Consider the following 94,706-nt stretch of genomic DNA (forward strand, 5'->3'; position numbering starts at 1 on the left):
CTATTATGCAACCTCTCCCATAAATGGAAGGCTTTTATCTATTATGCAACCTCTCCCATAAATGGAAGGCTTTTATCATTTATTCTCAGATTCATTCATCTCTTTAAGGAGCTTGTCTGCGTAAACAAGACGTACACACACCGTGAATATTTCCATTGCTGTACGAAGATCTGACAGTGAAGGATATGTGGGGGCTATTCTGATGTTACTGTCCTTAGGATCCTTCTTGTAGGGATAAGTAGCACCGGCACCTGTCATTGTAACGCCTGCCTTCTTAGCTCTGTCAACGATAGCCTTAGCGCAGCCCTCGGGAGCATCAAAGCTGATAAAATAACCTCCCTTAGGTCTTGTCCACTCACCAATATTATAGGGAGCAAGGTCTCTGTCAAGTATCTCCAAAACTGCCTCAAACTTAGGTCTGATGATTGCAGCATGCTTTTTCATGTGAGCCTTCATTCCTTCAATGTCGCCAAAGAATCTTACATGACGAAGCTGGTTAACCTTGTCGTGACCGATAGTCTGATGTGAAAGCTGAGCCTTAATCTCCTCAAGGTTATTGAGTGATGTGGCTATAGCAGCGATACCACTTCCGGGGAAGGTGATCTTTGAGGTTGAAGAAAACTTGTAAACCATATCAGGGCTTCCGGACTTCTTACACTCCTCGAGAATCTCAATCAGATAATCCTGATCATCGTCATAAAGGTGGTGAATTCCGTATGCATTATCCCAAAAGATACGGAAATCTCTTGCTGCAGGGCGAAGTCTTGCAAATCTTCTTACTGTCTCATCCGAATAAGAATATCCCTGCGGGTTAGAGTACTTGGGCACACACCAGATGCCCTTTATAGCCTCATCCTCAGAAACAAGCTTCTCAACTACGTCCATATCAGGACCCTCGGGAGTCATCTGAACCGGAATCATCTCTATTCCAAAATACTCGGTTATTGCAAAATGTCTGTCATATCCGGGAACAGGGCAAAGGAACTTAACCTTATCAAGCTTACACCAGGGAGTATTGCCCATAATACCATGAGTATATGCTCTTGATACAGTATCGTACATAACATTAAGTGATGAATTGCCGTAAATAATAATATTTTCAGGCTTGTTCTCCATCATTGCACCGATCAGCACCTTAGCCTCATGAATGCCATCAAGTACACCATAGTTACGGCAGTCAGTTCCATCCTCACAGGAAAGATCAGCCTCTGAATTAAGTGCATCCATCATTCCCATGGAAATATCAAGCTGTTCGTGGCACGGCTTACCTCTGGCCATGTTAAGAGTAAGATCCATGTCCTGGAATCTCTTGTACTCAGCTCTTAAATTTGCAAGCTCTTTCTCGAGCTCCTGCTTAGTCATCTCCTTGTAATCTTTGATCATAATAAGCTCCTCACTTCGTTTATAAACTGCTAAAGATTATACCACAAAAAAAAAGCTGACGCATTATTATGCGTCAGCAATGAATAATTATTTGCAATCACTTTATGGGATCAATCAGGTCTCTGTACCACTTAAGTGCATCTGTATATGCTTTATATACGTCATTCATCTCGATATTTTCAAGAATCATCAGGCGGGATACTTCCTGCCAGGAAGCATTTTCATATTCATATACAAGCTGCATAATAGGCCACAAATCGCCCTTCTTGTTAAGAAGCACATCCTCAATTTTCTTGGATACGTGAACCAGCTTAAGGGCTTGTTCCATGGTCTGGTCAAGCATGATATCAAGAAGTGAAAACAGTCCGGCAAGGAAAAGCTCCGGTGCAAAGCCTTTAAGCTCAAAGCATGCTGCAAGATTCTCAGCAAATTTTGCTCTGACCATAGAGATACGCATGATCTCACTCGGCTTATCGGAACACAGTTCCTTTGTAACCGCTGTGTTTATCCATTTTTTAAGTTCTTTCTGTCCGAGCATGGCTGCTGCATGTCTTACAGAGGTAATCTCTGAATTAATTGTCAGATGATTTACCATCTCCAAAAGAGAAATTACAAGAGCCGGGTCTTTTCCTATTACATCTGCAGCATCCTGTAAATCGAAATCAGAATTGTTAACGACATTCAGAAGTTCTATGTAGGTCACCTTCAATGGTGCTACAGTCTTCTCAGACTCCTCAACAGGTACGCGGAAGAAATTACCCTCATAGAGATCATAAGCGCCATCCGAAGTTAGTCTCTCATAATCCTCATTAGTATCCACGCCAACTGCGCAAAGTTTGATATCCGGATATGACTTTGTGAAATAAATTTTTGCGCTTCTGATATTAATTTTTCTATGGTCAAGGAGAATGTAATCGCACATCTCAAGAATAGGCTTGTATGTCTCAAACTGATTACCTGCAAGCTTACGGATTGCAATCTTATATCCCTGTCCATGAAGATCCCAAAGTCTCGACAGATATGGTTCCTCCGGAAGAACAGAAGTATCAAGAAGCAGAACTATAATCTTCTTGGGAGCTTTGCACTGCTCTTCTATGTTAGCAAAAAGCGAGATATTTGTTATCTCTACAAACACTTCCTTTCCGCCGGAAAGGACATTTGTACCTACGCTCTCCACGATATCAAGGCCTACAATATTTACAACATTATCGAGGAAGCCTGTACCCATGAGATGGGGATTCATTAGATGATTGTCTCTCTGCGCAAATACAGAATATGCGCATACTTTCATTTCATCATCAAAAAGCGGGATCAATGAAGCAAGCATTTCATTACTCCTTTCGAGCTCTTCCGAATTTCGTAAATATATGTCTGTTAATTTATTATATCATTACTAAATAGTATAGACAATATAATACTTCATTTGTAGATTGTGCATAAAATTAAAAAAGTATAAAAAAAACAGCCCACCAAGGCTGTTTAAATAATTCCCGAGAATGCCGGTTCCGGTTATTTGACTCCTAGCGAACGCCAGGTGGGTTACCGCAGCCCTCTTCGCTGTCTTCCTCTCCCATAGCTTGTCTGCACATGTGCAGGGCCGGAGGCGTGACATTTGAAAATGCGATCTAGGTGTCCCGTTTAAAGTAACTGTAGGTTCAAATTACACCGGAGTTGTCGAACATCCCAGGCGAGCTCTTGGCTCGATATAAACCACTCTCTGGTGGTTCTTTAATTACATTATAATTCAAGAATTATCGAAATCAATAGATTTTCACTAAAAAATTCTTAATATTATATGAAGAAAGAGCATGAAAACTGCGCTTTTCAGAGGAATAAATGAAATAATATTTCTCCCCTTTTGTCACATTTTTTACACTCTGTCAAAGTGGCTTGGTTTCTTCCTTAAGCCACTCCTGAATCTCGGGTTCTTCGATAAGGGGAAGAAGCGCTTTGCATACCATCTTATGATATTCATTGATAGCTTTTACTTCCCTTGGCTGTAAGTATTTCTTATCAATAGCCTCACGGTCAAGCGGCACATAAGTCAGATGTCTGAACTCAAGGAACTGGCCATCACTGTTCTTTACCCCGTTAACAACTTCAAGGATATTCTCAATTCGGATGCCATGCTTTCCCTCAATATAAACTCCGGGTTCATCTGACATAATCATACCAACCTTAAGTGCAGCCTCATCCTCGGAAGATCTGGATTTCCATCTAATGCTGTGAGGTCCCTCATGAACATTTAGCATATAGCCAATGCCATGACCGGTTCCGCATTTGTAATCGACATCGATATTCCAAAGGGGCTGTCTTGCAAGAATATCAAGATTTCTTCCGTTGCATCCCTCAAGGAAATGTGCATTGGCAAGCTGAAGCATTCCAACTGCAGTAAGTGTATAATGCATTTTCTCTTCATCCGTCACAGGTCCAAGGACAATTGTTCTGGTGACATCTGTAGTTCCGCCCATGTAGGTTCCGCCTGAATCAACAAGAAGGAAGCCCTCAGGCTTAAGCTCTGCATTTGAGTCCTCTGTAGCTTCGTAATGCATCATCGCTGCATTATCCTTGTAAGCACTGATTGTAGGGAAGGAAAGCTCTATAAAGCCGGGAAGCGCTGCTCTCATCTCATCAAGATGCATGGCTGCTGTGTATTCATTTAGCTTTGCACCGTTTTTAACTTCTTTCTTTACCCAGTAAATAAACTTTGTAAGAGCTGCAGAATCTCTAAGGTATACCTCACGAATATTCTTAATTTCCGTATCGTTCTTGCAAGCCTTCATCATCTCGGTGGGATCAAAAATATTCTTGATGCCTGCACCTGCTGAATCAGAGTTATCCTTGATGGTTCTGTAAACAGAATAGCTTACATTCCTCTCATCGTAGAGAGTTATTCCTTCATACTCATACTCATCAAGCCAGGAAATAATACGATTGTATGCTACAAGCTCAATGTTGTTATTTTCACAGTATGCACGCACCTCATCATTCAGCTCATCAAACTGAACAAACATGCTTACTGTCTTCTGTGTAATAAAAAGATAACTTAAAATAACAGGATTACACTCTACGTCGTTACCTCTAAGGTTTGTGAACCAGCAAATGTCGTCAAGCTTGCAAAGAAGATAAGCATTTGCCTTTTCCTTTTCCATTACTTCCCTGACATCTGCAAGTTTCTGTGCAAAAGATTTTCCGCAAAGCTCGTCCGAAAGAACATATATAGGATTGCAGGGAAGTGCCGGTCTGTCTGTCCAAACCTCTCCCGCGAGATCCTTATCAAATTTGATTTTTACCTGTTTTTTCCTGAGCTTGTTTTCATAAGAAAGGCCTTCTCTTGCCGGAACTACCTTTCCGTCAAAGCCAAGTACCTGACCACTTTTCATGTTGTCATAAAGATACTCTGCGATTGTCGGAACGCCTTCCTCACCCATCCTGTAGAGTGTGACACCTGTTCCCTTCATCTCGCGCTCAGCCTGTATGAAATATCTTCCATCGGTCCACATTCCTGCCCAGTCCGCTGAAACAACAAGTGTTCCGTTAGAACCTGTGAATCCGCAGAAATACTCTCTTGCCTTGAAAAAATCAGCCGCATACTCAGAGTTGTGATAATCAGAAGTAGGCATGAGATAATAATCGATGCCGTTTTCTGCCATTTTCGCTCTAAGTGCTGAGAGTCTGTCCTGTATTATTTTGTTCATTATAAATGTTTCCTCCTGAGACTATTCATCTTTTATCCATTGGTACATAGTCGTGAGTGTCGCTCACTGCCATGTACGCTGGACGAATAATCTTGCTGTTATTTGCAAGCTCTTCCATTCTATGAGCACTCCAACCGACAATACGCGCTATGGCGAACATCGGTGTAAAGAGTTCCTCGGGAAGCGCAAGCATTTTGTATACAAATCCGGAATAGAAATCGACGTTTATACTAACACCTTTATACATCTTGCGCTCATCACTGATAACTTCAGGAGCAAGGCGCTCAACCATTTCGTAAAGTGCAAGTTCTTTTTCCATTCCCTTTTCCTTAGCGAGCTTAATAGTATATTCCTTAAGCAGCACCGCTCTTGGATCTGACTTTGAATAAATAGCATGGCCTACACCATAAATAAGACCTGCCTTATCAAAGGCTTCCTTGTGAAGAAGCTTTCTAAGATATCCCTTTACTTCTTCCTCATCCGACCAATCCTTAAGTTCCTTCTCCATGCAATCAAACATGTGAATAACCTTGATATTGGCTCCACCGTGCCTGGGTCCTTTAAGTGAACCGATAGCTGCGGCGATTACCGAATAGGTATCGGTCATTGATGAGCTCACAACATGCGTTGTAAAGGATGAGTTGTTACCACCACCATGCTCCATGTGAAGTATAAGGCAGATATCAAGAAGTCTGGCCTCGAGTTCAGTATATTTACTGTCAGGACGAAGAAGATACAGAATGTGTTCTGCGGTTGAAAGCTCTGCCTTCGGAGGATGTATGAAAAGGCTGTTTCCCTCGTGGTAATGGTTATATGCCTGATATCCGTAAATCGCCAAAAGCGGGAACAGACTTATCATCTGCAAGCTCTGTCTAAGTACGTTAGGCATGGAAACATCGTCTGCGTGATTGTCATATGAATATAAGGTGAGCACGCTTCTTGAAAGGGTGTTCATCATATCACGACTCGGTGCCTTCATAATGATATCTCTTACGAAACCTGTAGGAAGAGATCTGTAAAAACCAAGCAGCTGGGTAAAGCCCTGAAGCTCCTCCTTATTAGGAAGCTTGCCAAAAAGAAGCAGGTATGCTGCCTCTTCAAATCCAAATTTTGAAGAACTTGCAGTTCCGTGAACAATATCTCTTACATTTATGCCACGATAGAACAGCTCTCCATCTGCAGGAACTCTTTCCCCATTTATTTCTTTTGTAGCATTTATAGTGGAGATATTTGTAAGTCCGGTAAGGACACCCTTACCATTCAGGTCACGGAGCCCTCTTTTTACATCATATTTTGTAAAAAGTGCAGGTTCAATTTTGTCTGCCCTCTCAACAACCTTCGCGAGATCTTCTAATTGTGGTGTGCTATCTGAGTAAATGTTTCTCTCGTTATCTTTGTTTCCCATACTACCTCCTGTGTCCCCTCATCCGGCACTTCGTGCCACCTTCCCCCAAGGGGAAGGCTTTTATTTTTTGCCTTCCCCCTTTGGGGGAAGGTGGCAGCGAAGCTGACAGATGAGGGGGTTATATTATTTCAAGAACTCTCTGACTGCGTCAGCAAGTCCATCCTTTCCGACAATCTTAGTATGTCTTACAGCTGCATCACGAATAGATGTAACTGCCTCCGGAATCTCTACCCCTGAAACCTCGGAGAGCTTGTCTGCAAGCTGGAAGTCATCGAGATCTGCCTCATCTTTTCCAAGAGCCTGCATAACGCTTCTTGTAAATTTATACGGGCTTGCGGTTGATGCAATAACCGTAACTGTCTTATCGCCTGTATCCTTTACATATTTGTTGTATACACTTGACGCAACCGCTGTATGTGTATCGATAAGATATCCTGTCTTTTCAAAAAGCTCTCTTATAGCTGTGGCAGTCTCTTCCTCTGTAGCATAACCGCCCTTAAAGCAATCCAACGCTTTTCTCATGGAATCGGAAATCTCGTATTTACCTTCCTCAGTAAGCTGTTTCATATATGATGCATCCTTAGCAGCATCATCACCTGCGATGTGATAAATAAGTCTCTCCAGGTTAGATGAAATAAGAATGTCCATTGAAGGTGATGTGGTAAGGATGAAATCACGGTTTCTGTCGTACTCACCTGTCTGAAAGAAATCATACAAAACCTTGTTTGAGTTTGAAGCACAGATAAAGGTCTTGATCGGAAGTCCCATTTTTCCTGCATAATATGCTGCAAGAATATTACCGAAGTTACCTGTGGGAACTACAACATTTATCTCGTCTCCCTCGGCAATTCTGCCCTCCTTAAGAAGACGTGTGTAAGCATAAACATAATATACAATCTGAGGAACAAGTCTTCCTATGTTGATTGAGTTAGCTGATGAGAATTGGAAGCCCTTGGCATCAAGTTCCTTTGCAAATTCAGGATCAGTGAATATCTTCTTAACACCGGTCTGAGCATCATCAAAATTACCCTCGATACCGATAACGCAGGTGTTATCTCCCTCCTGGGTTACCATCTGCTGTTTCTGAATCGGTGATACACCATCCTTAGGATAAAATACTATGATTCTTGTTCCGGGAACATCAGCAAATCCTGCAAGTGCTGCCTTTCCGGTGTCTCCACTTGTTGCTGTAAGAATGACGATCTCATTCTTAATCTGGTTCTTCTTGGCAGCTGTTGTCATCAAATATGGAAGAATAGAAAGAGCCATATCCTTAAACGCAATGGTTTTTCCATGATAGAGTTCTAAGTAAAAAGCTCCGTCAGCCTCAGTCATAGGAGCCATCTCCTCAGTATCGAACTTGGAGTCATAGGCATGATCAATACAATAACGAAGTTCTTCCTCCGTAAAGTCAGAAAGCAAAAGCTTCATAACCTGGTAAGCTGTCTCACGGTAATCCATCTCCTTAAGCTCAGAAAAGCTCTTATCAAGCTTCGGAAAGCTGTCCGGAACAAAAAGTCCTCCGTCCGACGCAAGTCCCTGCAATATTGCCTGTGATGCAGTTACTTTCTGCTTATCCCCTCTGGTACTTGAATACATAACGTTCATGGTGCTACGCTCCTCCATTTTCTTATTCTCGGTTTGTTGTAGATATGATAAAATAAAAGTAATAAAAAGATGACTCTTCACTTGTGAGTCTTCAGAAGATTTTCTTATGAAAAGATACTTTTTTACTTTGAGTAAAAAGTATACCACAAAAATGCATATAAATACATAGTGCATAATTAATGTTTTGATTGTTTTAATAGTGCTCAGTGACTACTGGCTTTAAGCTTATGGGGGTAAACTTAAAATGACTGGTAAGGTTACGGGGGTGTATGAAACTTGTTTAAAGGACGGAACAAAGTCCTACAGGGCGTCGATAACATTCAGGGGAAAGCACATAGCGCTTGGCTCTTTTTCCAATGCAAGATCAGCGGGAAGGGCTTATTCACAGGCGCAAAAAATTCTGACTGACAATTCCTATGTATTATCTTCCTACAGGAAAGGCCAGTCTCTTCCATTCGAAAAATGCGTGGTTCTTATTAATTTCAGGGATAAAGGGCTCTATATTCCTACGCCCATTTACCTTGAGAAGAAATATTTCTTTTACTATCTTTCACCGCAACACACGCTAATTTTCGATATTGATGATTTGTTTTACTATTCATCTCATAAAATCATGAAAAGAGGATCACATCTTTTCGTAGCTGACTATGGTTCGCAGATAAGCATCCTCAGCAGGTATGGTATAAGGAGCTACGCAGTAGAAGGCCGTGACTATCGCTTTGCCAACGGCAACTCCAACGATCTTCGCTATGAAAATATCGAGGTTTTAAACCGATATCATGGAGTCAGACAATATGCTGAGCGCGGTTTTCAGAAGTACAAGGCGGTCATTCATATAAACGGTGATTTTGTGGTTGGAAAATACAACACCGAAAACGAAGCTGCCATCGCTTATAACAAAGCCGCTGATATATTGAAAAAGAACGGCTATGACAAAAATTATATGCTCAACTACATAGAGGATTTATCCGCATCAGAATACGCAGAGCTATATACAAAAATCCGCATCTCGCCCAAAATAACAAAGCTCGCGTCAGCAGGCATAAATGAAGAACGTATGGCGCAGGATGCATAATACTTATTTTCTAAAGGACTTAACGATTCATGCAATTACTATACGCAGCAATAAAAAGAAAATCATTTTATAACAATACCCGCACATTACTGCGGGTATTACTTATGTTTGTGTTAATAACCGTATGCTCTGTTTCCTCCGGATGCGGCACCGTAAGCACCGAATCCTGTGAAAGTGTTGGCTTTTTCTTTGATACAGTCATAACTCTCACCGCTTATGAAAAGGATTTTATTTCTGAAGATTCATCCTTTTTCACAAGAAACTCAGATGCAAATAAAAAGTGCAGAGATTTTCTAGATAAGTGTTCAGATATCTGCACAAGATACGAATTTCTCTTATCCACCACCAAAGAAGGCGGTGATGTCTGGAATATAAACCATGCCAAAGGCCAGGAAGTAGAAGTAGATAAAGACACCTATGACCTCATAAAAATAGCACTGGATTATGCGAAACTCTCAGAAGGAGCCTTCGATCCCACAATAGGTACAGTTACGGATCTCTGGAATTTCCATGCAGATACGGATAAAGCGGTTCCCGATGAAGAAGCCATGCAGGAAGCCCTCTCTCATGTTGACTACAATAAGGTTGTTCTCTCAGAGGAATCAGGAAAATATACTGTGCAGCTCCTGGATAAGGATGCACGCCTTGATCTTGGCGGAATAGCAAAGGGCTATATCGCTGACAAGCTAAAGAATCTGTATACAGAAAGCGGTGCTACAAGCGGAATCATTAATTTGGGAGGAAATGTTCTTTTAATCGGAAATAAGCCCGTTAAAAGCGGCGTATCGCCTTATACCACAGGTGTACAAAAGCCCTTTGGAGAAGCTAATGAAACAATCGTTACTCTTTCACTGGAGGACAGCTCCCTTGTAACCTCCGGAATCTATGATCGCTTTTTTGAAAAGGATGGTGAAATCTATCATCATATTCTTGATTCCAATACAGGTATGCCGGTTCGGAATAATATTTACAGCACTACTATTGTCTCCTCATCCTCTGCGGACGGAGACGCCCTTTCCACCATTTGCTACTGTCTTGGCATGGAAAAGGGGATGAAACTCATAGAGTCCATCCCCGATACTTACGTTCTGTATGTAACAGACAAATATGAAATTGTAACCTCAGACGGTTTCCCGGGGATGTAATTATCCTTCCGGTCAAACCATGCATTAAAGCATCACATTCATGTTGTTCTTCTGAGCATCATCTTCCTGCTGCTTTTTCTGCATCTGCATACGATATGCATCAAGCGTCTGATTCTTCTTTAGCTCTGTGATTTCCTGTGCAATATCCGTATCGGCAATACTACTCTCAGCACTTAGAAGGTTCTCTCTTGCTATTGAATTATAGCTTACATTGTGCTCAAGGCCATTCGTAACTGCACCGACACTGCCTCTGGCATCATCAACACTCTTAAGTGCGCTGTCGATAGAATCGATATCATTAACATCAATCTTATCAAGTCCAAGAGACTTCATCTGTGATGAAGTAAGCTCCTGACCAACGCCCTTCATCAGCTGTGAATTGGCATTAGCAATATCTTCTCTCTCACTGTCAGACAATGTGCCGTTTTTAGCATAAACTGCGTTCTCACGCATGCTCTGCAGATAATCTTTAACGCCATCAAGGACACCATCCTTAATGTTCATCTGATTGATGTTGTCACGGCCGTTTCTAATCTGTACACTGTCTGTTCTCTGCTCTTTTTCAAGCTTCTGGCTAATAGCAAGCTCGGCTGCTCCGTCAGCTGCTCTTGGAAGCTTGTTTCCACTGGCGATTTTGCCATAGGAATAATCATTACTGTAACTGTTTCCTATGCCTCCTATCATATGTGCGCTCCTTTCTTCCTCCATGAAAAAGGATAAATCCATTTTTGCGCCGCAGCCACTCTCCGGTCCCCACCATTAAAGGCTGCTCGGCATGCCATCTGCAGAATGACGACACGCTTAGGATCCTTCCTAAACCTTCTACCACTCAGGGCAGAATAACCTATAGTTAAATACTATAATAATATATTTTATTATTTTTGTAAATGTTAGTTTGTATGTGATTTTTGATAAAAATACGTTGTGTAATTTGGTTGTTTTATCCCCTCATCCGTCAGCTTCGCTGACACCTGTCTTCGCTCCGCTTCGGTCCGCGCAGAACAATCGTCCCCTGGACGATTTGCGCCCCAAAAAAGGGGGAAGGCTTTATATATATGCTTCGTTTAATCTTCTTTTCTATTGATCTTTATCAACCTCGCCAAGCACCTTCTGGAAGATATTATCATCCGAAGTACCTTCGTCCGTTCTATGAGCACAGGAGGTTCTTACCCTCACAGTTACGCTGTTTCCGTCAACCTCAGTGATCTGTTCTACAGATTCCTTTATTATTTGTGCCAAATACTCAAGCGCTTCATGAGTTTTTACAAAGGTCATTACTACAAAATAGCTTTCTTTCAGCCTTCCCACTGCACATGTCTGACTTGTGACCGCTGTAATCTGTTTACTCATTGATACTAAGAATTTTTCAGCAATTACCTTGCCATAGTCTTCCAATATTCTCGAATATTTTTCATTTCGAATCATTATGAGGCCATAACCTCTGCCTTTATCCGCAAACTCCTCTGCATAATCCAAAAGGCATATCATAATCGCCCTTGCATTCATAAGCCCGGTGATATTGTCACAGTTATTGGGAATTGCAATATTTTCAAGCCTGTACAATTCCTCATCCTTGTCCTCGAAAAATCCTACAAGACCAATTATCTCGCCATTTCTGTATATTGGCATCTTCTGGCATCTGATATCATGTATAACTCCGTTAACTATGCATTGACCGGACGCATCTATAATACGTTCTCCGGTGGTAAGAACTCTTATCTCGTCATTCTTATAAGGATCCTCGCTCACATGCCAACCCATATCCTCATCATTTTTCCCCAGAATATCCTCCAGAGATTTAAATCCGTAAAAATCAAGGAATGACTGGCTCGCGCCAAGGAATCTTCTATCCTTATCCTTCCAGAAAAACTTGATTGAGGAATCCCAAATCATGTTTTCCCAAATCTCTGTATATGTAATCTGTCCACTGTCTGCCAAATATTTATCTACAAGTGACCTTGCCGAAGCAGTAAGCCCGTCAAGAACTCTCGAAATTTCATCCGGTATTGATTTGTAGCAAATTAAAAATTCATTGCCGGCAGTCCCCGGGATCATCATCATTATTATGTTCTTTCTCTTGTAGGTTCCATCAGGCTGCTTTACTCTGAATATTTTTTCAATGTAACCCTTTTTACTGTCTGTGATTCTCTCCACGGCAGTATCCACATTCATATATTCCAAAAAATCCAGCGCTTCCGGAGGATATATAGTCTCTCTTGCCGCAATCTTTATGGCATTTCTCATATCCGAATAGACATAGGATTCATTGGTAATATATTTAAATCTTCCAAGAAGCGGAGCTATAACATTATTCCCGACATTTACCAGATCAACCACGTCAAACAAAAGGTTCAGTTCCCTTAATTTGTTATCAAGCATAGTTCTCTCATTAGTATTCTGGTCCATGGTGATATTGATGATTGAACCTTTGATGATATAATGTCCTTCATGCGCAGCAATGCATTTAGCTCTGAATCTTAAGTAATTACCACTATCCGTATAGTAGAAGGTCTCAATATTAGAGCTTCCTTCAATTATATTTGCGAATTCTCTGTATTTTTCTATAAGTGGCGAACCCGTATGATAAATGCGCCTGTCAATCTCTGAATAATCGATGTCATAGATATGAAGAATCTGCTCCATATAGGCTCTGTTCATGAAAAGAGTATGGAAATCCTTTCCGTCATCCTCGATTATTTCAAGAGGTACATCCACATCTCTTACATGGAAACCTGCCACATCATAGAAATGTCTCCACTGTCTTTCTTCTATCTTTATGCCTTTTTCTTCCATCTGTGAAAGCATAATATCAATTGGTTCAGGCTTTCCAAAATAGAATCCCTGTATCCGTTCACATCCTATATTCTTAAGGAATTCCAGTTGTTCCTTTGTCTCAACACCTTCCGTCAGTGTCTTTATTCCGATATCTTTGGCCATGGATATGGTAGAACGCATGATAGATTTTGACTTTTCCGTAAATGTAGTAAGGAAATTCATGTCCATTTTGAGCATATCAAAGTCATAATCCTTAAGGAGGTTCAAGGATGAATAACCACTTCCGAAATCATCCATCCAAATCTCATAGCCCTTGGACCTGAATTTATCAATAACATCCTTAATAAAGCCTTCGTCAGTCACGAAGATGCTCTCAGTAATCTCTATATGTATGTAATCTCTGGGAATATCGTATTTAGCGACCTCTGTTTCAACAATTTCAAAAATGTCGCATTTTAAGAAATCAAGTCGTGAAAAATTAATAGAAGCAGGTATCATAGGACGCCCCTTCTCCACTAATTCATGAAGGGTCCTGCAAACTGCCTTAACCACATAGCAGTCCAATTTATAGATGAGGTCTTTTTCCTCAAGAGGTTTGACGAACTTATAGGGCGCAAGCATGCCCCAATGCGGATCATCCCACCTTGCAAGTGCTTCCATGCCGCACAGTTTCTCAGTCATAGCACGAACAACAGGCTGGAAATACACCTTTATCCAGCCCTGTTCGACAGCTTCGTCTATTTTGTTAATGACATACTCATACAGCTCATCCATAGTACTTTTATTGTAGTCCGATTTATCGGTAAAAAGTATGGACTTTACGGAATATTACTAAAATTTAGAGTTTTTTTATAAACGAAAAGAAAGTAAATTATTTTTAAACTTTCCCACAATACATCAACCGTTAGTTACACATTTCACCCACCCATATTTGCCATCAGAGGATACTGAGGCATCGGTGTCATCTTCCTCCGAAAAGCACATGGTCTTAAGCTTTTCGGGAAGATTGTCATTATTTATAAGATATACATAATCCTGCATTGTAGATAATTTGCTCGTAACAGTAAACTCAACATTTTTCCAACTGTTTACACCATCATCATATATGAGATTAATACCTGTTGCCTGATACAGTTCAGAGGGAATTACATTTTTAACAACCTCCTGAATTTCGTTTTTGTCTCTGCTCTGCCATTCAGTGTATTGTAATTCACCATTTCCATTCCATCTGTCAGCTTTAATGCTGACACTGTATATTTTATCGCTTCCATCCCACCAGGTTACAGGCATTTCATGCTTTTCAAGGAAAGCAATTGTTTTGGTAAAAGAAGGAAAAACATAAAAGTTATACCTGTCTGTGGACGAATAGTAGTCGTTGCCATCCCTGCCGTCAGCACCATAAATCACCAAAACAGGCTCATCATTTTTTAGATCGTCAAAACTCTGGTTCTTAAGCTCTTCTGAATAAATTTTCACAAATTCATCCATATCAGCTTCGCTGAGGTTTTTATAAAACTCTCCCTGTATTGTCTGTCCTTTAAGAGCATTTATTTCACCGGGTTCAATTCCAAGTACGGGGAATTTGCCATATTTGAACTCTTCACTGTTGTAGATATCCTTATAGGCAGCAAAGAGCTCCTGATCATTTATATCAACCTTATATCTTCTCTTTACCTTTTTACCATTTTTTAAATTCCACTGAATGCTGAAATATGCATAATTAGGACTTGTTCCTTCAGCATATTCATTGTAATCATAGTTGATGTAATCAGGTGAAAACAGCTTATACTTAATAGCATCCTTGTGGGCATTCTTGGCCTGTATTGCTCCGAGCCTTGTAATCTTCTCAGCCATTTCAAGATCAGTAATCTTCATATTTGCAAGAGCATAGCTGGCTCCGGTTGTAATCGAATTATAAAAGTTTGTATCATGGGTTGTCTTTTCATAGGGTGCGATGAGATCGCTGTAGATAAAGTCATCTGAGATGGCAATACTCTCCACCCTTGATGGCATAGGCTGCCAGGATTCATAGCCCACGATATCAAATACAAACCCGCAGAAAATAAATACGGATATTACAGCACTGGCTATAAGTGTGCCATAGTGCTTAAGAGATGCCTTGAAGTCAAATTCGTATATGGTCTCTATGACAATATGTACAATTATAAGACCGCACAGCATTCCGAAAATAAACATTCCAAAACTTCTGGTGCTTCCCACAAAATACATCAGAAGGCCTGCTCCAAGAGCAGCAATAACAGATATGAAAATCTTGAAAACAGGCTTTATAACTGAAAAGGCCATAGCCTTACCGGCTGCTTCTGCAGCTCTTCTTTTCACAAGGATTCTTGAAGTTAAAAATGCACCTGCTGCTAGAACCAGAATTTCCAACATACATCCTGCTGCGTCAAAGGTGTAAAATGCTATCTCATGATCTGCATCTCCCTGAAATCCGAAAATAGTTTCAAGCATAAGGTTGATAGGAGAACCTGTAAAGGTAAATGTTCCTATATATGAATAGTCATTACAGTAGCTTGAAAAAAAGGTTTCCATATATAGTAAATAAATCGCATTTATAACAGGTCCGAGGAAAAAGAAAACGCCACATCCAAGCACTGCAACAACTATATGTCCCGTTAATACCGCTGCAAGTACGCACAGTTCATAGCACATGATAAACATAAGAAGGACAACCAGAGCATTTGCAGGATACAGAAGAATTGCATTTATCGCCACATATCCGCGTGAAATCCCCATGATGAGAGTAATCAGATTACAGATTAAGTAAGGAATTGCAAAAACAAGTATTCCACATAAATTATTCGCGTCGAAGATTTTGTCTCTTTTTACAGGAAGTGAATAATACAGATCCGTCTGCCTTGAATCAAAAAGGTAATAATATCCCTGGAGTGCGAGAATAAATGCCAGGCCGAGTACTGTAAGAATTACAGGCATATTCCCCATACCAACAATATTATTATAAAAATGTATTCTGATATCCTCTATGTTTGTGCGCTTATCTTCAAGTCTTTCCGCATAGTGTCCGAACATAAGCATGGCATAGACAATCTGTGCAAAGAAATTGGCTGCGATAGACAGTGCTATTGTCCAGAGGCGTCTTTTAGAATTTTCCTTAAGCAAATTAGCAAATAATCTTTTTGATGTCATATCCCTGTACCCCCGTTTCACTTATGAATATCTCCTCAAGAGACAGCGGCAGGATTTCCATAAAAATCGGACTCTCTGCCCTAAGTGCATCACTTATTTCATCCTCCTGACCCCGAATGGTCATAGTAACCAGTTTTCCCCTGCTCTCGGTAGTCAGCACATTAAGCTGATCTTCTATTCTCTTCCTACTCATCTCGTCCCTGAATACGCACTGGAGCTTGTGTATATCTGTCTTGGCGTCATCGAGATTCTTGGATAAAAGGATTCCTCCCTGATGGAGAAGTCCAACTGTGTCACATATATCCTCCAGTTCCCTAAGATTATGCGAAGCAATTATCGGTGTAAATTTTCTCGATGCCATATCACCTATAAAAAGACTCTTCACCGCCTGTCTCATAACAGGATCAAGTCCATCAAATGTCTCGTCACAGTATAGATATCTTGTATTTGCGGCTATACCAAGGATTATGGACAGCTGTTTTTTCATTCCCTTTGAAAAGGTCTTAATCTTTCTGTTTTTATCGAGCCCGAAGTTTTTCATCATATAATCAAACCTGTCCATGTTAAAGCTCTCATAGACGTGGTTATAGAATGTAGCCATCTCCTTCGGTGTAGTATTTGAAAAGAATGCGGTATCATCAGAAATATAGAATATATCCCGTTTAACATTTGGATTTTCATAGACCGGTTTTCCATCGATGGTAACTGACCCGGAATCCGGCTGCAGAATCCCTGCTGCAAGACGTAAGAATGTGCTCTTACCGGCTCCGTTTGTCCCCACAAGCCCGAAGACCTGTCCGTCCCCGATAGTGAGATCAACACCGGCAATCGCTTGTATATCGTCAAATCTTTTAGAAAGATTGGTTGCCTGTATCATACTTTTCCTCCTTTTCCCCATTGATGTAACTGGTAAGTTCCTCTCTGGTAAGTCCAACCTTCAATGCCTTATCTACAACCTTCCCCAGTTCATCCAGTATTTCTCTTTTCTTTGCAGGAAGTACCTCGTCAGCTGCCGCAGCGAATCTCCCCCGTCCCGCCACGGAATAACACATGCCCTTCTGCTCCAGCGCATCATACGCCTTCTGAATGGTGTTAGGATTTATTGATAAGTCTATTGCCAGAGATCTCACCGAAGGAAGTGCCTCATCTGCGCTTATAACACCGCACAATATCAGCTCCTCCAGCTTCCCCGAAATCTGTTCATATAGGGGCCGCTTGTCTCTATAGTCAATTTCGATCAGCATGATGTCCCTCCTGTTTGTTGTGTACTATCATATCTAGTACACTTAGGATAATAATATAGGTGCTGACGTCTGTCAACACCTATTTCATTGTTTTTGCATCATTGGAATTAATTAGTCAGTCACGAATCACATTATTGTATTCTATTGTATATAGTTTGTGTATTTGTTATTGATATCACGTTTTTATTATGGTAGCATTTCGTCTGTTCAAGAGACCATATATGGTATCAGGGTGTATCATCCACTTTTTTCCACAGATTGTTTATATAATCGATGTAGGATATAATTATAGTAACCACACAGTTGGTTTGATTCTATTTTCCTGCTTTTATGGTCTGAAGAACAAATACCATACAAGGAGGATAAATTGAAAAAAGTAACAATTAACCAAAAGTACAAGGACTCAGTTTTCAGAATGCTATTCAATAATAAACTAGAACTGCTTTCTTTGTACAATGCCGTAAATGGCACAAACTATGAAAATGCGGATGATCTTGAGATTAACACTTTAGATGATGGCGTGTTTCTGAAGATGAAAAACGACATCTCTTTTGTCTTCGGCTTTGAACTCAACCTTTATGAGCACCAATCAACCAAGTGTGGAAATATAGCTTTAAGGTTTTTATTCTATGTATCAGATCTGTTCTCCGGAATGATAATCAGGGATGATCTGTACAAAACCAAGGTTATCGAGATACCCGCACCAAGATTTGTTGTTTTTTATAACGGGCAGGAAATTGCAGAAGATCGGGTAATATACAAGCTTTCCGATCAATATGCCACGAAGCTCTCTGCCCCGGAACTTGAGCTTACGGTAACTCTGATCAACATCAATGAAAATCATAATCCGGAACTTATGAATGCTTGCAGGACACTTAAGGATTATTCTATTTTCGTTGGTCGTATAAGAAAGTACGCTCTGACAATGGTTCTGGAAAAGGCCGTAAAAAAAGCAATTAGTGAATGTATAGCCGAGGATATTCTTGCTGATTTTCTATCCAAGAATCGAGCGGAGGTGATTCGAATGAGCGTATTAGAATACAATGAAGAACTTCATCTAAAAAATGTATATCAGGATGGTTACGATGACTGCGCTGCTCAGAAGGACGCTGTTATCCTTGAAAAAGATGCCGCTATAGCTGCCAAAGATGCTGTTATAGCTGAAAAAGATGCTGCTTTGACTGAAATGAATGCCAGAATATCCGAACTTGAAGCACTATTGGCAAATCTTATCAATAAAGATAATTAAGCACCTACCATAGGAAATAATTGGAGCGTCCCCTTTGATCATTGGAGACGCTCCTTTTCTATAATGAGAATCCGTTATCAGTTTACAGTTACTGCCACTTTCTTGGCACAACCATTTTTAGCATATACATAAATAGTACATGTTCCTGAATTAACACCTGTCACTTTGCCTTTCTTATCAACCGTTGCCACATTAGTATTAGTTGTTTTGTATCGAAACTTAGGTGCATGATTGTCAGAAAGTTCTTTCCCTTTGCCCTTCTCCATCTTTACAGATGCCTTAATCTTGGATGTTTGTTCCTTATCAATTGTTATACTCTTTGTCTTCAGCTTTATGTCTTTTGGATTTTTATACTCTTTACTGTCCTTTCCTGCAAAGTGGGCATTTACAGATTTTCCTATGATATTCCCGTTGCCGTCATAGGCTGCCTCATACAGCTTAAAGTTCTTGGTAAAGTCTATCTTCTTATCCTTTATCTTCTTGATCGTTACAGAATTGGAAGTCGTTGACTTAGTTGGCTTTTTAGGATATTTCTTTCCACAGTAGGTAACATAAGCCTCATACTTAGCTACACCTTCCGTCTTATCCCAGGATATCTTTATCTTGTCGTTTTTCTGAGTTATCTTAAGGCCTGAATAGAAGCCGACCTTCTCTGCCGGTTCGTCAACATATGCAAGAGCATATGTTGAAAAATCACTAATAACTAACGGGATATTTATTGCTGTTGTTCTTGCAATTATATTTGAAGCATTATTATGTACCTGGATAACCAAGAATGTTCTGATCATTCCGGCAGGTGCACGTTTATCCTCAGGAACCTCCAATTCTACTCCTATTTTATGCTCTCCCGTGCTTTCTATCTGTCTTGAATAATTCTGTCCTATGGAGAGCCAGAGCGAAAGGTCAAGAAACATTGCTACATTTGCATTATTACTTACCTTTTTGATTTCTTCCTCAGTAAGATTTTTATCCTGCTGAGGTACTGAAGCATCAATATTTTTCATAATTAGTTTCAGTATTGAGTTCTGTCCAGAATTTACCATAGCCTTTTCCTGAGGCGTCATAATATTATTAGTGAGATTATTATCAAGACCCGAGACACTGGCCTTAGGCGTATTATCCTCCTGGATTACCTCTTCATTGGTAGTGCCCTGAGTACCACTTTTATCCTGGGTATACGTGTAAGTAAATGTCTTGTCTGTAGTTATAACCATGGAAGTAGTAGGTACGACATCCCAGTTTCCGGCCTTGTAATTATCATTTGGTTTTGATCCAACTGCCGGTATCTGATTCTCAGTTAGTTTTAATGTATCTCCTTCATAACCTGAAAGCACTACGTTTTTGTCTTCTGTCGTTCCATCATTCCATGCACCGTTTACTACCTTGAAGGTAACTGTGTAGGATACCGAAACTTTCTCTCCAATCACAACAACTATACATGTAGCTGTACTATCATTGTGATTTGCATCTCCCTTTGCTTTATACCATACGTAATAGGTTCCGGCGTCGGTTTTTGTCGGGATGGATGTGGTATAAGGTTGTGTGGCTCCGTTTGCATCGCCGAGGGCGTACTGCATTTCGCCGCCAGTGGCCGTTCCTGCTGTCACAAGCGCCTGTGCGGAACCGGTGTAGGTCAGCGTCTTGGCCGTCGGGACTTTGGTAACGGTTGCTGGTTGTTTCTCGCTGATCGTCAGCGTGCCGTTTGCATAGGTGATGGTGTAGTTGTCACTCGCGGTTGCGCCGGAGGCAACGATGTCATAGGTACCTGCCACATTATTGTCCGGGGTGGCTGCACTGCCATTCTTCTGATAGGCCAGCGTCGGAGCAGTCGTCAATGTATCTGTGCCTACAAGTCCGGTAACGGTATAGAAATCTGCGCCGGAGAGCGTAGGAACCGTACCACCTACATAGATGCTCTGATCCTTCGCGGTGATCGTAAGCGTCTTTGTATTGACCGTAATTGTAGCAGTAGTTTCTGTATCAATTGTTGTGTCAGACTCATATTTTGCCGTAACCGTAGCGGAGCCTGCCTTCAAAATCTTAACAGTCGCAGTTGCCCCGTTAGGTGTGATCTGGAACACCGTCTCATCGCTGGTACTCCAAGTCCAGTTGCCTGTTCCAGTTCCTTCGTCTGTCACGCTACCTATAAGTGTGAAATCCGCATCGCCGTAGGTCTTAGAAGCGGGAACACCTGTGATGTCCACCCCTGCGTCAGACTTTGCCGTGAGCGTTATTTTGACATTAACCGTGGAATCGGCATAGTTGGTAGAACCGATGGTCACAGGCAGGGTGACGGTATCTCCCGCCGCGCCGCCAGAGAGCGTGGCTGTTACAGCGCCGCTTGTTGCATTCACAACGAAGTTTGAAACCGTAACGCTGCCGGTCTTGCTCGCGGACCCCGCCGAATAAGTCAGCGTTCCAGCGTCATCGGACATTTTGCCCGCCACGGACTCAGAAACGGAGGTCGCTGTATACAGCAGTGTGTCCGTCATGTCCGCGATGGTCTGTGCCTCCGCCTTGTAGATATTAACTGTGGCAGTCGTGGTATTCGACGCAAGGCTGTAATTTGCGTTTTTGAGCGTCACGGTGACATTGACGGTCTTGCCGTCGCCCGCATTCGCATCGGACATTGCGCCGGTAACGGTGTAATCTTTATCTTCGCCCACCGTAAGTGCCACGGCTTGTTGACTGCTGTCCTTGAACGTAACGGCGCTGATTGTGACCGCTGTGCTGTCCTTATCGTAAGTGCGGTTCGTCGCCGTCGCGCCAGTAATAGTCAGAGCTATGGGGGTGATCGTGAAATCCGCCGTTGCGGTCTTGTTCGTGTCCACTGTGATGCTGGCGGTATAAGTACCTGCATTAGTCGGCGCGGTTGTGCTCTCTGTGTAGTTCGTGCTGCCGCGTCCTTCATATTCAATCGTTGGCATGGTCAGTCCAGCATTCATCCATGCAATGGAATCGGAAAAGCTAGCTCCTTCATAAGCGCTGCCAGAATAGCTCGCATCAGCGGCACTCAGAGTCAGTGTTGCGGGAGAGTTATGCAGCTCACAACTAGTATCATCGCAAATCGCCGTAATGGTTGCTCCACTGGCAGAGTAAGCAAAGTTATGAGTGTGAACTGGAGTAAATCTGACTGCTTTAAACTTTGAATCAATGTTTTTATAATATGTGGAAGAAGTACCTACATCAACAGCAGATCCTGTCATATTAACATTTTCCCACCCCTCACTCATTGCACCAGTTCTGACCATTGCATTAATTGCGGCGGTTGTACCTGTAACCATTACTCTTGATGAATTATCTATTTCAATATTTCCAAGATTTTTGCAGAGTATTCCATATCCGATTCCATGTGCTGTTACATCCGCACTAACTATACTTATATCATTAGTCGCATATATTCCATAACAATATTGTGCAGCAGTGCTAGTTCCAACATTTGCATTAACCTCTATTGTACAGTTTTCTATACTAATGTTTTTTCCGGTAGCAGCATTCATTACTCCGCAACTTGTGTAAGCTCCACTAACCTCGGCATTATTTATTGTCAGCTTATCAGACTTGGAAGAACCTTCTATCGAAATATCACCCCCGGAATAGTTATAAATTCCCCTCTTAGTAGTATCACTTGATAAGTTGCTAATTGTGATTATATTGGTGCCATTTAAATGAATCAGCGTATCTTGATCTGCACCTATATAAATCCCATTATATCCATTTTGTTGATTACTTCCTTTTCCACTATACTGATAATTTGTCAGTGTTAAGACTTTCGTTTCAGGATTATAACTTGCTGTTCCTGTTTTCGTTCCGTCTGTTGCCGGAATATCATTCTTATTTGCACTCGTCACCTGTGTACCGCCGACGTAGAGGGGGTACTGTGTTGGCACAGAGAACGTGTTGCTCCCAGAATCAAACGTCACCTTTGACAGATTCAGTTTTAAAGCGGGACGCACTCCGAAAGCATATTCCTCCGCCCCGGCATCGTAACGGACACCGCCATCGCCGCCCACATACGCCGCAAGGAGGTCATTGCCGCCGGGCGAGCGGAGCCACCATTGCTTATCGCTGCAGTTTCCTCCTGTAAATTCTGCCTTACGAACATTCACAGGAAGAGATCCCGCTTCCTCCGTACTTAATAGATACAGTTTTACTCCATTTACAGTCTCAAATACCTCATTACTATTATATTTATTGATTGTCAAATTGACTGTCTCAATGGCATCCGCCACACCTGCGAAGGCACCACCTGTCCCTGTCATGCTATCAAGATAAGCCTTCACTTGAGAAGTGCTGTATATGTTGCTGAAACTCTCATGAAATGTTTTTGTGCCAAAGCTTGTATCTGCAGAAAGCAGCGTAACTGTTCTACTCGTGGCACTTGAGGAATTATCCTCAATTATATACCATTGTCTTCCATTGAAAGTAACCTGTAATGCCGTAAGGTCATCACCGTTCTTGGTCTTGTTCGTCTCTGTAGTCACATCATAGTCGGCGTACGCCTTCTCAACCGTCGCCAGCGCCGTCACCCCCATCCCCGGCATCAGACCGACGACCATCGCCAGCGTAAGCAAAAAGCTCAGCAGCTTTCTTCCTAATTTTCTTTTTTTCTTCATTCAAAATTCCTCCTTGAAATTATTTTTATATAAAAAGACCGCCGAACCTGACAGGGTATACTTACCCCGTCAAATCCGACGGTTATCCATCACAAATGTAGTATTCAGTTTCAAGTGCCTCGCTGCCACAAGACGCAAAAAGAGCGCAGTTAGCCTGTGTTGTGCTGTTAACAAGCTATGTTTATTACACATAGCTGTCAAGTGCTTTTTAATATTCAAAATCATCCCCCTCATACCAACAAATTAATTGTCTCATATACAATTTTATATAATTAATTCTAAAAATAGTATTAATTTTGCGTAAATATTTATCAAACAATCTTTTAGATTGCAATTAAAGTAAAAAATAATTAGAACCTCTTTCATTATAAAAATCCCTCATACCACGCAAGTGATATGAGGGATTTTAGCTACTTATTACATTGGTCCAAGGAAGCTCTCAGGCAATTCCTCGCCTGTCCTGTAGAGGACAAACTTATCAAAAACTACTCCGGCATCACCGGCATAAATTGTGATTGCATTAACTCCTTTATTTAGGGTTACCTGCGTACTTGCTACATGCTCATGTAAAAGCACATCTTCGCACCACTGTCTGCAGGGGAAGTCTGTAAAATATCCTTCTGCTACCCCGGTTTCGATATTGATTTTTCCATCATTTACAGCATAACCAAACTTCAGTATTCCACCCTTAACTATGGGATTGGTCATGGTCAGATGAAAATCAAGAACATATTCCCCGTCATTTTCAGCAAACACATTATACTTCACGCATGGAACATTTCCGCTCTGTATATCTTTCTCACTAAAATTTGAGATTGAAGGAAGTACCTTTATGGCAGGCTTCCCGGTTTTTCCGAGGTAGTCTATTTTCTCAAAGCCTGCTACCGACACATTCTTTTTCTCATTATATTTCTCGGCATTTACAAGTATTATTCCGTTATTTTCCATGCAGAGATTTTCACTGCTGTAGCCGTCCGGATATACTTTCTTGTCTGCTTTGAAGATAATATCAACTTCAGTGAATGTGCCGTTATCAAAGCTGATCTTTACCTTCCCTGTTGCCTCGGTCTTTCCCGTGATCAGTTCCCTATTTACTCCAAATGAAACTGTTGATCTTCCTGTCTTTTCTGTTATTACATTAGCCTCATATGGTACAGGAACCTCTACTCTTCCCTTAGGTTCTTTGCATATAATCCAATCAGTGTCGTTTACAATTTCATATGAGTAACTCACATCTCCTCTGCTGTCGAGGTCAAGAAGCACCTCTTTCGTCTCCGGTCTTGTGAAACCGTAGCTTACAGGAGATGGAGGGCATTGCCAGTGTGCACCGTAGTTAACTGTTTTCTCGCCTCTGAAGGATACTGCAACCTTCGGTCCGTGAATCGGAGTCACAACCGACACCGTAGGATAAGTCCAGTCATACGCATCCCAGGACCTGAAATTAGTGTGATCAGAGCTCATCATGTGATTCCATTTGCCATCGTTAAACTTATGGAATTCTTCTACATAACGAATGTCTTCAGCTATCCTTTTTCTTACAGACTCCGCATATTTATTGGCATAAACACAGCCTCGCAGCGCAAGCTCTCTGTTCATTCCTGCCTCTACGTTCATAAGTACATTGTTAAGGCTGGCTGCTGCCTGATAATAAATCATACTCCTGTAAGCTGTGAGTGCCTCAGCTTCAAGTTCCTCATTCAGTCTGTCCGCAGTATCAAGTATATCCCCGGCATCCTGCAATACTCTGTCGCCCTCCATGAAATTCACAGGATTATATACATCAGCACTCATAGTCTCGGGAGTTCTCTGAGCATTAAATCTGGTATATCCCTCGATTACCTTTGCTATGTCTTTTTTCTGCTCGTCTGTCACCCCTGGGAACTGTCTGTCTATCCAGCCATGAACATACTCTTCTATCCTGTTTACAGACTTCTCACCGTACTTTTCATAGTCATATGCAAGATCCATGAAAAATGAAAGCGGATATTCATTGAGTTTCAGATCCCCAACATTTACAATCCACATCTGCCTTACACCTGATTCGTAAGCAAGACTCATCTGCTCCCAGGTCTTGGTAAGTCTCGTGCAGTTAACCCATTCATAACTTATGGGTGCACCGTGATAATCGAAGTGATAATACATGCCAAAGCCGCCGGGATGATTTCTCGTATCATCTGTAGGAAGTGCTCTTACATGACCATGATTATCATCGCTTAATAAAAAGATCACATCCTTAAGATCATCCCAATCCTTAAGTCCTTCAGCTGTTTCATCACCAAAATAATAGTCCTCAACCTCTTTGTAGATTGCCAGCATTCTGGGAACCTTCTGAAGTTCCTCGTTAACATTCTTTTTTATAAGCTCGTTCTGAACTCTTATTGCCTTCTTTATGACCTCAATATTGTCCTTTAAGGTAGCATCCTCGGGCATAAGCTTGGAATCAGCCTCTCCGCGCATGCCTATGGTTATTACATTTTCAAAATCCTTATTTCTCTTTACGCCATCCTCCCAGAACTTTGTTATGCCTTCCGCATTGGATAAAAAGCTCCAGGTATTGTCAGTACTATACTTCCTATACTGCTGCTGCCACTCATTACCGGCTCTGCACATGGGTTCATGATGGGACAAGCCCATTACCACGCCAAGCTTATCCGCAAGCTCTGCACTTTGAAGCCCCGGACCATCCTCTGAAAAATTAGAATTCCACATGGCAGGCCACATGTAATTGCCTTTAAGTCTTAGTAAAAGCTCAAATATCTTTCTGTAGCACCTGGCATTAACATCTCCGAATTTCTCTGTAGCCCAGTTTCCAAAGGCCGGCCACTCATCATTTATGAAAAAGCCACGATATCTTACAGAGGGTTCCTTTGAAATGATTTCTTTATCATTTTTTATAATAATCTCATTCTTTTTAAGCGGAGCTACGTCTCCAAAGTATATAAGCGGGGATACTCCGCACATCTCAGATAATCTAAACATACCGTAGATAGTTCCGCGCTTGTCACTGCCTGCAATAACAAGTACTTCTTTTAGTGATTCATTCTCTGAGAATGGTGTTTCAACGCAGGTTATCTTATATACCTCTCGCTTTCCATTGATATCATCGAGATTTATTTTTCCTTCTTTGCATAATCTGTCCAGCATCGGGCTGCTGCCTATTGTAGCCATTAGGACGGCACCGCTGCCTAAGGACCTGCCTCCCCCATCATCTGCAGGCTCTGATTCCAATATTTTTTTCGCATCTTCAAAAATCTCCGGCTTTACTCCCGTGACAGCCTCTATGTCCTCAGCCACAGTTTCGCCAATCATTTTTATACCTTCAAAGCTTTCACTCTCTATAATGAATGGTGCACATATATTATCCTTAAACAAATTAAAATCATGCATAAAAATTACCTCCGTACTTTCAAAGTATTACACATAGAAAGTACGAAGGCTTGCAATTTGTTGCTATTATTCTATTTGCTTTTTGCTGTTTTAGATTGCTGCAGCTTCCATCTCCTCAAACTGCCTTGAGAAAAGCTGATGATAATAGCCGCCCACATTTTTCATAAGTTCCCTGTGAGTTCCGCGCTCAATTATCTTGCCGTCTCTTACAACCAGTATCACATCTGCATCCACTACGGTTGATAATCTGTGGGCAATCATAAATGAGGTTCTGCCCTTTATCACAACGGATATGGCATCCTGAATTGCTTTCTCCGTAACCGTATCAATGGATGAAGTTGCTTCGTCAAGAACAAGGATTCTCGGATCAGCAAGAATAGCTCTTGCAAATGACAGGAGCTGTTTTTCACCGGTTGAGAGCATATCTCCTCCCTCACCAACATCACTGTCAAGTCCATTATCCATTCTCTCAACAATTCTGTCTGCCGACACAAGTTTTAATGCGTCCCATATTTCCTTATCAGTCGCATCGGGATTACCGTATTTTAGATTCTCCCTTACACTTCCCGAAAACAGATGCGGTGTCTGTAATACATATCCGATGTTGCTGTGAAGCCAGAGCTGTGATCTCTCCCTGGCATTTTTCCCATCAATAAGGACCTCTCCGCTTGTAGGTTCAAAGAATCTGCAAACAAGGTTTACCAGAGTAGACTTACCTGCCCCTGTCTCTCCAACGATAGCAACATTGGTACCCTGTGGAACCTTAAGGTTAAAGTGTTCAAGCACGTATTCTGTACCGTCAGGATAGTGAAAAGATACATCCTTAAACTCAACATCTCCGATAAGCGGTTCCCAGTTTTCCTTCTTAGGATTGAAGGTATCACCATATTTCGCAATGACCTCAGGTGTATCTGCCACATCAGATTGTGTGCCAAGTAGTCTTGTAAGTCTCTCAACATTGACCTGCACTGCTATAAGTTCGGAGATTGTAACAATAATGTTCTGGATGGGTTCAAGAATTCCAAGTGCATATGACAGGAATACCGAAAGTGTTCCTATCTCCATAACTCCCTCCATCGTTATCATTCCGCCTCTCCAAAGGACCAACGCAAGAGCGCAGGAAGAAAGCATTGTCACTGACGCTGAAAACATTGCGGAATAATGTGTGGCATGTACTGCATTTTTCCTGTAGTTTTCAGTATCTTCCCTGAAGTCACTCTGAATTCTGTCCTCGACAACCAGTGTCTTTATAGCCTTTGCACCGGTTATGCCCTCGTTAAAATTGCCTGTGATGGTAGAGTTCAGTTCCCTGATATGCCTGTTCAGGAGTATCAGGTGTTTCTGAAAATAGATTACAAGGAATACAGCTATCGGAATCAATACCAGTATGTACATGGCAAGTCTCACATTTATTGCAAGCATGACAATCAGCACAAACAGAATGTAGCTCCCATTCCAGACGATGTCCATCATTCTCCAGGCACACATAACACCTATTTTTCCGGTGTCACTCATAACTCTGGCGTGGATATATCCCACATTGTTCTGGTTAAAATATGAAAAGGACAGCTCCTGTAGATGGTTAAAAGCAGCATTTCTTAAGTCTCTGTCAATTGACATCTCGATTTCTCCGCACATATTCGCGCTGATAAAATCCATTACAAGCTTCGCGAGAAGTGTCAGAGCATACGCAATTGCAAAAACACCTATTCCTTTAATCGTGCCCCTGGCAACAAAATTATTCAGTGCATATCTGTTAAAGAGCGGCACAAAGGAATCCACCATGCTGACCATACTGCCCAGGAATATCATAACCGCCATCTTAGGAAGATAGGGCTTTAAAAAGGGCATAATTCTGGGGATTCCAAACCAGGGGAGCGAAACAGTCTTATTTCTTTCAGTCTTCTTCTCAGGCAATGTCTTCCCCTCCTCCCTGAATTTGAATATCATAAATTTTGCGGTACAGACCATTTTTCGAAAGAAGCTCCGAGTGAGCTCCCTCTTCAGCAACTTTTCCATGACTAAGAACAATTATGTGGTCTGCATGCATAAGCGTAGTTATTCTGTGTGAAATTATAATAGTCGTCGCCTGCCCTACATGCTTATCAAGAGCAGCACGTATCTTAGCATCTGTCTCAGTATCAACCGCAGAAAGAGAATCATCGAATATCATGATAGGAGGCTCTGAAACAAGCATCTGAGCGATAGCCGTCCTCTGCTTTTGACCACCTGAGAGAGTAACTCCCCTCTCACCTACAAAGGTATTGTATCCATCGTCAAAGTTTTTGATTGTCTCATCAAGAGAAGCCATTTTTGCAGCTCTCCTGATATCCTCCATGCCTGCAGATTTATTGGTTATACCGATGTTTTCATATAATGTTCTTGAAAAGAGAAAGGGCTCCTGAAGTACAAGTCCGATGTTCTCTCTTAAGTAGTGCATCTTTATATCTCTGATATCCACACCGCCTATGGTTATGGTTCCGCCATCTTCCGGAAGGCTATAAAGTCTGTCCAGAAGATACATCAGAGTTGATTTTCCGGAGCCTGTACCTCCGAGTACGCCCACTGTCTCCCCGGCTTTTACAGTAAAACTGACGTTTTTCAGAATCTCTGCTGTCCCGTTATCATAGGAAAAGCTTACCTTCTTAAACTCGATGTCCTTATCAAGAGGTGGCTCTCCTGCACCCTCCCTGTCACTCTCAACCTCTGAGTTCATGATATATCTCAATCTGTCTATTGAAACTCCCGCCTTACTCATTTCGGAAATAACTCTTCCGAGGATACGTACCGGCCAGGAAATCATGGCATTGTAGGAAATGAATGCAATAAGTTCTCCGACGGTAATATTTCCCTGAACACAGAAAACAGAGCCTGCTACAAGCACCGCCATTCCCTGCATTCCCGAGATCATATCATTGGATGTCCAGAAGGCAGCCAGTAGTCTCATAAGGTTAATCCACATCCTGGTATAATCCCTGTTTTTAGCCTCAAAGCGCTCACGTTCAAATTTTTCTCTTCCAAAAGCACGGACGACTCTGACACCTGTAAGATTTTCCTGCGCTATGGCTGAAAGCTTACCCTCTTCCACGTCTGCATGCTCGAAGGCGCTTCCTATCTTATTATGAAAAAATAAAGAATACAGAACTATAATTGGAATAAATGCAGCAGATATAAGTGACAGCTTTACATCAATCTGAAGCATAAAATACATTCCGAGAGCAATCATTATCACTATTCTAAATAGGGCTGTAAGCTGCTCTGAGAGAAACATTTTTATAGTCTCAACGTCTGAGGTGCAACGCTGGATGATATCTCCCGTATGGTTCTCACCATGCCACGAAAAAGGCAGATGGCATATATGCTCAAACAGAATATCTCTCATCCTGCATATCAGCTTCTCAGCAGCCATGGAATTAAACAGCTTGTTAAAATAACGGCAAGCTGCGCCCAAAAGCGCTATAGCAACCACCACAAGCGCTATTATGAAAATATGTCCTCTCAGGTAGTCCTTACCACCTGTAATATTTACTATTATCTGCATATAAAAGGGCATAACCGACTCGGAATCTCCGATCAGGTAGTCTACTGTATACTGGATAATCTTGGGATTTACCATATCCAGAAAAGCAACTGCCATGGAAAAAATTATGCCTATAATGAATAACAGAGTACTCCCCTTAAGGAAGAACAGGACCAGTGATGCTTTAGTAGGAAATTGTTCTTTAGTAGTTTTCATAGTCCTCCAATCGTTGTTAAAGTATAGCGACAGTAACCAGTGGTACAGCATTTTCGCCTACGCCCGCTACGGCATCTCCCAGGGTTCTATATGCCCCCTTTCTTACATAGGCTCCACCTTCTGCCCTACAATAGTTATTATGAATATAGAAGCCGTCCGATTCCTTGGAAATGCAGACCGTGTGGAGCTGTTCCCTGATATTCTCACGGTTCCAGTAAAAGGTCACAATAAAAGTATGAAACTCCTGACCAAGCCTGTCTATTACCAGTTTTTTTCTGGTGGTAACTTTTTTTACCTTATATCCTCTTTTTTTTAAATAATTGGCGGGTGCTGAGGGCGTAATTCCAAAACCGCCTTTAAGCGCAGCGCCTTTTTGTTCGAAATATCTGATAAGCTCTGATATTGTTGTATTCCTGTCCCCAAGGCACAAAAGAGCATTGTAGGTAGCAATTATCTCACAACCGGAATACGACATATTTGCATTTTTATGACTTCCAAATAAAACACTCCCCCATTGCATTTGATTTTCAATGAGTCTCCCCGAATGAAAAAAAGCATCCCCCTTCTCCTTCAGAAACCGCTCATTTTCCTCGAAATGCCTCTCTCTCAGCTCTCTCTTAACGGGGCCGCTGAAGAATGCAATTATTGAAAAAAAGGCTAAAACTACCCTATTGGGAATATATTTTGGAATTATTTTTTCATATAGTTTTGGTTTATTTGACATTTTCTTTCACCACGTTTTAATTTTTAGCGAAACCAACTTTACAAAACCTGGTTTCCTATGTTTTAATTTATAAGGTTAAAAAAGTTCAGGTACAAATAAACAAATAAAAACATGAGAGGGAACAATGAATATCACAGCACTTGCTCAGGGGACAGAGCTTACTGTAAGTACACTAATCGATAATATGCCGGTCAACATTAAGACGCATGCCATATCCGTGATGGATGATGCTCTTTTGGTTACACCGCTAAAATATCATGGCAAGCCAATTCCTGCTGCTACTCAGGCAACAGCGATCGCAGTGCTGCCTCCAAGAAATATGAAGGTAAGCTACCATCTACATTCGATTGTTCCTTATAAAAACTGGAATGATACCTATTATCTTATAAAAGGGTCTGAGATCATAACCGAAATTGATAATCAGAGAAAAGCAGAGCGCTATGTTGTAAACGCTCTGGGTAAAGCTGTTATCAATCATGTAAACACCACAAGCGCAATTATTTACGATATGTCAATTCGTGGTATGTCACTTCTTCTTGGCAAAAATGCTTATGCCAATGAAGGAGATATGATAAGACTTACATTTAAGCCTGAAGGTTATACAAAAGCCTTTGAAATAACACTTAAAGTAGTCAGGAACTTCAAAATAGGAACCTATGAAGCTGTCGGATGTAAGATGCGCGGAATCGACAGTCAACTCATGACCTATATCATGTACATAAAAAAACAAAAAGATGAGATCAGGCGTGTTCAATCCCAGTCCAGGGTGCTGGTACGCGATGAATCTGAATCGGCATGAGAATTACATAATAATAATTTACTATAAAAAAAGGAGCTGTGTTAAACAACTCCTTTATTTTTTATCATCAGCCTGCTGCCGGTACCATCTCATCCATTACGTCTGAGTTATCCATATTTTCATTTGTAACCATCTCATCCGTCTTACGCGGAGCGCGAACACCGAAGCTTCCCTCGTATCGCTGTTCCTTAAGTATCTTACGGATAGCTGCCAAATCCTTACTCATGTCCTCGCGTCTCTTACAAACCACTGTAGGTACGCTTCCGTTCCCCATCTCTACAATGTATCCGGCCTCACCGAGAATCTTCTGAATCTTAAGCTTATCTGTGGTACGAATCTCTGCAGGTGTCTTATCTTCTCTCCCCACTACAAACCTCCTATTACATCTACAATTAGCAGAATTTGTGTTTCAAGTTTCTTATACCACAAAATATAGCACATCCAAAATCACTTTGCAATAATTGGTATTACTTTAACAATGTAACATCCGCATAGAATCTACACTTCTTAGGATATCTGCAACGGAAATTCGTTAATTTTTATTTTTGCTTCATATTTGGCCTATTTTATGTTTATAAACATAATATTTTTACTTTATAAAACAGTCATATTTTGGCAACAAATTTATCCTAACATATACCTATCAGAGATGAACAACATCTTCTGAACCCCAAAAAACTTTTTTCATACAACATGGCCATGCGACTCCCCATCGCATGGCCACCTCCCATTAATGGGGATTTTTTTGTTTATCTTTTGTGTAAGCTTTGATAAAGAAATCCTTGTCAGTCTGTCTGATCATGGCAGTGCCGCTGACATCCTGCAGGTAGCTGTGTCCACTGGCCGTATTCACGGTATGAATAGCTCCGAGATTGATTTTCCATTCGTCCATGTGTTCATCTGTTGTGTAATTCATGGCCTTTTCGTATACAAGCTTTGTCTTTTTACCGGGACGTATCACAATTAGGTATTCCCGCCCGGCTTTAATGTCAAACGGTTGCTTCAAAGAGAACGTATGGTATCCTCCGGTGATGGATTTACATCCCATTGTTATTTTGGGTTTTCCCAGCTCATCCAAATCGACATACTGAGGCTCATCAGGCATTTCAAAAAAGCCGTTTTCATCCAACATATTTATAGTATCAGCAAACTCCTTGGCATCGATATCAGGCGCATTTTTTTCAGGCAGCTCATAGATGTATAGCTTATCATCCATGGCCGTACTCATGGAAAAGTAACCTAACGCCATAAGAGTCTCATCCTTGGAAGGCGTAATTGTAATACCATAGCGAGCGTCATTATTGTCATACATATAAACAACATTTTTCTGATCAACCATGGGATCCATAACGTGCGTGATAAATCCGGCATACTGGTAATTATTATCATACCAGTTGCTATCTCCGGGCATGGCTGAGTCATATGCCACCACGTTGTTATTGATGAGAATTTTATCCTCATAAGATAAATAAAAATATCCCGATGCTCCCTTTTCGGTGCCCCAGCTGTTTCTGCATATAAAGGCTCCATCCGTGGAAGGCTTTGTAATAAAATTCTGAGCGGGATAATCATCATTCCATCCCACAATCAGAATCTCATGATCTGCATAGTTGCCCTCTCCGTACTTTTTATAATCGTAAAGAGCCACCTTTTTTCCTGTCCAAAATTCCTTCTCAGTATTCACGCTGGCAGTGACACTTCCATGTTCCATTATCATCCTCTTAATAATGTCTCTGTTCTTTTCGGAGGCAGGAATTTCATATACATTTTGTACATGACAAAATGTATTTTCGTAAGGCGCAGTCGGAATATCAGCGTTTCTTGTATAAAGGTCATTTACTCCCTTAAGTACATGAATGGAATTACTGCCTGTATCGACCATCGGTCCCTTCCAGGCAGTAAGGATTGAGAGGCAGTAATCTGTAACGCCTCCCACCGATAAATAGCTCGTGTCATATTCACTTAGATATTTGTCCTCGGGATTAAAAACAAACTCTCTGTAATCATTATCAATTCCACCGTTTTGTGAGCCGGATGCGCGGTGCATATTGTAATAGGCGCTATGCTTCTCTGAAAGATTCAGTTCATTCGGATCAAGCTCACTGTGATTTATAAGAAGATCACTCTCAACAGCCCCCAAGGCTGCATAATCCCAGCAAAGTGCCGTATACCCCTGATTCCTCACATCTGTTATGTAGTCCTTGCCGTCAGCCTGGTCAGAAGAATAGAAGGAAGGCAAATCATCTCCTGTCACAATGGAGTAGTCTACTTCAGAGCCTCTTGCGACGCTTTGAAGGTCCTCCTCTTCATCATCAATAACAATTGCTTCACTAATAACCAGCTCACTTAATTCAAGCGGAATGATTTCTTTTTCTTTTTTTAAGGAATATGCTGAATTTGTAATCATTAAAGATGTCGCCGCAAAAATACAAATTGCGGAGGCAGTCCGATTTTTTCTTATCATTCGTTCTCTCTGTTTTTATTAAGGTTACAAGTGTTTTTACTATATAGAAAAAGTTCTAAGGCTTCCCATTTTTCCTGAAACAAATTTAGCCACAGGTTTTGCCACTACTGAATATGCAAAATAACAAATGGTACATGCAAGGTAAAGTCCGATAACACACGCTATCAGGTGCAGAATCAGTATGGCAGGATTACGGGCTGCAAACTCGCTGATTTTGAAAAAGCCTATAAATCTCAGGTGCAAAACATAAACAGTAAAGGATGCGCCGGCAAAAATATTTATCAGTCTGCCATTTTTTACCTTTATCTCTCTAAAGAGCATAAACAAAAGGGCTGCCTCAGCAATAACAAACGGATTGCTATAGTTCCAGGCAACAGTATCATAGATATTCTTACCCTGGCGTATGCCATCAGCATAAGCCCAGGCCATATTCAGACACAGGCAGATAAAATATGCTGAAAGGGTCTTGTTTTTATCTGTTTTTTTATCATTGTCGCGAATATATGCGCCAATGAGATACAATACTACAAAATTCACTATTGTGTATCCTGCCTGAGATCCCTCAAGTCCAATTGTACTGCTACCATTGAGCTGTCTTCCGGACCAGTATTTTAAAATATCAATCAGTGTCGGATATATGGAAAACAGAATCATAACAAAAGCAAGCAGTATTCTCTTCCCGCTTGGATTAAGCTTATCCCACATCACATTGATAAAGGGCGATATTAAATACAGTGCAAAAAAGATATATACATACCAGTTGGAAGAAAAAAGGTACTCAAAAAGCGTATCGATATTTGCATTCTGAGGAACAAAAATGCGTCCAATAGCAAAGGTTATGACTGCAAAAACAATTACCTGAGCCACCAGTCCGAGAGGCTTCATGAAATCCCTGACATTTGTTTTGCAAAGGAAATATCCCGTTATAATAACAAAGATATTTACCGCAGGAATACTTATTGATTCAAGCGCAACCAAAATAAACTGATTGGGACTTCCGTCCTGCACAGTAAAAAATCCTCCGCCTGTAACGCTGTTGTAGTGAAGGATGATCACCATGCAGGTTGCCAGGATTCTTAAGAGTTCAATATTTGATTGGCGCTGGGTTCGTGTTGTCATATGGCCTCCAAGTAAAGAATTTATCCCCTCATCCGTCAGCTTCGCTGACACCTTCTCCGCTCCGCTTCGGTCCGCGCATAGCCATCGTCCCCCGGACGATGTGCGCCCCCAGAGGGGGAAGGCTATAAATGTTTTTCCTTCGCTGAAGTTTATTTTTTCTTACTAAAAAATATTTCCCAAGCTGAAGGCTTTAAATGTTTTTTCTTCGCTGAAGTTTATTTTTTCTTACTAAAAAATATTTCCCAAGCTGAAGGCTATAGATGTCTTACAACTTCAAATCGCTCAAGGCTTATCTCCTCGCCGGCGGGGATTCCTGCTTTCTGGCAGGCGATATTGATCTGCTGATTAACGCTGTCCACACCATCAAGGTTAGGCAGTAAGAGTCCCCGCTTGTGACCGCTTGTTACGATAACACCGTATCTCTTAACGTCAAGCATATCCGTAGATGATATGGGTTCCGGTTCTGCAAGGACATCCACACTCATCTCAAGCCAGGGAAGCTCATCGGTAGTTATCATAGGAAATCTCGGGTCATTTGTGCCTGCGCTTATGGCATTTTGCAGTATCTCCTCGGCTACACAGCCACAGGTTGGAGAAATCGTGCCGATACAGCCTCTGAGAGCGCCATTTTTATGAATGGATACGAAAGCTCCTGCTGCTTCACTAAGCATCTCATCCGGCAGATTCTCAAATTCGGTTCCCTTTAAATCCTTAAGATGAAGTGTTTTGCCGCCGCTCACATAGCTTTCAAGTGAAAATCTGGCGAGCTTTACATAAATATCCTCATCCCGCTGTTTTCCCTTAAGTTCAGAAAGTTTTTCTTTTCTCCACTCATCAAGGAAATGTCTGCTCTCGTCAGGGCATCCTACTTCGAAAGTACAGATGCCATAGCCGACACCAAAGGTCGCCTCATGAACAAGCTTCTTGGCCTTTACGGAAAGACCGTCCAGTGCTCCTGCCATCATAACAAAAGATCTGTGGCCACATTCCGCTGCCTTTTCACAGAAGCTGTCCTCAAATTCAAACAGTCTCTTGAAGTCGCCGCTTCCGCAGACTTCCATTATCTTCTCATCATATTCGGGTCCCTCGGGCGCAAAACCATAAGGTCCGTCCTCCTTCATCTTGTGTGAAAGGTCTCCGCTTGCAACGAACACAACCCGTCTTCCGGTCCTGTTCACAGCAGCCTGAATAATCTGTCCCATCTGATAGTGAAGAGCAAGAGGAAGTCCTGACAGACCTATCCTCACAAGCTTAAAATCGGTGTATTTTTGACAGATATAATAGAGCGGAATCAGGGTTCCATGATCCAAAGAGGGATCCCTCTCTCCCAGGGTACCTGCAGGAAATTCATGAAGAGCCAGTCCTCCCTGCCCCTTACCGCTGCCATTATCCGGATCGTCAAAGGCTTCCGGACCACCTTTTTCAGCAATACGGCATATTTCATCCACCAACTCTTCATCGTATTCTGCATCAAAGCTGACTTCTTCTGCATTAAATCTCCCCATATCTCCTGACGCACTGTTCCCCGGTGAAATGTGGAAATAATCCGCATACATTATGCTGTGAGGACTTGATATTATTACAGTTTCCGGTTTAAGTGCGGCAATTGTGTCAGCCACCTTTTCATAAGCTTCAGTAACATCACTTATCTTCTTTTCTTCTCCTCGTCCCACCTCAGGAAGCATTATCGGCGGATGCGGTACCATGAAAGCTCCTAGAATCGGCATAAGATTTCCCCCTTTTAAAAAAATATCTGCTTTTTAGATAATTATCTGAAATAAATAAGTTTATTATCAAATTTTTTTATTTTTTCCGCTTGCTCTGATTATACACCAAATTGTGATATAATCAGAGAGAACAATTATATAATAGAGAGGAGATTAAAAAATGTTTTGTCCAAATTGCGGAGCTGAAAATTCAGATTCCACTAAATTCTGCACCAATTGTGGCGCACCTTTGGGAGCACAGAATCAGGGAGGCGCAACACAGCAGCCTAATCCTACTCCGGCACCTAATGGCTTTGATCCTTCTAATACAGGCTTTGATCCTTCAGGCAATCCTTCAGGCTTCAATCCTCAAGGCGGCTCTAACGGCTATGATTTCCAGCAGCCTCAGCAGCCTAATCCCTACTACGGCGGCGCAGGAATAACAGGTAGAAATATTGCGGTTGCAATCATTTTGTCTCTTGTAACCTGTGGTATCTATGGTATTTACTGGTTCATTGTCGTTACAGATGAAACAAATCAGCTGAGTGGACGTCCTAATGACACTTCAGGAATAATATCATTCCTTCTTACCCTCGTAACATGTGGTATCTATGGATGGTACTGGGCTTACAAGCTTGGTGAGAAGACAGATGCTATTAAGAACGATCCTAACGGAAGTTCTGCTGTCATCTTCATCATTCTTCAGATTTTCGGTCTTCAAATTGTAAACTTTGCACTTGCACAGGACGCAATCAATAAGGCTGTTAACTATCAGTAATTATAAGCTTTAAGGGGGACGACATGATTCACGTAATTCAGGGTGACATTACAAAGGTTACAGGCTTTGACGCTATAGTTAATCCGGCAAACAATTCTCTTCTGGGCGGAGGCGGACTTGATGGTGTAATCCATCGAGCTGCCGGACCTCAGCTGAAAACCGAATGCCGAAGACTAAACGGTTGCGAGACCGGCGATTCCAAGCTGACTCTTGGTTATGAGCTGCCCTGCAAATACGTGATTCATTCTGTCGGACCTGTCTGGATGGGCGGCACTGCCGGTGAGGAGAAGCTTCTTGCCTCCTGCTACTCCAGTGCCATGAAAATTGCCCACTCGAACGGAATCAGAAAAATCGCATTTTCTTCCATTTCTACAGGTGAATACGGTTATCCTTTAGATAAGGCTGCTAAGCTTGCGCTTTCAACAGTCTCTGCTTTTATTGCAGCAAATCCGGATTCTTTTGATGATATCTGCTGGGTAGTCGCAGATGATCTTGCTTATTCTGCATATTCTGAAGCTATTGAAAATTTTGTTCCACCTACTGAGGAAGAAAAGAAAAAGCCTGCGAAAAAGACAAAGTCCAAAGGCAAAAAAACAGATAAAACAGAAAAGGCAGATAATGCCGAAGATGAGAAAATAACAGAAGAAATATCTGATGACATTCCCGAATTAAAGGCACCTAAGGTTCCACCTGTTTTCACAAATGCGCCTTACAACAAGTATCACATCGACTGGCTTATTGAAGAAGTCGGAAATGGAAATCCGCACACCTATACATGCTTTTATCTGGCTGAAAAGAACAGCGATTTCTGCCAGTTTTCACTATGGCATAAAGGGAAACCCGTTTTCATAAACGGCCGCTGCTATCAAACTGCCATTCAGTACATCATGTCTGAAAAGGCACTTCTTTTTAATGATTTCAATTCATACAAAAAAATAATGAATGAGTCAGATCCTGCCATCTGCCAGAAGCTCGGTGACAGTGTTGAAAATTATGATGATGCTGTATGGAAAAACAGCTATAGAGAAATTCTTTTCAATGCAAATATCGGAAAATTCTTATCAGACAAAACTTTCGCCAATGCTCTTCTATCCACAGGCGATTCAGTACTGTTAAATGCCAATCCGAATGATGATATCTATGGAACAGGTATAGAAAAAGAAGAATTGACCGATGACCATGGCGAATTAAAAATTCCGCCTCAGAACTGGCATAAAGAGGAATCCGATTTCCAGGCTAAGAACGAACTTGGCTTTGTTCTTATGGCTGTCAGAGATCATTTTTCTTAAGGCCATCCTTTATGGCATTTTGAACTTTTTCATCCATATCATTGTTCATCTGATCTGTAAGCATATCCATAATATGACTATGCCCTTTTGAGAAGGATAAGGCAGAATGAGAAGTTTTCATTCTATCGTTTTTATCATCATTTTTGTGGTTCATCTCATAGCTCTGGCGCATGGTTTTATCAAGGGTTCTCATTGCCTGAAGCGAATCATAGACTTCTGCAAACTCTGAGCCCATCTTTTCCTTTGCCTTATTATCCTGTTGCATAATCTCGCCGGTTTTAATCTTATCCAGGTAGAGATCCGTCATTTTGTTTATTGAAGATGATAAATCATAACTCATAGTCTTTCCTCATTCTATCCCCACATTTTCATTATATATATCGGAATTATATGGCTTATCTTTTAGACTATTTTTATTTATAATGAGTATATTACTTTCGCTTATATTATATATCACAGATTAAACGATTATTATTTAGCATAAAAAACATAAGGACTTTTTATAAAAAATGAGTATATCAAAGACAATAGAAACAATTGAAGAAAACACTACCCCCAAGGCTATCCTTGTGGGCTTAAATCATACAGACAGAGACGATAATAAATTCGAACACTCAATGGATGAACTGCGTGCTCTTACCAAGGCATGTGACTTAGAGCCTGCAATGACCATCACTCAGACACTTCCTCACCCTGATCATGCTACATTCATCGGAAGCGGTAAGGTGGAGGAATTAAAAAATCTCATTGGCATGGTTGACGCAGATATCGTCATTTTCGGTGACACACTCTCTCCCATTCAGATTAGAAATCTGGAGAGAATCCTTGATACAGAGGTCATAGACAGAACAGGTCTGATACTGCAGATTTTCGCAAAAAGGGCCCGTACCAGAGAATCGCGCATGCAGGTTGAGTACGCTCAGCTTCAGTTTATGCTGCCAAGGCTTGCAGGTATGAGAACAGAACTCAGCCGTCAGGGCGGAGGAAGTGGCCGCCTTTCCAACAAGGGTGCAGGTGAAAAGAAGTTAGAGCTTGACCGCAGGCGTATTGAGCAGCGCTGCGCTGAGCTTAGACGTGAGCTTGGAAATGTTGAACGCGAGCGCGATACCCAGCGTGCAAAGCGCATGAACTCGGATATTCCGCGTGTATCCCTCGTTGGTTACACCAATGCAGGCAAATCCACGCTCCTTAACTCCTTTATCGATGCAAGCCATATTGAGGAAAAAGATAACAAAAAGGTGATGCAAAAGGATATGCTTTTTGCAACCCTCGATACTACCGTAAGAAGAATAGAGCTCCCGGGGCACAGACCCTTCCTACTCTCTGACACAGTAGGATTTATTGACGAGCTTCCCACCACCCTCGTAAAGGCTTTTCGCTCCACTCTTTCGGAGGCTGTATACGCTGACCTTCTACTTGAGGTTATCGATTTTTCAGATCCGGATTATATGACTCATATCGAAGTTACCGAGAAAACCCTTCAGGATATCGGTGCATCAAAGATACCGATTATCTACGTTTTCAACAAAGCGGATCTTGTAATCGGAAACTCGGAGCACCGCTCCATGACCATTCCTCACGTGAGAGACGACAGGATATACATGTCTGCTGAGGATGGAATCGGACTTGATGACCTTGTTTCCATGATTGAAAAAACTCTTGAGGGCGAAAAGGTTGACTGTGAATTTGTAATCCCCTACTCAGACGGAGCAGCTCTCCATGATATTACATCACGAGCTGAGGTCTCAGATACGCAGTATGAGGAGGCCGGCACTCATCTCGTACTTAAGTGCAGTAAGAAAATGGCGCTGAAGTACATGAAATATGCAGTCTGATATATCCTATCCCATAAAATAGCCAGACAAATTCATTTGTTTTTTTATTATCAATTTTTTATCGGAATTTTATAAAGTCATGATTGGATAATAGTATAATGAGATTAGAACTATGTACTTTTATTCGTTATTATGTTTAGGTATTCCGGATGAAAAAACTTGTGAAGATTATCCTGGATCACTTCCAATACCAGGACACAAATGAATTTGTCTACTTTAACAAGTTTTCTCAGAGCATACAGGATGAAAATTCAAAACACCTGTATGTGTCTTTTTTCATGTTTCCTGTGGTTTATATCCTGCTCATTGCTATCTCTGCACATATTCAAGGGTCGATTAACAGCATAGCAACCGTTCTTCTCTTTATTCCGGAACAGCTTCTTTATCACCTGTATATTTTCCTGCACAAAAAGTTTAATCCTCAAAAGGATATGGGTAGTCTTGATGCAATTATTTACTACACCATTTTTGCTTTGCAGCTTATTCTTGTTGACACCATTGCCTTCAATCATACTGAAGCAATGTGGTTTACTTCACTAATAGTAATTCTGCCCGCAATTTACATAGACAGATTATCCGGATATGTCCTTACAGACTCAGCTCTCTGCATCTTTTATTGTATTGCTGTTTTCATGTTAAAGGATAAACGTTTTATTGAGCGTGATATGTTTGAAGGAATAATCACTCTTCCGATTGCTATTTTTATAGCCATGATGGTCAGCACCATAAGAAATGCCCAGGCGATGCAGAATCAGTTTCTCCGCGAGGAAAGCTCCTACGATAAGCTCACCGGTCTCTTAAATAAGGGCGCTGCCAAAAAGGAGGTTGAGGAGTATTTTTCCCACAGACCACTTGGAGAAAATACTGTTGTAATCTCAATAGATGCCGATAATTTCAAGCAGATAAACGATAAACTCGGACATTCAGCAGGTGATGTCGTCCTTTCAAATATGGGTCTGATATTAAAAAAGCATTTCCGCGTTGATGATATCGTTGCAAGAAATGGCGGTGATGAATTTCTTGTTGTAATGAAGGGCGTTGTTCCTCCTTTTCATATTGACCAGATATGTCGCAGAGTCCAAAAAAGCATATCCGAAATATCCATAGAAGGCGGTTGGACTTTCACCTGCAGCCTCGGAGTTGTCATCGATACTCACCAGAAAGATTTCGCATCCATTTTTTCAATGGCTGACGATGCCCTCTATGAATGTAAGATTCGAGGAAGAGACTGCTTCTCAGAGTGGTATACCTATGACAAGATTATTCCGCCTGACAGACCGCTCGTCATCCTCAGCGCCTCCAGAATGCATCCGAATGTTGAGGAGATAGATGATCTCTTACGAAAAGAGTTCAGTATACTGTATGCTGAAAACGGAAATGAAGTGCTTAACCTTGCAAGTCAGTATTGTGCTCAGCTCCGCGTAATCGTCCTCGATATGTCCATTGAAAAGATTCCGCCGGATCAGGTACTAAGCTATATCAAACAGCGGCCTAACTTTTCTCATATAAAAGTCGTTGCCGCCTGCCCAAACCCGACGCAGATAGCTATTGCAAAGGAAGGAAACGCAGATGTAATAATACCTGTTCCAAATTATCCGGACAAAGTTCTGGCAGCAGTAAAAAAATGCCTCGGCGAATGATGTATCATCGTAAAACATCCCCCGCCGGGCATTTTTATTTTGCTCTATTACTTTTTGATATTTTGTTCAGGTTCATCAGCAGGTGCTTTAATCTCCGGAACCCTGCTATAAGTCTCGGTCATAAGTCTTATGCTGCGCGCAAGGTCTTCTGAAAGGTAGTTTGGAGTAAGTCTCCACTGCCAGTTACCCTCTGCTGTTCCGGGAGTGTTAATTCTCGCCTCTCTTCCTTTGCACAGATAATCCTGAATCGGTATTATGCAAAGATCAGCTACAGACCTGTAAGCTTCACGTATAATATCCCATACGAAAGCACCATAATCAGTATTTATTGAATTTACATAACGCCTTGTAAAGTCGCGCTCGCCCTCACTTATCTCCTGTACCCAGGCAAAGGTCGGAGTATTGTCGTGAGTTCCTGTATAAACAACGCTGTTCCTGGTATGTCTGTGGTTCACATAAATGCTGTCCCAACTTGTAAATCCATACTGAAGCACCTTCATTCCCGGGAATCCGGAATCCTCAAGCAGTTTTATATTCTCCTCAGTTGTTGTTCCAAGATCCTCGGCAATCATGTTAAGCTTTCCAAGCTTCTTCTCCAAAGCCTTGAAAAGATCCATTCCTGGTCCCTTAAGCTGCTTACCCTTCTCGGCAGTCTCCTCACCATATGGTACTTCATAGTACTCAGCAAAGCCGTGGAAATGGTCTATTCTGATAACATCAAACCATTCGTAATTTCTCCTGATTCTCTCTACCCACCAGGAATAGCCGTCTTTTTTCAGAGCGTCCCAGTCATAAACAGGATTTCCCCACAGCTGTCCCGTAGGTGAAAATGCATCCGGCGGACATCCTGCAACAGCCTTAGGCATAAGATCCTTATCCATCTGGAATGCCTCAGGATGCGCCCAGGTATCACTACTGTCCATGGCAACATAAAATGGCAGATCTCCAATAATCTTTACATTATGCTCGCCTGCATATTCATGGAGCTTTGACCACTGCTCATCAAATTTAAACTGTTCAAAGTATATAAACTCTATCTCGTCCTTAAAATCCTTTCTTGCTTTTTCAATAGCTTTAGGATTTCTTTTTCTAAGGTCATCCGGCCAGTCCAACCATGACTTACCTTCCTGGTCAGACTTGATTGCAACATAAAGCGCATAATCAGGAAGCCAGTATTTATTTTCTTCAAGATACTTTTTGTATTCCTTGGTCTTTTCTTTTTTCGAAAATCTCTCATAAGCCTTCTTGAGAATGGTAGTACGATTCTCATACAGCTTTCCGTAATCAACCTTCTCAATATCTGCGCCAAAGTCTGCGCCATTAACTTCATCCCAGGTTAAAAGCTCCTCTTCAACGAGATCCTCAAGTGAAATAAAATAGGGATTCCCCGCAAAAGCTGAAACCGGCTGATATGGAGAATTTCCAAAGCCTGTCGGTCCTATAGGCAGCATCTGCCAGTATCCCTGGTATGACTTTTCCAAAAAGTCCACAAATTCATATGCTTCTTTTGAAAAACATCCGATTCCGAATCTGGAAGCCAGCGAAAACACCGGCATAAGAATTCCGCTTTCTCTGTGCATGATAATCACTCCCCTCATTGTTTTTTCGGATTTGCTCCTCTGTAGAGCCTTGCAGATCTACAAATATATTATAACGCTATAACGCAAAGAGCGCCACCGAAGTGACGCTCCTGAAATACTTTGTCTAATCCATCTCCCTTAGCTTATAAAGTATGTTTTTTATTTATCTTTCTTCTTTCTCTTTGTCCCTGCAGTTACTCCTGCACCAGCTGCTATAGCTGCAAATAATCCTAATAGCCAATATGGCTTAGAATCCTTTTTGGGTGCATCAGCAGTTGCAGTCTCTCCATCGGCTATTGTTACACCTGTAGTATCTGCATCAACAACTGTCTCAGCCTTATTCTCATCGTTTTGGCTGTCTGCATTTACAGTGTTTTCCTCAGCAGTATTATCAGTAGAATCCGATACATTATCGGTTACTTTTGCATTATTGGCTTCTTCTGCATTTTCTGCATCACTGTCAGCTGCTTTTGCAGTAACCATCTCATCAGGCTTTTCTCTCTTTGCTCCAAGAACTGCCGGTTTATCCTGCTCATTAGCCTGGGCCTTATCTCCTACTGTAGTTTTATTATCTGCTTCGGATTTTTTGTTGTTATCTGTAGCACTGGCAATAGCATTTGCCTCTTTATTTGATGTCTGAGAATTTAAGCTCTGATCATTCGATCCCTGACTATCTGATCCCTGATCATTTGACTCCTGCTTTGCTGCCTCTGAATTTTTATTGGAATTATTTGTCTTCTTTTTCTTTCTCTTTTTCTTATCCTTCTTGTCGTCTGAATTATTGTTTTCCGTGCTATTATCGTTGCTATTCTTTTCAGTACTTTCGTTAGTAACGTTTTCAGGATGATTATTATTTGAAGTGTTATCAGTATCAGCGCTATTGTTACTATTAGCATTATCAGTATTGGCGTTATTGTTGCTATCAGCGTTATCAGTATTAGCGTTATTGTTACTATTAGTATTATCCGTATTGGCATTATTGTTGTTATTAGCGTTGTTGTTTATACCGTTATCAGTTGTAGCCTGATCCTGATTTGTCTGATTATCGGCCTGATTCTTTTCCTGCTTCTTTGCCTCTTCTTTCTTCTTTATTTCTTCCGTTTTCTTTGCAAGATCGACTTCTGCAGACTTAAGTTCATCCTCTACAGCCTTCTTGTTGTCCTTCGCTTTCTCAAGGGCTTCTTCTGCCTTGGCAAGTTTTTCGTTCAACTCCTCAATCTTGTCCTTATCCGGATCTGAAACAAAATTTCCTACTGTAGTCTTTCTGTCAAGTTTTTCAATAGCAGACTTAAGATCGTCAACAGTTTTCTGTGAACTTTCTACCTTCTCAACAGCCTTTGCTGATGCCTCTCTAAGCTCAAGATATGCCTTTTGTTTATTAGCATTCTCAAGCATAGCGGATATTTCTTTTGCATTATTTGAAGCCTTAGCTGCTTCCTTTGCATCTTGTTCTGCCTTAACCTTAAGTTCATCCGCTGTAGTATTAGCTCTGTCTGCAGTTGCTCTGCTACTTTCAGATATTTCTTTAAGTTCATCTGCTGTTGACTGTGATTTATCAGCTAAGCTCTTTGCCTTATCAGCCTCGCCATGTTTTTTATCATAATCATTCTGCAAATCCTTCACTTGCTTCGAATAGTTTTCACCATATGTTTCTTTATTTGCTTGAGCTGTGGCTAATTCTTTCTTGCTATCTTCATAATTCTTCTCAGGATCTACAAGAGTAGATGCAATATCCTTCATTGCTTTCAAAGTGCTGTCGTTGTCTATATCTTTATGTTTATTGTTAGCAATTTCTGATTCAGAGGTTGCTTTCTCAGAAGCTTGCCTTACATTATCAATACTGCCCTTTGCAGCCTCTCCATCAGTGATAGCCTTTTCTTCATCTTTACTGACTGTTTTATAAGCATTCTGAGCATCAGTAATATCCTCCTGCAGTTTCTTAAAGTCGCTACGGAGGTCTTCTATGGTGCCGAATCTCTGTATTTCTTCACCATACTTTCCCATATAACCATCTTTTTCATAAACAAGGATAGAATCTTCATAAGTATAAAAATTGTAATAGTGAGTTTTACCATTTATTTCATATTTTATGAAGTGCATATAAAGCTCAAAATTATCATATTTATGTATAATGTTGGCATTTACATCCTGTTTTTTTAGGTAGTACTCAATAACATACCTAGCTAATACTGCATTATGATAAGGATCTTTAGTTACCTTTGCATTTTTAAGCTCTTTTACACAATCCTCCATATTATTATTTACTTTTTCCTTAGCTGCGGTAAGCTTATCTTCCGCTTCTTTTACTCTTGCATTTGCTTTTTCACCTTCCTCTATGGCATTCTCAAGCTCCGTCAGGTCATTTTTAAGCTTCTCTGCAGCCTCAGCCTTTTTATCTGCATCATCTTTTGCAGCTTTCTTTATGTTTTCTATTGTTGTATTAATCTCATCAACAGTTACATCTTCAGCTCTAGCGAAGGCAAAATCTCCAAGTTCAAGTTTGTCTAAATCTTCCTTTGCTTTATTCTGGGCTTTCCCTAATTCATTTTTAGCATTCTCCGTAGCTAAGTTTGAATCGGAAACTGCATCATCAAGACTTTTAACCTTTGCCTTAGCCTCATCTAATTCAGTTTTAGCTGCATCAGCAACTTCTTGTGCATTTTCTGCCTTCTTTTTAAGCTCTGTTGCGGTTTTCTGAGCATTCTTAGCTGTTGTCTCGTCATCTGTGGCAGTCTGATCTAAAGCTTTTGCGCTTTCAGCCGCTTTATCAGCATCTTCCTTGGCTTTATCTGCCGCCTTCTGAGCATCAGCAGCTTCCTTATCTGCTTCTTCTTTAGCCTTCTTTGCAGCTTCTACCTGTTTTTCAGCAAGCTCTTCTGTCAGATTTTCCATTGCTTCAAGATCTTTAAGAGCCTCCTCTGACTTTGCCTTCAAAGCATCTGCAGCCTGCTTTGCAGCCTCGAGATTGCTCTTTGCTGTCTCAAGGTCAGCTCCTGCTTTTGAGCTGGCTTCTTCATATGCTTTCTTTGCTTCCTCTACCTTCTGAACAGCCTCTTCATATTCAGCCTTTTTCTCAGCGTAGTTCTTCTCAGCCTCAGCACATGTAGCATTTGCTTCTTCTACTGCCTTTGAAGCCTTATCAAAAGCTTCTTCAGCTTCTTTTATAGTTGAAGCATTCTTGATATTTTCTTTTTGTTCTTTAACATCCTTCTCAGCCTTTTCAATTGCATCTGAAAAATCATTTACGGCATCTGAAACAGATTGCTGTGTATTTTCAGCATTATCAAGTGCTTTGTCCACATTTGATGACTCTGTTTCAATTGAATCAACATTTTCCTTTACAGCTTCTCCAGTGGGAAGTTCCTTAACTGCCTTATCAAAATTATCCATTAAAGAATGAATATCCTGATTTTCAGATTCTTTATTTGCAGATTCCTGGTTTTCAGACTCAGCAGAAGGCGCTGCTTCTCCATTTGCCACAGTTTCCTCATTTTGCTGATTATCGTTTGCTGAACCAGGCTGCTGTGAATTGTTATTCTCCTGCTGTGAAGTGTTTTCCTGGTCAACAAGCTCGTTATTAGAGTTATCTGTATCAGCATTATTATCTGTGGAAGAATTATTATCCACAGAAGCATTATTATCTGACTGGCCATTAGCTTCCTGAGTATTTGTTTCCTGCACATCAGGTCCCGGATTAGTTGTTTCCTGATTAGCTGTCTCCTGATTAACTGGTTCCTGTGAGCTTAATTCCTGAGAATTATCGCCACTATTATTGGCTTCCTGATTGTTTTCTCCCTGATTAATCTCTTGCTGATTATTCTCTTCCTGGTTATTCTCTTCCTGGTTATTTTCTTCCTGCTTGCTTTCGTTCTCTACCGCTTCAACATTCTGTACAGCAGCATCAACTTTTTCGGTAATCTCATTTACATCTGAAACAGAACTATTATAATCATCGGCTTTTTTCTCAGCTGACTCATCAACTACCTCACCATTCTGCTGCTCAGGTTCCATAGCCTGATCTATCTCAGCAGCAAGAGCTGCTACCGGCTGCATTACCATAGCAGCACTGAGTCCGAATGTTGCAGTTTTCAAAATGCACTTGTTAATAGTTTTGTTCTTCATAGTATACCTCTTCATAAAACATTATATTTAACGGCTTTTTGCCATTTGTTAACTTTTGCATGTAAAAGTATATAATATTTTCTTTCAAAAACAAGTACAAAAAATGAAAGAATGTTTTCATTTTTCGTACTTGCAAAGCAATCGTTTCTATGAACATTAGTAAAATCGTACATGAATTTTTAGTTATTTTCTTAACGTTTATTATTCTGAATTTAAATTAAATTATCCATGAATAATATGTTATATCCCAGATTATGACGACAAAAAAGGCATTGTCAATCAAATCGACAATGCCTTTGCTATTACGATATATTATTGTTATTACAGTTCCTTCAATACTGCACATAAGTATTCCCAAGTTCTTTTTGTGGAAGCAACGCTGAGCTTCTCTCCTGTGGAATGAATGTCCTGCATATCAGGTCCTATGGATACACAGTCAAGTCCGGGAATCTTTTCAGAGAAAAGACCACATTCAAGACCTGCATGTATAGCCTCAATCCTGATGTCCTTTTGGTAAAGCTTCTTAAATACCTCAGCCATCTTGTCACGAAGCGGTGACTGTTCTGCATAAGCCCATCCTGGATACTCTCCGGTCGTCTCATAAATTCCATCAAAACTCTCTATCAAGATTTCAAGCTTTTTAAGGAGCATTTCCTTAGCAGGAGCAACTGAGCTTCTTACGGAATAGTCGAGAAGGAAAGCCTCCTCCACGGTTCCTGAACTCTGACTTGCAGCGCCTTTCCCCTCAATAGCACCCATATTGCTGTTAACAATTTTCAAAATTCCAAGGTTCAAAGAAGTCTCAACCAGTCCCTCTATAGATGCACTCATGGTCTGAACTCCGTTTGGCATAGCACAGATACATCTTGCCAGCTCAATAACATCCGCACAGGGAATTACACCTGATACAACTTCTCTCTTCTCATGAGTTTCAGTAAATGCATCAACACTTGAGTCGAGATTCACGGATGCCATATTTGAAATATCGTTTTCCTCTGGCGGAAGACTTGTCTCAACAACTTCCTCCACAACAATTGAAAGGTCAGGATCCCTGCTTCCAAGCTCAGCCTTAAGCTCTGACTCAACTTTGTATGCAATTGATGAGAGCTTTCCAAACAGTGAGAAGAAGGATACATCGGGTCCCTTAATGTTTCCATGCATCTGAGACGCAAGTCCCATAAGAAGAAGCTCAGCTTCGCAGTCAGAAGCAATTGCATTATCTGCAACACCACCGTTAAGGGATATAATTCCTACTTCAAGAGCATCTGTGATTTCAAGAAGAAGTCTTCCCATAATCACATTGGCATTTCCTCTGCCCTTAACAATCATTTCTCCTGAGTGGCCACCCTGTAAGCCCTTAACATGAATCTTAACCTTGATACCGCTCTTGTTCTCTCTTGTGATAGGAAGATATCCATGGAAACGTGCTCCACCTGCGCAACTGACTATCATTGCGCCTTCTTCCTCATTATCGATGTTGATCATTCTCTTAGCCGTAATATCATCACACTTAAGAGCCATAGCACCGCACATACCGGTTTCTTCATCCGTGGTGATAATTACTTCAAGCGGAGGATGGGGAATATCTTTACTATCCAAAAGCGCCAACGCATAAGCTACTGCTATGCCATCATCACCGCCAAGACTTGTCTTATCAGCCCATATGAACTCTCCGTCTGTCTGTACCTTAAGCGGATCCTTCTCCATGTTGATCTTAGCGCCCTTTTCACTTACAGCGACCATATCCATGTGTCCCTGCAAAATGACAGGCTCATGATCCTCATAACCCTTAGTACCGGGCTTCTTGATTATTACATTAAGTTCCTTATCCTGTCTCACATAGAGATCTCTTTCCTTGGCGAATTTTACAAGGAAATTGCTGATCTTTTTTACATTTCCGGAGCCGTGAGGAATATTACAAATCTCCTCAAACCATCTAAAAACTTCCGTGGGTTGTAGTTTTTCAAGTGCCATATCTATATCCTCGCTTTACAAATATTACTTATTAAAATATATTAGTAAGGCTGTAAAAACCTACCAATAGTATATTACCACTAAACCAATGCGCATAGCAAAACCTCCCCGGAACATTTCTGATCCGAGGAGGCTTTTTATGTAAACTTTTTTATTATATTTATCTGATTTCAATCTCCCGAAACCGCATTCTCGATTTCCTTGGTTACGGACTCACCGGAACCGGGTGCTACCATCTGAACGAAATCACAGCGAACAGTTACACGACTTGCACCACCAATGGTACATGTAAATACTGTAAAGTCCCATTCGCCTTCATCCATGGCATCCACATCATATGTGCCTATCTCTTCTATATAGGTCACCTGATAATAATACTGACGACCATCGATATCAGTTATGATAATGGTATCTCCTGCAACAAGATTCTTAAGATTGCCAAAATGTCTCTGATAGTTATGTCCTGCGACTATCAGATTATTTTCGTACACAGATCCCTTATATCGGCAGGGAGAAGTCTTAGCATTTGTACTGGACCACTCCTGCTGAATCGGAAGTCTGATATCAATTGCAGGTATTGTTATTATTCCGATAAAGGACTGACCGTTAACATCAACGGATTTCATGTCTCCGGTCGGGGTAGCCTCAATCGGTGTATTGGTGATCTGAGCCTCAACCCCTTCAAGAACAGTCGCTGCGCTCACACCCGCTGCCAGATCCTCCTGCTGGTTATGTACCACAATATTTGCAGCAATACCAATACAGATGAATCCCAGCAGAATCATTATCCTACCTTTGGTAATTATTTTCATGTTAAGCCCACCTTATGCGTTGATATGCCGGAATGCATAATCCCAAGCAATATCATTCAGTTAATAAGTAAGCCCCATTTTTACTTTAATCTACCTGTCGTCCTCTTGTCAGCTGAGCTGACTTTATGAAAATTATTTCCTTTTTCTCTCGCTTCTAAATCCAAGGAATATAAGTATTATTCCCAAGATAGCAAGTATCGGAATAGGCCACCAGAGCTGACCTGTTTGAGGAAGTCTTCTTGCACCCAAAACTTCAGGAAGCTCATCTATGGCTTTTCTGATAGCACCAAGAACTCCACTGTCATCACTCGGAGGATTGCTAGGTGTATCTACCTTATCAGGTGTCTTTGGTGTGTCTGGTGTATCAGGTGTGTCCGGATTGCTCGGATTTTTAGGATTATTAGTTTTTCTCGGTTTATCAGGCTCATCCGGATTGTTAGGTGTTTCAGGTTGTTTTGGTTCCTCCGGATTCACAGGAGTCTTTGTGTTTGTAATAACAAATGTGTTATCTTTTCTTTCAACGCCGGAGGTATAACCACTAAAATCCATCACCTCTTCTACTGTATATGTATGTCCTTTTTCAGACTTCCACTTATACTGCCAGTTATTCTCACTTGAAAGAGTTATTGTCTCTACAAGAGAGCCGTCACAATAAATATTTACCTTGATGGAAGCTGGTCTGGTAGAAGAATCATCATTTTTCCACTGCTTGAAAAGCTGAAACTCTTCAGGATCTCCCGAAAGCTTGGTCGCTTCTCTCTTCGGAATAGCAATAACATCATAAATAGCATTTGCCCATGTTCCGTCCCAACCATTGCCCAGATTCTCATCAAGGTTATTGGGCCCCGGAACTACTGAAAGGAAATCCCAGTATTTATACTGAATTCCATCTAATACAATAGGCTCATTAATTCCCAGGTAAAGACCCTTATCTACTTTTCCAAGCTTTGCAAAACCTTCTGAATCTGATGTTCCGCTATAGCTTGGCTGAACATTGTTTTCATTGACAAGTATTGTAGCATCGGTAATAATGCTGTTCCATTTGTCCTGATCAGCAATTGAGTACATATCTGTAATCTCGCTGCCTATCTGATCAAAAGGAGCTACAACAGTGAACTTACCATCTTCAGATATAGATGCAAGCTTGTAGACCTTAACATTGACTCCGGCCATCTTACCGTACTCAGGAATATCACCATCACTGCTGCCATCGAAAGAATAATAAACTGACAATGTAGCATCACGGTTCATATCGATTTTGCCAAGGTCATTGTTATCAGCTGCGCTGGCGCTTACCGCAACAGGAAGCATCAACGCTGAGAGCATGCCGGCTATCGCCCCTCCCATAATCAATTTTTTCACTTTTTCAAACATCTTCATAAAAACTTACCTCGAGGGTCTATGCAAATCATCAACTGTTGCAGACCTTTTCTTCTTCCCATGGTTTGATGTACTAAACACAAACCAAATAAACAGAACTAATATGATCGGTCCTGCTATAAATGGCGCAACCATAAGATTATTAAACTTAGTTGCATCAGCAGGTACTATAAGTCTGGTTTCTTCATTATAATCAACACGCCTGCCCCTAACGAGCATTCTGTGGGTGTTAACACCATAAGGTGTACACGTCACAAGCGTGACATAGTCTTTGTCAGGATAAATCGTCAACCCCTGTGTCTCCTCAGGAAGAACAATCTGTATGTTATCAACCTGATATGCAAAGGTCTGATTCATTATATGTAATAAGAAGGTATCCCCTTCTATCATTTGATCAAGCTCTGAAAAAAGCTTAGCGGACGGAAGTCCTCTGTGTCCGGACAAAATCGCATGCGATCCGGCAGTTCCGGCAGGAAGCGATGATCCCGGTATATGACCTATTCCAACCTGTAAAACAGATTCTGTTACATCGTGATAAATCGGCAGGTCAACTCCGATCTTCTCGATTTCAATGTGTCCCATTACTCCGGTTCCGGTGGGATCAAGTGTTGCATGATACTCTGCAAGTTCTTCATCCGAGAGGTTAAAATTCATACCTCTGGAAGCAAGCTTCTCATTATACTCAGTAGCAGCTTTCCAAATTTTCTCATAATCTTCTTCAGCTAATTGTGCCAAAGCCTCATCATAAGTCGATATCGCTCTACTTTGATTTTTGGTATTTATATAGTTACTTACAGACGGATACAGAAAAATACCAAGGCCGACAATAAAAATCGCGGCAAATATGAGGTTTGGTAATTGCTTTGCAAATCCCTTACTCTTCATCCAAGTATCCATCCATTAAATGTAAATACATTTTGTTACCCAAATAATTATCCTGAAATCTGTATTCCGGAGCGAGCAAATGAGCTCGCCCGGAATCACAGCATGTTTCTATATATGTTGTCTACAGAAACAAGATTCAATATTCCAGTAATTATATTTTGTTAAAAATCTCTACCTGATAATTATATTATTTGATTGCCTAAATAATTATTCAGCATCGCTCTTTCTGCGTACTACGAAGAATACAACAGCAGCTACGATGAGAAGTCCACCGATGATGTAGAAAATAGTTGTACCTATTCCACCAGTTGAAGGAAGCATAGCACCTGCATTATTTATAACTGGTACTTCCTGTACAAGCTTTGTAAGCTCATTTTCAGAGAAATTACCACCGGAGATAGTAACTTTCTCGTCTGCTGCCTTGTTGTAACCAGCAGGTACTGTTGACTCTGTCAATGTATATTCACCATTCTTAAGTCCTTCGAATGCAGGAACTGTACCATCTGCAATTGACATATGCTCATCTGCATCAGTTGCTTCATCAACCCATGTTACATTTCCATTAACAAGCTTAAAGTACTTACCCTCAGAATTCATGAGTTTAAATCCTGCACCTGCAAGAGGATTCCCACTACCATCTTTCTTAAGAACCTTGATTGTAGCATTGTATACTGTAGCAACTGAGTGCTCTGTATGATAATTATCACCATATGTAAGGTAAGCATCGTTAGGAAGACCTGTAGCAGTAGCAGCACTAGCATTTACTGTTGCTGAATAAGTTACTGTGTATGTACCCTCAGGAATGTCATCATTAAATGTAATTGTAAGTGTATCGCCCTGAGCAGGAGTTTCTTCTACATTATACCAATCTGTACCTGTCACAGCTGCTCCTGCCTTAGTTGTACCTGTCACAGCTGCATCATTATTATATGTAAGGCCTACACTCATAGTATCATGAAATTTCAGATTCTTTGCACCATTACCTACATTAACTGTTGCAGTATAAGTAACACTCTGTCCAATCTGTTCAAGCGCCTTTTTACCATCAGGACTGATTTCGCTAGCGCCTGTAATAGTCTTATCTACAGTATGTGTTGAATTCTTATCTTGCACTGCTGCATTAGGATGAGCAGTATCAATAGAAACAGCTGTACCAAGTCCAGTAGTTATGTAGTAGTAACCATTTGGAAGAGTCTTGGATGTAGCTACATTTTGACCTGTAGATGTAGCTGTATCAACCAGATCAGCCTCTGTTACATACGCTGCGATAGCTGTGATATCCGCCTCTGTGAGCTGTCCATTCTCACCTTCACCTGTATAACTAACGTTGCCCTGAGCATCTACTGTAAAACCTGCAGGAGCTGTAGTCTTACCCGAAACGAGCTTGTAGCTGACTTTATCACCATCTGCTACAGCATCAAATACCTTATAAATCTTATAAGTATTTGTTTCATCTGCTGTTACTCCTTCAGCGGGTGTAATTGTAATATTTCCCGTCTCTGCCTTTGCGTCCATTGCGGTTCCTGCTGAAAGTGTAATGGTAAGAGCCATAGCACCAGCAAGGATTCCAGTTAAAATTTTCTTGAGTCCTTTCATTTAACCCTCTCTCCTTTTTGTTTGAATCTTGTCTGTTTTAGACGTTTTTTAGTTTCTTTTTGTTACTTATATGAGGTGCAAATGAGCACCTTTCTAAAATGCCAGAGGCATTTTAAAACATATTCTTAGTTTTCCTTTTTCTTTCTGAAAAGGATGACACCGGATATTCCGATAGCCAATAAACCTAAACCAAACACTATGAACGGCATATTACCTGCACCACCGGTTGACGGCAATACATATCCAAATAAATACTTGTTTGTAATAACAACTTCCCCATAGTTCTTGTCCTGAGCAGTCATCTTGTACGCTGCCATTTCATCTTTATTAGGAGCATTGTACGTATTACCATTATATGTGTATGTAACTGCATAATTATTCATGTAGTCATCAGATTCCTTCACGCAGTACTCATAGTTATTACCATTTTCATCCATGATAGGAAGATCGCCTATTTCTTTAGTCCAGCCATTATCCTTTGAAAGCTGCGCAGTACCATATTCCTCCCAATTACCACCTTCAATTCTTCGATTGATATAAATAGTTAATGGTGAATGATCTCTTGTATCTACAGTTCCATCGGAATCCAGCCAAACCTTTTTAGCGGTAAGCTTACCAGCAATACTATTGTTGAATACCACATCATCTATTGAGCCCTTTAATTCCTTAACCAGGAATTCACTTGGGAACTTCTCTCCAACTGTTTCAAGTTCGGGCAAATAGAGTTCATACTGTGCTTTTACTTCGCCTTTCACATCTGTATATGTAATGTTTGAATGAAGATAATAAAAATCATCCCTAAGAGGAACTATCTCATCCTCGCCCTTATGCACTGCCAAGTCAGTCATCTTATCTGACGAATAACGCTTCATGGCTGTCGTACGCAACTTATCAACAACAATCTTTACATAATAAACATTTGTGTCATATTTAATACCATCTATTCCCGTATTCTCTTCAGTTATTTTATAGAAATAAGTACCTTCATACCTAAAGACAATTCCGCCAAAATTTGCTACAGCTGATGAAACTGATTTGTTCTCAACATTCGTTGGTGCGTCAAGCGTAACTGTTGTCGTTGCCGGCATTGGTACACTTACTCCGGGAATCTCTTTACCTTCAGAATTTAAAGCAATACAACTTACAGGTTCAATTTTAAAGGTAAACTTCATGTCTTTTGTCCAAGTTCCACCTGTGAACTTTTTGGTTACCTTGATAGGACCTACGGGAATACTGTAGTAATTACATACCTGTACTGTCTGTGTATGAGAAATATTATCAACGGATTCATCCCCAACAACAGCCGTCGGACAAACATTCAAGTGATACTGATCTGGATCTCCTCCTGTCGGTGTAAGGTCAGCTGAGAACACTACTCTTTGGTTATTTCCACCTGTGCCATATAGCATAGTAAAATAATCCAAAGTTTTACTTCGTTGTTCTATTATCTCTTTATCAACTGTCACATAGTATTTTGTAACTCGAGACCACTTGGAATCCGTTCTTAGACTGCTTGTATTGCTCTCTTCATAATAATCAAATGAAATTCCATCACCAACCTCTTCAACAGTATAGGAACCGGCATCAAGTCCTACTATTGTCCACTGAGCACCCTGGTTGTAAATTACATCATATTTTTTTCCAGTTGCACTTCCATTACTAAGATACTCATATGCAGGCTCTTTACGTCCGGCCTTACCAGTGAACCCATGAACTATAATATATTTCTTTGTAGAAACATTAGTAACCCTGAATGTGACTTTACTTAGTATCGCATCATCACTATCTCTTACAAGATCCGATCCAAAGTCATTTATAACCATCTTATGGATTCTTAGCATTCCACCACCAGTAGTGTTATAGAAAGCAACGTTATGATATTTTATGTCGGTTTTAGAATTACTATCCTGAATTCTGTTAGGATCATTATAAAGTCCTGTTCCAGGATTTGACTCCATCGTCTTAACTTCGTCAGATGTAATTCTGTAGTAATTTACCTCTCCATTTAAATAATGTTTAATCTTTATCAGAATACCGGATGAATCCTTAGCATATCCATCTACATCCTTCTCAGTAAGCATGAAGTAATAGGTATGCTGTTTTTGATAGTCTTTATCACTGGCTTTTGTTGAGTCCCAACCATAGGTCATTCCCCATTCGGCAGGACTTATATCATAGGAAATTTCACTTCCTGTATTGGTTATTGTTGCAGTCTTTACATTTCCGTTTGCATCCTTCTTCCACGACTTTTCGTCTGAATCAAGCATGCGAAGTGTAAAACTAAACTTCCCTGTAGTGTCACTACCTGCAAGTGAACCATCAACATATTTCTCTGCTTTTATCTTTACAGGTTCTTCATTTATAGTATTGTTAAATACCACCTTATCAGCATCAATTTCGTTCCAGCCCTCTGTGCAATACTTTACAGAGTCAGCATAATAGATAGTCTTATTACCATCTTTCTTGCTTTTAATATCTATTATCGCAAGATACCTTGTTCCATCATATCCTATGGATGTATCTGTACCCTTTTCCTCCGTAAGAAGAATATAGTATTGACCTTCCTTGTCATCTATAAGTTCTGATACATCTATTGAAATATCACTTCCTTTATTTGTGCCGGTAACAGTTTGTCCTGAAGAATAAAGTCTTTCAGCTTTAAAGGTATATACCTGATCAGCACTCGGCTCATTACCATTTACTGTCTTCTTAGCTTTTATTGATACAACAGCACCCTTCTCTGTAGTACCTATAAAATCTCTTCTGTGTGTCTCGCCTTTAATAGTTACAGTATCAGCAATAAAGTTACCATTACCATTTGTAATAGTGACTTTTGCACCAAGTGCAATCACCTGACCAAAAATATCATTCAAGAAAAATTCTTTTCCGGAAGCATTGTAAAAGTTATAAACAACACGTCCTGCCTTAACATCTTTTTCTTCTTTTGTTGAAAGCTCTTGGTTATTTACTTTAATAACATTTGCCTGATTAGGATGAAGAATTCCATCGTTCCCGGAACAATCAATGTTTATAATAATTGCCTGTTGCTCATAATCATTTGGGAAAACATAGTCCAGCCTATTACCTGAAGCAAAACTGTTCCACTGCGCACTTGTAAAATTCAAGTAGCCTGCTCCGCCTATTCCTGTATATGTTATTGTCTTATGACTACCATCCTCAGTAATAGAAACATCTACATTTTCTTTTACTTCAGCCATCTTATTTGAAATAGCCTGTACTTCACTCTTAACACCCTCAAGATCAATATAGGGAGCACTAGCAGTATCAGCATCCTGAATGATATTGGAAGGATGAGCTACCTTTTTCCCTGAAATTGAAAAATAAGGCTCTACCTGTCCATTTTCATTCTTATAAAGATCCACATTAAGACTATTACCTACAGCAAGTGTATGAGACTCGCTCGATGCCATATTTTCATTCACTGTAGTAATATTTTGCGCATATGAGAGCTCATTCTCCATATTATTGGTTCCAAAATTAGAACCTGCATTAAGATTCTTTGCAAGCACATTACCATTAGTATGAGCATTAAGATTTGCAGTATCAAAAGCAACAATATGGAAATTACCTGCAACACCAAGTACTAATGAATCATCAAAATATTTACTGTTTCTAAAGGCATCCTTCTCTCTATTTACTTTATATATTAATGTCTTATCACCTGATTTATATGTATATGTATCTTTGTCTTCTGCCGCAGGAGAAAAGCCAAATACTGAGAAATTGGTTACTGATATCTCAGCATTCTCTCCTGAAGAAGTATTAACTGTTCCAACCTTCTCTTTCTGAATATCAGTTGCGTCAATATTAGTTGCTTCTGATGTAGAATCTGTACTTTCCTTAACACTTTCGGATAGAGGAAGATGATTGATTTCAATCTCGCTCTCACTTTCTGTGTTCTCACGAAGATTAGACATCTGGTTGTCAAGGAATTCAAACTTAACGTTTACGCTTCCTTCCTTAGGCTGATATTCAACCTTCTCGCCTTCAATAACGTTGCCTTCTTCGTCAGTCTTATTCACAAAGAATCCTACGTCATAAAGGATAGTATTCATAGCATTGTGATTCTTAATACTCTGCTCTTCACCATCGTTAAGAGCCTTCATATAAGCATCATAATTGTAGCCTTCTGTTTCTGTTGTGATTTCCTTTACAATAAACTCAGCGTCATCCGGCACTGCATCAGCATATTCAAGAGTAGCTGTTACTCGAACCTTTGCATCCTCATAAACATACTCTGTCTTTGTTGGCTTGTCAGACTTATATGTAAGAACTACTGTCTTGTTTTCTTTAATTACAACAACATCACCCTCAGCTGCCTCAGTTAAAGAAACTGTTGAAGAAGCCTCTTCTGAAGTTGTCTCGCTTGAAGTATCCTCTTCAGAAACTGCGTCATTTGAACTATTTTCTTCTGTAGCTGTATTGTCTGAAGAACTATCCTCAGATGAAGCATCGCTTGAAGAGCTTTCTGAAGAAGCTGTCTCACTAGAAGAACTATCTTCTGAAGTTAACTCCTCTGCTGTATTCTCTGAAGGCTCACTTTCTGAACTTGTGCTTTCTGCAGCTGTATCCTCAGAAGCTGTAGTCTCAGAAAGTGTCTCATCTGTTGCACTTCTGTCTGTGAACTCACCATCTACTGTGTTCTCAGTAGAAGTAGTTTCTTCTGATTCTGTAACACTCCTGCCTACAGTTACTTCATAATATTTATGTCCATTAGCATCCTGCTTAGCTGTGATCTTGTTGATCTCAACTCCATCGATCTCAGCCTTCTTAAACTCATAACCTTCCTGCTTGGGAGCCTCTGTTGTAAAATCAAGACTCTCGGAAAGATTGATCTCCTTTTCATCAGCGATCTTCTCGCCGTCCTCTGTTACATAGGAAACTGTAAGAACAACATCCTCTGTGAGCTCTACTTCGTTGCTATCCTTCTTGGAATCACCTTTAGTAGCAGCATCTGTATTTTCACCATCTTCTGTAGAGGTTTCTGTAGAAGCATCTGCAACATCTGTGGTCTCACCGGTAGTAGTCTGGTCTGTGGCACCTTCCTCTGAATTAGCGTTCTCAGCATTTGCCTCTGAACCCTCTGTAGATTCTGTGTTATTCTCAGCTGACTCTTCTGTTGATGCTTCTCCACTATTAGATTCTTCTGAAGTAGCTTCTGCATTAGCAGATTCCTCTGAATTCTCTGATCCGGAATTCTCAGTCTCAGAGTTTTCTGATTCAGCGTTTTCAGTTTCAGAATTCTCTGAGTTCTCTGATTCTGTGTTCTCTGACTCAGAGCTTTCCTCTTCAGAACCTTCAGTGCTTTCACTTTCTTCAGAATCCTGTATAGAGTCTGTATCTCCGGCTTCATCATTACCGGAAGCAAGTTCCTCAATATTCTCGCCCTCGAGCACCATTCCCACGTCTTCAGCTTCATCACCTGACAAAGCGTTTGCAGACTTATTCAATGAATACATGGTTGCTGTTGTAACCAGAAGTGCAACAACAAGCATAATTGATACCCATTTCTTCAAGGAAACGTGCTTCTTTAAATATTCCTCTATACGTTTGTTATCTAATTTCCTCATTCCTTTTCTTTCCCTTATACTTTTCTCCGCCCAATTTTACTGTAAATCCGGCTCTTCCATACTTTCAGTTCCGGTGCTGACTTTACTCTCGATCCCCCCAAAATCTTTAAACGGGTAAAGTCTGAAGAATACTGCACCGATCAGCTGCTCTGCAGATACACAACCTACAGTAGTTGATCTCGAATCGATTGAAACCGATCTATGGTCACCCAGAACAAAATATCTCTTGTCCGGAACCTGATACGGAAATTCAATCTTATCGCCTTCTCCCATGCCTGCTGCATATTGACTCGGGTCAGATATGTAAGGTTCATCCAGCTCTACGCCGTTAACAAAAACCTTTCCTGACTCGTCAATGTTAATCCAGTCTCCTGGAGAACCTACAACTCGCTTTACCAAAACCTTGTTGTTGTAGTAAAAAGCGATCAGTTCTCCTGCTTCGAACTCCGAATAGTTATTAGCTATTACTATCTGTCCTGTCTCAAGAGTGGGTGTCATACTGTCACCCGTAACCTTAAGCACTGTGATAAAAAAGCTCGATATCAGCACTGAGACAGCGGCCACGACTATGATTACCACTATGGTATTTCTAAGTGTTCTCTTGTAGTCGTGCTTTCTGTATTCTCGTTTTAGCTCTTTTTTCAGTTCATCAAGCGACGGTCTATTAAGTTGTTCCTTTGGAGCTTCCTTTGATGGAATTTGCTTTTCTTCCATGATTCAAACCCCTTTATTTGAGCGCATTTGACAGTTTGTTAAATTACAACTATCAAATTTAAAGCGCGCAGCTCTCATATTATAAGTGATAACTTGTATTGTTTGGACACGAAATATGAACATTTTCATTCATAATCCGTACTTGACAATATCAGTTTTTTATGCATCTGATATTAAGCTTTAGACTGCAGTTCCCTCTATTTCCACATTATCACTGTTTTCTACAGCTTTCTTTGTGGTACGTTTTCTTGTTGTTGTAGTTTTCTTTTCAGCTTCGGTTTCCTTAGCTTTTGCTGTCTTTTTTGCAGTTGTTGCTTTTTTAGTTGTTGTCTTTTTTTCAGTTGTTGTTTTCTTGGTTGTAGCTGCCTTCTTTGTGGTTGTTGTCTTTCTGGTTCTCTTCGCAGGCTTTTCCTCTGCAACTTCTTCTGTCTTCTCTTCCACAGCTACTTCTGCCGGTACTTCTTCTGTCACTTCTTCAGGCTTTTCTTCTTCAACTGCCTGTACTACTTCTGTCTTTTCTTCTAAAGCCGGCTCTTCTGTGACCTCTGTCTGTGACTCTTCTGTTACTTCTGTCTGCGGCTCTTCTATTGCCTCATCTTCCGATACATCCCAGGCAGTTACTGTCTTTTTCCTGGTTCCAGTCTTCTTAAGTCCGCCTGAGAGCTTCTTGATCTTCAGCATTGCTTCGGATTCACCCTTATCCTCAGGCTTAAAGCCTCTCTCGGCTTCTGCAATTTTCATAGCCTCTATCTTTTTAAGTGTTTCTTCGTATTGAACTGCTGCCTTCTGTGCAGCTTCGAAGAACCCATTTATAGAAAGTATCGCTTCTGCAAGCGTACCTGCATTCTCAATCTGTTCGAGCTTTTTCTCTTCTTCAGCGTGCAGGGCATCCCTTTCCCTCTCAAGTCTTGCATGAAAGCCCTTGAATTCTCTCTCATGTCTTGCCCTAAGACCTGTAATATCCTTTTGGAAAAGTGCCTCAGCTTTTGCCTTTTGCTCGTTAAACTTCTCACGCATCTCGGCTTTTTCCTCATTAAAGCCATTAAGAAGCGCCGCTCTCTCCATGGCAGCCTGCTGCATATAAGCAGCCTTCTCCCTTGCGTGCTGTGCCTGAATTTCTGCCTTTTGCTGTGTGAACTTCTCACGCATCTCTGCTTTTTCAGCATCAAATTTCGCAAGAAGATCCGCTCTCTCATCAGCCATCTGCTGAAGGAGCTGTTCCCGTTCCCTCTCGAACTGTGCCTGCATCTCCTTTTCATGAGCCCTGATAGCTTCAGCCTCTTCAGAAAACTCAACAAGCATCTGCAGGAGTTCTTTTCTATTTAGTTTTCTAAGTTCTTTCTGTGCCATGAATCTCCTTCAATTCATCCCCACATGAAATGTTTAAGAATAGTCCCCTCGTACTATTATTAACAAGAACCTTGGTATTTTTAGGCAAAAAAATAGCCCGTTTGAGTTCAAACAAGGCTTTGCATCAAAAGAATATAATTGATGCGCTTCCTTAATACTACTAAGCGCACCAGCAACTGGCTGTCTATCCCCCACGAACAGACCCTCTAGCTTTGCGTCACTACCTTGCGGTAGTTTTGCCCTGAAATTCTTCACTTAACTATATTTGATTTTTACAGCAAGACTATAATAGACTAGCTGAAAATAAAAATCAATAGTTAATATGCAAGTTTTGAACTTTTTTTCAAAGCCTCTGGAAACGCATTTTTACTGCGTTTCCAAAGGATTCAATATTTATTTGTCTTTATATGGAAAACAGTATTATTTACCTTTTCTCCGTTTCCTCCTTACATATTCCTCGCCAATAAGTGCAAAGGTTGCAAGTGCAAGTCCGCCTATTGTAAATGGTATCCTTCCGGTACCTCCGGTGGATGGCAGAGCATAGGCTTCTACTTCGTTTCTATCATTGGTTATTGTTATGGTTCCTTCATTTATACCTTGCTTATTGTTATCTGAATATTCAGCTGTGTAATAAACACTTGCTACTTCAGATACGTAGTAGAGCCATTCGTATGTTATACCGGATTTATCTGTATAGTATTTATCCAGTTTCGTTACATTAGCATTCCATAACTCACCTTCAGTTATTGTAACTTCCCGCCTGAATTTCGCATCCTCAGCTCCAACCCTTGCTTCTCCTGAGTCTGTAGAATTCTTAGCAACGTCAATACCCACATCCGGAGAAGAAACCTCCGCACTAATTTGCGGTGCAGAATTGTTCTCAACCGCATTGGAATTCCTTATTTGTATTGTTGTATTTCCGGTTATGGTAAAGGTTTTTGTAACCTTCTGCACTCCTGACGTGTTCAGTTCACCACTGTAATCAACTACTTTGCCATTTTCCGTAACTGTTGTAAGATCCGACCAGTCACCATTTTTATGACTATAAAATGTTACTGTTACCTTTGATCCACTCTTTACAGAAGGAAATCCAATGTACTTCTTTATAGTGTTGTTAGGATTTCTACTGTCTATATTTACTGTATAGTAGTTTGCTGCCTGTGTACCACCTTTAGCATTCACAGGATTTCCAAGTCTTCTTTTCACTATGACAAAAATTGATGAAGGCTTTGTTGCAGCGTCAGTATTTTTCCATTCTTTTTTAATGTTTATGGATGTCAAGTTATTGGCATTTTTCACATATACTGGCTGTCCTGCTTTAAATTCGCTTCCTCCAAGAGTCGTGAAGAAGTCATCCGGAACTGTCATCTTGTATTTTTCAGTATCTGCTGACGAAATATAAAAACAGATTGGTTCGTTTGTTATTGCATATCCCTCAGGTGCTTTTGTTTCCTCTAATTTATACCCGACATTGTAGACAAGGTCTGATACAGGCACTAATCCATTCTTGTCCGTGGTATATTTTCCATCCTGAGAATTCTTATTCTTCTGTTCTTTCCAATCCTTACCATCGTAGTAATAAAGTACAAATTCAGCACCTTGAAGTAATGTCCCGGAATTCTCGGCATCTACTTTATATACATTTATACCTCTGGTATTTGCGTTACTTCCGGCTTCACTTATCTTCATGCTCCTGGAGTTATTGGCCGAATTATTCTCTATTGCTATTCCTTCAAGCTTTGCATCGTTAGTAAGTTCCACATCAGCGCCATTATCACTTTTGAATGTGTATCTGTATTTTATCTTCAGATGCTTTTCATCAGGAATCTTAAATACTACTGTGCTGTATACCAAGAACAAGTCATTTTGTCCATTGTTATACCTGGCAGCCGTTGTCTCATAACTACTTATGGTATATGAGTACTGTGCAGTCGAAAGCTCCGTCTCAGTTTCTGTACCATTTTCATCAGTACTAACGACATATACTTTAGCGGAGTCAGGGACAAAAAATGTAGTAAAGTCCTGGGGCGCTTTTGCAGTAAGTACATCTGTTAAGGTAAGTTCATCACCTCCCTGCAAAAGATCAGCTGCTCCCGGATTAACATCAAGCACATACTCTATGGTATCGCGGGTCCCAGATGGTAATTCACTGGTCTTTGTCATAGCATACTCAGTTTTGGTAACCTTCTGAGTCTGGGAAGCTTCTCCAAGTTTGTCATTACCGCTGTTGTCCCTGCTTATAACAACTTTATTTTTGAATTCAGCTATTTCATCCGATGCAAAATTGTAATCAGAAGCTATCTTCGCATGAACTCTGAAATATATTTTCTTACCTGCTGCCGCCTTTCCGTCAAAACTGATGACTATGTTTTTCGCATCACCGGATTTTGTATAGGTCACACCGTTATATGTAGCCTGCCCACTTCCTAATGATGCAGCTCCATTAAATTTTGCGTTTTCAGCAACTTCAAGTCCGTTTAGATATGTCTTGTTGTAGGTTCCATTTTCGATAAGTGAAACACCTTCAGGAAGTGTGTCGATGATATACAGTGTCTCATAGTTATTGTTTGCAGGAATATTAGCCTCAATTATCCAGGTAAGTATTCCCTGTCGATAGCATTCGTCAACGTAATAGTCTGTTTCAGATGTGGATGCAGACAGTCTTCCATTGTACTTTTTGATAAAAGGTGCATAGGATTGCTCAGCCGTTTGAGCATAGACATCCTTGTTATACGCAGCCGCTTTGTTTGTAAATCTAACAGTGTTGTCCCCATCTCCGGTGTAACCGGTCGTAGTATATGTAAAGGAAACCGTCTCTGTTATATCACCATAAAACCTGATTTCAATGTTTTTACATCCGCTAATTCCATTAGCTAATGTTTTATTGCCTGATGTTGATACCTCATATCTTCCACTGTATACGTTACTAATAGCATTATTTAATTTTTGTAGATCAGAAGAGGTGAAAACCTCATTGTCATCAGTAAGGTTTTCATAAAATCTCCAATATTCCGCGCTGTTATTTCCTTCATTTCTTTTGATTGGAGCGTTAAGTGTAACCTTCCAGGTTATCTCTGCAGAACCATCATCGTTTATACTGACTCCCTCTGCAGATTTGCTTAAAGGCTTTGGGTATCCAATCCACTTTTCGGCTATAACAGAATTACCTGTCTTTGTATTCTGAAGCCAAAGTCGTGCTTCATTTTTCAAACTGCCATATATAAGGTTTGCTTCAGAATAAGTATATGTATAGGTTAATTCATACTTACAATAGTCATCCTGAGTGAAGGTATATCCTGCTTCTCCAAGTGTTATTGTACTGCCCTGACTTAACGTCCCGGCTGACGTGCCACTACCTTTATCAACACTTTTTACAGTAAGAGTCCCTGTATAGGGTGTGGTAATCTGTGTCCATCCGTTTGTTCCGTAGGAGTAAATCAGGTCTGTTAATGTATAGTCCTTCAGATTAACATGCCCTTCATTTATGGTTATAGTCCAGGTCACCTGACTATTCGACTTCTTTACATTGCTGCATTCCTTTTTTATCAATGGAGCAGAGCCTGTAAAATCAGTAAATACTTCTGCATCCCGTTGTTTATCATTATCATAGAAAGCCTGCGCATGGTTTTTTAATCTAAGATCTGTAGTTGTAGAAGCTATTCTCTCAGGAACATTTATCGAATATGTTGCTTCGTAAGTCTCTCCCGGCTCCATCTGTTTCAAATACACCTTGTTATTTTTTTTATATACATAAGATGAGCCATCTTCCGTACTTCCATCGCTTTTTTTCTTAACAACTACAACATCCTGGCCACCTGCAGTATTAACAATATCACTGAGTTCCTGCGAAAAGGTTCTGTTAGTGGGTATATTGTTATAAACTTCAAACCAGTCATTAAACTGAATATCAGTTCCTGTACCGTTCTCAGTGGTTATTGTAATCTTATATTTTATTTTTCCGGTTTCCTGCGAATAATCCTCCACTATTTCCTTTTTAAGTGTTAGATCCGGACTCTTTTTGTTTAAAATAATTACTGAAAATGTAACATTATTTCCAAAGTCATATTTTTTTTCAATTATCTCATCGTTCCCCTCCGCTGATGCTGTTGCATAGAAGTAAAAATTACTATCGTCTATTACAGTTGTCTTGTTATTCTTTGCAAAATCACCATGGAAGGTTATTGTCACAAGGCCTCTTTCATCAATATCAAAACTTCCTACCTCTGCATTGTTGCTGTTATATACAAAGCCTGATATTGCCTTTTCTACAGTTATTCCATGCTTCGAAAGAGCGTAGGTTATAGTCGGATTTTCTTCACTAACTGTTCCAACCTCCAGCATATAATCAAGATTGAAAATAAGTGTCTCTCCGTTATCAACCTGCGTACCACTTGTAATTTCAGTACCACCCGAATATGATTTGGTTCCATCTGCGTTCCATGTAACAGTAGGATTCTTCTTAACAGAAACTCCGGTTATTTTCATTCCTCCGAGGTCTGCAGAATCCACAATCGTCTCAAATGTAAGTGATCCATTAGTATTTCCTGTATTGCCTGTACTGCCTTCCTCAGCATGAGCTACAATGGTAAAGCTCGCCCAAAAGGATTTCCAAAGCCTGGGAACTGGTGCAAAACATGAGAGCAAAGCGGAAGTAAAGCTCCCGCTTTTTGTTGCCTTTGCATTGTCATTTGAAGTGCCTTCTCCAGAAGTGCCCTCGCTTGAAGAATTCTCATTTGATGAATTCTCGTTTGAAGTGCCTTCATTTGAGGAATCTTCATTTATTGTGCTTTCACTTGATGAGTCGCTATTTACTGTGTTTTCGTCAGATGAATCACTATTTGATGTGTTCCCATTTGATGAATCAGTGTTTACTGTGCTTTCTTCTGAAGATTCGCTATCTGTATCATTTTCATCTGCTTTTTCGCTATCTTCGGATGTATTCTCCTTATTCCCGTCTTCCGAATCTGTTACCAGTTTCTCCTTTTTGTACTCATCACTATAGTTAACAATGATCTTGTTATCTTCTGTAGCCTGATAGGTTCCATTACCATCATCAAGCTCAGACTCTGATGAGATAACGTTACCGTACTGCTCAGGTACATCCATGTGGATATCATCGCTAAGCGCTGCCTCCTCGGGCATGCTGTATTTAACAGTAATCCTGAGATGATCACCTGCCTTAATGTCGCTTTCTGTGATAACCTCCCAGGTTCCGTCCTCTTTCTGTCTTTCGATGACAGTTTCCGTAACGTACTCTGCAAGATCTACAGACTCCGGTATATTCTCTTCTGTAATCTTGCCTTCTTCCTGTGTTTTTTCTTCAGAGTCTTCAGTATTCTCTTCATCCTCTGTCTCTTCTTCGGATTCCTCCTTCTCATATATGAAAATAAGGTTCGAATCTTCCTTTATTGTGGTTACATATTTTTCATCGTCAGTCTTTTCATATTCATCGTAGGAAGGCTGTTCCTCTGATATAAACTCATAGTAAGTGTATTCAGCACCATCAGCAGACTGATACTTCTTTACTTCTACCTTCGTGATCTCAAGGTCATCAAATTTTACCTTTGCAAATTTATAGCCTTCAAGCTCAGCTGCATCATCAGGAAATTTTACGCTTTCATCCAAAACAACTTCAGTTTCATCAGCATATGCATTCTCGTCCTGATCAACTATAATATTGTCCTCTTCATCAACGTAGGATACCTTCAGAACTATGTCCTGAGTGATTTCCTTTTCCTCTGTTTCCTTGGCCTCTTCTGTACCTTCTTTATTTTCAGTATTTTCTGTTTCTCCGTTCTCACCGTTTCCTTCTGCCTGCTCCGGATTGGCAGCCTCTTCAGGATTAGCATTTTCTTCAGGATTGGCACTTCCTTCTGTAGCCCCATCTCCCTCCTGATTAGCATTTTCTTCGGAATTGCTGTTTTCCTCAGGATTAGCATTTTCTTCGTTAGTGCCGTTTTCATCCTGATTTGCATTCTCTTCGGAATTACTGTTTTCTTCAGTACCTTCCTGGTTCTCAGTATTCTCGGAGCCCTCTATATTCTCTGTGTTCTCTTCGGATCCTGCATACTCTTCTGAATCTGTTGCTTCCCCTGATTCAGAATTTTCATCAGATTCTGCGCTTTCTTCTGTGTATTCCTCTGATTCTCCGTCGTCTGAATCCTCGTAGGATTCCTCTGAATCACTTTCCTCCTCATCATCTGCAAAAACTACTCCGTCATCTCCACCGTCTGATCCTTCACCGGAATTTTCTTCCAGTACCATTCCTATCTCATCGGCACCTTCTTCGGTCACTGCTGATGCCGCTTTATTCATAGCATAAAAAGTAGCTGTGGTTATCAGTAGTGCTACAACAAGCATTACTGATATCCATCTTTTTAAGACGAGATGTCGTTTTAAATATTCCTGTGCTTTTTCAAATCCGTTACTGTTTCTGGCCATACCAAACTTCCTTACTACTTCACAGGCTTTTAATATGGCATTGTGTTCCATAAAAAAAGCCCTGTTTGATCCATATCAAACAAGGCAAATAATCATAGTGATCATTCTACGCTTCAATAAACAATCATAGCGCTGGCAGCTGGCTATCTGCCTGTCGGCAGACCCTCTAGCTTTGCGTCACTACCTTGCGATAGCTTTGCCCTGAATCATATTTGAAACTATATTACACATTATCTTATGTTTTTATGATACATTGTTTGGTTAAAATAATCAATACCAAATATCAAATTTTAAAATAAACTTTCAAGTTTTCTAAGATATGTGATTCTATGGGTATAAAACTGCCTGACCAGAAAAAAATTACCCTCTTTCTCTATCTTGTACTTTAACCATATAGGTAGCAAAAATCAAGGGTTTACATAATTATTTAAGTAAGAGTTTATGTATGTTTATAAAGTTTAGATACTGGTAATTAAACTTTCAAAAAATGAAATTGTTGAAGCTGTTAGAACAATTATGAAAAAGCATGTTGCTTGCAACATGCTCGCGCCGAGCGCGGTTGCATTTATGCAACAAATACCATACGCGCGAGTGCGCATCCATAGCGGAGCGTTTTTTATATATTAGGAAATCCGGAGGAATTTCCTAATATATAAAAAAATCCCTTCACCCAACACTTCGTGCCGGATGAGGGGAGCTATTATTAAAAGTTATGCGATCTTGATCTTATGCGATCTTCTGCTTAGCGATCTCTGTAAGAGTCTTGAATCCATCAGGATCATTTACAGCCATCTCAGCAAGCATCTTGCGGTTGATCTCAACCTCTGCAAGCTTAAGACCGTGCATAAGGTTAGAATAAGACATACCGTTAAGACGAGCTGCAGCGTTGATACGTGTGATCCAAAGAGATCTCATGTCTCTCTTCTTCTGCTTACGACCAGCGAATGCTGATGTAAGTGCTCTCATAACTGACTGCTTAGCAACTCTGTACTGCTTAGATCTAGCGCCTCTATAACCCTTAGCGAGCTTTAAAACTCTTTTATGCTTCTTCTTGGCGTTCATGCCACCTTTAATTCTTGCCATTTCGGTTTCCTCCTAAATTTTTTCGATAAAATGGTACTGCTCTTATACGATAATTCTTAAGATTAAACGTAAGGCAGAATCTTCTTCATTGTCTTAACATTAGTAGCATCAACTACTGCTGCCTGTCTAAGATTTCTCTTTCTCTTTGTAGACTTCTTTGTAAGAATGTGACGCTTGTACGCCTTGTTACGGATCAGCTTACCTGTGCCTGTTACCTTGAAACGCTTGGCAGCAGATCTGTTTGTTTTCATCTTGTGCTGCATAACTAAATCCTCCTATGCTGTAAATTATTAAATGCTCTGCTAATTTAAGCAGTGTAATCATCCATAAAAATGGTCTGAACAATTACTATATATGTAACTCTCCTATGGGTTATTGAAGAGAAACAATCTATTACTTCTTCTCAGTAAGGAACATGGTCATACTACGTCCCTCAACCTTAGGCTGTTTATCAATAACAGCTATATCGCCAAGTGCCTCAGCAAAGTCTGTAAGAATGTGAACGCTTGCACCCATGTGTGCCATCTCACGCCCTCTGAATCTCAGAGTAACCTTAACTCTGTTTCCTTTTTCAAGGAATTTCTTTGCTGCGTTAACCTTGGTATTAAGATCGTTTGTATCTATGTTAGGAGACAAACGAATTTCTTTTATTTCAACAGTCTTCTGTTTCTTACGTGCTTCCTTTTCTTTGCGAAGCTGTTCATACTTGAACTTACCGTAATCAACGATGCGGCATACAGGCGGCTTAGCATTAGGCGCAATCTTAACCAGATCTACACCGGCTTCATCTGCAAGCTTCCTTGCCTCCTGAATTGACATTACCCCAAGCTGTTCATTGTCAACTCCAATTACACGAACCTCTTTGTCTCTGATCTGTTCATTGATGAATAAATCGTTGTTGCTAATTGTTTTGTACCTCCAATTCAATAAACGAAACAATAAAAAAGTGGATTCGCAAAAGAATCCACTGAACATTCAAACAAAATCCGGTTAATCTCAAATCTCCTAACCGTATTATAAATGTATTAACCGCTGCCAGCCTAGCCGCAGGGTGAGAGTGGATACCTCTGCTTTGTTTTCATACTGTGATAGAATAACACCCACGAATGATGTTGTCAACACATTTTTTAACTTTATTTTCATGCAATCTCTTTAATATCAAACACAACGCCTTTATCCGACAGTTCTCTGTCAACCTGTTCATATGATTCAAATACAATACCATGCATTCCGAATTTCTTAGCTGCCTCAATGTTCTTTACAGTATCATCAATGAAAACGCACTCTTCCGGTACAAGATCATATTTATCCGTAATTAACTCAAATATCGCTCTGTCAGGCTTAATGATTTTATATCTGTAGCTCAGAATTCCGCCATCTACTTCATCGAGGAATTCATTCATGAACAGATTGGGTTCAAGTGCCTGCTTTGAGAAATTAGAAAGAACAAGCACCTTATAGCCTTTCTTTTTAAGTGCCTTAATCCAGGGAATTGTGCGTTCCCTTTTGCCAAGAAGTCCTGTAAGATCTGCGAATGCCTCACGGAGTTCTTTTTCTATAGAAGGATCGTTTTTAACAAAACCGTCTATTATTCCCTTAGAGTCAAGTACTCCCTTGTCAAATTCATTCCATGCCTCGGATCTTACACTTGCATCTCCGATGCGCTGAACCATTTCTTCATCATAGCCCTTATCGCGGAGGAAATCCTCCCAGCGAAAATCAACAAGAACATTTCCTATATCAAATATAACTGTATTTATTGCCATAATACTAACCTCTAATTTACTTATCTTCCTTATTGTCGTAATCGCCATAAGGATCAGCTGAAGCCACTGTCTTTTTCCCCGTTAATGCTGTGTACACCCACAATATCAGCCACAGCGCAATCGGAATTGCTACTGTTGCCGCAGCGCAGCCTGCAAACGCACTTCCAGGACCCATCTCTCCAGAGATAGCTTCAAAGAGAAGAACTACATATATTCCAACCAGTAGGACAATTCCTACTATTGCTACTACTCTCTTAAACATTGAATTGTTATTTTCTTTCATTTCTTTTTCCTTTATTCTACGATTAAAAAATCAACCTCGACTACTTTACCAATTCATATCGCCAAGTGTCAAGCATCAAAAATCGGCTGCCACGATAGTGACAGCCGGGATAAACTTAAAGGTTAATCTTATTTGCTAAAAGGACTCTCGCGGTAGATGATGTCTTCTCTTGCAGGTCCGTTAGATACCATTGTGATCGGATAACCGATTTCCTTCTCGATGAACTCGATGTACTTGCGGCAGTTCTCCGGAAGATCCTCATACTTCCTGATTCCGCGAATGTCAGTCTTCCATCCGGGAAGTGTCTCATATACAGGCTTAGCCTTCTCAAGAAGATGTGTTACAGGGAAGTCCTTAGTAACCTCACCGTCGATCTCATAGCCTACGCAAACCGGAATCTCATCAAGATATCCGAGTACGTCAAGGACAGTGAAAGCAACATCTGTTGCCCCCTGAAGTCTGCAGCCATACTTGCTGGCTACACAGTCATACCATCCCATACGACGGGGACGTCCTGTTGTAGCGCCGTACTCACCGCCGTCGCCACCGCGTCTTCTGAGCTCGTCTGCCTCATCACCAAAGATTTCTGATGTGAAAGCGCCTGCTCCAACTGCAGAAGAATATGCCTTGTTTACAACTACGATTTCCTTTATCTCATAAGGTGCGATACCTGCGCCGATTGCGCCGTATGCTGCAAGTGTTGATGAAGAAGTAACCATAGGATAAATTCCGTGGTCAGGGTCCTTCATTGTTCCAAGCTGACCCTCAAGAAGAATTGTCTTGTTTTCCTTAATTGCCTTATCAAGGAAAAGAGATGTGTCTGCCACATAAGGCTTAACCATATCTCTCCACTCATGAAGTGTCTCAAGAAGCTCAGTGGGATCGATCTCCGGCTTATGATAAAGTTCTTTCAAAAGAATATTCTTTGTTACAAGAACTCTCTCAACCTTTTCCTTAAGAAGCTCCTCATCAAAGAGCTCATTAACCTGGAAACCAATCTTTGCGTATTTATCTGAATAGAAAGGTGCAATACCAGACTTAGTTGAACCAAATGACTTACCACCAAGTCTCTCCTCTTCATACTGGTCAAAAAGGATGTGATAAGGCATTACGATCTGGCAACGATCTGAAATAAGAAGGTTAGGCTGAGGCACGTTCTTCTCAACTACTGACTTAAGTTCTCCGATAAGTACAGGTATGTTAAGTGCCACACCATTACCAATTATATTTGTAATATGCTGGTGAAAAACTCCGGACGGAAGAGTATGAAGTGCGAATTTACCATACTCATTAACGATTGTGTGTCCTGCATTGGCACCGCCCTGGAAACGGATAACCACGTCGGCCTGATCAGCCATCATGTCTGTGATCTTGCCTTTTCCTTCATCACCCCAGTTTGCTCCAACAACTGCTTTTACCATTTTATTCTCCATTTCTGCTGCATGGCGGTAGTTGTTTGATGCCATCAGCATAGTTACTATACTATAAAAACATGCATAAGTAAAATTGATATTAATTATGATATGTATAATTAAGGCTTATATCTCTCGTACGTCAGGCTTTTATCCCCTCGTACGTCAGGCTTTTATCCCCTCATCCGTCAGCTTCGCTGACACCTTCCCCCATTGGGGGAAGGCTTTTTAAGCAGTATCTATCATCAACTCAAGCAGCTTTCTGGCGGCGATGGACATAGGTCTGTTTTCGTCGGTAACAATACACATGTGGCGCCTTGGAATCATCCTCTGGAATCTAAGCTCAAAAAGCACTCCGGATTCAATGTATTCCCTGGCAAAATCCCTGACGACACATCCGACTCCCAGATTACGCAGGGCAAACTGGACAATCATATCACTTGTAGCAAGCTCGAACTCAGGGTGTATTGTAACCCCGTTTTCCGACAGAAAATTCTTAATATATTTTCCTGTACTAGTGTCTCCCTCCAGAAATATAAGGGGCATTTTTTCAAGCTCCTTCAAATCGATCATATGATTCTTATAGGAAGTAAACCGTCTCCCGGCAACAAATATGTCCTCAATCTCACGGACATTTCTATATGAAAAGTCCTTACCATAGGAAGATACCGCAGCGCCCTCCTTCGTCTCTGAATTATCAAAGGTAGAAACTATACCAAAATCTATCACATCATTTTCAAGGTAGTTCAAGGTCTCAGGCGTGGGACCATTGGTTACGGAAACCTTTATCCCCGGATACAGCTCATGATATTTCTCCAGGTAAGGAAGCAGGAAAAATCTCAAAGTCATGTCGCTTGCTCCTATCCGCACTTCACCGGCATCAAGGCGCAGAACCTGCTTAAGTCTCTGCTCACCAAGCTCCATCTGCTCATATCCCCTGGAAACAAATCTGAAAAGAAGCTCTCCTTCCCCGGTCAGTACCATTCCACGGCTTGTTCTTCTGAAAAGACTGACCTCAAGCGTTTTCTCAAGCTGCTTTATCTGCTGACTCACCGCGGGCTGGGAAATATTCAGTTCTTCTGCAGCCGCAGAGATTCCTCCGCATTTTGCCACAAAGTAAAAGACCTTATAGTATTCGAGATTAGCAATCATTTTTCTTTCCTTAAAAAATGGTATTGAAGAAGTGTTTTTCTCCAATACCATTTTGTTATATTTTCTATAGTTTTAGCAAGTAAAAAAGTTGTTACTTCTTACGCTGCACAGTGACTATTATCGTACATTTTTCCTTTTTATTGCTCAGATTTTTAACCTTAATCTTTGCGGTTCCGCTTTTTTTAGCCGTAATTATTCCGTCTTTTGATATGCTGACCACGGATTTCTTATTGCATGAAATAGAGAGTTTCTTAGAGCTTATCTTACGCCCTTTAAGCTTAACCGATAGTTTTAATTCGTCCCCTACCGAAAGCTTATTGTAATAGGTATTCTTTTTTTTCGAAATAACACAGCTACACTTCTTATACCCTTTATGCTTATTCTTTTCTTTCTTTAAGATGTCGTCATCATCTTCTTCGTCTTCTTCCATAGCCCTGATTATATCAGCAATGGCCTCGTCGCTATTATCATATATAACAGTGCTCTCACCGCTTAACTGATCCGAATTACCATCTGAGTCACCGGAATCTTCACTGCCATCATCACTCGAATCACCCTGGTCATCGCTCTGGTCATCGCCCTCTTCGTCAACCTCTTCGCCATCATCGTCGTCACCATCACTCTCGATAGCGGTATTATCCTCATAGATTACAGCAACATCCGAATCTCCCTCTGCACAAACTCTGATACCTGCAAAATCCGGGATTGAAACAGAAAAAATCAGCACGGCAAATAGAATCACCAATGCTGATTTTAGCTGTCTGCTCTTAAAATTTTTCATCTATACCCCCATTCCTTCCCGAAAGGAATTTCGGGAATCGTCTCATTTAGGAGTATTTTACCGTTCAGAAATAAATATTATTGTGGTAAAAATAACCATTTCATAAAATGGCTATGAAAATTTTAATAGCTCATTATTATATTTTTATGTAATAAAATTTCACTGCTCAATCTCGTAGTCATAGGTTGCAAAATCAGCCTTAAGAGCTACTCTGTTTCCATCCTTTTCCCAGATGAACTTAAGCACGGAACCATCCTGCTCAAGTGTGAGCTTTGAGTCAAATCCAAATGCAGGATTTGTGTTTCTGAGTCTTAAGAGTTCAAGCTGTTTCTCTACAACAGGCTTGTTCATCATCTCAGCCATCATCTCATTTGTGAGATTTGTACGATTGATTTCCTTATGTCCGCCTGCGCCTGCTCTCTCAACTGCCGCATAATCATTCTCACCTGCAAACAGATCAAGATACCAAACCTGGGGCTTACCGGGCATAAACATCTGAACAGCTCTTGCAAAAAGCATCTTCTTATCATCAGCTCCAAGAGCGCTGTAATATGTAGAATTAACCTGGTAATACATATTCTTCTGACCATGAAGATTCTTAACAAGACCGCCACGTCCGACAATAGTCTCGATAAGCTTCTCAATCTCTTCGTCAGGAATAAAGCCCTTAAGGTCAAGAACCGGGATTCCGTCATGGCATCCGAGCATATTTACAACTCTGATGTTTTTATCCATGAGCTCCTTAGCCCAGCGTGCAAGTACCTCTCCGCTCTTCTGCTCCATTGCATAGATAAGGAGTCCGGGAAGGAAGAAGTCATAGGTCATATATCCTTTTCCTGCAACCTTCTCATATATTCCGGCGCCATAGCTGTCGTGAATCTCAGGAAGAAGACGGAGACTATTCTTATCAGCAATTCCCTTAACCTTCTCAAGTACATCCCATGTATCGGGCTCATTTAAGAAGTTCTTCTTACCGGGTTCCTTGGGTGCATATGCAAAAGCATCAAGTCTTACGATTGCAGCTCCATAGCCTGAAAGTGTTTTAAGTGTATTTTCATAGTGCTCCCAGACAAGATCCGACTTAATGTTCAGATCCATCTGTCCCAAATATTTTCTTCCGTTTGCAAGGAATTCAAGAACAGCCTCCTTGTATTCCTCATATTTCCCAAAATCGATTTCCTCAGGTTTCTTTCCCTCATCAAGACCCTCGCAGACACTCTTAGCAATTCTCTCGGCAGTCATATACTGCATTCTGCCGCCGCCCTGCTCATCTGAATTAGTAGCAGTGCCATTCTTTTCCTTATAATCTTCCACAGCGGAGATTATATCCTGTGCGTCAGGCCTTCTGTACTGAACCTCCTGATAGAATGTGTTCCAGTAAGGTATCTCCTTACCGTCAGGCATGCGTACCATAAGGATAGGAAGTCCGGGTTTTCTGAAGAACATATCCTTAATATATTTCTGATCAGGCTGGATGTATCCTTCCTCTGTCATCTCGCCGCAGCCTTCCCAGAATTTGTTCCAGTTGATGAAAAAGTCTGCATATTTGGACTTTTCACCATTTTTCAGAAGGTCCTGAAACTGGGGAGATAAAACTGATGCATGATTCAGAATGAAATCAAGCTTTAAGTCAATTCCGAGTGCGCGAAGTCTGTCGAGATCCTCCTTGGATCCAAGTTCCTTATTGATTCCGTAATCAATTACAGAGAAACCTCTGTCAAGGTCTGTGTTATATATGCTGGGAAGAATATAAAAAGAACTGAAAGTGTCCTTGAATTCATCCTTCTCAAGCATGGTAACTATGTCACCAAGTGTGCCACCACAACTGTCCGGGTAGGCATTCAGCATAGGTCCGTTATCTACAAATTTACTCATAAAATCCTCTCTTTTTCCCCTCATCCGTCAGCTTCGCTGACACCTTCCCCCCAAGGGGAAGGCTTTATATTTTATGCCTTCCCCCTCTGGGGATGCTTTATATATATTATGCCTTCCCCCTCTGGGGATGCTTTATATTTTATGCCTTCCCCCCTGGGGATGCTTTATATTTTATGCCTTCCCCCCTGGGGATGCTTTATATTTATGCCTTCCCCCTCTGGGGGAAGGTGCCCGAAGGGCGGATGAGGGTCTTATAATCAAATGTTCATTAATTTCTTATACTCATCATAGCTTATGATTTCGCCCTGCTTACTTACGATAATCTTAGCCTTGTGAGCCTGTGCCATAAGCTTATTCTGCTCAAGCTCAAGAACCATCATAGTGAAAGGACTGTCGACCTTGCCATCACGAGCACGGCTTCTTCTGTGCTCAAGAGTCTCCTGAGGTGTGCTGTTAAGAAGGATCGGAATGTCAACTTCCTTCATGCAGTCTGTGTTACCATGTGTCCACTCAATGATAAGTACCTGCTTCTTAGTCATATCAACTTCATCGTACCAGAGAGTTGACTCATCTCTTCCCATTCTCTTAAGCCAAAGCTTATCAGCTCCGTCCTTGAAAGCAGCAAGGATAGAATCCACTTCTGCAAAATCTGTTTCATTAGGTGTTCCAAGATAAGCATCAAGTCCCTGCTTACCAGCATCAAGATAAGATGCAAACCAGGGATTCTCCTTAACGTGCTCTGCATTAGCATCGTCATTCTTCTCCTGGAGTTCCTTTACTATCTTGTAGTTATCAGTGTTCATAGCGCCGCCATCAACCATACCTCTGATACCGCACTGTCTGAAGGTATGAAGTCTCTCAGCATCATTGTACATAGGAATACGATGAGGATAGTTATCACCTGACATTGTGTAGCTGCCAATTCCTGACTGCTCAAGCATATAAGAAAGAAGTGATGCGATCTCAGACTTACCTACACCTGAACCACCGCATACTGTAATTACTGCTCTGCCATAAGGGTTTGAAGCTGTAACCTTTGAAAGCTCCTCAAGAAGCTTAGGGAAAATTGTCTTTGCCTTAGCTATATGACTGTCACCGATCTCAATCTTGTCTCCGGGCATATCACCATGAGGAATATCGGAAGGAATCTGAATGTCCTTCTGGGAAAGTTCTTTAACCATATCTGCTGTAACAGCATTCATAGGATTAATCTTGTTGTAATCTTTGTTCATTTTGGGTTCCTTTCAAAAAAAAATTATTAAAAATTGCCTGGTTACAACTTTAACGCAAAAGTTACTTATATTATGTGCATTTTTTAATTTTTGACAGCGGTTTTTCGCTGTGATATTTTAACACTATAATCATTTTTGAACTTTTGTAAAGTTAATTTTTTCTTTTTCAAGGATTTTTTATGATAACTATTAAAGAAATTGCGGCTCAACTGAATCTAAGTACAACCACTGTTTCCAACGTTATACACGGGAAAACAGGTGAGGTATCTCTGGCTACAATTAAGATAGTTGAAGATTATCTGAAAAAGGTCGACTATGTTCCTAATATCAATGCCAGAAATCTTGCGCAGAACGAATCCAAGATTATCGGTGTTGCACTCAAGGCAAGAGCCGACAAGTATGAGAATCTTCTAATGGATCCCTTTGTTTCCGAGCTTATTGGTGGAATTGAGGAATCGATCAGAAACGCCGGCTACTTTATGATGTTGTACATATCAAGCGACACTGCTGAAATCATGCGTCACGTTTCCACCTGGAACGTGGACGGACTTCTTCTATTCGGTATGATTGACAACGATGGTATCCGTGTCAGTGAGAGATATAAAAAGCCCATCGTATGTATTGATACCTATAGTATAGAGGGTCTCAAACACTTCATAAATGTAGGTCTTAACGACAGACAGGGCTGCTTTGACATGGTAAATTACATGATAAAACAGGGCCATAAGAAGATTGCTTTCCTCTCCGATAATATGAAGGGCGTCGACTACGAGAGATTTTCAGGCTACAAATATGCACTTGAAGGAAACGGCATTCATTATGAAGAAAACTGGTTCCTTAAGATAAAGCCTCGCAGTGATGAGATTGAGAGCTCTCTTGAGGAAATCTGTCATCGGGCGGAAGAATTCGATGCCATCATGTGTGTTTCCGACCTTTATGCTGTACAGCTTATGTGTGCACTGGAGGATCGCGGATTCAGTATTCCTGATGACATCTCTATTGCAGGCTTTGATGATACTCTTCTTGGTCAGCTGCATCGTCCCGCACTTACTACTGTCCATCAGAACGTCAAGAAAAAAGGAATTGTTGCCACAACCACTCTGCTTCAGCGTATCCGCGGTGAAAAGACACCAAAGCAGATCCAGCTTCCTACGGAACTGATTATCAGAGATACTGTACGAGCTAAGCAATAAGCCCGTTTTAAGGAAACGAAGTTTTTATCAGCCAGTATACAAAGTGCACAACGAATCAGGTTAAATAGTCGAAATCGTTTGAGCAATGTGCCATCATGCACATTGCTCTTTTTTATAAAAAATTAATTATTTTGAGTATGTTGCACAAAGCCAGTTATAATCAGCTTTCGCGCGTAAGGTATTGATATTTAATGATTTTTTTTGAATTTTTTACTTGTATTTTTCCAGTCATCGTGATATTTTAATTTCAGCATAAAACTTATGCGCAAAAGTAACCGCTAATCGTATAACTCGGTTAGCAAAGTGCACAATAAGGAGGGTAACATGAAAAAGAAAGTATTATCTATTCTTCTTGCTGGAACAATGGTTCTTAGCATGACAGCATGCGGTGGTTCAAACAGCACAAGCAACGACACTGCTGCAGACACAGCTGATTCTACTGCAGAAACAGCTACAGAAGAAGCATCCACTGAGGAGGCTGCTACAGAAGAAGCATCCACTGAGGAGGCTGCTACAGAAGAGACAGCTGCTGATACAACAGCTGCTGCAGGCGCTATTCGTCTTCTTAATGGTAAGCCTGAGATCAACGATCAGCTTTTAGAGCTTGCTGAGCTTTACAAGACTGAGACAGGTAATGAGGTTTCTATCGAGACAATCGGTGGTGACACAAGTGCCGGTGATGAGCTTAAGAAAATGTACCAGGCTGACAACATGCCTGACATCTTCGTTATCGAAGCTAACCAGGCTACAACTTGGGACGGAATGCTTGCTGATCTCGCTGGTGAAGAGTGGACAGATAAGACTGGTTTCGAACTCGTTGACGCAAACATGGGCACAATCGGCTTCCCTTATACAGTAGAAGCTACTGCTCTTGGTTATAACGCTGACGTACTTAAGGCTGCAGGTGTTGATCCTGCTTCTCTCACATCTCCCGCTGCTTGGCAGGAAGCTTGTGAGACACTTGATTCCAAGAAGGATGAGCTTGGCATCACAGCTGTATTTGGTTGGTGCGCTGAGCCTGCAAACCTTGGATGGTCTTCAGGTACACACGTATTTGGTCAGTATCTTGACGCCGGTCTTAAGGCTGACGACACAACTTACATCGACATGCTTAATGACGGTGGTAAGATTGACGAAGACAGAATGACAAAGTTCGCTGAGTTCATTGGCATGATGAACAAGTATTCAGATCCTAACCTTCTTGTAGACGGTACATATGATAACCAGGTTGCTGGATTCAAGGATGGTAAGTATGCATTCATCACACAGGGTAACTGGTGTGTAACATCTCCTGAGGACGTAAGCTTCGAAGTTGGTTTCGCTCCTTACGCATTCGAGGATGGCATCAACACAATCATCGCTGGACCTCCGTCATACTGGGTAGCTTACAAGGACGGTAACGTTGACGCTGCAAAGGCATTCTTCAACTGGTGCGCAGGCGATTCTGCACAGGATATCCTTGTAAACAAGGCTGGTCTTGTATCTCCTTTCGATGATTGCCAGTATGAAGCAACAAATCCTTTCTACAAGAGCATGAAGAGCTACATCGATGCTGGTAACTACAGCGGATGGCACACAATGCTTAAGAAGGACGGTCTTCAGAACGAGACATGTCAGGTATTCGCTGACTATGCTAAGGGAACAATCGCAGACGCTGCTGAGTTCACAGACAAGATTTCTAAGGTTATTGCTGGTTACTACAACAACTAATAACAACAATTAAAACCGGGGCAGGGCTATATGCTCTGCCTCAGTTTTTCACTAAAAACGGTTTTCTATTCAAATGAGGCAAAAGCAAAAGGCTTCTTCAATAAAGGAGATTAAGTTATGAAAACACCATCTGCTAGTAAGCAAGTTATGTCAATCCTATTCCTGATTGCCGGTGTTGCACTTGTTGTATGGTCTTTGGCGATGGATATCATGGGTTCAGGTGTGTCATATCGCGGAGCTACATTAGTGCTTGGAGCTGTCGGTATCATAGCCGGTTTATATTTCTATCCGACGATCAAACACCATCGTACAATTATTAATATCATTTTCCTGTTCCCGCTTCTGTTTGCTTTTGCGGTAACAGTTATCATTCCTCTCGTTCTTGGTATCGGATATTCCTTTACAGACTGGGATGGAATCAGAGTTAAAAACGCAGTTGGATTTGCCAACTACACAAGAATGTTCACTCAGGCAAGTTTCCTGTGGTCAATATTCATCACATTCCTTTTCGTAGTATTTAATATGATCCTTGTTAATCTGGTAGCTTTCCTGCTTGCACTTCTTTGCACATCCAGAATCAAGGGACTTGGCTTCTTCAGAGCCGCTTATTTCCTTCCGAACCTTATCGGAGGTATCGTACTTGGTTATATTTGGAACTTCATTTTCAGTAATGTAGTTACAGAGCTTTTGAATACCCAGTACTCTATGCTTGCGGATACCAAAACAGCATTTCTTGCTATTATTATCGTATATATCTGGCAGTATGCAGGTTACATAATGCTCATCTATATCACCGGTCTTAACACAATCCCCGGCGACGTACTTGAGGCTTCTGCCATCGACGGAGCAAAGCCGCTTCAGACTCTTTTCGAAATAAAGATTCCGATGATTGCTCCTACTATTACAATTTGTACATTCCTTACACTTACAAGTGCATTCAAACAGTTCGATGTTAACCTTGCATTAACAAATGGTACCGGATCTGTAGATATCCTTGATAACTACCTTACAAACGGTACTGAGATGCTCGCTCTTAACATCTACAACACTGCTGTTATCAAGAACGAATACGCATTTGGTGAAGCAAAGGCCGTTCTGTTCTTCATTATCCTTGCCTGTGTATCAATTTTACAGGTTCGTATTTCTAATAAGAAGGAGGTTGAATTATAATGCATACAAAAGAAAAAACTTCAAGCGTTGTAATAAGACTTATAGTTGCTGTTATCATCGCTGCTTATGTTCTTTTCCCCTTCTTCCTTGTTTGTGTTAACTCATTTAAGCAGTCAGCTGATATCACTTCAAATCCTATCGGATTTAATGGTGTATCATTTGCACAGTTCACTAAGAACATGAATGACGTTATCAACAACAAGAGCTTTACTTTCTGGCAGACATTTGGTTATTCAGCACTTATCACCATCCTGTCACTTGTACTCCTTGCAGTACTTGGTTCAATGGCAGCTTGGGTTATCTGCCGTAACAAGACAGTTTGGTCAAACATCATTTACTTTACATTCATCGCATCAATGATCATTCCTTTCCAGGTAGTTATGCTTCCTCTTATCTCTACTTTCAGAGATGTCGGAAAGTTCGTTGGTATCCCGATGCTTAAGTCCGTTCCCGGTATCGTATTTGCTTACCTCGGATTCGGTGGTGCTATGACAGTATTCATTCTTGTTGGATTTATTAAGGGAATTCCTTTTGATCTTGAAGAAGCTGCATCAATTGATGGTTGCTCACCTGAGCAGGTATTCTTCAAAGTAATCTTCCCTCTTCTCTCACCCGTTATTACTACAGTAACAATTCTTAACGGTATGTGGATCTGGAACGATTACCTTCTTCCTTCAATGATGCTTGGTCAGAATGGTCCCGTTAAGACTCTTCCCGTTGCGGTTCAGGCTTTCGTAGGTTCATACGTAAAGCAGTGGAACCTGATCCTGGCAGCTGCACTTCTTGCAATCCTGCCTATGGTCATCCTCTTCCTTATCGCTCAGAAACAGATTATGGAAGGTATGATCGAGGGTGCGGTAAAGGGTTGATACCACTTAGCTTACAAACCCATTCCATATAAAATCCCCGTGACAGTTCGCCTCTGTCACGGGGATTTCTTTATTGTGTAAGAGGACGAAAAAGAAGGGTGGCAGCCCATATATTTATTATTTGCTCGTGTTGAAATGAGAACTCCGCTAAGCCCTGGGCATCAATTTCTGCGTGCAAGGGCACTTGAAATTGATAGGTCTTAGCTCCGTAGTTCACATCTCGCAAAGTAATAAATATATGGGGTTCACCCTTCTTTTTCTGTCTTTTCCTACATTATAAAATATCTTTCCGATATATTATTTCTTATCCATGCAATTATTACTTTACTTGAGATTATTTATTATTCATATTAAGTTACTCTTTTCAAATAAGCCTTTTGATAAAGGAAGCTCTACTAAACATAGTATTTTAAATTAAATACTACAAGGAATAATTCTTGACATTAGTTCGGCACACTTCTCTAGGTCAGCGCTTTCTTCGTTGGGTTCTGTGAAGCGGCCTTCTGTGTTGCTGTCGATGTCAAGGACACCTACTACTGTTCCATCAGCTGCTCTAAGCGGAATTACTATCTCCGATCTTGCTTCACTGTCGCAGGCGATGTAGCCGGCAAACTTGGAGACATCCGGAACAATGAGCGTTTTGTTTTCTGCTGCAGATACCCCGCATACTCCACGTCCGAGCGCTATATGTGTGCAGGCTACCTTTCCCTGGAATGGTCCAAGGACAAGCTCGGTATTAGCCGCCTTTGCGTTGATGGCACGAGCCTGTGTTTCCATATCAGAGCCTGATGTAATCTGTACGTCCTTATCTGCCATGAGGTAAAAACCTACCCAGCTGACATCATAAAGCTGCTCCCATAGGCATGCAGCCACATTTGACAGGTTTGTGATGTACCAGTCCTTTTCATCTATCATTGATTCCACATAATTTGAAATTGCCATATTACCTTTATTTCCTCCACCTATTTTTATAAATTTTTGACTTTTAAAAGTTGTTCGCGGCTATGCATTCTGTCTTTGTATAGTCATTCCAACCCCTCAATCAATATTTTATAACTCTTTCGTAGTGACGTAATTGATATTTAAGGAGTAGACCACCAAATCCATTATTCAACTTTTAGACTGATGCATTTTAACTTGCGAAAATAACGATTCCTAAATGAATTACGTCTGTCCGCGAACATATTTAAATTTCGACGTAAGCTAAATTTGGTCAGTTAACCAACACTTGGATTTTTCTAACTATTGACGTAAATCTTCATGAATAGAACTAATTATATTTCATGCATTTTACGTCTATTCATAATGATATTATTTTATTGGTATAATGCTCCTATTTACTGGTAGCCCAGTATCTATTTTTTCTCCTCCTTTGACTGAATTACTCCTACTAACGAGAACACTCTTCCTCAATGAGTTACGTCTATTTGTCATCAAATCAGCAGTTGGTAATAACCACCATTTTATGATTACACCAATTCTCTCTAAAACCTTTTTCCGACGTAACACCCAATTACAAAAGGTATATATTGCTGCGTTATTGAACATATCATTATAATGTATATAATCCGCTTATTTTTATTGCTTATACATACACAATTAAATCAGCAAAAATATATTATCATATTATAAGTTATCCTGCGATATTATATTTTTACAGATATTTCTTTTTCTAATATAAAACCGCACCCGGAAGTTATTACCGGATGCGGTCTGTAACAAAAATTATAACTTTTTTCTTCCTAATGCTTTCTCAAGGAAAACATCTCCTATTTATAAGCTTTTATAGTCAGCTTAATTCTGATATAGCTTTCTATGACTAGCTAAATTATAACTTTGTATTCTATCAGTTTACGTTAACCAGGATGGCTGCGTCTTTTCCGCCCTTCTGAGCATGTACACGTGTTGTGCCATGTCCTACGGCTCTGATATTACCCTGATCATCAACTGTAGCAATGTCAGCATTCTCACTCTGCCAAATAACTCTGCCATTGCTGCCTTCTTCATCAGTATAAACCTTGCAGGTCCAGCCTTGTCCAACGTCAAGTGTGATTGAAGCTCTCTCGAGCCAGATCTTATTAACCTTGCCCTTACTTTTACTGCTACTATTCTTACTGCCGCCACCTACTTCTACATAGATGTATGCTTCCTGATCACCGTTCTTATCAGTAATCTTAATCTCAGCTTCGCCTGACTTCTTAGCCTTGATCACACCACTGCTGGATACGGAAACTACTGACTTTCCATCGGTTACTTTATACTTACACGATTTCTTGCCATATGTAGAACCATTCTTCTTAACCTTGATCTGAACCTTAGCGCCTACTTTCATATCGATGTCCTTGTCATCACCAAGTTTTACCGATACCTTCTTGGTTGCTGCTTCTGCACGGTATGCAGGCATAGCAATTATGCACAGCGAAGCTGCCATGACTACAGCCAGCGCTGCTGAAATAATTCTCTTGATACTAACTCTCTTACCCATAAGAATGATCTCCTTTCACAAAAACTATCATAACCAATTAGATTTTGATGTTCCCCCATAGTTTATTATTATCACTCTTAAGGATAGAAGTAAACTTAATCGAGCTAGTATTAACGAACATTTAAGAAATTTTATAAAGCCTTAAAATAAGCGGATTTTCGGCATATATTTTTTATAAAAAAAGCAGAATGAAAGTTTTATACTTTCACTCTGCTTTCCCCAATCACTAGATTTAAATACTAATCAAAGTTCCGAGATGCCTCTCTTAAACTCTTCCTCAAGGTCCTTGGTCTTGATTATCTTTACAGACTTAATCTCAAGGCCACCCTGAGCAAAGTAGAATTTCAAATAGAAGTTGCTCATAATAGCAGGATTCATTCCGATTCGCACTGTCTGCCATTCTTTATCCATTCCGGTTAAGGTCACTGTTTTTATCAGCATCTTATCCTGGAAAATTGAAAGCGGAAGCTGTGCAACATCAGGCTGGTTATCTGCTCTAAGTACAAGTTCCATATCCATAAGGCATTTTCTCTTTGAAGTAACAACAAAGGCTGTTGTAGCACCTTTCTGGACATCAATAAGTGATGTATCAAGTTCTGTCTCGCCCTCATTAAGAGTCAGTTTAATAAGGTCCTGGAGCTTGGCATCATCCTCTGACATGGCTTTTGCAAGCTCCTTATCAAGGGCTGATTCCTCGCCAAGCATATGTCTGTAGGCCGGTGTTTTCAGAAGGAACTCACATATATTGGTTGCGCATCTTGCGAGCTCAGCTCTGGTAAGTTTTCCTTCTTTAAGTGCCTTCGGAAGGTCATCTCCGCTAGAATTATCGGCAGCACTTGCATTAACCATGTTGAGATCGTTCTGTGCACGAACCTGAGCAGATACGTTCTGATAATCACCGTGAGCTCCGGCTTCATCGTTACCCATTGCCCACCAGTCTGTCATTACAATACCTGTAAAGCCCCATTCTCCTCTCAGAATAGTTGTGAGAAGATCATAGCTACTGGATGTCCAAACGCCGTTTACAGGCCCGTAGGTGCTCATTACAGCCCTTGCTTCACCCTCTCTTACTGCAATCTCAAAGGCCTTGAGATAAATCTCACGAAGAGCTCTCTCAGATACCACATTATCAACAAAGTGTCTTCTGAATTCCTGTGTATTTCCTGCAAAGTGCTTGATAACACCTGTAACATCATACTTGTGAAGTCCCTTTAGCTGTGCTGATACCAGCTTACCTGTAAGAAGCGGATCCTCTGAAAAATACTCAAAGTTTCTTCCGTTAAGAGGGCTTCTGTGTATGTTCATGCCGGGACCTAAGAGTGCATCAATTCTGTTTCTTCTAAGATCAAGAGCCTCCCATCTAAAGAGCTCTTCATTTAATTCTTCATTAAAAGTACATGCAAGACATGTTCCATTGGGAAGTGAAAAAGCATGTGTACCGCAGTCCATACGAATTCCGCTGGGACCATCGGAGCATCCGCCAACAGGAATTCCAAAGTCTGCAAGGCTGTCTGTTACGCCGCCAAAAGCACCTGCAATACCTGCAGTAACCTTCGGTGAACACATACCCTCGCCGCGCATCATCGTTATGAGATCCTCATCAGAGAGCTGCGCGATAAACTTCTCCATTGAAACCTTTCCGGCTTCAACGTCCTTAAGCTTGTATCCCTTATCTCCCGTGAAAGGTACACATTCCGGAAGTCTGTCCTTTCTCTTTTTGTTAGGATCAAGAGTTCTTACAGGAACCTTTTCAGAGGTCTTACCATATATAAAATCGTCATTAGCAGCTTTTGATACAGCTTCTTCCATCTGAGTACTATCCGGCTTAAGTCTCTCAAATTCCTTTACCGGTGCATAAGCTTCCTCACACTCGGTAATAACCTCAAGCTTCTTAATTTCAAACTCGCCGATTTCTGCGGCACTTCTGACATCGCTTCCTGCGAAGACTTTATAGCAGCCCTCTTCAAGGACATAGGAAGATTTATGCTTTGTAACGCCGCTATCATCATAGGAAGCAAGCCAGTACTTGGGAATATCAAATTCCAGACACTGCATTTGTCCGGGCTCTAAAAGGTCTGTTTTTGCAAAACCGCAAAGCGCTCTCTTTGGCTTACCAAGAAGTCCCTGAGGTGCCTCAAAATATACCTGTACAGCCTCTTTTCCTGCTCTGTCACCGGTGTTGGTAACAAGAACCTCAAGTGATATTCCGTCCGTTTCGTCATACTCGAACTCACCCAGCGCAATATCAAAGTTTGTATAAGAAAGACCATATCCAAAAGGATAAAGTACAGACTTTTTATCAAAAGTCTCGAAATAGCGGTAGCCTACATAGATATCCTCTTCCTGAAAGTTTCTCTTATCAGAGCCAAAGTTCTCGGTTGAGGAATAGTCTGTAATGTTCTCTGCAATTGTATCAGCAAGCTTACCTGAAGGGTTAACATCTCCCGATAATACGTCCAGGACGGCATTTCCACCCTCCTGACCTCCCTGCCATACATAGAGAACAGCCTCAGGATCAATCTCTTTTACCCATTTCATGTCAATAATATTGCCCACATTAAGAAGAACAATTACTTTTCCGAAGGCTTTCCTTACCTTCTTAAGAGCATCTGTTTCCTCATCTGTAAGGAGGTAGCTTCCGGGTTCATTTTTAGTATCCTGATCCTCGCCTGCGGTTCTTCCGATTATAAAAATTGCGACCTCAGATTCTTCAGCTGCCTTTTTAGCAAAAGCATCCGTCAGAGGCATTTCCTTCTGGAACCAGGGTTCTGCTGCCCAGCCCACTCCCGTATCAAAAGGATTCTCCTTAACGAATTCCTCATAGGCCTTGCGGACATCTGTATTTATCTTATATTTTTTAGAGTCCTTCAGCGCTTCGTAGATTCCAACAACATAGTCTACGTTAACCATGCCGCCTGAACCGGTTCCGCTCTTGTAATAATTCATCTGGCTTCTGCCGAAAATGGCGAGCTTTGTGCCCTTGTCCAAAGGAAGGGCGTTTTTATCATTTTTCAGAAGGACTATGCCTTCTGCAGCTGCCGCGCGGGCAGTTTTCTTGAATTTTTCAATATCCCATGTTTTTGCCATAGTTTTCTCCTGTCACTTTTATACCCCTCATCCGTCAGCTTCGCTGACACCTGTCTCCGCTCCGCTTCGGTCCGCGCTAAACCAACGTCCCCGGACGTTGAGCGCCCCCAAGGAGAAGGCTTTAAATATTATTCTCTCCTCCCTATAGGAAGGCATTATAATAATACTCTCATATCAGAGATGAAGGCTTTAAAAAATATATTATCATCCTTTTACGGCGCCTACCATAACTCCCGACTCGAAATATTTCATTACGAAGGGATATACAACAAGCATAGGTGCACTGGAAACGATAATTACTGCATATTTTACAAGCTGCTTGTAGGCGTTGGCATCAGAAACTGCATCGAGGGCAGACATACTCGCAGCTGTGTTGGAGTCGTTTACGATAAGTATCTCTCTAAGTACAAGCTGAAGCGGGAAAAGCTCACGATTCTGCAGGTACATGGAAGCCTGGAACCATGAATTCCAGTGCTGGATTATGTAGTACAGAGCGATTGTAGCAGCGCTTGCCTTAACAAGAGGGAGAAGCACCTGAAAAATAACTGTAAGGTCTCCTGCTCCGTCAAGTCTTGCTGATTCCTCAAGTGCCGGCGGCACTGTCTGGAAGGCTGTTCTCATGATAATAAGGTTGTAGGTCGAAATACATGCAGGCAAAATAACGGCCCATCTGGTGTTAAGAAGACCAAGCTTCTGCATGATGATATATGAAGGAACAATTCCGCCACCAAAGATCATTGTGAAGGAAATGAGCATCATTATCGCATCAACAAAGAGCATATCTTTTCTTGAAAGTACATATGCACTCACTATTGTCACAACAAGACCAAGGACTGTTGCCGCAGTAACATAAATCATTGTGTTAAGAAAGCCCCTTACAAGGTCTGAATTGTTAAACACAAGCTTGTAGCCTGTAAAGTTGATCCCATGAGGAAGAAGAACCAGTCCGCTCTGGGTATTGAGCCAGTACGGATCACTTATTGATGAAAACAAAACGTGGATTACAGGAAGTATGAAGGCAATTGCCAGCGCTGTAAGCAATGCATAATTAAATACTACGAAAGCCTTTCTTGAAAAGCTGCTCTTAATCCTGTTTTCCTTAGGTGTAATTGCTATAGAACTCATTTTTATATAAACCTCCCTAATATCAGAACAGAGATGTCTCTGTGTATTTGCGACTAAGCTTGTTGGTTGTCATGATAAGCACAAGATTTATCACTGAATTGAAAAGACCGACAGCGGTTGAATAGCTGTAATCACCATCCATAAGACCTTTTCTGTAAACATAGGATGCGATAATGTCAGCTGTATCATAAATCTGTGAATTGTACATAAGTATTGTCTTTTCATAGCTTGATGCCATAAGCATTCCGACTCTTAAGATCAGCATGATGATGATGGTCTGGCTGATTCCCGGAAGTGTAACATGGATCAGCTGCTGCCAGTGACCTGCGCCATCTATTTTTGCTGCCTCGTACTGCTGCTTATCAACTCCTGAAAGAGCTGCTATATAAAGAATTGTTCCAAATCCAAGACCCTGCCACAGATCGGATGAAATGTAGATTGTTCTCCAATAGGAAGCTACACCTAAAAGGTTCTGTGATTTTCCTGTAAGCATTGTCATAAGTGTTCCAAGTACACCTGTTGTCTTACAGAAGTCAACTACGATACCACAGACAACTACCATTGAAATGAAGTAAGGCAGGTAGCTGAGTGTCTGTACTGTCTTCTTAAAATATTTGTTTCCAATGTCATTAATAAGAAGTGCCAGTATGATTGTCAGCGGGAAGCTGATAAGAAGACTCCATCCGTTAAGAAGGATTGTGTTCTTCATTAGTCTCCAAAAATAGAATGAGCCAAAGAAATCGGTGAAATTTTCAAGTCCCACAAATCTCTTTATGAGGCTCCCGAAAATTCCAAACTTGGGCTTATAATCCGAAAACGCCATCAGAATACCGCCCATAGGCATGTAAGCGAATACTACATAAAATAAAATGAGTGGCACAATCAAGAGATATCTTTTCCAGTTCCTTTTAAGATCCTTCCTGATTGCCTCCTTTGTATACTTTCTCTCCCTGGCCGGCCTGGCACTTTTAACTGCCTTTCCGGTCTCCTGTCTCGTCGTGAACGATGCCCTAGCAATAGCCATTTGTAACCCTCCTAATTCTAAATACCATTACCGCCTTATGTATCTGTCATGAAAACAGAACATCATGTGCGGTTCCTTTTTCGTATTTACACCTTAGGACAAAAAATCCCCCTCTAAAAGAACCAGCTTTTGTTTTCCCGCTGATTTTTTGCTCTTTTAGAGGGGACACTTTTTGATATCGATATGCAATTTTTTTATTTCCTGCTGTCTCTATAGGCTCCGGGCGTGATTCCTTCGTACCTCTTAAAGGCTCTTGTCAGTGCTTTTGCGTCAAGATAGCCCGATCCAACCGCCGCATCATTAACAGATGCTCCTTCTTCCAGTAGCTCTTTAGCTTTTTCCACGCGAAGCTTCTGAATATAATCAAGAAGTCCCGTTCCCATGACACTCTTGAAGGTTCTGGACAAATGGGATACCGTAAATCCGTACTCATCAGCAATTCCTGACACTGAGAAGCCCTGCTCCGTGTAATGCTCCTGAATATAGACCTGAACGTCGTCCATCCAGGCAGGGATTCCATCCTTTTCCTTCTCCTCCATATAGTCGATAATGGATGAAAACAGCTCCTTACTGATCTCTCTAAGCTCTTCCATACTCGTAACAGTCATAAGGCGCTCTTCGTACTCGAGAGACTCCATAAATTCCTTATCCGCCTTCTCCATCCTGTAAGAGATTGACATGGTAAGAATAGCCGCAAGACCGTACATACGGTAGATATTCTGTCTGAGATACCTTCTGTTATGGGGAAATGCCCTGCTAAGATAAGTATCCATCATCTGATAGGCTTCCTTGAAATTGCCGGTCTCAAGGCAGTTCAGCATCATTCTGACTGTCTCTGCATATTCGTCGAAGTTCACCATATCCTCGTCTGCCTGCTCGGTTCTCATAACCCAGACAGAATCGGCATCTGAGCCTTCACGCCAGAATATTCTGTACTCCAGCTCTGCCTTCAGCGTCATATAAATCGTTCTCACATCAGCAAAGCTCTCATAGGTCTCGCCCATAAGAATATATATAGGCTCCCTCAGTGTCTGGCTGTAGAACAGTCTCATCTCATCCAGCTTTTCTTCAAGAATATCCCTGTCATTATCAGAACCGATTTTCATGAAAATAAGGTAATCATCGCTGCATTTGTAGACTCTGCTGTCATTTTTTTCCGTAAGCTCATCAATGATATTTTTAAGTGTAAAGGACATAATATCCTTATCAGCGTTGTCGGCGGGAGAAGATGCCTTTACATTAAGAAGCGCTCCCTGCTTTTCATCCTTGGGACGAACGATTATCATCGACCATTTGTCGCCCTCGTTTGCCTCCATGAACTCACCAAAGGTCTTTATTACTGAGCTTTCAGTTTTAATATCACCATCAAAAACTCGTCTTATGCGGTTTTCATACATATATGGTTCGAGAGTGGATACATGTCTCTGCATTAGAGAATTCTCGGACATAATGCTTGAAACCTTGCTGTTTACGCCCTTGAAGGTCTCCATGAAGCCCGCGTCCTCTTTTTCATTGATGACATCAAGAAGCTCCTGGAGCGGCTTCCAAAGCCTTGTTGTCGATTTGTAGGACATATACAGCATGATGGCTATGGCTCCGATGAATTCTATTGCAAAAATAAGCCAGAATATGCGAACCGACCTGAAAAGACTTGATTTGGGTGTTCCCACAAAGCAGCTCCATGGAATCGTGGAAAGACCGGCATAAGCATAGTAATAGCCATCGCTGCTGATTCCGTTATTTCCCATATCCTTCATAACGTCCTCTGCTGTCTTCTGCAGATTCTCATCGGATGCATATATTTCTGAGTTCCCGTTAGTCAGACCGGTAACGTCCTCAGGCTTCTCACCAATATCAATTTCTGAGACATGGCACTCCAGTACAATTACTGCCTTCTTTTTATAATGGTCATCATATACATTCTCCATGAGCCACACGCGGCCATCTGAAAAAATGTGGCCTCCGCGCAATCCCTCAAAATCAGTGACTTTGGTAAATTCTTCGGGTTCCATGCCCAAATTTTTTATATAGGAGTTAATCACCTTGGAATTCCACAGTCTTGACGATATAGAGAACAAAAGATTGGTGTCATTATAATAAACATATGCCTCTCTGATGGTGCTCCGATGGATATTGTTGAGAATCAGCTCACGAAGGCTTCCAAGCTCATGAATCTGAGCTCCCATTTCTTCCTCTGTGCTGTTTAATGTCTTTGTCAAAACACGGTCAGAAGCGATATAATCCATACTTGCATAGAGCTGGGCAAATTCCTTATCAAAATTTGCAGCCATGATCTGTGCTCTTTGCGCAGCAAGAGACTCCGTGTTACTCTCAAGTACACGGTAGTTATAAACATATCCCGCCATTGTTCCAAGAAGGATAATTCCGCATATAATAATGTAGGAGCTCAAAATTGATTTAAAAATGCTCCCGCCCAAAAGATTACTAAGCTTTTTCATAAGTTGTATGCCTCCGAATTGTCCGCTAAACATTGTAACACATTACATTTCAGAGGATAAATAAAATTTCTATGACCCACTTTTTGAGCCGCATAAAATCAAGATTTGGCACGTGATATCAATTTTTGGGCATGCCTTTTTATCAAAAAAGACACCCGTTCAAAAATACTAAGCCTTGTTTGCACAGGGGCCAAAAAATATACTAAGCTCACAAACAAAAACCGTTTTAGGAGGTAACAATGAAAAAAAGAGGTATAGCACTTTTACTTTCCTGTCTTTGACAGTTTAATACCAACTAAAGACGCCAAAAGCCTTAATACATCAGGCTCTTGGCGTTATTTTTGTGATTCTTGATATATAGTAATATTACCTTTGCTTGCTTTGTTTTTCTATAGTTCTCATATCAGCTTTAGTAATGAATTCGTAATCGGTTCTAAAACCGCATACTTTATGAAGGGCATCAGTAATGCTTATCACGAATGTAAGTTGGCATGTATCCCTGTCCTTTAATGTCTGCAAATTTCATTGATTTCAATTTATCCAAGATTTCTTCACAGGTGTATTTGTTTTCAAGTTGCTTTTCCAATAAACGATAAACAAGTAATGACAGGAAACATATCAGGAAGTGGGCTTCTATTCTGTCATCTCTTCTGATATAGACAGGTCTTGCAGCGAAATCTGTTTTCATGATTCTGAAGCATTCCTCGATCTG

Annotated in this window: 58 protein-coding genes, 1 other RNA gene, 3 pseudogenes and 2 riboswitches; of the genes and pseudogenes, 13 read left to right on the plus strand and 49 right to left on the minus strand. The window is 40.9% G+C overall.

What is annotated here, in order from left to right; all coding sequences use genetic code 11:
- Positions 1 to 75: 75 nt before the first annotated feature.
- The 6 genes from G602_RS0119710 to thrC form a co-directional block, all read right to left on the minus strand.
- Entirely contained in the window at positions 76 to 1,380 is a 1,305-nt protein-coding gene (locus G602_RS0119710) for an aminotransferase (protein ID WP_026660531.1), read from the minus strand.
- 100 nt (positions 1,381 to 1,480) lie between these two features.
- A complete protein-coding gene (locus G602_RS0119715; RefSeq protein WP_026660532.1) occupies positions 1,481 to 2,710 on the minus strand; it encodes an EAL and HDOD domain-containing protein in 1,230 nt (409 codons plus the stop codon).
- A 156-nt stretch (positions 2,711 to 2,866) separates the two neighbouring features.
- A non-coding RNA gene (gene ssrS, locus G602_RS29995) (6S RNA) lies at positions 2,867 to 3,076 on the minus strand.
- Between the two features lie 187 nt (positions 3,077 to 3,263).
- Positions 3,264 to 5,081, minus strand: coding sequence for an aminopeptidase P family protein (locus G602_RS0119720; RefSeq protein WP_049945352.1), 1,818 nt, complete (start codon positions 5,079 to 5,081; stop codon positions 3,264 to 3,266).
- A 25-nt stretch (positions 5,082 to 5,106) separates the two neighbouring features.
- On the minus strand, positions 5,107 to 6,486 hold the full coding sequence (locus tag G602_RS0119725; protein WP_026660534.1) for a citrate/2-methylcitrate synthase: 1,380 nt from the start codon (positions 6,484 to 6,486) through the stop codon (positions 5,107 to 5,109).
- 123 nt (positions 6,487 to 6,609) lie between these two features.
- Positions 6,610 to 8,094: a threonine synthase gene (gene thrC, locus G602_RS0119730; protein WP_026660535.1), complete on the minus strand. Its 1,485-nt coding sequence runs from the start codon at positions 8,092 to 8,094 to the stop codon at positions 6,610 to 6,612.
- A gap of 244 nt (positions 8,095 to 8,338) precedes the next feature.
- On the opposite strand from thrC, the gene G602_RS27630 reads away from it, so the two are divergent.
- Together G602_RS27630 and G602_RS0119740 are read left to right on the plus strand one after the other, a co-directional pair.
- Entirely contained in the window at positions 8,339 to 9,169 is an 831-nt protein-coding gene (locus G602_RS27630) for an AP2 domain-containing protein (RefSeq protein WP_044932801.1), read from the plus strand.
- Positions 9,170 to 9,273: 104 nt separating this feature from the next.
- Positions 9,274 to 10,314, plus strand: a complete 1,041-nt coding sequence (locus G602_RS0119740) for an FAD:protein FMN transferase (RefSeq protein WP_049945353.1) — start codon at positions 9,274 to 9,276, stop codon at positions 10,312 to 10,314.
- Positions 10,315 to 10,338: 24 nt separating this feature from the next.
- On the opposite strand, the gene G602_RS0119745 is transcribed toward G602_RS0119740, so the two are convergent.
- From G602_RS0119745 to G602_RS0119765, 5 genes are all read right to left on the minus strand, one after another.
- Positions 10,339 to 10,998: a flagellin gene (locus G602_RS0119745; protein WP_196808729.1), complete on the minus strand. Its 660-nt coding sequence runs from the start codon at positions 10,996 to 10,998 to the stop codon at positions 10,339 to 10,341.
- Between the two features lie 393 nt (positions 10,999 to 11,391).
- Positions 11,392 to 13,863 (minus strand): EAL domain-containing protein, encoded by a 2,472-nt coding sequence (locus tag G602_RS29370; RefSeq protein WP_049945354.1) that lies wholly within the window; start codon positions 13,861 to 13,863, stop codon positions 11,392 to 11,394.
- Between the two features lie 123 nt (positions 13,864 to 13,986).
- Entirely contained in the window at positions 13,987 to 16,257 is a 2,271-nt protein-coding gene (locus tag G602_RS0119755; RefSeq protein WP_026660539.1) for a DUF6449 domain-containing protein, read from the minus strand.
- Entirely contained in the window at positions 16,232 to 17,134 is a 903-nt protein-coding gene (locus G602_RS0119760; protein WP_026660540.1) for an ABC transporter ATP-binding protein, read from the minus strand. The genes G602_RS0119755 and G602_RS0119760 overlap by 26 nt, the downstream gene beginning before the upstream one ends.
- Positions 17,109 to 17,501, minus strand: coding sequence for a GntR family transcriptional regulator (locus tag G602_RS0119765; protein ID WP_049945355.1), 393 nt, complete (start codon positions 17,499 to 17,501; stop codon positions 17,109 to 17,111). The genes G602_RS0119760 and G602_RS0119765 overlap by 26 nt, the downstream gene beginning before the upstream one ends.
- A gap of 367 nt (positions 17,502 to 17,868) precedes the next feature.
- Between G602_RS0119765 and G602_RS27640 the strand changes: the two genes are divergently transcribed.
- Entirely contained in the window at positions 17,869 to 18,750 is an 882-nt protein-coding gene (locus G602_RS27640) for a hypothetical protein (protein WP_044932806.1), read from the plus strand.
- A gap of 77 nt (positions 18,751 to 18,827) precedes the next feature.
- On the opposite strand, the gene G602_RS29375 is transcribed toward G602_RS27640, so the two are convergent.
- The 5 genes from G602_RS29375 to G602_RS0119795 all read right to left on the minus strand — a co-directional run bounded on the left by G602_RS29375 (position 18,828) and on the right by G602_RS0119795 (position 31,213).
- Positions 18,828 to 23,366 carry an MBG domain-containing protein gene (locus tag G602_RS29375; RefSeq protein ID WP_026660544.1) on the minus strand — a complete coding sequence of 1,513 codons (4,539 nt, stop codon included), beginning with the start codon at positions 23,364 to 23,366 and terminating at the stop codon, positions 18,828 to 18,830.
- Between the two features lie 417 nt (positions 23,367 to 23,783).
- Entirely contained in the window at positions 23,784 to 26,753 is a 2,970-nt protein-coding gene (locus tag G602_RS0119780) for a glycosyl hydrolase 115 family protein (RefSeq protein WP_044932809.1), read from the minus strand.
- A gap of 90 nt (positions 26,754 to 26,843) precedes the next feature.
- On the minus strand, positions 26,844 to 28,670 hold the full coding sequence (locus G602_RS0119785; protein WP_026660546.1) for an ABC transporter ATP-binding protein: 1,827 nt from the start codon (positions 28,668 to 28,670) through the stop codon (positions 26,844 to 26,846).
- The gene (locus G602_RS0119790) at positions 28,663 to 30,489 is read right to left on the minus strand and encodes an ABC transporter ATP-binding protein (RefSeq protein ID WP_026660547.1); all 1,827 of its coding nucleotides are present in this window, start codon (positions 30,487 to 30,489) and stop codon (positions 28,663 to 28,665) included. The genes G602_RS0119785 and G602_RS0119790 overlap by 8 nt, the downstream gene beginning before the upstream one ends.
- 16 nt (positions 30,490 to 30,505) lie before the next feature.
- Positions 30,506 to 31,213: a hypothetical protein gene (locus G602_RS0119795; RefSeq protein ID WP_026660548.1), complete on the minus strand. Its 708-nt coding sequence runs from the start codon at positions 31,211 to 31,213 to the stop codon at positions 30,506 to 30,508.
- 124 nt (positions 31,214 to 31,337) lie between these two features.
- Between G602_RS0119795 and G602_RS0119800 the strand changes: the two genes are divergently transcribed.
- Complete coding sequence (locus G602_RS0119800) at positions 31,338 to 32,012, plus strand: PilZ domain-containing protein (RefSeq protein WP_026660550.1); 675 nt, start codon at positions 31,338 to 31,340, stop codon at positions 32,010 to 32,012.
- A gap of 67 nt (positions 32,013 to 32,079) precedes the next feature.
- Here G602_RS0119800 and G602_RS0119805 read toward each other — a convergent pair whose 3' ends face one another.
- The 4 genes from G602_RS0119805 to amrA all read right to left on the minus strand — a co-directional run bounded on the left by G602_RS0119805 (position 32,080) and on the right by amrA (position 37,322).
- Positions 32,080 to 32,379 carry a hypothetical protein gene (locus G602_RS0119805; protein ID WP_026660551.1) on the minus strand — a complete coding sequence of 100 codons (300 nt, stop codon included), beginning with the start codon at positions 32,377 to 32,379 and terminating at the stop codon, positions 32,080 to 32,082.
- A 363-nt stretch (positions 32,380 to 32,742) separates the two neighbouring features.
- Complete coding sequence (locus G602_RS0119810; RefSeq protein WP_196808730.1) at positions 32,743 to 34,419, minus strand: C1 family peptidase; 1,677 nt, start codon at positions 34,417 to 34,419, stop codon at positions 32,743 to 32,745.
- Positions 34,420 to 34,515: 96 nt separating this feature from the next.
- On the minus strand, positions 34,516 to 35,595 hold the full coding sequence (locus tag G602_RS0119815; RefSeq protein WP_026660553.1) for an acyltransferase: 1,080 nt from the start codon (positions 35,593 to 35,595) through the stop codon (positions 34,516 to 34,518).
- A 254-nt stretch (positions 35,596 to 35,849) separates the two neighbouring features.
- Positions 35,850 to 37,322, minus strand: a complete 1,473-nt coding sequence (amrA, locus tag G602_RS0119820) for an AmmeMemoRadiSam system protein A (RefSeq protein ID WP_026660554.1) — start codon at positions 37,320 to 37,322, stop codon at positions 35,850 to 35,852.
- 160 nt (positions 37,323 to 37,482) lie between these two features.
- Between amrA and G602_RS30000 the strand changes: the two genes are divergently transcribed.
- The 3 genes and pseudogenes from G602_RS30000 to G602_RS32130 all read left to right on the plus strand — a co-directional run.
- A complete protein-coding gene (locus G602_RS30000; RefSeq protein ID WP_026660555.1) occupies positions 37,483 to 38,079 on the plus strand; it encodes a DUF4234 domain-containing protein in 597 nt (198 codons plus the stop codon).
- Between the two features lie 23 nt (positions 38,080 to 38,102).
- A pseudogene (locus G602_RS32125) lies at positions 38,103 to 38,603 on the plus strand (macro domain-containing protein); the annotation flags it as partial.
- Positions 38,604 to 38,918: 315 nt separating this feature from the next.
- Positions 38,919 to 39,368: pseudogene (locus tag G602_RS32130) on the plus strand (NADAR family protein); the annotation flags it as partial.
- On the opposite strand, the gene G602_RS0119835 reads toward G602_RS32130, so the two are convergent.
- Positions 39,349 to 39,708 carry a hypothetical protein gene (locus G602_RS0119835; protein ID WP_026660557.1) on the minus strand — a complete coding sequence of 120 codons (360 nt, stop codon included), beginning with the start codon at positions 39,706 to 39,708 and terminating at the stop codon, positions 39,349 to 39,351. The pseudogene G602_RS32130 and the gene G602_RS0119835 overlap by 20 nt on opposite strands.
- A 169-nt stretch (positions 39,709 to 39,877) precedes the next feature.
- Here G602_RS0119835 and hflX point away from each other — a divergent pair, with 169 nt between their 5' ends.
- Both hflX and G602_RS0119845 read left to right on the plus strand, forming a co-directional pair.
- Positions 39,878 to 41,203 carry a GTPase HflX gene (gene hflX, locus G602_RS0119840; RefSeq protein ID WP_044932812.1) on the plus strand — a complete coding sequence of 442 codons (1,326 nt, stop codon included), beginning with the start codon at positions 39,878 to 39,880 and terminating at the stop codon, positions 41,201 to 41,203.
- Between the two features lie 149 nt (positions 41,204 to 41,352).
- Complete coding sequence (locus G602_RS0119845; RefSeq protein WP_044932814.1) at positions 41,353 to 42,843, plus strand: GGDEF domain-containing protein; 1,491 nt, start codon at positions 41,353 to 41,355, stop codon at positions 42,841 to 42,843.
- A 47-nt stretch (positions 42,844 to 42,890) separates the two neighbouring features.
- Here G602_RS0119845 and malQ read toward each other — a convergent pair whose 3' ends face one another.
- The 21 genes from malQ to G602_RS0119950 form a co-directional block, all read right to left on the minus strand.
- Positions 42,891 to 44,423 (minus strand): 4-alpha-glucanotransferase, encoded by a 1,533-nt coding sequence (malQ, locus tag G602_RS0119850; protein WP_026660561.1) that lies wholly within the window; start codon positions 44,421 to 44,423, stop codon positions 42,891 to 42,893.
- A 159-nt stretch (positions 44,424 to 44,582) separates the two neighbouring features.
- Positions 44,583 to 48,545, minus strand: coding sequence for a hypothetical protein (locus G602_RS29385; protein WP_026660562.1), 3,963 nt, complete (start codon positions 48,543 to 48,545; stop codon positions 44,583 to 44,585).
- 321 nt (positions 48,546 to 48,866) lie between these two features.
- On the minus strand, positions 48,867 to 50,519 hold the full coding sequence (locus G602_RS0119860; RefSeq protein WP_026660563.1) for an aminoacyl-histidine dipeptidase: 1,653 nt from the start codon (positions 50,517 to 50,519) through the stop codon (positions 48,867 to 48,869).
- A gap of 170 nt (positions 50,520 to 50,689) precedes the next feature.
- Positions 50,690 to 51,331 (minus strand): sortase, encoded by a 642-nt coding sequence (locus G602_RS29390; protein WP_049945356.1) that lies wholly within the window; start codon positions 51,329 to 51,331, stop codon positions 50,690 to 50,692.
- A 132-nt stretch (positions 51,332 to 51,463) separates the two neighbouring features.
- On the minus strand, positions 51,464 to 52,711 hold the full coding sequence (locus tag G602_RS29395; protein ID WP_026660564.1) for a Cna B-type domain-containing protein: 1,248 nt from the start codon (positions 52,709 to 52,711) through the stop codon (positions 51,464 to 51,466).
- Positions 52,712 to 52,717: 6 nt separating this feature from the next.
- Positions 52,718 to 53,596, minus strand: a complete 879-nt coding sequence (locus tag G602_RS0119875) for a class C sortase (RefSeq protein ID WP_044932815.1) — start codon at positions 53,594 to 53,596, stop codon at positions 52,718 to 52,720.
- 207 nt (positions 53,597 to 53,803) lie between these two features.
- On the minus strand, positions 53,804 to 55,192 hold the full coding sequence (locus G602_RS0119880) for an isopeptide-forming domain-containing fimbrial protein (RefSeq protein WP_026660566.1): 1,389 nt from the start codon (positions 55,190 to 55,192) through the stop codon (positions 53,804 to 53,806).
- A 125-nt stretch (positions 55,193 to 55,317) separates the two neighbouring features.
- Positions 55,318 to 60,783, minus strand: a complete 5,466-nt coding sequence (locus tag G602_RS0119885) for a choice-of-anchor A family protein (RefSeq protein ID WP_026660567.1) — start codon at positions 60,781 to 60,783, stop codon at positions 55,318 to 55,320.
- Between the two features lie 36 nt (positions 60,784 to 60,819).
- Complete coding sequence (gene lepB, locus G602_RS27670) at positions 60,820 to 61,497, minus strand: signal peptidase I (protein WP_044932818.1); 678 nt, start codon at positions 61,495 to 61,497, stop codon at positions 60,820 to 60,822.
- Positions 61,498 to 61,677: 180 nt separating this feature from the next.
- Positions 61,678 to 62,847 carry a hypothetical protein gene (locus G602_RS0119895; RefSeq protein ID WP_026660569.1) on the minus strand — a complete coding sequence of 390 codons (1,170 nt, stop codon included), beginning with the start codon at positions 62,845 to 62,847 and terminating at the stop codon, positions 61,678 to 61,680.
- 168 nt (positions 62,848 to 63,015) lie between these two features.
- Positions 63,016 to 63,098: riboswitch (cyclic di-GMP riboswitch) on the minus strand.
- Positions 63,099 to 63,267: 169 nt separating this feature from the next.
- On the minus strand, positions 63,268 to 69,288 hold the full coding sequence (locus G602_RS27675; protein WP_044932820.1) for a SpaA isopeptide-forming pilin-related protein: 6,021 nt from the start codon (positions 69,286 to 69,288) through the stop codon (positions 63,268 to 63,270).
- A gap of 131 nt (positions 69,289 to 69,419) precedes the next feature.
- Positions 69,420 to 69,499: riboswitch (cyclic di-GMP riboswitch) on the minus strand.
- 515 nt (positions 69,500 to 70,014) lie between these two features.
- Entirely contained in the window at positions 70,015 to 70,371 is a 357-nt protein-coding gene (gene rplT, locus G602_RS0119905; RefSeq protein WP_026660570.1) for a 50S ribosomal protein L20, read from the minus strand.
- 62 nt (positions 70,372 to 70,433) lie between these two features.
- Positions 70,434 to 70,634 (minus strand): 50S ribosomal protein L35, encoded by a 201-nt coding sequence (gene rpmI / locus G602_RS0119910; RefSeq protein ID WP_022760514.1) that lies wholly within the window; start codon positions 70,632 to 70,634, stop codon positions 70,434 to 70,436.
- Between the two features lie 130 nt (positions 70,635 to 70,764).
- The gene (gene infC / locus G602_RS0119915; protein ID WP_081676083.1) at positions 70,765 to 71,346 is read right to left on the minus strand and encodes a translation initiation factor IF-3; all 582 of its coding nucleotides are present in this window, start codon (positions 71,344 to 71,346) and stop codon (positions 70,765 to 70,767) included.
- 164 nt (positions 71,347 to 71,510) lie between these two features.
- On the minus strand, positions 71,511 to 72,137 hold the full coding sequence (locus G602_RS0119920; protein WP_044932821.1) for an HAD family hydrolase: 627 nt from the start codon (positions 72,135 to 72,137) through the stop codon (positions 71,511 to 71,513).
- A 16-nt stretch (positions 72,138 to 72,153) separates the two neighbouring features.
- A complete protein-coding gene (locus tag G602_RS27680) occupies positions 72,154 to 72,420 on the minus strand; it encodes a hypothetical protein (protein WP_044932823.1) in 267 nt (88 codons plus the stop codon).
- A 128-nt stretch (positions 72,421 to 72,548) separates the two neighbouring features.
- Positions 72,549 to 73,841: an adenylosuccinate synthase gene (locus tag G602_RS0119930; RefSeq protein ID WP_026660574.1), complete on the minus strand. Its 1,293-nt coding sequence runs from the start codon at positions 73,839 to 73,841 to the stop codon at positions 72,549 to 72,551.
- A gap of 219 nt (positions 73,842 to 74,060) precedes the next feature.
- On the minus strand, positions 74,061 to 74,984 hold the full coding sequence (locus G602_RS0119935) for a LysR family transcriptional regulator (protein WP_026660576.1): 924 nt from the start codon (positions 74,982 to 74,984) through the stop codon (positions 74,061 to 74,063).
- 91 nt (positions 74,985 to 75,075) lie between these two features.
- Entirely contained in the window at positions 75,076 to 75,765 is a 690-nt protein-coding gene (locus G602_RS0119940; RefSeq protein WP_026660577.1) for an Ig-like domain-containing protein, read from the minus strand.
- Positions 75,766 to 75,924: 159 nt separating this feature from the next.
- On the minus strand, positions 75,925 to 77,640 hold the full coding sequence (locus tag G602_RS0119945) for an alpha-amylase family glycosyl hydrolase (RefSeq protein WP_026660579.1): 1,716 nt from the start codon (positions 77,638 to 77,640) through the stop codon (positions 75,925 to 75,927).
- A 257-nt stretch (positions 77,641 to 77,897) separates the two neighbouring features.
- Positions 77,898 to 78,872, minus strand: coding sequence for a hypothetical protein (locus tag G602_RS0119950; RefSeq protein ID WP_330369234.1), 975 nt, complete (start codon positions 78,870 to 78,872; stop codon positions 77,898 to 77,900).
- Between the two features lie 179 nt (positions 78,873 to 79,051).
- Here G602_RS0119950 and G602_RS0119955 point away from each other — a divergent pair, with 179 nt between their 5' ends.
- The 4 genes from G602_RS0119955 to G602_RS0119970 all read left to right on the plus strand — a co-directional run bounded on the left by G602_RS0119955 (position 79,052) and on the right by G602_RS0119970 (position 83,814).
- Positions 79,052 to 80,065: a LacI family DNA-binding transcriptional regulator gene (locus G602_RS0119955; protein WP_026660582.1), complete on the plus strand. Its 1,014-nt coding sequence runs from the start codon at positions 79,052 to 79,054 to the stop codon at positions 80,063 to 80,065.
- A gap of 324 nt (positions 80,066 to 80,389) precedes the next feature.
- Positions 80,390 to 81,775 (plus strand): ABC transporter substrate-binding protein, encoded by a 1,386-nt coding sequence (locus G602_RS0119960; protein ID WP_026660583.1) that lies wholly within the window; start codon positions 80,390 to 80,392, stop codon positions 81,773 to 81,775.
- Between the two features lie 117 nt (positions 81,776 to 81,892).
- Positions 81,893 to 82,945: a carbohydrate ABC transporter permease gene (locus tag G602_RS0119965; RefSeq protein WP_026660584.1), complete on the plus strand. Its 1,053-nt coding sequence runs from the start codon at positions 81,893 to 81,895 to the stop codon at positions 82,943 to 82,945.
- Positions 82,945 to 83,814 (plus strand): carbohydrate ABC transporter permease, encoded by an 870-nt coding sequence (locus G602_RS0119970; RefSeq protein ID WP_026660585.1) that lies wholly within the window; start codon positions 82,945 to 82,947, stop codon positions 83,812 to 83,814. The genes G602_RS0119965 and G602_RS0119970 overlap by 1 nt, the downstream gene beginning before the upstream one ends.
- A 414-nt stretch (positions 83,815 to 84,228) precedes the next feature.
- Here G602_RS0119970 and G602_RS0119975 read toward each other — a convergent pair whose 3' ends face one another.
- The 7 genes and pseudogenes from G602_RS0119975 to G602_RS0120005 all read right to left on the minus strand — a co-directional run.
- The gene (locus G602_RS0119975) at positions 84,229 to 84,756 is read right to left on the minus strand and encodes a GAF domain-containing protein (RefSeq protein ID WP_026660586.1); all 528 of its coding nucleotides are present in this window, start codon (positions 84,754 to 84,756) and stop codon (positions 84,229 to 84,231) included.
- A gap of 904 nt (positions 84,757 to 85,660) precedes the next feature.
- Complete coding sequence (locus tag G602_RS0119980; protein WP_026660587.1) at positions 85,661 to 86,299, minus strand: Ig-like domain-containing protein; 639 nt, start codon at positions 86,297 to 86,299, stop codon at positions 85,661 to 85,663.
- 243 nt (positions 86,300 to 86,542) lie between these two features.
- Positions 86,543 to 89,386 carry a glycoside hydrolase family 3 protein gene (locus G602_RS0119985; RefSeq protein ID WP_026660588.1) on the minus strand — a complete coding sequence of 948 codons (2,844 nt, stop codon included), beginning with the start codon at positions 89,384 to 89,386 and terminating at the stop codon, positions 86,543 to 86,545.
- 204 nt (positions 89,387 to 89,590) lie between these two features.
- Positions 89,591 to 90,511, minus strand: coding sequence for a carbohydrate ABC transporter permease (locus tag G602_RS0119990; protein ID WP_044932826.1), 921 nt, complete (start codon positions 90,509 to 90,511; stop codon positions 89,591 to 89,593).
- A gap of 22 nt (positions 90,512 to 90,533) precedes the next feature.
- Entirely contained in the window at positions 90,534 to 91,535 is a 1,002-nt protein-coding gene (locus tag G602_RS0119995) for an ABC transporter permease (protein WP_081676084.1), read from the minus strand.
- Positions 91,536 to 91,729: 194 nt separating this feature from the next.
- Positions 91,730 to 93,994, minus strand: a complete 2,265-nt coding sequence (locus G602_RS0120000; protein WP_026660592.1) for a helix-turn-helix domain-containing protein — start codon at positions 93,992 to 93,994, stop codon at positions 91,730 to 91,732.
- A gap of 366 nt (positions 93,995 to 94,360) precedes the next feature.
- Positions 94,361 to 94,706 (minus strand): annotated as a pseudogene (locus G602_RS0120005) (IS1634 family transposase); the annotation flags it as partial.

Source organism: Butyrivibrio sp. AC2005 (genome assembly GCF_000424145.1).
Classification (GTDB): Bacteria; Bacillota; Clostridia; order Lachnospirales; family Lachnospiraceae; genus Butyrivibrio.

Coding starts and splice junctions, on each gene's coding strand:
- G602_RS0119760 (WP_026660540.1), bottom strand. CDS start 17,134: ATGATACAGGCAACCAATCTTTCTAAAAGATTTGACGATATACAAGCG.
- G602_RS0119965 (WP_026660584.1), top strand. CDS start 81,893: ATGAAAACACCATCTGCTAGTAAGCAAGTTATGTCAATCCTATTCCTG.
- G602_RS0119795 (WP_026660548.1), bottom strand. CDS start 31,213: ATGTCAAATAAACCAAAACTATATGAAAAAATAATTCCAAAATATATT.
- G602_RS0119835 (WP_026660557.1), bottom strand. CDS start 39,708: ATGAGTTATGATTTATCATCTTCAATAAACAAAATGACGGATCTCTAC.
- malQ (WP_026660561.1), bottom strand. CDS start 44,423: ATGCACAGAGAAAGCGGAATTCTTATGCCGGTGTTTTCGCTGGCTTCC.
- G602_RS0119970 (WP_026660585.1), top strand. CDS start 82,945: ATGCATACAAAAGAAAAAACTTCAAGCGTTGTAATAAGACTTATAGTT.
- lepB (WP_044932818.1), bottom strand. CDS start 61,497: ATGGAAGAAAAGCAAATTCCATCAAAGGAAGCTCCAAAGGAACAACTT.
- G602_RS0119955 (WP_026660582.1), top strand. CDS start 79,052: ATGATAACTATTAAAGAAATTGCGGCTCAACTGAATCTAAGTACAACC.
- G602_RS27680 (WP_044932823.1), bottom strand. CDS start 72,420: ATGAAAGAAAATAACAATTCAATGTTTAAGAGAGTAGTAGCAATAGTA.
- G602_RS29370 (WP_049945354.1), bottom strand. CDS start 13,863: ATGGATGAGCTGTATGAGTATGTCATTAACAAAATAGACGAAGCTGTC.
- G602_RS0119845 (WP_044932814.1), top strand. CDS start 41,353: ATGAAAAAACTTGTGAAGATTATCCTGGATCACTTCCAATACCAGGAC.
- G602_RS0119940 (WP_026660577.1), bottom strand. CDS start 75,765: ATGAAAAATTTTAAGAGCAGACAGCTAAAATCAGCATTGGTGATTCTA.
- G602_RS0119725 (WP_026660534.1), bottom strand. CDS start 6,486: ATGGGAAACAAAGATAACGAGAGAAACATTTACTCAGATAGCACACCA.
- G602_RS0119920 (WP_044932821.1), bottom strand. CDS start 72,137: ATGGCAATAAATACAGTTATATTTGATATAGGAAATGTTCTTGTTGAT.
- thrC (WP_026660535.1), bottom strand. CDS start 8,094: ATGAACGTTATGTATTCAAGTACCAGAGGGGATAAGCAGAAAGTAACT.
- G602_RS0119815 (WP_026660553.1), bottom strand. CDS start 35,595: ATGACAACACGAACCCAGCGCCAATCAAATATTGAACTCTTAAGAATC.
- G602_RS29395 (WP_026660564.1), bottom strand. CDS start 52,711: ATGAAGATGTTTGAAAAAGTGAAAAAATTGATTATGGGAGGGGCGATA.
- G602_RS30000 (WP_026660555.1), top strand. CDS start 37,483: ATGTTTTGTCCAAATTGCGGAGCTGAAAATTCAGATTCCACTAAATTC.
- G602_RS0119810 (WP_196808730.1), bottom strand. CDS start 34,419: ATGATTACAAATTCAGCATATTCCTTAAAAAAAGAAAAAGAAATCATT.
- G602_RS0119980 (WP_026660587.1), bottom strand. CDS start 86,299: ATGGGTAAGAGAGTTAGTATCAAGAGAATTATTTCAGCAGCGCTGGCT.
- rplT (WP_026660570.1), bottom strand. CDS start 70,371: ATGGCAAGAATTAAAGGTGGCATGAACGCCAAGAAGAAGCATAAAAGA.
- rpmI (WP_022760514.1), bottom strand. CDS start 70,634: ATGCAGCACAAGATGAAAACAAACAGATCTGCTGCCAAGCGTTTCAAG.
- G602_RS0119800 (WP_026660550.1), top strand. CDS start 31,338: ATGAATATCACAGCACTTGCTCAGGGGACAGAGCTTACTGTAAGTACA.
- G602_RS0119880 (WP_026660566.1), bottom strand. CDS start 55,192: ATGAAAGGACTCAAGAAAATTTTAACTGGAATCCTTGCTGGTGCTATG.
- G602_RS0119765 (WP_049945355.1), bottom strand. CDS start 17,501: ATGCTGATCGAAATTGACTATAGAGACAAGCGGCCCCTATATGAACAG.
- amrA (WP_026660554.1), bottom strand. CDS start 37,322: ATGCCGATTCTAGGAGCTTTCATGGTACCGCATCCGCCGATAATGCTT.
- G602_RS0119740 (WP_049945353.1), top strand. CDS start 9,274: ATGTTTGTGTTAATAACCGTATGCTCTGTTTCCTCCGGATGCGGCACC.
- G602_RS29385 (WP_026660562.1), bottom strand. CDS start 48,545: ATGAAGAACAAAACTATTAACAAGTGCATTTTGAAAACTGCAACATTC.
- G602_RS0120000 (WP_026660592.1), bottom strand. CDS start 93,994: ATGAAAAAGCTTAGTAATCTTTTGGGCGGGAGCATTTTTAAATCAATT.
- G602_RS0119950 (WP_330369234.1), bottom strand. CDS start 78,872: ATGAACAAAGATTACAACAAGATTAATCCTATGAATGCTGTTACAGCA.
- G602_RS0119780 (WP_044932809.1), bottom strand. CDS start 26,753: ATGCATGATTTTAATTTGTTTAAGGATAATATATGTGCACCATTCATT.
- G602_RS0119715 (WP_026660532.1), bottom strand. CDS start 2,710: ATGCTTGCTTCATTGATCCCGCTTTTTGATGATGAAATGAAAGTATGC.
- G602_RS0119995 (WP_081676084.1), bottom strand. CDS start 91,535: ATGGCTATTGCTAGGGCATCGTTCACGACGAGACAGGAGACCGGAAAG.
- G602_RS0119985 (WP_026660588.1), bottom strand. CDS start 89,386: ATGGCAAAAACATGGGATATTGAAAAATTCAAGAAAACTGCCCGCGCG.
- G602_RS0119885 (WP_026660567.1), bottom strand. CDS start 60,783: ATGAGGAAATTAGATAACAAACGTATAGAGGAATATTTAAAGAAGCAC.
- G602_RS0119975 (WP_026660586.1), bottom strand. CDS start 84,756: ATGGCAATTTCAAATTATGTGGAATCAATGATAGATGAAAAGGACTGG.
- hflX (WP_044932812.1), top strand. CDS start 39,878: ATGAGTATATCAAAGACAATAGAAACAATTGAAGAAAACACTACCCCC.
- G602_RS0119745 (WP_196808729.1), bottom strand. CDS start 10,998: ATGATAGGAGGCATAGGAAACAGTTACAGTAATGATTATTCCTATGGC.
- G602_RS0119930 (WP_026660574.1), bottom strand. CDS start 73,841: ATGGTAAAAGCAGTTGTTGGAGCAAACTGGGGTGATGAAGGAAAAGGC.
- G602_RS0119720 (WP_049945352.1), bottom strand. CDS start 5,081: ATGAACAAAATAATACAGGACAGACTCTCAGCACTTAGAGCGAAAATG.
- G602_RS27630 (WP_044932801.1), top strand. CDS start 8,339: ATGACTGGTAAGGTTACGGGGGTGTATGAAACTTGTTTAAAGGACGGA.
- G602_RS29375 (WP_026660544.1), bottom strand. CDS start 23,366: ATGAAGAAAAAAAGAAAATTAGGAAGAAAGCTGCTGAGCTTTTTGCTT.
- G602_RS0119990 (WP_044932826.1), bottom strand. CDS start 90,511: ATGAGTTCTATAGCAATTACACCTAAGGAAAACAGGATTAAGAGCAGC.
- G602_RS0119790 (WP_026660547.1), bottom strand. CDS start 30,489: ATGAAAACTACTAAAGAACAATTTCCTACTAAAGCATCACTGGTCCTG.
- G602_RS0119945 (WP_026660579.1), bottom strand. CDS start 77,640: ATGAGTAAATTTGTAGATAACGGACCTATGCTGAATGCCTACCCGGAC.
- G602_RS0119860 (WP_026660563.1), bottom strand. CDS start 50,519: ATGGCACTTGAAAAACTACAACCCACGGAAGTTTTTAGATGGTTTGAG.
- G602_RS27675 (WP_044932820.1), bottom strand. CDS start 69,288: ATGGCCAGAAACAGTAACGGATTTGAAAAAGCACAGGAATATTTAAAA.
- G602_RS0119960 (WP_026660583.1), top strand. CDS start 80,390: ATGAAAAAGAAAGTATTATCTATTCTTCTTGCTGGAACAATGGTTCTT.
- G602_RS0119755 (WP_026660539.1), bottom strand. CDS start 16,257: ATGACATCAAAAAGATTATTTGCTAATTTGCTTAAGGAAAATTCTAAA.
- G602_RS0119895 (WP_026660569.1), bottom strand. CDS start 62,847: ATGGCACAGAAAGAACTTAGAAAACTAAATAGAAAAGAACTCCTGCAG.
- G602_RS29390 (WP_049945356.1), bottom strand. CDS start 51,331: ATGAAAATAATTACCAAAGGTAGGATAATGATTCTGCTGGGATTCATC.
- G602_RS0119935 (WP_026660576.1), bottom strand. CDS start 74,984: ATGATTGCTAATCTCGAATACTATAAGGTCTTTTACTTTGTGGCAAAA.
- G602_RS0119875 (WP_044932815.1), bottom strand. CDS start 53,596: ATGAAGAGTAAGGGATTTGCAAAGCAATTACCAAACCTCATATTTGCC.
- infC (WP_081676083.1), bottom strand. CDS start 71,346: ATGTTCAGTGGATTCTTTTGCGAATCCACTTTTTTATTGTTTCGTTTA.